The following is a 115,343-nucleotide window of genomic DNA, read 5'->3' on the forward strand; positions in this document are numbered from 1 at the left end:
TAAAAGATGGAGCGTATTGCACATGCTATTTCACTGCTTGAGCGTGTGATGATTTCAGGAAGTGAACTCGTGACGAAGCAATTGAACGAAGAAAACTTCAAAGGATTATCATCAGAACAGTACGAGGTTTTGAATTATTTGAAAATCCAAGGCGATAAATATCCGAGTGAGATTGCGAAATTTCAAGGAGTCCAAAAAAGTGCGGTGTCGAATCGACTGAGTAAACTGCTCACGCAGGGGTATATTGAATATGTATCATCTCCAACAGGGGATAAGCGTTATAAGCATGTTCATCTGACAGATGCAGGAATCGCATTATTGACGCAAATTAACGAAAAATATTGTGCGTTAATTCAAGAATGGTTTGAGGACTTTGAAGAGGATGAGCAGTTGGAGAATTTTATTAGCACATTAGCAATGATTCAGCAACGTATTGATGAGAAAGGGGCGAAAGCATGAAGAACTTAAAAAATATGCGGACCGTAGCGCTTATTTTTTGGATTATCGCAGTAGTGGTAGCAGTTGTTGCATTACCAGATTTACAAAAGCTTGGACAGGAAAAAGGCCAAGTTGCATTACCGGCTGATTTTGAAAGTGAAAAAGCAGCAGCCATTTTAAATGATATGAATAACAACGGCAAGTCCACGTATGATTTTGCGATTGTCTTCAATGATGAAAAGGGAATCTCAAAGGCAGATAAGAAGAAAATGAATGAGGTTCTACAATATTTTGAGGATAATAAAAAGAAATATGGTATTACGGATACGCTGTTTTATAACGATAGTAAGCAAACAGAGGAACAGCTTGTTAGTAAGGATAAGACGACGATTATTAATCAGCTGTCAATTAAAAAAGAGTTAGAAAGTGCTACGGAGGTAGCTGATAAATTAAATGCGAAGCTAAAGGATTTACCGATGAAGACATACATTACAGGTAGTGATGTTGTCATGGATGACTTCGCGCAAACATCTCAAGAAGGGGTACAAAAAACGGAAATTGTGGCGATTATTTTCATTATTATTATTTTGATTATCGTTTTCCGCTCACCTGTTGTACCGTTTGTGTCTCTGTTATCTGTAGGGGTTTCTTATATTGTGTCACTTAGCATTATTGCGCAGCTTGTTGACGCATATAACTTCCCCTTCTCAAACTTTACACAAGTCTTTCTTGTCGTTATCCTGTTCGGGATAGGAACCGATTATAATATTTTATTATTCACGCGGTTCCGCGAAGAGCTTGCGGCGAAGGGGCATGTGCTACATGCTATTAAAGAAACGTATCGCACAGCAGGGCGCACCGTACTTTATAGCGGCATTGCCGTATTATTCGGTTTAGTGGCGTTATTCTTTGCGGAATTTAGCTTCTACCGTGCAACGGGTGGTGTTGCAATTGGCGTGCTCGTGCTCTTACTCGTACTGTTTACATTAAATCCATTTTTCATGGGGCTACTTGGTATGAAACTTTTCTGGCCAGTGAAAAATGTGAAGTCTCATGCAGATAATAAGCTGTGGGGCTTCCTTGCATCCCAATCATTTGCGCGCCCATTTGTGGCGTTAGCCATTGTAGCCATTATTGCGGTGCCATCGATTTTAATGTATTCAGGAAAGCTGAACTTTAATGATTTAACGGAAATTAGTGATAAGTATGAATCGAAGCAGGCGATTAACCTCATCTCAGATAAATTCCCTGCTGGGATGAGTTCACCAACGACATTAGTCATTAAAAGTGATGAGAAATTAACGTCAGCAGAGGCGCTACAAGAAATTGATAGACTGACTGCGAGACTAAAAGAAGTAGATGGCGTTGATAAAGTATATAGTGTCACACGTCCAGAAGCGAAAAAAATCAAGGAGCTGTATTTAGGTGATCAGCTTGATACGGTGACAGATAGCTTAGATGAAATGGAAAAAGGTACGAATAAAGTTCGGATAGGTTTAGAGGATGCGGCAAGCCAATCGGCGGCTGCTACCGAGCAAACCGCAGCAATGCTTCCTCCACAAGCTGCTCAGCAAATGGCTACTCAGGCAGAAGCACAGGCACAGGGCTTAAAGCAAGCAACAGGTGGCTTAAAGCAAGTGGAAGATGGCCTAAAGCAAACGCAGGATTATACAAGTGAAGCGGCAAAAGGCAATGCGAATGTCTTAAATGTGCCAGATGATGTGCTGACAGGTAAGGACTTTAAACAAAGCTTAGATACGTATATGAATGATGACCAAAATACGACAACGATGCGGATTATTTTAAAGGAAAATCCATATACCGCAGAAGCAATGGATGTAATGAAGGAAACGCAAAGTGTCGTGCATTCATTCGTTGAAGGCTCATCTACATTACATGATACAGACGCTTATCTAGGTGGTAAAACGATGTCAAACGTCGATTTACAACAAATGTCGGATAGTGATTTTAAACGCAGCATTATCATTATCTTAATCGGTATTTCACTGATGTTACTGTTCATTACGCGTTCACTTGCACAGACAGCTACAATTTTAGTCGCACTTGTTGTCGCAAGCTTCGCAAGTCTAGGTATTACCGAATGGATTGCTGCAACCTTCTTAGGAGAGGAAACACTGAGCTGGAACGTACCATTCTTCACGTATATTATGCTCATCACACTCGGCGTCGATTATTCTATCTTCCTAATGATGCGCTACCGTGAAGGTGAGAATTTAGGACTTGAAATGATTGTAGAAGCTTGTAAGAAAATGGGTGGCGTCATTTTATCAGCCGCTGTTATTTTAGGTGGTACATTCGCCGCACTCATTCCATCAGGTATTAATACATTAATTCAAGTGGCCGTAGCCGTTATGATCGGGCTTGTGTTCCTAGCCGTGCTACTCATGCCGGTGTTTATCCCAAGTACCTTTGGCTTATCAAAGAAAATGAATGAACCGAAGAAAAAAGCATAATGAAAAAAGAGCTTAGCAAATGCTAGGCTCTTTTTTTGAGCAATACTATGTGCAAATGTCATTTTTACTCGTCATAGTGACTGAAATAGTTCCCTTTATCGATGATTTCCTGTGTGCTTAAGCTTGTCCATTTCTCGATGGAAGTACTCGGAGCGTTTGCTAAATACGATTCAATCATTTTATACCCTTCGCTATAGCCATAGAGAAATGGTAACTCATTGCCACCTCGTAGAATTTCGAGTGAACGAGTTGAATTGATTGTGTCCAAATCCTTTTCAATTTCAGCCCAAAAATTCTTATCGTATGTAGGGTCTACAGGGGTAGATTCTAATGTAGGATAGACCATTTTTTCAAACATTACCGCTTTTCCTTCAAAAATCAAATTGTCTAAAACGGTATTTATATCATAATGAAGCCCTTTTTCCGCATACATACTATGATGATATTCATGTGCTATCGTCGTTTTTAAAAAATCCGCATCAAATAAATTATTATAAGGAATGATGATTTTTCCAGCGCCAACCGTGTAGGGAGATGCATTAGTATCAATACTAGGGAAGATACACACGGTTACACCTTTTTCAGTCGGTAATAAGGCTGCAGACTTTTCTAATGCCTCTTGGATTTCCTCGTTTATCTGTGTTTGATTGGTTGCAAGAAAATCATTGATTATCTTTAATTCCGTTAACCTTGTAGGTGCGTCATAGAGTGTAGCATCTGCCATATAAATGTATTCACCTTTTTTAAAGCACTCGTCATAAATTGGTTGAATAACCGTTTCTTGATACAAGTCTGATGATGCTTCACTTGGATTTTTTTGCGCCTGTTCGATGTAGTTTTTAAATAAGGCGGCCGTGTGAATAATTTGGAAATTTTGCTTATCTTGTTCAAAGGAATAAATGTCCTCTGTAGGTGCAGCCTGCTGACAGGAGCTCAGCAAAGCCAGTACACAAATTACTAGAAAAAGAATGCCTGATTTCAACTGCTTTCCACCTTTGCTGTGAATGGTCTTTTATTTCATTGTAACAAATTATGGAAAAAATATGTGCTGTTTCTTTTATTTTATCCGGTAAAATTGGCGATAAATCAGCTGTTACACGATTGCGAGATCTTATAAAAAGCGTTATGACAATGAAGTACTTGTCATAACGCTTGTATATTTGTAAAAACGAATACTTATTTACATGTAAACAAATTATTGCTTTACTTTTTCTAAATTCGCAACGGTTCCACCGTCAACACGTAAGTCAATTCCTGAAATATAGGACGCATCATCGCTTAATAGGAATGCAACAGCTGTGGCGATTTCACTTGCTTCACCTTCACGTTGTAGCGGTGTTAGCTCAAGCATCGTTTGCATTTCTTTTTGCTGTGACGCTTCCTGGCGACCCATTGGTGTATTGATTGTGCCTGGAGACCTACGAATTTCTGCAAATTGTGGGTAAGTTAATGAAAACTGGGCCGAGCGTGTGGATGCACGAATTGAGGGGATGGAATGAGAGGAAATTGCGCAAAAGCGTAATTTCCTCTTTTTTTGTGTACACTAGCTACAAAGGATGTGAGGCATATGTTAAATCGTTTGAAAAAAGGGGATAAAATTGGTATCTTTTCACCGTCCTCCCCAGCATCAGTTACCGCAAAAAAACGCTATGACCGCGCGAAGGCCTATTTAGAGAACAAAGGTTTTATCATTGTCGAAGGGGAGCTGACCGGGAAAAGTGAGATTTACCGTGCAGGAACACCAAAGGAACGTGCAGCAGAATTGAATGCGCTTCTTCGCGACCCGTCGATTAAAATGATTATGTCGATGATTGGAGGCACGAACTCGAACAGTATGCTGCCCTATCTTGATTATGCACAATTTGCGCGCACACCAAAGCTCGTCGTCGGCTACTCTGATACTACGGCGATTTTACTCGCGCTATATGCTAAAACGGGGATTTCGACCTTTTATGGCCCGGCGCTTGTGCCATCTTTTGGTGAATTTCCTCCACTTGTCGATGACACCTATGCGTATTTTGAGCAGTATTTTTGCGATGCACAGGTCCCCTATACACCGAATATGCCTGCTATGTGGTCGGATGAAGCGGTCAATTGGCTTGACTATGAACGCCCGAAAAAGCTATCTAAAAATGAATGGCATAGCATAGGCACAGGCAGAGTCGAAGGACGTCTAATCGGAGGCAATAACAATGCGATGTATGGCTTTATTGGGACCCCTTATTTCCCGGAAATCCGTACCGGTGATATTTTATTGATCGAGGATACGATGAAATCACCAGACGTCGTTGAGAAAAATATGGCGATGCTCAAGCTCCATGGTGTCTTTCATAAAGTGAGTGCCATCTTACTTGGGAAGCATGAGGGTTATGATGATCATGGCACAGGAAAACAGCCACTAGACATTCTCCTAGAACAGCTAGACGGCGCAGCTATACCGATTTTATCAGGTATTGATTGCTGTCATACTCATCCCATGCTGCCACTCGCCATCGGGAAAAAGATTCGAGTAGACTTTGAACATAAAACAATTACAAGCATTGAAGATTGGTTTGTTAATAAGTAAAAAAATATACATGTTTACAAAAAATAAAAGGAATCGCAGCTATTGCGATTCCTTGTTTATTTAGCGTTTTTTAGCACTTGTTACTTTATAATACGTCACTTGCTTACCTTTTTTCTTAACCGTGATTAAAACAATCCCATGATTTTTCGCAATAAACGTATAGCCACCATCTTGGTTTTTAATGCGGATCACATTTTTATACGTTTTGTTGCCAACCTTTTTCGTCGTATTTACTGATTTCACTTCGTAACGATAGCTGTAGGCATTGCCCTCTAAATCATATTCTTTCAGCTTATACGTTTTTCCGCTTGTCATTGGAAATTTATATGCGGGCGTTAAATAGACATCTGAATACGCTACACCGAGCGAAAGATATTTATCATTATAGAGATGGGTGTAGCCGCGATAATTTGTTGTTGTACATTGACGCAGGGAAGCAGGGCCACTACATTTGAGATTTGACAATCGTTTTGGTGTACCTTCTAAATCGTACGTACTGTAGCTATAACCTTTACTTGGCACATAATTGGAACCAGCAGAAACGGTTGCCGCGGAACTTGTCATCGGTGCGATGGCTAAGGACAGAGTAGTGACGGCAGTGATGAACCATTTTTTCATAAAAACACCCCTTTTTTGTATTTTATTGACTGTACCACATCTTTCTCATGAATGAAATAGGCTATAATTAGGATAATCATAAGGGGGATTTTACGATGCTAAAACCACTGAAGCACCAACAATTTAATCACGAACAACAACCAAATAGCGAATACCACGAGCACGAATTAATCGACGTTCAGTTTACGAATACGAATTTAACAGGAAGCTATTTTAATGATAGTCAGCTTACAGATGTGTCATTTGAGGGCACTGATGTATCCAATACCGATTTTACAGGCGCTACATTCGACCAGGTTTCCTTTAAAGATGCGCTGTTGACGAATACGAATTTCCATCTTGCGGAGTTTCATCATGTATCATTTGTCGGTGCCACACTCACGAATACAAAATTTAATCAGGCTGTTTTCCGCCAGTGTACTTTTTTGAATGACCAGGGAGAGAGCGTAGATTTAAGCAGCTGTGATTTTACCGAAGCGGATTTTGCCTTTGAGGATATGAACCATATACATTTTGGTCAGGCAAAGCTACAAAATTTAAACGGCGAGGGTACACAATTTACCCATGCGAATTTAGCGGGAGCTAATTTAAAAAATGCAGACCTACTCGGCGCAAATCTTGTCGGTGCTGATTTAACAGATGCAGATCTCACTGGCGCCTTCACAAAAAATGCGGTGTTTACTAAAGAAAATGCATCTGAAGCTAAACCTACCAAACCCACTCCAAAGAAATCCATCAAAGGCTTTATTTTTACAATGCTATTTGTCGTTGTAATTGCCCTATTAATTTGGGAGTTTGTGAAATAGATGGGCTACATCAACGATTTACGTAAAAAATAGGCACCGCACCAATCATGATGGTCGGTGCCTGTGTGCTGATTTTCAACGAACAAAGCCAGCTCCTTCTACAAAAACGAATTGATAATCATTGCTGGGGACTTGCAGGAGGCTCGATGGAACTTGGCGAAACCCTTGAGTCGCTATGCGCGAAATGCTTGAGGAAACCGGGTTCACACCGCGTGAACTAAAGTTATTTAATACATTTTCCGGACCCGAACTTTATTATAAATACCCACATGGCGATGAAGTGTACAACGTTGTCACTGCCTTTATTTGTACTGACTATCATGGAACCCTCGCATTTGATGAAGCAGAAGCAAGCGCCATTCAATTTTTTGATTTGGATAAGCTGCCAAAGGAAATAAGCCATCAGTACCTGCATTTGCTGTTGTTTCGTAAATTTAATTATTTTTAAAATCAATATCTACCTAAGTTAAAGCGAGGCCTCACCTTTCCACTTCTCTGCAAGTAATGGTTTAAATACTTTCGGGATATGGCAAAGGATATGAAAGTGTACATTACCATTCGTTTGAAATTCAATTGCTCCTACATAACGTAAATCTGTAGTAACAAGCTTCTTGCAACGTTTTAAACTTTTCCAGAACAAGTTAAATTTATCACGACATGCATAGAAATCTTTTGTATCAAACTCATGTGTACGTCTAAATGTTAACGTTAACATACAGAAGTTATGTTTAAAGTTCGCATGAATGATATCTTTAAATGTACATCTGCTATTGGCAATAGAACAAAGTCTATTCTCGGCTGCTTGTTCTTTATCTACAGGTAAGCTATCCATTTGGCATGCTTTCTTTTTACACCCGCCCTTTCTATCATAAGAATCTTCTGATACATATCTTTTAATTGCTTGTGTAACAGTTGGCGTGTGCTTAATTGTTACTTGTAAATTTCTCATCTAAGTTCACATTCTTTCTTATAGTTTATGCTTGTATTAAATATCCTCATAACATCTGTTATAGAAGGACTTATCATCTTTTTCTCTTAATAAAAGTGGTCGAAATTAATTACTATTAAAGTGGATAAGGTTATTACTTTTAAATGACGTCTGTTATTGTCTGCTATTACCTTTTATTGTTTGAACAGTTATAATTGTAAGTAATGTAACTTTAGAAAGCTAATTGTTAAATGGGGTACTATGGACCACTAGAATTGATGAGGTATGATTTGCGTTAGTTTTCATATCAAAAAAGTACATATTATTCGAAATTCCTCCATGTAGCTCGACTAGAGAGTGTGTCAAGAGGGAAATTTAAAAAATGAGGTATCAATTATGATTAATTTCCAAGACAAAGTAAGCTTCATTTGGTCAATCGCAGAGATTTTGCGTGGACCATATAAGCCAGAAGATTACGGTAAGATCGTTTTACCATTAGCAGTGTTACGACGTTTTGACTGCGTATTAGAAAGTACAAAAGAAGAAGTATTAGCGAAAGCTGAACAGTTTGCGACAATGTCCGAGGAAGCTCGTGAGCCGATTTTAAATCGTGTATCAAAACAAAACTTCCACAACATTAGTAAATATGATTTCAAAAAGTTGTTAACAGATTCAGATAACATCGCAGATAACTTACGTGATTACATTAATGGGTTCTCAAAAGTAGCACGTGATATTATGGAGCACTTCGATTTTGATCGCCAAATTGACAAGTTAGATCAAAACAACTTGTTATATTTAACGATTAAACGTTTTAGCGAATTAGACTTGCATCCAGAGACGGTGTCAAATGTTGAAATGGGTTATGTATTTGAAGAATTAATCCGTCGTTTCAGTGAACATGCAGAAGCAGGGGATCACTATACACCACGTGAAGTCATTCGTTTAATGACACATTTACTGTTCTTACATGATGATGCCAATATTTTAACGAAACCAGGTTTAACACAAACGTTATATGATGCAGCAGCTGGTACAGGTGGTATGGGGTCTGTTGCACAAGAATACTTGTTAAATCTTAATCCAACAGCGCATTTAGAGTTTTTCGGTCAAGAAATCAATCCAGAATCATATGCCATCTGTAAAGCAGATTTATTAATTAAAGGGGAGGATGCAACGAATATTCGTTTAGGGAATACATTATCCAACGATAAATTCCCGACAGATAAGTTTGATTACTTAATTTCAAACCCTCCATACGGCGTTGACTGGAAATCATATGAGAAACCAATTAAAGCAGAGCATGAACAACAAGGATTTGACGGTCGTTTCGGTCCAGGGACACCACGTACAAGTGATGGACAGTTATTATTCTTACTACACTTACTTTCAAAAATGAAAGACGTCACACCAGAAAACCCACAAGGTTCTCGTTTAGCGATTATTATGAATGGCTCTCCTTTATTTACAGGGGATGCAGGTTCGGGCGAAAGTGAAATTCGTAAATATGTGTTAGAAAACGATTTAGTAGAAGGCATTGTCGCATTACCAAATGACCTTTTCTACAACACAGGTATCGCAACATATATTTGGATTTTAACGAACAACAAAGCACCGTTATCAAAAGGAAAAGTACGCTTAATTAATGCGGTCGATTTCTATAAAAAAATGAAAAAATCAATGGGTAGTAAACGTAACGAAATTAGAGAAGATCAGTTAAATGAAATCGTTCGTTTATATGGCGATGCACAACCAAATGAATATGTGAAAATCTTTGATAATGAAGATTTCGGGTATGCAAAAATCACTGTCGAACGCCCGTTACGTTTAAATTTCCAAGTGAGCGAAGAACGTCTAGCACGTGTCGTTGAAGAAAAGGGCTTTGCGAACTTAGCGACTTCAAAGAAAAAAGGTGACGCAGCGCACTTTGAAATGGAAGAAGGTAAAAAACTTCAAGCACAAATTTTACACGTCTTACGCACCTTAGAGAGCGATGAAGTATACAAAAATCGTGAAACGTTTACGAAAATTTTAAAAGATGCGTTAGCAGAAGCAACTATTAAACTCGGTGCACCTGTACTAAAAGCGATTTTAAATGGTTTATCTGAAAAAGACGAAACAGCCGATGTATGTATGAAAAACAAAAAAGACATCGAGCCAGATACAGATTTACGTGATACAGAAAGTGTGCCATTAAAAGAAAATATCGAAGAGTACTTCGCACGTGAAGTATTGCCACACGTACCTGATGCATGGATTGATCAGTCGAAAACAAAAATCGGCTATGAAATTCCATTCACTCGTCAGTTCTATAAATACACAGCATTACGCAGTTCAGCAGAAATTATGGACGAAATTCGTACATTAGAAGTGGAGATTGCTGAGCAGTTGAAGAAGGTGATGGAATGAGTAAGATTAAAGAATTAGATGTGCCATGGTTAGGTGATTTACCAGAAAATTGGAGAGTGTTAAAGCTGAAATATTTATGCGAAATTAATACAGGAAGTAAAGATACTCAAGATAAAATACCTGATGGAAAATATCCATTCTTTGTACGTTCACCGCATATTGAAAGTTTAAATGAATTTACACATGATGAAGAAGCGGTTATGACAGCTGGAGATGGAGTGGGTGTGGGGAAAGTATTTCATTATTATGAGGGTAAATTTGCTGCACATCAACGAGTATATGTTTTTACAAAATTTAAAAATGTATTAGGTAAGTACCTATACTATTACGTAATGTCTAATTTGAAATTTGAAGTATTAATGGGTGGAGCAAAATCAACAGTTGATTCACTGCGAAGACCTATGCTCTCTGAGTTTCCAGTAGTATTCCCAATGATAAATGTTCAAGATAAAATAGTGAAATATTTAGATCGAAAGGTGAAACAATTAAATTATCTAATTAATTCTAAAGAAAAATATATCTCATTATTAGAAAAACAACGCCAATCAATCATCACAGAAGCTGTAACAAAAGGTTTAAATCCGAATGTGAAAATGAAAGAATCAGGTGTTGAGTGGATTGGTGAGATTCCTGAGCATTGGGAAGCTAGTAAGTTAAAAAATATGTTTATTTTACAGCGTGGTCATGATTTAACTCACGAACAATTCAATAAAGGTATTGTTCCTGTATATGCTTCTAATGGAATTATGGGGTACCACGATTTGATTACTACTAAAGGACCCAATGTAACAGTAGGACGTAGTGGAAGTGTTGGAAAAGTAAATTATGTTGAATGTGATTTTTGGGCGCACAATACTTGTATTTATGTGAAAGATAGTAAAAAGAATAATATGAAATATATTTATTATATTCTAAAGTCTCTAGATATGGGTAATTTAAGTACTCAGACAGCTGTTCCAACATTAGATAGAAAAAATATTCAAAATTCTATGTTCGTTTATACGTTAGATATTGAAGAACAAAGAGAAATTGTAATTTACCTAGATAGAAAATTAGATGAAATAGAGACGACTATTGGGGTTATTGAAAAGCAGATTAATAGTTTAAAGGAATACCGCCAAGCTCTAATTTATGAAGCAGTAACAGGTAAAATTGATGTACGTGATATGGAACTTGATTAAGTGAGGTGAAATGGAATGGCTGTAGATACATCTGAAAAAGGATTTGAAACGAATATTGAATTGGCATTGATTGGTGTTGGCTATAAAAAGCGTGTATTAGAAGATGAAGCGAGCAAGGCGTTTAAAGAGCATGCGATTGACGTTGAAGAACTGTTTGCATTTTTAGAAGATACACAAGAAAAGCGTATGCGCACATTAGAAAAATCATACGGTCCTTCTTATAAAAAAGAAGTATTGAAACGTATTAAAATGCAACTTCATAAACAAGGTCTTGTGGAATGTTTGCGTAAAGGGATTAAAGATCGTGGTGTGACATTACAGCTTGCCTATAATAAACCACCGACAGATATGAATAAAACATTGAATGAGCAATATGCAAAAAATCGTTTTAATGTTGTACGCCAAGTTTATTACAGCGATAAGCATAACAACAGCTTAGATATGGTGTTATTTTTAAACGGTTTACCAATCGTTGTGATGGAGCTGAAAAATCCGTTAACGAATCAGACAGTAGAACATGCGATGAAGCAACTGAAAAAAGACCGTGATCCACGTGAACAATTGTTTAAGTTTAATGAACGTGTCGCTGTTTATTTTGCTGTTGATCCAGATGAAGTATTTATGACGACAAAGCTGGCTAAAGAGAAAACATACTTCTTACCGTTTAATAAAGGCAATAATGGCGGTAAAGGGAATCCGTTAGCTTATGGTGATAACTACCGTACGCATTATTTATGGGATGAAATTTTAACGCCTAATAGCTTACTAGATATTTTATATCGTTTCGTTTTCGTGAAAAAAGACGATATTAAAGATTCAAATGGTGAAACGATTGGTGAACGTCAAATGCTCATTTTCCCTCGTTTCCATCAATTAGATGCAGTGCGTAAATTAGAAGCTGACGTCAATGAAAAGCAAGTAGGCCAAAACTATTTAATTCAGCACTCTGCTGGTTCTGGGAAAACGAACTCGATTTCATGGCTCGCACACCGTTTAGCAAAATTACACAATGAAAATAATGAACCGATTTTTAGTAGCGTTATCGTTATTACAGACCGTCGTGTATTGGATAAACAATTACAAGACGCCGTTTATCAGTTGGAACATAAAGCTGGTATGGTTGCGCCAATTGATAAAGATTCTGAGCAGCTTGCACGTGCACTAAATAACGAAACTCGTATTATTATTACGACGCTTCAAAAGTTCCCATTTGTATTAGAAAAGGTAGCAGGATTAGAACGTAAAAAATATGCGGTCATTATTGATGAAGCCCATTCATCACAAGGTGGTAAAGCCTCTACTGCGTTAACGAATGTATTATCTGATAAAACGCTTGAAGCAGCATATGAAGAAGATCGTATTGCGGAAGAAAACTTAGATGATGTTGACGAAAAAATCGTTGAAACGATTATGAAAAGTGGTAAGCAAGATAATGTATCGTTCTTCGCATTTACTGCTACGCCAAAACCGAAGACACTTGAAAAATTCGGTACGATGGGCGCGGATGGAAAACCACATGCATTCCATCAATATACGATGCGCCAAGCAATTGAAGAAGGCTTTATTTTAGACGTACTTGAAAACTATACGACGTATCAAACGTTCTGGAAAATTGCGAAGACAGTTGATGATGATCCAGAAGTGTCTAAAAAACAAGCAACTCGTAAGCTTGCACAATATGTTTCATTGCATCCACATAGCATTGCACAGAAAACGGAAATCATAATGGAACATTATCGTAATTTTGTGCAACGTAAAATTGGAGGTCGTGCAAAAGCAATGGTTGTAACGGCAAGTCGTTTACATGCTGTTCGCTATAAAATTGCTTTTGATAAGTACATTAATGAAATGGGCTACGAGGATTTAAAAACAATTGTGGCTTTTTCTGGTACTGTGAAAGATGATGAGATTAATTATACAGAGCCTGATATGAATGATTTCTCTGAAAAAGAGCTACCAGAAAAATTTAATTCAGACGAATATAAAGTGTTACTCGTGGCGGAGAAATATCAAACGGGATTTGATGAACCACTATTACATACGATGTATGTAGATAAACCTTTAAGCGGTATTAAAGCGGTTCAAACATTGTCTCGTTTAAATCGTATGTGTCCAGGAAAAGAAGATACATTTGTGTTAGATTTTATTAACGATCCAGATGTCATTAAAGAATCATTCCAACCTTATTATGAATCAACAAGTCTTTCAGAAGTAACGGACCCGAATATTTTATATGATATGCAAGCGGAAATTGAACCGTACCAAGTGTTTACGGATGATGAAGTACAACGAGTGAATGAAATTGAAGTAGCAGGTGGTGTTACGAAATCAACAAAAGCGCAAACGACTTTAAATGCGATTCTTGATAAAGGTGTCGAACGTTTCAAAGACCTTTCTGAAGAAGAACAATTTGCTTTTAAACAAGTCGCAACTAAATTTACACGTACGTATGGTTTCGTACTGCAAGTTGTAACGTTCATTGATTTAGACTTACACAAGCAATATATTTATTTAACATATTTACTACGCAAACTACCACGTGGTAAGGGTGATAAAGATATTTATATCGCAGATGATGTTGCGTTGGAATACTACCGAAATCAGAAAGTTTTTGAGGGTAGTATTGAATTGGAAAAAATGGGTGATGCTGAACTTGATCCACAAAGACATGGCGGAGGCGGTCAGCAAGAAGATGAGAAGATTCGTTTATCAAGCATTTTAGATAAATTAAATGACCGATTCGGCACGAACTTTACTGAAACAGATTTTCTTTCACGTGAACAAGTAAAAGAGGATATGCTGAATAGTGAAGAAGTACGCCAACAAGCGCAAAACAATACAAAAGACAACTTTAAATTTGCTTTCGAACGTTCATTCATGGATTTTGTTATTGATCGTATGGGTAGTAACCAAGAATTCTTTATGAAGATACTGGAGAATGAGGAATTTAAGACATATATCATGCAAGATATGATGGATGAAGTGTATGGAGAAGTGAATAGATAAAAGGGAAATGAGGACATTACGTGTCCTTATTTTCGAGTGTTTATTATCTGAAAAATCAATTTAAATTTCCGGGGGGATAAAATATGGGGTTTAATACTGAAAATAGAACAATACTTGATATCTTTCAAAGACCATCTAGATATGTAATTCCTAGATATCAGCGTGAATATGTATGGAAGCAAAGAAATTGGGACGAGTTGTTAAATGATATTACTTTTACATTAGGTTTTAAAAATGAAAAAAATGAGTGGACACACTTTTTAGGGACAATAGTGTTGAGTAGTAATGTTAAGCTAAAATCTTCAGACTCTATCAGAGGAATTAAAGATTATGAAATTATCGATGGTCAACAACGAATTACAACACTATTCTTACTATTTTCTTCGATATGTAGCAGACTATATAAAATTAAAGATAATGAAGAAGCTTTACAAAGAGCAAAATATATTGAAAATACTTTTATTAATTCAGTTACACCGCAAAATGAATTAATACCCATATTATATAATAGTGAGTATAAAGATTTTATACTTGAATTACTTCATAGTATGAAACAATCTCAGCATCAAAAACTATCAAATGAAAATCCGTATAAAGCAGCATTTGAATATTTCTATGCATATTTTTTAACGAAAAGTTTTATTGAGATAGATCAATTTTTAGATAAATTATATGATATTAATATTGTTGAAATTGTTTCAGAACAGGAAGAGGAAATATATAATATATTCGAAGTATTAAATGCTAGAGGCCAACAACTTAAGCAGATAGAATTATTAAAAAATCATACTATGAAATATATCTATCCTAAAGTAGATGATTATATTGACGACGCTAGAAAAAAATGGATTGATATTTATAATCAAACGGATAACTTATCAGATAAGGATGATTTATTGAATCATTTTGCTAAATGTTATTTAAAAAGAAAGGCTGAAAACGCTGATGATGTCTATAGGTTATTTAAAGAAGAAATAAAAATTGAGGGAATGTCTTTATTTTTAAATGATTTACATAGATTTTCAGGGTTATATGCTCAAGCAACACATAAAAATACGACAGACAAATATATCAAATACTTCAATTTAAAGAATAATAAGCAAATAAGGTCATTACTTACATCAGTTTTAGAAATATTTTATAAAGGTATTATAGATGCGAATGCAAAAGAAGCTACTTTGAAAAATGTAAGGAATTTCTTTGCTATTTTTAATGCGTCTAGAGAAACTAGTAATAGAACAGATACTGCTATTAAAAATGCAGCTTATGCTGTATACAATTCGAAATCTGAAATAGAATTTAAAGTAGAAATATCAAATTTATTCTATGAATTAAACAAATTGATTTCATATGAGCACTTTAAGAATAATTATAGTTCAGCTCTTAAATATTCAAATAAAGATAAACGTTTAAAAAATAGTAGATTAATAAAATATATATTAATGGAGTATTATAGTTATTATCAAACAGATGCGTATTTAAGCGAAAATGATATTACAATTGAGCATTTATTAGGTGACAATGGTGATACAGAAAATGCACATATTCATAATTTAGCATTAGCTAATAATATTGTTAACAGTGATAAATTGAAAAATAAACCAGTAAGAGAAAAAATTTCGATTCTAAAGGAATTTTCTAATTTAAATATAAATCATTGTTTAGAAAATTATTTAGATGTTACTGATTTTAAGTCTGAATTAAGAAAAGATGAAATGGCATCACAGCTATTTAATGAAGTTTTTAAGTTTCAACCAGATGTATTTGGGTGGAGTAAAAATGATTTAACACAGTATTTTTCAAAGTTAAAAAAAATAAAAGAAACAGAAGTGAAAAGTGAAAAAATGAAGTTGGATAAAGTTAAATTGGAAGAGGTTTTGAGAGCGAAAGGCAAATATTTTGATGTTGTAATAAAAAATAATCCAAATTTTGAGCATTTAAAAGAAATCTATTCAATTTTGTTTGAGGATACATTATTTTTAGTTGAATCGTAGTTAAACCTGTAGTTAATACTTTTATCACGTCTGTTGATTAACTAATTTTTACCAATAAAATGCAATAAAAAAGAGAGATTCCATGTAAAATGTAAGTTACCACACCAACATTTACGAGGAGGAATCTCTCATGGCTAAGAATACCACGATTTTCACATTACTTCAAAACTTTATTTCACAGGAAGAAATCAACGAGATTCTTGCCGAATTTGGCTTTGAAGATACCGCTCGTAAATGTGATGTACCTACACTTTTAGCTTATTTAGTTGGTGCAGCTGCTTTCGAGTGGAAAAGCTTATGTCACGCTGCGGATGTGGCTTCTGCGCAAGGCTTGAAATCTGTGGATTATTCGACGCTTTCTAAACGTTTAGGCGAGCTGAATTACCACATTGTCAAACGTATTTTTGACGTCATTGTTGACCGTCTAAACCGAGCAGCACGACGCAAATTAAAGCTCAAAAAAGACTTACTGGCCATTGATTCGACAACGATAACCGTTGGAAAAACACGTTTACCATGGGCTTTATATCACGGTGAGCGCTCAGGCATCAAGTTGCACGTTAGCTTCACAAATACGACTGAGATGCCCTTGAAAGTCGTGGAAACAACGGGCTTAAAACATGATGGTCCCGTCGGTGTGAACTTAGAAGATAAGCGCTTCATCTGAAGAAATCGCCGGCATGTACAAAGAGCGTTGGGCCATCGAATCCTTCTTTCGCTGGATCAAGCAAAACTTAAATGTGCCTGTTTTGTTTGGCACGACTGAAAATGCAGTCTATAGCCAACTATTCGCCGCTTTAATTGCCTACGTGTTACTCAAGTTTTTACACACCGAAGGACACAAGAAAAAGAACTGCAAACGCTTATCTTTCGCTGGTTTCACACGCCAGCTTCTTTGTGATACCCTGCCGGTTGAATGGCGGATAGGGCTGAAGGAAATCATCACATTTCAGTGCGAACTTTATCAAGGAGATATTGGGTGATTTTGGTTAATCAACACGTGTGTACTTTTATAATTGTTTTAGAAACCCTTATAAACACTGCTATTACAGCAATTCTCGGTAGTGCTCCCAAAAGCCCCGCCGTCTCCAATCAACAAAGATCAAAATCTTGTATAATTTCTTCTTTAGATCTCTTACTATATTTTTGAATATAGGCAATAAGCTTGGCATTTTCGGTGATTGATTTAAAATGATTTACTATTTTCGCTTCGAAAAAAGTGTTTTTGATTTCATTGGAATGATATATTTCAAGAAATGCAGGATAACTTTAATTAGCAATAATATCTTCTAAATGAATAAAAATTGTTTCCCAATTCTTTTTCCAAATCGAAAACTTAGAATTTTTAATTTTAATGTATTGTTGCTCAGGACTGATTTATTCTATAAAGCTTCTTACTTCGCTTTTTTTCATAATTAATTCAATGTATTTGTAGGAATGAGCTTGAGGCATAATATTTGTTAAGTATTCTGTATAGCGTTGCTTTCGATAAGGTGTTTTTTCCAACCATGGCCATGGCTTAGATGATTTATTCGCAGGAATCGTAAAGCCAACGCCTGCATTTCAGGCTATGCCATTTTAGCGATTTATGAAAAACGTATGCAACAGAAGCAGTGGCAGCTTATCTGGCCTCTACGAACAATAGCATTAAAAAACCTCTACTTTTTCAAAAAGTAGAGGTTTTATTGTGTAAAAAGAATGTATTTAACTTATAAAATAACATTTATAGAAAATAAAAGTAATCTTTATGATGTTAATAATTTACTTTATTAACCATTTAAGGGTGATGCAAGATGGAATTTTTTTAACTTTATGTTTTAAGCGCCCAAAACATGGCAAGTAATTAATTAAGTTCGACATTTTGAAAAAACAACAAAGGAGGTAACACACAATGGCATTTCTATGGTATATCATTATCGGCGGTATTTTAGGTTGGTTAGCAGGTCTTATTTTAGGTAAAGATGTTCCCGGTGGTGTAATTGGTAATATCATTGCAGGTATTATTGGTGCTTGGATTGGTGGCATGCTGCTTGGTAGCTGGGGTCCAAAAGTTAGTGATTTCTACATCCTGCCAACTTTACTAGGTACAATTATTTTAATCTTAGTTGTAAGCTTCATCATGAAAGCGATGCGTAAAGCAAATTAATCGACGAGGAGAGGCGAGAAAATGAAACGTTTTTTTAGTTTTCTGTTAGGGCTCTTTCTTCTCATCCTAATTGGTACATTTACATTTCTATATGTAGATGATTCTCGTTTGACTGATTATCAAGAGCAACTTGTTTCTTATTCTTGGTTTGAGCCAACGCTGTACATCATGGCGGCTGTTGGTATCGTTTTAGCTCTTGCTTTTCTTATTTATTCATTCACACCTTCTCATAAAAAACGCGGTTTATATTTGTCGTATAATGACGGTGAGATTTATATGAATAAACGCTCAATTGAAAAGGTTGTGCTACGTACGCTTGATAAGTACGAGGCGGTACGTCAGCCAAGTGTATCAATCAAAATGTATCAAAAAAAGCAAAAATCTTACATGGATATTGCCACAGAATTTTTTGTGGGGCCGACGGGAAATGTTCAGTCGTTGCTTGAGCGCATTAAAGAAGACATTAAGGAACAAACAGAGCATTTTTCTGAAGTACCAGTAAGGGAAGTAAAGGTAAATGTAGTCGATCAAAAGGCACTGAATAAGCGCGTAATTTAACGAGGAGGGGTTCCATTGCAAAATAATTCAACAGTCGATTGGCTTCGTGAATATAAATGGCGCATTCTTTTCGTACTAGCGATGCTTGTAGTAGGTGTGCTATTTCTCACAATTGGCTTTTGGAAGACAATCTTACTCATTGTACTATGCGGTATTGGATTACTAATTGGTTTTGCGAAAGATAAGACCGAACAGTTTTTCCACTTTATTGATAAAATTAGAAGATAGGAGCCGGGTAAAATGGTAAACAATCATAATACAAATTTAGAAAAACAATACAATGATCAAATAGGTGTAAATAGTAAAGAGCAGGACAATACACCAAAATTTGAAAACTCACTGTCATTTGACGATTCTGTAATTGAAAAAATTTCAGGTATCGCCGCACGTGAAGTAAAAGGTATTTTAGACATGAAGGGCGGCTTTACTTCTCGCTTCGGTAACGACAGTGTGACAAAAGGCGTTTCTGTAGATGTCGGCGAAAAACAAGCCATTGTTGATCTAAAAGTTATTTTAGAGTATGGCCAAAGTGCTCCGGCAATCTTCGATAAAGTAACACGCCTCGTAACTGAGCAAGTTCGTCATATGACAGGTTTAGATGTTGTAGAAGTGAACATGCACGTTAGTGACGTTATGAGTGAGAAAGAATATTTACAACAAAAAACAAAAGATACATCAAACTCAGAGTTACAATAACAGAAAAAGGCCCCGCTCATGCGGGGCCTTTTTTTATGCAATAGGTTGCCAATGAAAAGGTACGGTTGTTGGGTGCGTCTCGGTCCATTTTAAAAATTCAGCGATTGTTTGGACGCCAAACTCCATAACGGCCTGATAAATAAAAACCGAAGAAAAATCCAGTTGGCGTAAAATTAATGCTTCTTTAATAGTTAAAATCACTTCACGATTTTGTGCCGTTAAATAGGTAGTCATATAAGGAACCAGATCACGTGACAGTGCTCCTTTGCGGTCATTTGAAAAAAGCCACATATCAATTGTCCACTCAATTTCTTTTTTTACATAAATGAGTTTAAAATAATGTCCTTGAAAATCATGCTGCGTAAAATCATGGTATTTTAATTCAACAACATTTGGATGGCAAACAAGTGATGCGAGCATACTCATGATTTTTGATGGTTCAGGATTATCGCAAAACGTCTCGATATCAATATCAGGTGTCACGATAAGGTTGTAGGCAGTGGCACCTACCACGTAGCAATCTCCTATCAAACGCCATTTTTCGAGAAGCTGTAATTCTTCTAAAATGGCATGAGCTTGTTCGTTTTTCTGTGCGGCCCTCATTAAACGATTCATCTGTATACTTCCTTTCAATTTTTAAGTGATATTCCAGTGTAATGGAAAAAATGTCCAAAGTAAATGGCCTATATAAAAAAACACGCGCTATGCATAGGCGTGTTTTCATCGATTAATCTTGTTTTGTTAGGTCCACATTTAATAATTCATCTTTTGTGGGAGCATTTTTTAAATCTTGCTTCAGCTCAAGACGCATTTTATCTGTCTCTAATTGATAATTTTTATACTTTAATTCTTCAAGCTTAATTTGCTCGCGCATCATTTCAATTTCCATTTTTTGTGTACGCTCTTTGCTTTTAATGATTTTTTCAATAATCCCACCTGTAACAGAAATCGCAACAATCAACACAATCGCTAACCAAAACATACAGATACCTCCTTATTTGTGAAGTCTTCTATTTAAGTATACGGATAATACAGCAAATAGTTTCTTTTTTTCAGAAAATACGGATAAATCGCTTATTTTGTGAAGTAGAATAGTTAAAAAGTATGTGAATTTACGTCTTTGAAGTATGGGAACCCGCGTCTTTTCGGTATAAAATGCTATAATAAAGACAATGAATCGATAGATGGAAGGGCGTGAAAAAATGAATACAACAAAACGTCATATTGTATTTGTTTGTGATGTAGGGATGGCGTTAAGTGCAATGGGAGCGGCTGTTTTCCGTAAAAAACTACAGCAGGCCCATATCCAAGCGACTGTTACGCACTGCGCACTAAGGGATTTACCTACGAATGTGGAGGTTGTTGTGACACAGCAGCCTTTTGTGGAACGCGTCAAACAGCAGGTCCCGACAGCACAGATTGTTGTTGTTGAGCAATTTTTAACAAGTCCAGCATATGATGAGCTGATAGTAGCATGGAGGTAGGGGAAGTATGTATTTATCAGCGAGGGAACGCTTAGTACTAGATGCATTATTGAAGCAACCACTAAACGTTCAGCAGTTAGCGGAGCAGCTCCATGTGAGTCGCCGGACAATTCAACGAGATTTAGAGCGCCTACATACCGTCGTAGAACAAAGTGATTTGATACTTAGTAAAAAAACGGGCATAGGGATTTCGATTTTAGGAGAGGAATCTCAAAAGCAAGCGCTTCGTGATATGTTAAATGATTTGGATATTTTAGAGGTGACAGCGGAGGAGCGTCGAGCCTTTTTAAAAGCATCTCTTCTTCGTGCAAATGGGGCGCTAAAGCTTTCATCACTTGCAAGTGAGCTCGATGTCTCCGTTGTGACGATGAGTAATGATTTAACCGAATTGACGTCGTGGCTTGAGCGTTTTGAGCTAACGATTGTGCGTAAACGTAGCCTAGGCGTTTTTCTAGAAGGTGCTGAAAAATCAAAGCGACTTGCATTAATGCAGTTATTTATAGAATTTATTAGCGAGCAAGAATTAATTAGTGTCATTCGGGGGCATGCGACGCATTTTTCGGCAGTATCGAAAAAATTATTAGGCCATACGATGCTTGAGTGCGTTCATGAAGTGGAGGCAGTATTTAGAGACCTGTATGAGGAGCTTCCGTATACCATTACGGACCATGCCTACAGTGAGCTTGTGCTATATATGGCACTTGCAACAAAGCGCATGGAAAATGCCTTTTATATAGAAGAAACGTTATCTCTAGAAGTGAGTGAGGAGTATCATCTGGCGGAGAAATTAATGCAGGAGCTTGCAAAGCGATATGACATAACGGTAGAGCTTGCTGAAATTCAACAACTGACGATTCATTTACGCGGTGCGAAATTACGCCATGACCAGCAGTTAGCATTTGAGGATTTGGATTTACGCCTTGCTTCGCAAATCACGAAATTTATTCAATGCCTAGATGATGAAATGAATACGGCCCTAAGTAAAGATCATCAACTTTTTCAAGGATTGCTGGTTCATCTAGAGCGCGCCATGTATCGACTCACGCATCAGATGCCCATTTACAACCCGCTTCTAGCCCGTATACAGGAGCGCTATGCGGCACTTTTTGAAACAGTGCGAAAAGTGAGTGAACGTTGTTTTCCCGCGATTCATTTTCCAGATGACGAAATTGCCTTTTTAGTGATGCATATTGGCGCGGTGCTCGAACGCGCGACGCCATATGCAAATTTATCTGTATTAGTCGTTTGTTCAAGTGGACTCGGGACCTCTAAAATGCTCGCGAATCGCTTACGTAAAGAGGTGCCGGAAATTCAGCACGTATCGACAACTTCATTACTTGAATTATCAAAGGTGCAATATACATTATATGATGTCGTGTTATCAACAGTGCCACTGCCGATTAACGAAGCAGATTATCGCCTCATTTCGCCGTTATTGACGGATGAAGATATTGCGAATGTGCGAAGGAGCTTAACGCCGAAGCCAATTGTAGTGGTGACTGAAACAAAGGATGCGCTTGCACGACTACGTGAGGTGCAGCAATTGACGACACAGATGGTTACAATGCTAGAAATGTTTGAGTGCATCGAGCTGAAAGAGGCTGTATTTGAGGATGCGTTAGAGGAAGCGGCAAGCTATTTACAGCAAAAAAAGTGTGTAAATGATGTACGAAAGCTCGTGGAAAAACTACTTGAGCGCGAGCAACTTGGTGGCTTAGGGATGCCAGACTCTGTACTTGGACTTTATCATACGCGCACAAATGCAGTGAATGCTGCAACCTTTCATATGTTCCGTTTAAAAGAGCCTGTAATCCGTCAAGGCATGGATGGGCAAAGGATGCCTATCCAAACGATTTTAATGCTACTTGCACCTGAGGATGTTTCCGCGGTAGCACTCGAAACGTTAAGCTATATTAGTACGCTGCTTGTTGAGAGTACGGAAACATTGCGCTTATTTGAACAGGGTACAACAGGTCAAATTGCCAATTATATTGCCAATAAATTTCAGCGTTATGTCCTGACAGGTAGCTAACGAAAACGATGTCACTAATTCGGCGACAAGATTATCATTAGAAGCGTTTGTATTCGCTTACATGTTATTTTACAATTTAAGTAAGATGAAAATGGAGAGCAGATAGAATGAAAAAACCGGTACTTACACCTGATTTAATTCGATTAAATGCCAACCCTCATACAAAACAGCAGGCCATTCAAATGGCTGGTGCCCTGCTTGTTGAGCAAGGCTATGTTGCGCCTGACTATATTGAGGCAATGTTACTGCGTGAGCAAACATTGTCAACCTATATTGGCAATGGTGTCGCCGTCCCGCATGGTGTCGATGAAATGGGCACGCTCATTCATCACGCAGGGATAGCGATTCTTCAAATGCCGCAGGGAGTTCACTACGGGCCACAGCTCGTGACATTACTGATTGCGGTTGCTGGACATGATGCGGCGCATTTAGCTTTATTATCACGCATTGCAACCGTTTGTATGGAGGAAGAAAATGTTGCACGCTTAGTAGCGGCGACATCGACGGATGAATTGATGACAGCGTTTTTACCATCTGTATCGTCCAACGACTTGCTATAGGAGGAAAATAACATGGTATCAAAAGCATATACAATCACAGCAAAAGAAGGACTTCACGCGCGTCCGTGTTCATTAATCGTGACGGAGGCAATGAAGTATACAGCTGACTTATCATTAGCCTATAATGAGAGCGAAAAGAATTTAAAATCAATTATGGCCATTATGGCTCTTGGTGTTCCACATAATGCAACAATTGAAATTCGTGCAAACGGAGCCGATGAAGAAGCGGCATTAGAAGCAATCAACGCTATTATTTACGCTGAAAAATTAGCACAATAAGGAGTGGATGAGATGAGTTCAATTATTCAAGGTATCGCGGCATCTGCAGGGATTGCCATTGCAAAGGCTTTTACATTACAAGCACCAAACTTAACGGTGGAAAAACGTACGACGACGGAGGCAGCACCTGAGCATACACGTTTAGATGACGCATTAGCTGCTTCAACAGTTGATTTAGAAAAAATTAAAGACCGTGCTCTTACCGAGTTCGGTGAAGAGCAAGCGGCTATTTTCCAAGCGCATTTATTAGTATTAAATGATCCGGACTGGATTTCCCAAGTGAAGGATTATGTGAGTAATGAACAAGTAAATGCAGAATTTGCGGTTCAAACCGTATCACAAACCTTTATTGATTTATTTGAAGCAATGGATAATGAATATATGCGTGAACGTGCGGCAGATATTCGTGATGTAACGAAGCGTGTACTGGCGCATTTATTAGGCGAGCGCTTAGTTGATTTAACAGCGATTGATGAACAGGTCATCATTGTTGCAGAGGACTTAACACCATCAGATACAGCACAATTAAATAAAGACTTCGTACAAGGTTTTACAACAGATATTGGTGGTCGTACATCACACTCTGCTATTTTAGCGCGTACGCTTGAAATTCCTGCAGTTGTTGGGACAAAAGAAGCGACAACGATTAAACACGGTGATACAGTGATTGTCGATGGGTTAGCGGGACAAGTCATTGTGAATCCAACGGAAGCAGAAATTGCGACCTATCGTGAAAAACAAACACAATACAGTGCACAAAAAGCAGAGTGGGCAAAACTTGCGCATGAACCTTCTCAATCAGCAGACGGACATCACGTTGAGTTAGCGGCAAATATCGGTACCCCAGAGGATATTACAGCTGTGTTAGAGTATGGCGGCGAAGGTGTTGGCTTATATCGTACAGAGTTTTTATATATGGGACGCGATGTACTGCCAACAGAGGAAGAGCAATTTGAAGCCTATAAAGCAGTACTTGAGAAAATGGACGGCAAACCGGTTGTGGTACGTACACTCGATATTGGTGGCGACAAAGAATTACCATACTTACCACTACCACATGAAATGAACCCATTTTTAGGTTACCGTGCGATTCGTTTATGCTTAGATGAACAAACAATTTTCCGTACACAGCTCCGCGCATTATTACGTGCGAGTGTTTATGGTAATTTAAAAGTGATGTTCCCGATGATTGCGACAGTAAATGAATTCCGACAAGCAAAAGCTGTCTTACTTGATGTGAAAGCAGAGCTACAGCAAGAAGGCATCAAGGTATCAGAAACAATTGAAATCGGTATGATGGTTGAAATTCCATCTTCTGCTGTGATGGCGGACATTTTTGCGAAGGAAGTTGATTTCTTCTCAATCGGAACAAATGATTTAATTCAGTATACGATGGCGGCAGACCGCATGAATGAACGTGTGTCGTATTTATACCAACCATACAACCCAGCTATTTTAAAATTAGTGCAAATGGTAATTGATGCAGCACATAAAGAAGGTAAATGGGCAGGTATGTGTGGGGAAATGGCAGGCGATGAAGTAGCATTGCCAATTTTACTTGGTCTTGGCCTAGATGAATTTTCAATGAGTGCAACATCGATTTTACGCGCACGTAGTCAGCTAAAACAACTGTCTCGTGAGCAAACACAAGCAGCCATTGCGGAAATTATGACGATGGCGACTGCAGATGAAGTGGAAGCTTATGTTCGTGAACACTTTATGACAAAATAGCGAAAACACAGCGTTCTCAAGCAATTGAAACGCTGTTTTTTTATGGAATTTGGTTAAAGTCCTTTTGGAAGGGGTATACATATTTATAGAAAACAAGATGGAGGTTTTTAACATGGCTAAAAAGAATAATTACTTACTAGCAGCTGCAATCGCGGGTGCGGCAGCTTATTTACGAAAACCAGAAAACCGTGACAAAGCAATGGCAATGTTTAATGACACGAAAGGGAAAGTAAGCGAATTCGTGAATCAAAAGAAACAAGAGATGAATAGTAAACAAAACGCTGATAATGAGACAGGAGATCACACGATTATTCCTGACCGTAACACAGCTTACGAATTAAATGATAAAGAAATGGTAAGCGAAGGCTCAACACAAACAGCAGTTGACTATGAAAACTTAGCCCAAGAAAAAGCAACACATGACACTGATACATCTTTATCAGAAAATAAAGAAGAGCTTGACCCAGAAGGCGGCATTCAAAAGCAATAAACCATCTAAGGCAGTGACATTTAAATGTCACTGCTTTTTTGTATGGAAAAAGGGTATAGGACAGTAACTAGATGAGGAGGGATTTATATGGATATGATTAATAAACCGACTGAAACGGCGAAGTCCGCTGTGATGAATCAGCCAGAAGTCGATCAAAACCTAGCGAGTGAGTTCCATAAGCGCATTATGGAAATGATTTTAGATTTTGAAGAGGAATTGGATGAAGAACATGAAATTGGTGTAAAGCTCGTAAACTTTGGTCAAACGGTGCAATTTAATATTACAGGCATCGGGTATTATAATCCAAGTTTGATTCATTTTCATGGGCAAACAGAGCAGGGAAATCGTATTGAGCTTGTACAACATGTATCGCAAATAAGTTTTTTACTGATGGCTATGAAAAAAGCAGATCCCGATCCAGAGGTACCACCAAAGCGTATTGGATTTATGAAGGATGAAGAATAGGGGGCCATTATGGATTTAAAAAGAGGACAAAAAATCGCAATTGAGCCGGTGGATAGCTGTACGCTTACAGTAGAATGGTCTACTCCGAAAAAAGCAATGGATGTTGATGTGTCAGCCTTTTTGTTAGATGCAAATAATCGCTGTGTGCGTGATGAACATTTTATTTTTTATGGGCAGCCACAGAGTCCGAATCAATCTGTACAATATCGTAAACAAACGGAGCAGGATGGCACGATTGAAGTGTTACTAAATCAAGTGCCGCAAGATGTAGAACGGATTGCTATTACGTTAACGATTCACGAAGGGGATACACAAAATTTGCGCTTTGAGCAAATCGACAAAATTCATTTGACGGTTGGAAATCGTCATCATTATCATTTTGGTGAGGACTTACAACAGGAAACAGCGATTGTTGTAGCAGAGCTTTATCGTCATAATGGCGCATGGAAATTAAATGTCATTGGTAGTGGTTTTAACGGTGGACTTCAGGCATTATGTGAAAACTATGGTTTAGAAATCATTGATACACCGAAAGAATCTGTAGAGAAACCAGCGCCTGTGAAGCTTGAAAAAATGAATGTTAATTTGGAAAAGCGTCAATCTGTGTCGATTGCAAAATCAGAGAAATTTATTGCAACGCTTGAGTGGGCCAATCCGAAAAAAGATTTAGACTTGTATTGCTTTTATGTGTTGGCAAATGGAGAAACAGGAAAAGTGTATTACCGAGATATGGGGAATGCGAGTAAAGCACCGTATATTACATTAGATGGTGATAGTAAAACCGCGGGACAGGAAACGATTATTATTCACCAGCCTTCAAAAATTAGCTATGTGCTAATTGCGGCGTATAGTGCTGTAAGTAACGGCTTTGGGAGCTTCAAGAAGATGAAGGCACAGGCTGTTGTGGATAATCAATTAGGGCAGCGTGTGACAAGTGGTTTATTTGAAAAAAACAACTTTGCCTATTGGGTAGCCATTGCTCATATTGATTTGAGTGAGACATCAAATGCGCGTGTGAGCCATGTCGAGAAATATTCAAAATCTGGCTCTGAACGTTCACCGGCCTTATATACGGATGGAACATTTGAAATGGATAAAGGACCAGTAGAATTTAAATAATGATCGAAGCGGGAACGCAATTATGAGCGTCTCGCTTTTTAAATGGCCTCATCTAATAAAGAAAAATGACCATTTTCAATCATTACTTGACCGCTTAGTAAGCTACCATGTTTGATTACTTCTTTGTGAAAAAGTGGACTGTCATCTTGAAACGGTAATTGTTGGACGAATAATGCATAGTGAATGAGCTCATGAATCAACACACGACGAAAAAGCTGTCTATTTTTACTACTAGCAAGCGAAGCATCAATAGCAATATAAGATGGCTCATACGCATTTTTCATCACAAAAATGCCGAGGCTACCTTCGCGTAATATTTTTGTAGATACATAAATAGGTACAGTTAAATCGACATTATAGTGTTTTCGTAAAAAACGTTTGGCAAAATGTCGTTCATTCATAACAATCAATGCAACGATTAAATAGGACCACCATTTTTTCATTCCTATCACCACCTCATTTTATTTATTTTTAGTATAGCAAACGTTTGTTCGTATTTCAAGTAATCTACTTTTCCCCTCATATTTAGTAAGGGTTTAAATTGCGAAAAAACCACAATATGGTAAAATATAACCTACATTAGATAAAAAAGGAGCCTTTTTCGATGTATGGTATAGCACTATGTATTGCCGCAATGATATTTATCTGTGGAATGATTATTAAAATTAATAGAAATTCAGTTATTCCTAGTGAGCATATAAAACAACGCAAAAAATTATTAAAGCAAGCAGCAAAGGGTGATATCGACGCTCAAATTACGGTGGCACATTATTATTTTACAGGGCAATATGGTTTTGAAGAAGATGAGCATAAAGCCTATGAATGGTACTCAAAAGCTGCCAAACAAGGTAGTGGCGATGCCATGAGTAAAATAGGGGAGCTATATCAGTATGGTTTTGGTGTTGAAAAAGATAATGTGAAAGCAAATTTATGGTTCCTTAAAGGTGCTGACCAGGGAAGCGCAGAAGCCCAGTTTCAATATGCGAATGCACTTAAACAGCAAGGTGATTACCGACAAGCCTATCAATATTATTATTTAGCGGCAGAGCAGCAGTATCCAGAAGCAGAGGATGAAATGCTACGCTTGAAACATACGACAGCATTAATTGATAAATAAAAAAAGAGAGGCTTCGACATACATGTAAAAACAACCGCTTTTAGGAGCATAAGAAAAACCGGAATCGCTGTGGTGCGGTTCCGGTTTTTCATTGCGAACACTAAAAAATGAAAATGACGTGTTTTGTTCCAGTCTTTTTCTTATTTATTTGCCTGCATTTTAATGCGTTCGCGGAAGACAGGGTCTGTGACAACTTGGTCAAAGAAGTTGTTAACGCTCATCGATAGTTTCATTTGTTCCTGAGGTGTTAAATTGTAAAGGAAAATGGCCATTTCTAAGCGGTTTCCAGCGTGGTCTGTCGTATAGAGAATGCCATTGACAGCTGATGCAGTAAGGCTTAGGAACTGAGCGCCATGCGCGGCTTCTTTTTTAGCCTTTGGTGCAGTTAAAAGGCCATCAAGTAAAGTCATTAAATATGAATAAATTTCTTTACCAAATAATGTAGCATTATTTAATTTTTTCACTAATGATACATAATCTTTAGCAGAGCCTTTTGGTAAATGCTCGGCCCATGTTTTCTTCGCTGCATTTTTCTTCGCTGCATTTTTTTGCTGAGCGGATTTTGGATTTTTCAGTAGCTCTGCATGAATGGCTGTTGCTTGCTTACGGTAGTCATGTAATGTGGCGTGTTGGTCCTCTATATACAGCGCACTAGCTGTTGGATAGATGGGATCATGCTTTGTCATTTTCAGCTTGCGTAGCTGTTCATTGATTTCGGCAATACCTAGTACATGCATTAAATATTCAGCATTCGCAAAGGAATTATATTGCAACATTCCTTTGGCAACTTCGCGAAGTGGTACGTCTTTTTTATAGCGAGCTTGCTTCATTTGTGCAATCCATTCGCGGTGTAGATCGCCTTCTAATTTAGGAATATGGAAGGCTTCGATATCATCAAATGAGACAAGTTGTTCGGCATCGATTTTTCCTTCTGCAGCCTGATGCGCATATTCAATCGCAATAATTAGATTGCTTGAATTAACAAGTGGGGCCGCTTGAAGTGGATTCACAGAGCCAATGCTTTTACCGTTGTAGTGCATCGCAAAGGATACTTTTGATGGGCTTTCTTTCGTAAATGTGAGAACGGATTCTGGTGTTAACATTTTCTTTTGCGATAGCGACATGAGCCCCATGAGCGCAAAAAGAACGATAAACACGATTAATCCGAGAATTAATAACATGTCATGATTCACTCCTTATGTAGACATCGATTTTATTATACCGCTCCATACTTAAAAAAACCTCCAATAAAGGAGGCTAGTTGTTACCGTAATGTGTCTTGTAAATATGTGATTTCCTGCTCAGTCATCCCATGAGCCCCGTCTAACAACTTAAGTGTCGTATTTGGGAATACCGCTTCAAGTTGTTTTGTAAGTTTCATTGTATCACCAGGAAGGGCTAACGTATCCATTGCGCCGCTTGTGACAATAATTTGAGCATTGCTACCTTCAGTAAAGGTATACGCTAAATTTGATGGATGCAATAGTACAACGCGGTCTGCAATAGCAGGCTCTTTTTCTAATAAACCTAATACAAAGTTTGCGCCATTTGAAAAGCCCATAAAAGTAATACGCGTTGCTTGTTCAGGTCGTAGCTGTGGCCAGTCTTTTAAAAAAGCATCGATGCGTGCATCAAAATCAGCACGGTCAAGAGTACCAGCTTTTAATGGAGCAAAGAAACGGCGATTCGCGCCTTCATCTACATCTCCTAAAAATGATAATACATGTGCGTTCGGCTCAATATCACCTGCGATTTGCAACAGCGAATATTCATTACCTCCTGTGCCATGAAAAAGAACAATCCATTCATTCAGTGGACCTTCTATGGTAAAATGATTCATAAAGAAAAAACTCCTATCAATTAAATTAAAGGAAGTGCACGATGACAAGTCCAATTATTCACCACGTCTCTGTTATTAATCGAGACGTACAACGTTCATTTGAATTTTATCATAAACTACTCGGTATGGAATTACTATTAAAAACGGTAAACCAAGATGATATGGAAATGTATCACTTATTTTACGGGGATACGACAGGGCGACCTGGTACAGAATTCAGTGTGTTTGAAATGAAAAGCGGTCCAACAAAAGCATACGGTACGAATTCATTAGAGCGTACGATTTTTGCGGTACCGTCCGAGGAATCACTCGTTTTCTGGGAAAAACGTCTACGCGAGCATGATGTATTTAATTGTGAAATTGAAGATTATAATGGCTCAAAAATTCTACGCTTTGAAGATTATGATGGCGTACTGCTAGGTTTAACACCTGTTAAGAAACAGGACATTTATTTCCCTCGTGAAGCAGCAGATATTCCGAAAGAGCATGCGATTTTAGGTATTGATTCTGTACATTGTCGTGTACGCTATGCGAAAGCTTCTGTTCGTGCATTTGAAAAAATGTTTGATGTACAAGAGATAAGTCAGTTTGAAGATAATGGGTACCAAGTGACGGTACTTGGACGCGAGGATGCTTTATTTGGCCAAACGTTGCATCTTTATGAGGATCGTACACGTAATTTAGAAGAAATGGGTGTTGGTGCAATTCAACATATCGCGTTAAATGCACGTGATTATAGTGAACTTTTAGCAGTTGAAGAGCAGATTATTAATAAAAATTTCCGCTACTCAGGCATTAAAAACCGAGAATTCTTCCAATCACTTTATTATCGTGAGCCGAATAATTTATTAATCGAAGTGGCAACAGAGCAAACAGATTTCCAAAAAGTCGACATGGATACAGCTGACTTTGCGGCAATCCCGTTATATTTGCCGCCATTTTTAGAAACTCGTCGAAGCTTTATTGAAAGCAAACTATAAAAAGAGGCTTAAAAATAACCGCTCCTATGAGCATAAGAAAAGTCGGAATCGCGCTGTGGCGCGGTTCCGATTTTTTTGTTACGAAGGCTAAAAGGAACATGACGTGTGTTGTCCTATAATGCCTCTATTTTTTCAAAAATACTTGTATACAAAGCGGGTAAGTCATCGTCATTTTCTAGTAGGAAAGTCCATATTTCTTCCTCATTTGTTTTAGCATCTGATACGTAAAGCGTTGTATGAGAGCCATCGTTGAAGGAGTCGCTAGAGGCAGATGCATAGCTCATTCCTTTTTCAACAAATGGATAATGCCGCTTTTTCGAATCAAAGAAAATAATCGGCATATTTGCCTTATGGTAAACAGCGCTATATGTATCTTTTGAAGCCTTATCAAAGGCAAGTGGTGTAATCATCACCGCATTGTAATTTTTTGCGATATGTGCGCTATCCTCCTTGAATTTCTCCAATGAAATTTCCTCAAATGTTACGCGGTCATTGTCATACTCAGGTATTTCACCAATGACAGCAATTTTTAGCGGCGTCCCTTCGTAGCTCACATTCTTTTGGGAGCAGGCCGCTAGCATAATAAGGCCTAGCATAAGAATCACCATTTTTTTCATAATATCACCTCCGTAGAAAGTGTAACATATTATAACAATTATACAAATTATGTAAATAACTGTTCGTTCAATAGTTCAATTTTTCCGCGTTCATATGTAATGTATTGAGCCTTACGCCAGGCACTTAAATTTGCAGTCACTTTTTGACGACTACAGCCGATTAGATTGGAGAGCTCCTCATGTGTCATCGGTAATTCAACGAAAGGCCGCCCATTTTTGTAGGTAATAAATTGTTTTAAAAACCAAGCTAAGCGTTCAGGGACCTGTAAATTTGTAATGGCACGCATGAAATTTTGTGTTTCGATTAAGCGCATGGCCATCATTTCACTGAGTGGTTTCCAAAGAATCGGTCGCTGCTTTAGCAATGCCTCTAACTGTTCTTTTGAAAGCGTATAATAATCAACTTCCGTTAAACTTACTGCATAACGAAGTCGTGTAGCAGTATGCGTCAATACCTCTGCTAAGCCATATAAATCGCCAGCTTTTCGAATGGATAGGGTAATATCCTGACCATCTTCGGTTTCTTGACCAATTTTCACCCAGCCTGCTTTTAAATAATAAATATGTGTCGTATTTTCAGCCATTTGAAAAATAGAGCATCCTTTTGGACGCGTATTTTTTTGGCCATGTTTTTCGATGTATGTAATGACTTCTTGCATAAAATCCCTCCCTACTATATTTTACCTTTCTTTTTACAGTTTCGTCACCTAAGTGACAGAATTGTTAGAAATTTTGCTTTAGAATCAGCTATATCATACAAAACATACTAAACTAATAGGTTTTATAAGTAGGAGGTGGCACGATGAATGAACCACATATCGTATTAAGCAATTTACATAAGGCATTTGACCAAAAGGGGCAGGACCCTGTTATTGCATTAGATAAAGTGAATTTAACGATTCATAGGGGAGAGTTTTTATCTCTGCTAGGACCATCTGGTTGTGGGAAATCGACATTATTAAATATTATTGCAGGACTTGATAAACAGACATCTGGCGCTATTGAGGTTAATGGAAAGCCGATTAAAGGACCAGGGAATGACCGTATCGTTGTATTCCAAGAGTCGGGATTATTCCCTTGGATGAGTGTTCTTGAGAATGTGATGTACGGCTTGTTAATTAAAAAGGTACCAAAAAAAGAAGCAGAGGCACGTGCGATGACATGGCTTAAAAAAGTTCATTTAGCGAAATTCGCTCATGCACAGCCACATGAATTATCTGGTGGTATGAAGCAGCGTGTCGCTATTGCGCGAGCGCTTGTGATGGACCCAGAGATTTTATTAATGGATGAACCTTTTGCGGCGTTAGATGAACAAACACGTATGGTACTACATAAGGAATTAGAGTCATTATGGCGTGAAACGAAAAAGACGATTATCTTCGTTACGCATAATATTCGCGAGGCGGTCGTTTTATCCGACCGTATTTTGTTAATGAAAACGCGTCCTGGTGGCGTGAAGCGTGAATATACGGTGCAGGCATCGAGACCGCGCCAGGCGACAGATAGTGTACTCATTGATTTAGAGGGACGCATTTTATCTGAGCTACAGCTAGAAATGGAGAAAGTGTTGAAGGAGGAATTTGGGGATGATTACGACTTTAAGAAGGATCAGCTTCGTGGTAATACTGATAGCCATATGGGAAGCGATATCTAAGTTTGAGCTTTTCCCAGCCTTTATGTGGCCGCCACTTATTATACCGAATGAGCCTGGTGGCGTAACGGTAATAAAAACACTGATTAGCGGCTTAATAGATGGGCAGCTGCTAGAAGCAACAGGCCAATCACTCGGTCGGTTACTTATCGGCTTTATTATCGCCGTCATTTTAGGCACAATTATCGGATTCTTAATCTATAAATCCGAGCTTGTTGATGATACATTAGGCTTCTTCGTATCAACGCTCCAGTCGGTGCCAAATATCGTATGGTTCCCATTAGCTATTTTATGGTTCGGTTTAGGGGTCGAATCGGTATTATTCATTATTATTTTAGGGGCGACATTATCGCTATCGATAACGCTTAGCACCGCCTTTAAAAGTGTGCCACCACTTAATATTCGCGTAGCGCGTACGATGGGCTCAAAAGGATTCCATTTATTCCGCACCGTTATTTTTCCAGCGAGTGTCCCACAATTCATTGCTGGTCTACGTGTTGCCTGGGCGCTTGCATGGCGTGCAGTGCTAGCAGGGGAATTACTAGGTGGTAGTGGCGGTCTAGGGACGTTGCTTGATATGGGGCGTTCGCTACAATCGATGGATTTAGTGTTTGCGATTATGATCATTATTGGTGTCATCGGCACAATTATTGATAACTTTGTTTTTGTAAAATTAGAACGCGCTGTGTTACGTAAGCGCGGTATTCAAGTAGTGAAATAGGAGGAGAATCTATGAAAAAGTTCAACAAATTTTGGCTATTCGCAGTCTTATCGATTGTGACGCTCGTATTAGCCGCATGTGGTAGTGAGGATAAAAAGGGTGCAGCAGAAGACAAGGATAGTGTGAAAGAGGTACGCATTGGGTACTTTCCAAATATGACGCATATCGCAACAATTGTGGCGCTTGAAAAAGGCTTCTACCAACAACAATTAGGCGATGATGTGACCATTAAAACAAATACATTTAATGATGGCTCGGCTTTTATGGAGGCGATGTCAACGGATGCGATTGATTTAGGTACAGTTGGGCCAACACCCGCACTAACAAGCTATATGAAAACACCGAAGCATCAAATTATTTCAGGTGCCGTTAATGGTGGTGCTGTACTTGTGGTCGGCAAGGATTCAGGTATTAATTCTGTCAAAGATTTAGCAGGGAAAACGGTAGCTATTCCAACATTCGGTAGTACACAGGATATTGCATTAATGAAAGCATTAAAAGAGGCAGATTTAAAAGTGAAATCAAGTGGCGGTAACGTAAATACGGTAAAACAAGCACCAGCAGATACCGCAGCATTATTTGTACAAGAGCAAGTAGATGCAGCCGCAACACAGGAGCCTTGGGGCGTAAATATCGAGAAAAATGCGGATGCTAAATTATTATTAGGGCCAGACGAATTCGCGTGGGGGAAAGAATCAACAAATACGGTTGTCGTTGCACAAACAGATTTTACATCTGCAAATCCTGAAACGACGAAAAAAGTGCTAAAGGCACATGCAGAAGCCGTCGATTTCATTAATGATAATCCAGAAGAAGCCATTGATTTATTTTTAAAACATGTGAAAGATATTACAGGTAAAGAGCTATCGAAAGAAGAAGTGACAGAGTCATTCAAACGTTTAACACCAACAACGGATGTTAATGAAAAAGTGCTTCAAGAAATGGCGACGATTTCAAAAGAAGCGGGCTATATTTCAAAAGATGATATTAAAGGCTTCGTTGATTTAAGCTACTTAAAAGAAGCAACGAAATAATATGAAAAAAGGAATCGCGATTAGGAACTGACCTAAAAATCTGAGACAATATAAAAAGAAAAAGACACGTTCAAGGGTATACAATCTTTGGAGGTGTTTTTTGATGGAAAAAAAACAAACGTATTCATACGAAACAAAAAGGAAAGCCACTCGAGATAAAGTTGGCAAATGTTTCAGTGAATAAAATGATACGCAGATTTATCAATGGGTGAAGTGGTATCAAGACGGAGAGGTGCATCGATTACAACAGCCTCTTGGAAAACAATACAGCTATGGAAAAGGACCATTTCAAGAAGATTTAGATGAAGGGATAGCGCATAACAATCCGCAAGCAGTCAAAGAAAAAGGCGTTATCATGAGCATGTCTCGCAAAGGCATGCCCGCTGATAACGCCATCATTGAAACGTTCCACGCCAGTCTAAAGTACGAAACGTTTTATCTTGAAGGGCTTTTGAGAACAACAAATGACCTTGTCGTTCAAACCGTTCAAGCATACATCAACTATTATAATAATACTCGAATTTTAGCAAAGTTAAACCACCTTTCTCCAGTTGAATACCGGAAAAAGGTGGCAAAACAAGAATTTGACGGCGACTCCTAGGGGAGCCCCTAGCATGAGTGGAAGACCCCGCAGTGAGCTTGCGAGCGAGGCGGCTTCCGCCATGCCCCAGGAAAGCGTCCGTCAAATTCAGCTGAAAGAATGTGTCTTTTTCTTTGTCTCACTTTCATGGGTCAGTTCCTCAGCGTGTCCTTCTTTTTATTTCAATTCATCACGCACATACTCACGGAAGCGTGCATCGGTAACGAATTTACCGATGAAGCGGTGAATGGTGCGTTGTAATTTACGTTGTTCTTTTAATGAGTCCGTATTAGCGAAAAAGGCTAATTGCATTGTTGTGCCATTGACCTTAGTTGCATACATCGCCATTGTCAGTACCCATGCAGTAGAGCCACCTTTTTCAGCGTATTGTTTATAGCGGCGCGGATTAACCTTTGCTGTATCAACGATAGGGTCTAATACATCGTAAAAAGCATCGTTGAAAATAGCACGGGTATTTAATTGCTCCATTAATTTTACATAGTCTGCTGTAGATGCTTTTGGCAGGCGATCTGACCACACACGCTGTACATCGAGTGGTAAATAACTCAGTAATTCTTTGCGCTGTTCAGCAGAGAGTTGAGTATTCTTTAGTGTTTCATGGGCTTCTAGAATCCCCGCTTCATATGTGGCTGCATCCATTTGACGCAGTACCTCAGCACCTTGCTCAGGCTTTAATTGATGTGCCTTCATATACATATAAGGAAAATACTGCGATGCAGAGAGCGGATACAACGCCGTTTGGTGAGTGAGTCCCATTTTCTTTGCACATGCATTAATATTATCTAAGCCAAGAAGCTCGATTAAATAATCTGTATTTGCATTCGAGCTATTGCGTATCATGCCTTTTGCGACATCTTCTAATGATACGACTACACCTTCTAGCTGTGATAGCCAGGCGGAATGCGCGCCGCCATCAAGCTGAGGTAAGTAATAATGCTCCATTGCCGTGACAGGAATTTCTTTTTTCGGATTGATCGTGCCTTCCGCAGCTTGACGTGCAAACTCTATTGCAACAAGCCATTTTACCGTACTTGCAAGGGGCATTTGCTGTGTCTCATTGACGCGAACCCATTCTTTATCCTCGAATTGGATGCGAAGAGATACAGTGCCGTTGTCGCGATGGTTTTTAATATAGTTGACTAAATAACGCGGGCTTGGACCACGCATTAATAAGACAGCGACAAAGACAGAAAAAATGATAATTGCGATACCGATTGCCATAACTTTCAGCTCCTTCATACCTCTATTATACGGGAAAAGAGCTAAATAGTTCCATAAAAGCTATGACAACTCTGAATTAAGCCATTTCTCGCATACGTACAGCAGGAAGTTGGCTTAGAATCAATGCACCAATAAGCTGTAAGACTGTCTTGACGATAATTTGCCCGATAATCGCAGCAGGCACCGCTTCCCACGGTAGAATATTCGCACCAAGGGGACTTAATCCGATGATGACAAAGACGGCAGAATCGAGAATACCACCAACAATGCCACTATAAAAGACGCGCCAAGCCATAGGTAGTTTTAGGCGTGAATAAATTTCTGTATCGGCTGTTTCCGATAATAAAAAGGATAGCGCAGACGCCGCAACAATTAATAATGTATCACCAAGAGAAGCGGAAACGATAGCAGATAATAAAAGAGCTAGTGCAATTAAGCCATATGTTTTTTTACGCCCGTATTTATTTTGTACGAGGTCACGTAAAATGAATGTTGCGCCGATGAAGAAGGTCCCCATTGGTACGATAAATATCCCGAAGTGAAAGGGTGCGAGTGACGCGGTGACAACATTGGCTGTTACAATGCAAATTAAATAAAAAATCACACGAATCATGCCTTCACCTTCTTCTCTAAGTACAGCTCAAGCCCGTGCTTTCGTAATAAACAAGAAGGGCATTCCCCACATCCATCGGCGATAATGCCGTTATAACAAGTAAGCGTATTTTGACGGATATAATCAAGCACACCAAGCTCATCAGCAAGCGCCCATACTTCCGCCTTATTGCGCCACATAAGCGGTGTATGTAGAAGCAACTGCTCATCCATGGCCAAATTAATCGTCACATTTAAAGACTTCATAAAATTATCGCGACAATCGGGATAGCCACTAAAATCCGCTTCACTAACACCCGTAATAATATGCTGTGCCCCAATTTGACGCGCTAAAATACCAGCGAACGAAAAGAAGACAAGATTACGTCCCGGAACGAAGGTATTTGGTAACCCACCATTTTCTCCGGCCTGTACGTCGATATCATCTCGTGTTAAGGCATTCGGTGCTAATTGATTTAATAAATCCATATTTAAAATATATTGTTTAACCTGTTGTTCATTAGCAATTTTCGTCGCACAGTCTATTTCAAGCGCATGACGTTGGCCGTAATCAAATGTCACAACTGCTACTTCCTTAAAGCGTTTTAGTGCCCAAAAAAGGCAAGTTGTACTATCTTGACCGCCGCTAAATACGACAAGTGCTTTGTCTCGTTTTTCCATAAATAAGCTCCTCAATGAAAAAAGCGATACCCTAAAAGAGTATCGCTCTCTTAGTTTTTTTTAGATGGTCGCTAAGAACATCTCGTGTTTATCGGTTATCTACTTTTTCAGGGTACATATCATGATTCATTAAGCGATGCATCGCCATGTCTTCATATTTTGTGCCGGGGCGTCCATAATTACACCAGGGATCAATCGATAACCCGCCACGTGGAGTGAATTTACCCCATACTTCAATATAACGAGGCTCTAATAAGTTAATTAAGTCATCCATAATTTTATTCATGCAATCCTCGTGGAAATCACCGTGATTACGGAAACTAAATAAATAGAGCTTCAACGACTTGCTTTCGACCATTTTTTTGTCTGGAATATATGAAATATACACCGTCGCAAAGTCAGGCTGCTTCGTCATCGGACATAGACTTGTAAATTCAGGACAGTTGAATTTTACGAAAAAATCACGTTCCGCATGAAGATTGTCTACTGCCTCTAGTACCTCAGGAGCGTAGTTAAAAGCATAATTTGTGTGTTGATTACCAAGTAATGTTAAGTCACTTAGTCCTTGCTCATCTGTTCGTTGTGTCATGTTACTTCCTCCTTCCGCTAGAAGAAGAGAAAATATGAAAAAAAGCCGTATCCACTATCGGATACGGCATAACTGTCATATGATCCCATAGTTTTTTATAGAGGGTTTCAGCTATGAACCTCTTCTTTTAGCTTTGTGACTTTAATTTATCACAGTTATAAGAATTGCACAATATTTTCTTTAAAAAGAAAGATTGAGACGATAAATCATCCAGGTATCCATCTCTGTAAAGCCATATTTTTGATAAACCGGTTTTCCCATTGTAGAAGCTTCTAGCAGCAAGACCGGCACATGACGTTTTTTCGCTTCACTTACCAATTTATCGAGCAGAGCAGATGCAAGTCCTTGTCCACGATAAGAGGTATGTGTATAAACATTCGTGATATACCCTTTTATACCACTTGCATTCGTATAACTTGGTGGAAAAGCATAAAAAATTACACCGGCTGTTGCAATGATTTCGTCCTGTTCTTCGACAATCCATTGCACAAGCGAATTATCTCTAAAATTGCGCTCAAAAAAAGTATTTAATTCATTGTCAATAATGGTATCCGGCGTACTGCCCTCATCAATTAATTGCCGTTTTCGTAGTTCGATTAAAACCGGAATATCTTGAGGTGTTGCAAGGCGGTATAGCATGGAACCAGCTCCTTTCCCTATTATATAAATGAACATAACAGAAAATTGATACAGCACGCAATGTTAAATACTAGACTTTTCAATTCCTTTCAACGACCATATTTAGTAAAATAAAGCATATACTACTTATCCTTTTGCCAATGGTGAATCGTGTATGAGGAGGGATTTTCAATGAATGTAAAAGAACGTGTTTGGAAAGGTTTTATTGCACAGGATTCAGTTGATTTGACAATTCTCCCGGAGGAAGTGGCAACGTCTTGGCTGCATTGCCGAGCATTAGAGGTTGACCCATATGCACGTAAAAGTGAGGCAATCTTAACGCCGCCCCAGTTACGTGAGCAGCAAAGGAAAAATGAACGATTGATTGCGCTTGTACAGCAGGAACTACGCATGTATGAAGCTTATTTCAAATTACAATTACCCGTTTTTATTTTAACGGATGCAAATGGATACATATTGTGGCGCGACGGTCATGAGGGAACAAAACGCATTGCAAATGACATGTCATTTTCAGAAGGGCATCGCTGGCATGAGCAGGATGTTGGCACCAATGCGATTTCGTTAGCGATTCAGACGGGGGCTGTGATGTCATTGACAGGTTATGATCACTATGCGGTAGGCTCTCATGCATGGGCTTGTACTGCGGCGGCAATTTATGATGAGCATGATAAGGTATGTGCAGTACTAGACATTTCCTCACATTTAAACGATTCTGCGGCAGCACAAGAAGTAAATACGTTTATGAAGCTACTGACAGCAACGATTTCATCCAAAATAAAGTCACGTTATCTAGAAGAGAGAAAGCAACTTGTAGACTATAGCTATCGTATGACACAGCCAGGGGTTGTCTGTGATGAATTTGAGCGTATTGTCAAAATCTCGGCGCAACTTTTTGTTGACGAGGCACAGTGGCAAGGACAACCGATTCATGCACTTTTAAAGGAACAAGTGCTACAAGCATTGCCACAGCCTATTTTTCTAGATGACCAAATGATTGGTTACTTTTATCCGATCGTACAGCAGGAAGAGGAAACAAAACAGTTTTTCTATCAAGGAGTGCCTTCTAAAAATGAAGCATATCGTGCATTTATGGCGCAAGTGGAAAAGGTGGCAAGCAGTCCACTACCCGTGCATATTTATGGGGAGTCAGGAAGTGGGAAAGAAGTCATCGCTAAAACATTACATGAAAATAGCGCCGTTGCGAATGGGCCACTTATAGCGATTAATTGCGGAGCCATTAGTGAAAGTTTATTAGAAAGTGAATTATTTGGTTATGCGCCGGGTGCCTTTACCGGGGCAAATGCGAAAGGCTATAAAGGGAAAATTGCCGAAGCGCATGGGGGTACATTATTTTTAGATGAAGTAGATAGTATGTCAAAGCGTATGCAAGCAGCGCTCTTACGCGTGTTAGAAAATCAAGAGGTGACCCGTATTGGTAGCACGAAGGTCGAGCAAGTATCATTTCGCATTGTGACCGCGAGTAACCGGGATTTACGTGCAGAAGTCGAAGCGGAAAATTTTCGAATGGATTTATTTTATCGACTATATGTTTGTCCGCTATCGATTCCACCATTGCGTGAACGTAAGGAAGATATTTTCGTCTTTATGCAAGATTATTGTATGAAGAAAAATTGGTATCCTTATTGGCTCGCTACTGCCTATGAAGTGGCACAGCACTATGAGTGGTACGGCAATATTCGTGAGTTAAATAACTTTTTAGAGCGGCTACATGTCTATTATGAACATGTAGAACCAACGAGAGAACAACTGCAACAAACGATTGAAATGGGGACAATTGAACGGACAAAAAGAAAGCGTTTGCAACAAAATGTAGCGCCAATGTCTGAGGAGGAGAAGCAATTACGAGCCGTACTTGAACAGCATCATTATCACATTTCAAAGGCCGCCGCTGCGTTAGGAATGGCGCGCAGTACACTGTATCGTAAAATGAAACGCTACAATTTGAAGTGAATTAAGACAAAAACGCAACAATGTGTTGCGTTTTTTTTATTTGTTCAAAAGAAAAATACCGGCGTGACGGCATTTTTAAAGTTGGCATGGTTTTTGCATAAAGAGAGGTGTAGGCAAAAGAATGGAGGGGGTAGCAGTGAAGCACTATGACGTAGTCGTCATTGGCGCAGGACCAGGGGGGTATGTAGCGGCTATTAAAGCGGCGCAGCAAGGGATGCAGGTGGCAGTCATCGAGAAGAAAAAAATTGGCGGCACTTGTTTAAATGTCGGCTGTATACCGTCAAAAGCATATTTAAAGCATGCCGAATGGTTATTAACTATGAAAGAGGCACAGGCATACGGTATTGAACATACAGTTGGGCCAATCCATTTCGACCAATTAGTAGCACGAAAAAATAGCGTCGTAACATCTTTACAAGGCGGTATTCATCATCTGTTTAAGCAAAATGAAATCGCTTACTTTGAAGGAGAAGCAACAATTACGCGCGACAAAACGGTGCAAGTAGGAGCGCAGCGCTTAACAGCAGATAAGCTTCTACTTGCGACGGGCAGTACACCATTTGTACCACCAATCAAAGGGCTTGAAAATGTGCGCTATCATACGACTGATACATTTTTTGATATGACAACCTTACCGAATAAGCTTGTTATTATCGGAGGCGGCGTTATTGCAGTTGAGCTCGCTTTTGCGATGGCTCCGCTTGGTGTCGAGGTCAGTGTATTAGAAGTAGCACCCGATATTTTAGGAACAGAAGATGTGGCGGTTCGTACATTATTGAAAAAGAAATTACAGGAACTTGGCTGTACGGTGCACACCGGCATTACGCTACAACAGGTCACAGCAACAACCGTACACACATCAGTTGGAAACGTTGACTTTGACGAATTATTAGTGGCAACGGGACGCAAAGCGAATCTAGCGCTCGCTACGCAACTTGGCCTAAAGGCGGACCGATTTATCGAGGTCAATGCACATTATGAAACATCGGTGGCTGGTGTATATGCGATTGGGGACGCGATTGGTGGCTATATGCTAGCTCATGCAGCGAGTGCAGAGGGCTTACATGCCGTCGCACATATGACCGGAGCCAATCCAGAACCTTTACAGCAAACACTCATTCCTCGTTGCATTTATACGACACCGGAAGTCGCAAGCTTTGGTTTAAGTGAAGAGGAGGCAAGAGCGAATGGCTATGATGTTCAAGTGAGCAGTATGCCGTTTAGCATTATTGGTAAAGCCATTGCCACGAATGACACAGAAGGATTTGTCAAAATCATTTCTGAAAAAACGTATAACGAAATTTTAGGCGCGGTTATTGTCGGCGCCCATGCGACAGAAATGATCCATACGATAATGGCTGTCAAAAAAGCAGAGGGCTGTGTTGATGAATTGGCAAATTTAACATTTGGGCATCCAAGTCTATCTGAACTGACAGGAGAGGTAGCGAACAGTCTGATTTCACAAGCGATACATGGCTAATTACAAGGAGGAATTACGATGAAAAAACTGACAAAACAAAAAGCGGCATGGATTTATGAAAAAATGAATGATATTCGCAATTTTGAGGATGAAGTACATCGCATTTTCACGAGTGGAGAGATTCCAGGGTTCGTGCATTTATATGCAGGAGAGGAAGCAGTGGCAACAGGTGTTTGTGCACATTTAACAGATGAAGATTATATTACAAGTACACACCGAGGTCACGGACATTGTATCGCAAAGGGTTGTGACTTAAATGGCATGATGGCAGAAATCTATGGCAAGGAGACGGGTCTTTGTAAGGGGAAGGGCGGCTCGATGCATATTGCTGATATTGATAAAGGCATGCTTGGTGCGAACGGGATGGTTGGCGGTGGATTCCCAATCGCTGTTGGTGCAGGACTGCGTAATCAATACTTAAAAACAGACAGTGTAGTTGTTTGCTTTTTCGGTGATGGTGCAGCCAATGAGGGTGGTTTCCACGAAGGCATTAATATGGCGGCGATTTGGAAGCTTCCGGTTATCTTTGTTTGTGAGAATAATATGTTCGCGGAATCGACGCCACAGTCTTATTCATCCGCCTCTAAAACCATTGCGCAGCGTGCGGCGGCGTATGATATTCCAGGTGTCAAAGTAGATGGCATGAACTTAAAAGAAGTATATGATGCGGCAGGCGAGGCGGTAGAGCGTGCGCGTAAAGGTGAAGGGCCAACACTAATTGAATGCCTCACATATCGTAAATATGGTCACTTTGAAGGGGACGAGCAAAAATATAAAGCAAAAGAGGGACCTGAAAAAGAGCATGCAGATACAGATTGTATTGAGCTATTCCGTAAAGAAGCGATTGCAGGACGTTTATTAACGGCAAAACAGGCAGATGATATTGAAGAAAAGTCGCGCCAGGATGTGGCGGCAGCAATTAAGTTTGCAGAGGAAAGCCCTGTACCCCGTCCAGAAGCATTACTAGAAGATGTATACGTAGACTAATAAAAGGAGTGAAGGAACATGACAAGAAAAATTACATTTATGCAGGCGATTAACGAGGCTTTGGATCAATCAATGGATCGTGATAATAACGTGATTTTGCTCGGTGAGGACATTGCCGGTGGCGCAACAATCGACCATCTAGGTAATGAAGGTGCATGGGGCGGCGTATTTGGCGTCACCAAGGGACTGGTTGAAAAACATGGTCGTGAGCGCGTCATTGATACGCCAATTTCTGAGATGGGCTATATGGGTGCTGCGGTAGGTGCAGCAGCAACTGGCTTACGTCCTGTACCGGAATTAATGTTTAATGACTTCCTTGGCTTCTGTTTCGATACATTACTCGCACAGGGCTCAAAAATGCGCTATATGTTTGGCGGAAAAGCGAAAATTCCGATGACGGTACGTACATGTCACGGCGCAGGAGCATCTGCTGCGGCTCAGCACTCAGGCTCTTACTACGGGATGCTAGGCTCGATTCCAGGGATTAAAGTGGTTGTGCCATCTAATCCATACGATGCCAAGGGACTGTTAAATGCGGCAATTGAAGACGATAATATTGTCATTTTCTCTGAGGACAAAACGCTGTATGGGATTAAAGATGAGGTTCCAGAAGATTATTATACAGTGGAAATTGGTAAGGCTAAGGTGAAGCGAGAGGGCAGCGATTTGACGATTGTGACGATTGGGAAAATGCTGTATGTCGCAAATGATGTAGCGGATGCTCTTGAAAAGGATGGGGTTAGCGTAGAGGTGATTGACCTTGTAACGGCGGCACCGTGGGACCAAGACACGATTGTGAATTCTGTGAAGAAAACAGGGCGTCTAATTATTATTGATGAAGCGAATCCGCATAATAATACAGCCACAGACATTTCATCCGTTGTCGCGAATAAGGCATTCGACTATTTAGATGGACCAATTAAATGTGTTTGTGCACCAAATACGCCTGTACCATTTGCAACAAACTTAGAGCAATTATACTTACCGAATAAAGAAAAAGTACTCGATGTAGCGGCTGAATTAATTCAAGATTTAAAAAAATCGTAGGGTGGTGATTGTATGGCAACAGCAATTTTAATGCCAAAGCTTGGCTTAACAATGACAGAAGGTACTGTTGACGCATGGTATAAACAGGCAGGAGATTCAGTTGAAAAGGGTGAGGTCATCGCGACGATTAGCTCGGAGAAATTGACGCATGACGTGGAAGCCCCAGAAGCGGGTGTTTTGCAAATTGTGACAGCAGAAGAACAGGAGCAAGTATGCAAGGAGCCAATTGGCTATGTTGGTGCAGCTGGTGAGGAGGTTGCAAGCGTAGCGGTCCCAGAAGAGCCTGTGATGTCTAATGAAGCTACAGCAGAAGCACCGATTGAAGTGAAAGCGCCAGTAAGACAGCAAGGTACACGTATTTTTATTACACCAATTGCACGAAAAATCGCAGCAGAACGTGGCTATGATTATACGCAAATCCCAGGTACGGGTGGCAATGGTCGTATTACACGACGTGATGTGGAAAGCTATGTACCGGTAGCTGAAGCGGCACCGGTAAAAGCTATCAGTAATACCGGTGAAGGACTAACAGGTATGCGAAAAGTGATTGCAAAACGCATGCACGCAAGTCTTCATGACACCGCACAAGTAACGTTACATCGTAAAGCAAATATTAGCCCATTAATGAAATTCCGCGAAAAAATGAAGAAAAAATTGGGGGACGAAGGCAAAGCATCGCTCGGCATTAATGTCCTGCTAACGCGCGCGGTCGTACTCGCACTAAAAGACCATCCTGAAATGAATGCTTCTTACGCAAATGGAGAGCATACTAAACATGAGGCGATTCATATTGGTATGGCGGTGGCAGTGGATGCCGGCTTAATTGTACCAGTTATGCGCGATGCAACCAATCAATCCTTATCCCAGCTTGCCGATAGCCTGCAAAATGTCGCAACGGGTGCGCGTAATAATACACTAAGCAGTGATTTATTAAGTGGTTCAACCTTCACCATCTCAAATCTAGGGCATGCCGGAGTAGAATATTTTACGCCAATTTTAAATACACCAGAAATCGGCATTTTAGGCGTTGGCGCATTATCTACAAAGCTTGTATTTACTAAAAAAGGCAAAGTGAAAGAACAGCAGGAACTACCACTAAGCTTAACATTTGATCACCAGGTGGTAGACGGAGCACCGGCAGGCGAATTTTTACAAACAATCTGTCAGTATTTAGAAAATCCGTATCGATTGGTGTTTTAGAGGAATGGAGAGATGAATATGTCAAAAGTGGCCGTCGTAACAGGTTCCGCAGGTGGACTTGGTCGAGGAATTGCAGAGCAGCTTATTCAGGATGGTTTTCGAGTAGTGTTACATGATATCAATGAAGTGCTATTGAATCAAACAGTTGAAGAATTAAAGCAGCAAGGTGCAGATGTCATAGGTGTTCCTGGGGATGTTTCTAAACGTGCCGATCAATTTTACGTTGTAGAAAAAGCGGTAGAAGCATTTGGACAACTTGATGTTTTTGTTAATAATGCTGGAATTGATGTCGTGACACCATTTTTAGAAATTAATGAAGCTGAACTTAATCGTGTTTTTGCGATTAATGTTAACGGTGTCGTTTTTGGTACACAGGCAGCGGCGCAGCAATTTATTAAGCAACAAACAAAAGGAAAAATCATTAATGCGTGTAGCATTGCCGGACACGAATCTTACGAGATGCTAGCGACCTATTCTGCTTCAAAACATGCTGTACGCTCATTTACACATGCATCGTCAAAAGAGTTAGCAAAGTACAATATTACCGTCAATGCCTACTGCCCAGGCGTTGCGAAAACGAAAATGTGGGACCGTATTGATGAAGAAATGGTTCGACACAGTGATGGTGCTCTTCAAATTGGTGAAGCCTTTGAACAATTTTCGGCAGGTATCTCACTAGGACGCTATCAAATTCCTGAAGATGTAGGGAATCTTGTATCCTTCCTTGCATCAGATAAGGCAGATTATATAACGGGTCAAGCCATTATTACAGATGGTGGGCTTGTCTATCGTTAATGACCTATTAATAAAAACACCTCCAAAATCATGGAGGTGTTTTTTGATTCGCCTGTATAACTTCGTGATACACTAAAGAAAAAAGTAGGTGTGATATGAATACAAAAACGATAGCAGATTATGCCAATGTTCATGTGAATACGGTCCGGTTGTACGAGCAGTGGAGTTATATTTCCCCTGTGCCGCGTGCCGCAAATGGTTACCGACAATATTCAGCAGTGCATCAACAGCAGATGATGATAGCCCGTCTCGCTTTTCGCCAAGAGCTCATTCAAAATAATTTGCGCAAACGTGCGACTAAAATCGTTCAACTAAGTGGGCGAGAGCAGTTTCAAGAGGCACTGAACGAAGCAACAAGCTACTTCAATCATCTAAAGGCAGAGCATCAATTTGTGCTAGAAGCAATTCATGAGGTAGAACAGCTTTTATGCGAAACGCCTTCAGCGCCTGTGCCACTTCAGACGCATAAACAAATGGCACAGCGGCTTCAGTTAACTGAGGAGACCTTGCGTAATTGGGAGCGTAATGGTCTTTATAAAATTGAGCGAAATCGTCAAAACCGTCGACAATATTATGAACGAGATTATCAAAAGCTACTAATGATTCGTACGCTACGAAGTGCGCATTTTTCGATAGCGGCTATTTTGCATTTATTTGAGCAGCTCGATAACTTTACACCGGGTGTGGATATAAAAAATTTATTAAATAAACCGAAATTTACGCAGTACTTTCTTTATGTGACGGATCAATTAGAACTTAATTTACGTAAAGCCATGACAGATGTAACAGAAATTAAACAGCGTCTATCAAGCTTAATAGCATCAACTCATGCATAGCACGTGTACAGCCGATATAGAGTAGTCCCTTATCATAATCGGTTGTGTAACTTTCTTTAAATGGAATAATGACCGTATCAAACTCAAGACCTTTTGCATATTGAACAGTTGTTAGTAAGGGTTCATTTGTAAAGTGAACGGTTGAACTATCTAAAATAGGTAAGGCAAGCAGCGGCCTTAAAAGCTCTAACTGCTGCTGGTTTTTGCAAATAACAGCAGTTGAGGGAGAAGTTATTTTTTGTGAAATTGTACGTGCAAGTTCTTCAAGCGTAGTACAAGTAAGATCTAAAGGCTCCTCGCCGTGTCGTGCAATAGGCGTCACATTGGCATTCCTAAATTGCTTGGCATACTGCATAATTTCATAAGATGAGCGATAACTCGTGTCAATTAATTTTTCTAATCGCTTTTTCGCAAGCACTTTCGCATGGCCTTGTTTATCGATCATCGAAAGGGTTTGCTGATGATTGTAAATCTCCATTTTATCGAGTTCCGCATGATAATCAATGGTATATTGCTGTAGGTCTTTATAGGCGTCATCTTTTTGTGTCACCGCCTCTGCTGTAGTGGTATACGCTTTTGATAATTCCTCTAAAACATGTGTTAAATACTGTTGCTCTTGTTGTGGTATCATTCGAATTCCTCCTTTAACATCAACTGATTATACGCAGGCATTTGTCGCTGGTGTTAAAGTGGAGGGTTTGATGGCCAAAAAAAAAAGCATCTTAGAATCTAAAGACCCTACGATGCTCGTCTCGTTTACTTTTTCATTAATTTATGACCGCGTACCCAGCCATAATTTTTCGTGCCTTTTAGATTTACATAGACATACACTTTTCCTTGGTATGTTACTTCTTTCAGCATATAAACAGCAGTCCCTTTTTCTAAAGGTTCATTTTCAGCAAAATATTCTGATGAGCCATAGTTGGGTAGTAAATCTGTAGGACCGGTTGTGATGTAAGGTATTTTTTGTGTTGCCTTACTATATGTTTTAGTCGCATTAATTGGTAATTTTTTAAGTAATGATTTTGGCATGTAGCCAACATATTCACGGTAACCAGCATCCGCCACTTTCACATAGGTTTTGCCGTTAATATTACGTTTTCCTAAGATAATAACACGAGTGTCGTTATCGATGACATTGTTTTCTGTTTGCGTGATACCAAGACGGTAATTTAAGCGTAAATTATATGCTTTTGTTGGTGTATATTGTTCGACTATACCTAAATCGTCAATATGGTTTAATTTTTTATAGGTACCGTAACGATTTTTAATAGCTTTTACGTGGATTGCCTTTACATAGCCTGTATAAACTACGGTATCGTCAATTTCGCCCCATAAAAGGTCTTTTAAATCTGCATTGTAGTTGGTGAATTTTACTTTATAGTAAGAAACACCATTAATTTTAACTTTTTTCGTCACTTGTATGTATTGATTTTTAGGGATTTTAACAGCTACTTTTTTTAATGAAGTAGCGCTATAAAGTGATGTTGTTTTAACCGCTTTATAATCTGTTTTTGCTTGTGTCTGTGTTGCGGCCTGTACGGTTGTCTCTGTGCTAAAAGGTGCTATGCTTGACGTCACAAGAGCAGTTGCTAAAAGTGCCGTACCGATAATTTTTTTCATATTTTAGGTCCTCTTTTCTCTATAATTTACCAATTATAATAAAATTTTATCATTTAATTAGTTTGCTGAGAAAGTGTATAAGGATATAGAAATCTCACTTGCTTTTTAAATAAAAAAGCCTATATAAATGAGGGCGGGACATATGTGTAACAATCCTCTCCTATGAGCGTAAGAAAACCGGAATCGCGCTACGACGCAGTTCCGGTTTTTCGTTGCGAACGTTAAAAAAGGAAAATGACGTGCTCTGTCCTAGCCTCGTTGCTGTTAATACCAAAATTTTTTATTTGAATCGACATACCCTGTTTGATAATACGTTGTTTTCGTCCATTTGAATTTCGACGACTTCACATAGTAAGTACCACCGCAACTCATGCACCAGCCCTCAAGCTTCACAATTGAATTTTTCTTTACTTTCACTTTTTTCAGCACATAATCCTCCGCATGAGAACGGCCTTTTTTCATCTTATAGACGTAAATTGTTTTTTTGAGCTTGACTGATTTAAAGCCATACCAGCTATTTGGATTTGGTGAAGAATATGATTTTGCTGTTGCAGTAGTTGGCTGTTGATTACTCAATGTAACGGGACTAGCGAATAATGTGACGCCAAGTGCTAATACAGTTGTTACGTTCAAAAAACTTTTTTTCATATACATAAAGCTCCTTTAATAAAGGTTTTTAAAATAATATAGCCAATAAATATGCCCTTTTTCATATGAATATAAACGGATTTTCTTATTTTACTCAAAAAAGAACATTTTGAATTATATTTATAAAATTCATATAAGTCAAATGGCTATTTAAGCGAAAATAATAGTGTAAGAAAACATAAAAATCTCGTGAAATATGGTCCTCTAGATGCCTACTAAACACGTTGTTTTTGCATATAATCTAGTCATAGAAAAAGATTTGAGCTTAAGACGAAAGGTGGATGGCACTATGAGAAAGGTATCAGAAGAAGTTTTACGTGTATGGATAAAGCAGGCACAGCAAAATCGAATTGAAGCAACGGAAAAGATTATTGAGCAATTTACGCCTTTATTAAAGTCGTATGCAAAAAAATATAGTAAACATATGCATGCTTATTTTGAAGATCTTTATCAGGTGGGCGTTGTCGGATTACTACATGCCATTAAAAAGTTTGATTTGACAGCAAAAAATCCATTCTACAGCTATGCAGTGTTATGTATTGTTGGAATGATTAAAAATCATTTTCGAAATTGCACATGGGGTATTAAAGTACCGGCAGCTATTAAGCAAAATTATGCTCGCTTTAAAGATGTATCAGAAGCATTAGAAATTCAACTTAATCGTCGACCTACTATCGATGAAATTGCGGAAGAAATGGACATTACTGCACAGCTTGCGCAACAATTATTTGTGAGTTCTATTCATTATCAATCCTTGTCCTTTGATGGCAACTATAATAAGGATGATGAAAGTTCATTTGATGAGGTCATAGGGCGAGAAGATTTAAATTTTCAGCAAGTAGAATGTGAAACTTTTTTCCAGCAGCTTGAGACGATTTTATCCAGTCATGAAAAAGAAGTGATTTACAAGCTCTTTTTAGAAGAGTGGCCGCAATCGCGTATTGCGAGTTATTTAAATGTATCTCAAATGCAAGTATCTCGCTTACGAAAGCATGCATTAAATAAAATCAAACGAATGCTCGAAAAAGAGCAGCTCAGCTATATTTAATTTATAGACGTGGACGACGATGGGAATTGAAAAATGTATGGTAGCTTATGAAGCGACAAGCCGTTAGGAGTTTTTCTCATTACCAATCAGAAAATAACTATCAAATGACTATCTCATGGAAATATTCATAATTAAACTTTAAGGGTATGTAGCTTCTGACCATACAAAAAAACTCGGTCATTTCAAAGAATTTTAAGGAGTTGTTTTTTGGAGAAGAATCGATGAAAATATAATTTCTTTGCTTTCCTTGCAAAAAAAACGTAGAATATATGATATAGTGCCTTTTTTAAGAGGACGCTGTATGGATTTAATACCTAAATGTATCCTGCAAATATGAGATAGGTGGAAGAAGAAATTATGAATTATCGTGTTTTATTGTATTATCATTATACAACAATTGAGAACCCAGAGTTATTCTCTAAAGAGCATTTAGCTGCTTGTAAAGAAATTGGCTTGAAGGGTCGTATCCTAGTAGCAAATGAAGGTATCAACGGTACAGTTTCTGGTACGGTTGAGCAAACAAATGCATATATGGAAATGATGAAAGCAGATCCTGTATTTAACGGTATCGTTTTCAAAATTGATGAAGCAGAAGGCCATGCATTCAAAAAAATGCACGTACGTCCTCGTCCAGAGCTTGTTAACTTAGGCTTAGGTGAAGATGTAAATCCGCTTGAACTAACAGGTCGTCATTTATCACCAGAAGACTTCTTAGCAGAAATGCAAAAAGAAGACACAGTTGTACTTGACGTTCGTAACACATATGAATATGATGTCGGTCACTTCCGTGGCGCGATTCGTCCAGATGTCGAAACATTCCGTGACACACCAGAGTGGGTCCGCGAAAATCGTCATTTATTTGAAGGAAAAAATGTTTTAACATACTGCACAGGCGGTATCCGCTGTGAAAAATTCTCAGGCTGGATGAAGCGTGAAGGATTTGGTGATGTTGGTCAATTACATGGCGGCGTTGCCACATACGGTAAAGATGAAAAAACAAAAGGCCAACTTTGGGATGGCCAAATGTATGTCTTTGATGAACGTTTAACAGTGCCAATCAACCAAGTTGAGCATGTGGTAGTCGGTCGTGACCATTTTGATGGTGAGCCTTGCGAACGTTATATTAACTGTGCAAACCCAGAATGTAATAAACAAATTTTAGCATCTGAAGAAAATGAAGCGAAGCATTTAGGCGGCTGTACAATCGAATGTACGAAGCATGAACGTAACCGCTACATCGTGCGTCACAATCTTTCACAAGAACAAGTGACAGCGGCAATTGAAGTATTAGAAGCTGAAACAGTAAAATAAATTGTTAAACTAGAGGAGCTACGTTTAGGCGTAGTTCTTTTTTGTTTAAAAATATACATGTTTACACGTAAACAATTTGCTTTTTTATCATTTCTTCGCAGAATACCCCTCCCTCAAGGAACGTAGTGAGGAGGGAGGAGATGAATGCGAACCCAATTATTCTGCCAGTACTAATTTGTTGAAAAGAACATCTGTTCCCGTTATACTATTCAAAAAAAGGAGGTGTCTATCATGCCACATCAAGCGTATAAATTCCGTATCTACCCAAATAAAGACCAACAAGCGTTCATACATCAAACCCATGGGCATTGTCGTTTTGTTTACAACCATTTTCTTGAGTTATGGAATACTTCTTATAAAGAAGAAGGAAAAGGGTTGAATCGTTCCATTATGTCCAAAATGCTCACGAAAATGAAGAAACAAGATGATACGGCATGGCTACGCAACGTAGATAGTGTGGCATTACAAGCCTCTTATGAAAATTTAATCGACGCTTTTCAACGTTTCTTTCAAAAGCAAAATAACTATCCTCGCTTTAAAAGTAAAAAGAATCCAGTTCAAAGTTATACTACGAAGAATACGAATAACAATATTGCGATTATCGGTAATCAAATGAAGCTACCAAAACTAGGACTCGTAAAATTTGCGAAGTCGCGTAATATTGAAGGTCGCATTATGCGCGCAACCATTAAATACAATGCGAGTGGTACGTTTTACGTGTCTGTCCAATGCGAAGTACCAGACTTTAAGCCATTGCCTCAAACAAAGGAAGCTGTAGGAATTGATTTAGGTATCACCGATTTTGCGATTCTGTCTAATGGACGTAGAGTGGATAACCAACGCTTTACAGCCAAAATGGAGCAGAAGTTAAAACGTGAGCAACGCAAATTATCCCGTCGCTATGAGCAAGCAAAAAAAGAGGGTCGTAACCTACGTGAGTGCATGAACTACCAAAAGCAACGTCGTAGAGTGGCTCGTTTGCGTGAGCGTGTCGCGTTTCAACGTGAAGATTTTTTAAACAAGCTATCAACGGCATTGATTCGTCAATATGATGTCATCTGCATCGAAAACTTAAATACCAAAGGCATGTTGAAAAATCATAAGTTAGCGAAAGCGATTAGTGATGTTTCCTGGTCCTCTTTTGTGCAAAAACTGATGTATAAGGCGAAATGGTTCGGTAGAAAAATTGTTGAAATCGACAGATTTTTCCCATCGAGCCAAATTTGTCATACTTGCGGTCATCGAGATGGCAAGAAACCATTAGCTATTCGTGTGTGGACTTGCTCAGCTTGTGGTACGATACTAGACCGAGATATTAATGCAAGTAAGAATATCTTAATCGAAGGGTTAAGACTTTTAAAGCAACAACCGTAGGAACTACGGGGATAGCCTACTAAAAAAAGTGAAGCCGCTGTTTCGAGCAACTGGAAACAAGCAAGCACTGTTCGTAGGAATCTCTCACTTCAAGCAACGTTCGAAGAACGGCTAAGTGGGGGTAGTTCAATAGTATTTGTTATAATTATCCAAATTATAAAAGGGGTGATTCGATGATTCGACTATTAACACAGGCAGACCATGAGCATGTCATGGCACTCGTTAGCGATAAGCCAGCTGAGAATTTGTTTATTATTGGTGACATTGAGGCGTATGGCTATGATGCAGAAATTCAGCAGCTATGGGGCCAATTTGAAGAAGATACGCTAATCGCGATATTACTGCGCTATGACCGCAACTTTATTCCATATAGCAAACGTGATTTTTATGATGTGGATGGCTTTGCGGACATTATTTTACAGCATGATGGCGACTTTGAGCTATCAGGTCTGTTAGAAGTTGTAGCACCACTTAAAGAAAAATTTCAGTTCAAAACGTATCGTGACAGCACATTATATTACGCTAAATGTGAAAAACTAGCTTATGATACGGAGCAGCGTGATTATTCGAATGTAACGACATTACAGCCGCATGAATACGAGGAAAATATTGATATGCTCAAGTCGATACCTGAATTTGTGCATGGCGCATTTTCAATTGAGGTACGAAAGCGCGAAGCAAAAAACAATACCGGTCGTACATACATTTTGCGTAATGATGAAGATGTGATGGTTGCCTCCGCTTCAACAACTGCGGAAAATTCACAGTCGGCGATGATTGTCAGCGTAGGAACGAATCCCCCGTATAAGCGTAAAGGCTATGCAACAATCTGTATGGAGAAGTTATGTAGCGATATGTTTAAAACAGGTCGTACATTATGTTTGTTTTATGATAACCCAGAAGCGGGACGCATTTATAAGCGCCTAGGGTTTGAAGATATTGGCTACTGGTCAATGACACGTTATAACAGGGGGTAAAGTATGAAAAAAATATTAGTGGCAGTGCTTGATTTTCGTGTGAATGTATACGATATTGATGCGATGGGTATCGTTAGTAATCTTGTGTATATTCGCTGGTTTGAGAATTTACGTATGACATAGAAAAACCGGAACTGCGCTGTAGCACGGTTCCGGTTTTTCGTTGCGAACGCTAAAAAAGGAACATGACGTGTTTTGTCCCAGCCACGTTTTTCTGATGGCAAAATAAAACCACCTTTCTTGAAGTGTAGACTGAAAAAGGTGGTTGAATGAGAAGTTAGCGACGATGCGCTTTTTATTTTGGCTTAACGTTTACGATCACATATTCTGAATGATGCTCTGTACGGATTGGGTAGCCCCAGCCGGCGATACCTGACGAGACAATTTGCTGCATATGAGACCAATCCTTTTTACCGTAGCTGACCTGTCCCATTAATTCAATCACATATCCAGCCGGCCAAATTTGCCCACCATGTGTGTGACCAGACATCATTAAATCGACAGCTAGGGCATTATTTTCTTTTGTTTCAACGGGTTGATGGTCCATCAGTAATAAAAAATCATCCGCATCGGTTTTTTTCATTAATTGTGCGGCTGTTTTTCGTGGAGCTAGTGACAAATCGCGGCGACCGATTAATGTGAACTGATCATCAACTGTCTTGATAGCATCATCTAAAATTTTAATGTTATTTTTTGTGATGGCATCATCTAGCTGCTGCTTTGAATAGTTTTTGTTGTTCGAATAGTTGGACTCATCATGATTACCATATACATAATAGGTACCGAATCGACTGTCAATCGTACCGAGCACCTCAAATGCCATCTGAAGTTCATCAAGTGTTGTACGTTCATCGACCAAATCTCCGCCAAGTAGTACAATATCTGGCTTCTGTTGTTCGATTTCACGTGCATATTTTTTAAGACCATTACGATCTAACGTCAGACCGGTATGCAAGTCCGAAATAAAAGCGATTTTATAACCACTTGCCGGAATCGCTTTTTCTGTTTCAACGGTATAGGTTGTTTTGATTGGGTGATGAATATTGTAATAGCCATAGACCATTAGACAAGCTGTCGCAATTAATGGAATAAGTGTAATGTGATGCAACTTTGCAAGTTTTTTAGGTAACCATTTGCGTGTTAGGAGGTAAAGAATATCGCAAACAATTGCTAATGCCGCGATATGAAGCACAATAATAAGCCATGAGCTAAAGAAATTTAACGTTGGTGCCATAACAATCACCGCTAAAACAATACTAATGATGCGAATTCGTTTTGTTTTCTTTTGCGGAAAAAACACATGGAGTGCTCGTCGAATCAACACATAAATGTAATAGGCGAGGGATAGCATAATAATGAGAAAGACGCCAAGTGCAAGAACAAAATTCATAGTGACTACCTCGAACTTTCTTAGAAGGAATTAATACAGTTCGTATTAGAGTTAATTTTAATGAATAGCATGTGCACTATGCAACAATTAGAGCCGATATGACAAGTTGAACTACAAAATAGTGCGCAAAAAATTACTAACTTTGATGAAAGGGCAAGTTAAAAAAGAAAAAAGCATTTTTTTTATAAAAAAACGTAATTTAATGAGTTATTCAATGGATTTATATCATAAAATAGATTTTTTTAAAATTTCTAAAATCCTTATGCGCAGCAATTTCTAAAGAGATTAAGCTCTAAAAAATATAATCTTGTGTTTATTGTTGAAATAACAAGGTAATAAGTAGTGATAAGTAATAAAATTTCAACAAAAATATGCTTTAACATAAACAGGAGGAATGCGAAATGGATACAAACAATAGTAAATTGTACGGAATTTATGATACGGAAGTAGAATTACAGAACGAAATGGATCGCCTTTGTGAACAAGGTTATAGCGAAGAGGATATGTATATCGTTTCTAAACGTAATGACGAGCTATCAATGTATCATGGTTCGGCAGATGTTCATAATGAGCATGCTGAGGAGGGCTCATGGTGGGATCGCTTTAAAGCCTTTATGATGGGTGAAGATTCTGTGCGTAATCAGCACTTTACGCAAATGGGAATTCCTGAAGAGGACCGTGATCGTTATTATGGCGATTTAGAAGCCGGTAAACTATTCTTATACGTTGATAAAGATAAGGGCTACGGCACATATTTTGCAGAAAATTCTACAGGTTATGACACGACAACAGGTACGGTAACAGGTGCAGCTTCAACTAATTATACAGAAAAAGAGCCTACCTTAGACCCGACGAATGATGCAACATTAAATGACACAGCTTATAATACGAATAACGCATTTGATGATACAACGCACAATACGGCATTAAATGAAACGGCACATCATGATGCAACGATTGATGATACGCTAAATCATACGGATGATGAGGAAGCGCGTTTACGTCTTCACGAGGAACAGCTTGAAATTGAAAAGAATCGTGTGCAAACGGGTGAAGTGCAAGTTGATAAGCATGTTGTAGAAGAGGAAAAAGTAATTGAAGTGCCAGTAGAACGAGAAGAAGTGTATATCGAGCGACGCCCAGTAGATGGCACAGCATCGGTAGACACTGATACAGCATTTAATAACGGAACAGAACCGTATGAAAATGATGGTAAAATCCATATCCCTGTTTCTGAAGAACAAATCGAAGTAACGAAAAAAGATGTTGTAACAGAAGAAATCGTGGTCGGTAAACGAAAAGCAATGGATACAGAGCGCGTTTCTGAAACAGTGCGTCGTGAAGAAGCAGATATTACAGATACAACGAATTCGCTTGATCCGACAGATAAAGACCGTCCGCTTTAATGAATGAAACAAACAGTAGGCTAAAATAAGTTATATTCGAAATAGAAGCGTATAAGTAAGGAGGAACCGTGCTTTGGCATGGTTCCTTTTTTGCGTGGAATTGACTAGAAATACGCATTGCATATTAGAAATAATCTAAAAAGGCGTTCATTGGAAGATTGATTAGTTCCTTTCTAGCTATCTTCGTTTCTTTTTTGTGATAAAAGTTTGTTATAATAAGGGAACAAACATTCGGAAAGGAATAGTAATGTGCAAAAGAAAACGATACAAGAAGTTATTTTCGAAATAAAAGAGCGCGTAGAAAAAACACAGCGCAAGCAGGCGCAGCTTAATTGTCGTACTTTTTTACGAAAGCTTGGCTACAAAGCGCGGTCACAGCGACTGATTGATGACGTAGCAAAGGAAGTGGAAAAACAGGGACTCGTATTTGTATTTGAAAAAGGGATTCATAGCTGGAAAGAGATTGACCCAGATGGGACCTTAATCTGGCAGTTAGCGACAACACCAACGAAACAACCTGCTACTTTACAGCGCATTACTTGCGGAGGGCGTTTCCGAGAGTATCCACTCTATGCCTATCAGTTGGAGGCTATTAAAACGATTAATGAGGCCTATCGTAAATACACACAGATGCGAGGGTTATTAGTGTTGCCAACAGGTGGCGGCAAAACAACGACCGCGGTGGAATGGGTGCTACCACATTTATTAAAAGGGAAGCAGGTGCTATGGCTCGCGCATCGACATGAGCTTTTAGAGCAGGCCTATCACGCGATCGTAACAGCGGCACAGTTTCAGCCTAGTGATTTACCGGCTATATCTTATCGCATCATTTCAGGTAAGCATGCGCATAGTAAAACACTTTCGACTGAGCAACTCGTCATTGCAAGTAAGGATAGCTTAGTAGCACATCCGGAGAACCTGGCTCGTTGGGCACAGGAGCAGGATGTGATTGTCATCGTGGATGAGGCACATCACGCGGTGGCAACGACGTATCAACAAGTTATTGAGCAAGTACGGAAGGCTGCTACGACGATGCAAGTACTGGGTTTGACGGCGACGCCATTTCGGACAGATGAAGAGGAAAAGGGCGCGCTCAAAAGGCTTTTTACGCATGATATTATATTTAAACGAGATTTGAAAACATTGATTGCAGCCGGTATGCTAGCAGAACCCATTTTCTTAGATTTGAAGACGGATGTAACAGTAGGCAAGGAAATGACAACAGTGCAAAAGCAAGTAATTGAGCGCTTTGACACATTACCTGATCAAATTGTTACACAGCTCGTTAAAAATCAAAGGCGAAACCATTTGATTGTGAGTGAATATGTACGTAACGCTAAAAAATATCGTAAAACGATTATTTTTGCCATTAATCAGGCACATGCGCTGACACTTCATACGTTAATGCAGCAGCAAGGCGTTAAATGTGGTGTCGTCATTTCACAGCAGGCACAGAAAAACGCAGCTGTCATTAATGCATTTCGAGCAGGAGAGCTCGATGTTTTAATCAATGTGAATATCTTGACGGAGGGAGCTGATTTTCCAGATGTACAGACGGTTTTCCTCGCGCGTCCTACCACATCAAGTATTTTAATGACACAAATGATTGGGCGTGCGCTGCGTGGAAAAGCAGCAGGTGGTACACAGCAGGCCTATATTGTGAGCTTTGTAGATGATTGGATGGAGCATATCACCTGGGCAAACTCGCAGCGTTTAGTTGAAGGACCGGACCGTCTAAATGAGGCAATGGCACACAATCGTGTTGCTACAACAAGGATGATTTCGGCACCGTTAATTGAAAAAATTACAGCTGAATTAGCCAAATCCTTTGATGCTTCCCGGATGACGCATGTGACGTTTTCAGAAAGTGTGCCGATTGGGATGCTAGCATTTTCCTATTTGCTGCCAGATGCTGAGGTACAGGTAGAAATTTTAGTATATGACCATTTAAAAGAAGGCTTTCATCAAATGCGAAAAGAATTGTCACTTGTTTGTGCGGCTTATCCATTAACTGATTATCCAGAGGAACGGGTGCTACGTGCCATTGCACGTGAGCTAGAAGTGCGCTGCTTTACGGGAAATTACCAGGCGCCTACGATTGAACGCCACGATTTAGTTGCTATTATTCGTCGTTATATTCAAACGAAGCAGTTCCCGCCGTTATTTTATTTTACAGAGCGTCAAGAGGTCGATTTAACGGCACTTGCGACCAATATTTTGTCACAAGATATGGGACCAAAAAAGAAAGCGGATTTTTTACAGCACTACTGGCATGAGCATAAGTTTACGCAAATTTATTTCAATTATAATGAATATTACTTTCGCCATTGTGTAGATGGGGAGCTACTGCGTATCGAGCTAGCGCCTCATCGTTTAGAAGATGTATCATTGAAAGTTTGGCGTAAGGAACAACCTGCACTCTACCGTCGTATTGTCGCTGACCTCTTTAGGCAGGCACGTGTCAAAGGTGGCTATAAATGTGAAAAAACAGGCATCGTTAGTGCGGATAAAAAAGACTTTGTGTTAGCGTATCGAACCCCTTTATCGAAGGGAGGTAAGACAAATTTGCAAAATTTACAATTAATTAGCAAAAAATTAACGTTTCCTCGGTAAAAGAGGGAACTTTTTTTTGTTTAAAACGTGATATATGGGAAAGATAGGAATTGGAGGGGAATTTACATACATATGTAACTGCTTGGACAGCAGAAGATTTACATGGAAAAGTATCCATGTGTATTAGTTTTAGTATATTTGCCATATGACTTTTTAAGTAAAGTTTAATAATTAGCTTTTTAGGCAAAGGTATTAGTAGATTCTTATTAAAGGGGGATATTATCATGTCAACGATTTCGTTTATTTTACCGGCATTTAATGAAGAGGAAAATGTGCCGAAAATTTACGAAGCGATCTACAAAGAAGTACAGCAAATGCCGTACGATTACGAAATCATTTATATTGATGACGGAAGTGAGGATAACACGTTAGAAAAAATCAAAGCATTGCAACAACAAGATTGCCATGTGAAATATATTTCTTTCTCACGTAACTTTGGGAAAGAAGCGGCAATTTATGCAGGGCTACAACATGCAGAAGGGGATGCGGTACTACTGATGGATAGTGATCTTCAGCATCCACCGTCTCTTATGCGTGATATGATTTCAGGTTACGAGGCAGGCTATCATCAAGTAGTTGCATGTCGCGACCGCCAAGGTGAAAGTGCGGTTCACCGAGGCATTACCAATTTATTTTATCACTTAATTAATAAAATGAGTTCAGTAGAGCTTGAAAACGGAGCAGGAGATTTCCGATTATTAAGTCGTAAAGCTGTGAATGCATTGTTGTCATTAAGTGAAAATAATCGTTTCTCAAAAGGTCTCTTCGAATGGATTGGCTTATCGAAGAAAAATATTTATTATGAAAATGTTGAACGTCAACATGGCGAAACAAAATGGTCATTTGGTATGCTATTGTCTTATGCCATTGATGGCGTCCTGTCGTTTAATACAAAACCGCTCCGCATTTGTCTTTATTTAGGTTTACTCTTTATGTTTGGTGGTAGCCTGTATATTGCAGCAATGCTAGGAAGTATTTTCATTCAAGGGATTGAAGTTCCAGGCTACTTTACCACAATTTCGGCGGTACTAATTTTAGGTGGTCTACAGCTTGTTAGTCTAGGTGTTATCGGTGAATACATCGGTCATATTTATAATGAGGTAAAACGTCGCCCACACTATATTGTCGGGGAAGCAAATGTAGATCGTTCATTAAAAATTGTGAAATTTGAGCCGAAAAAATTAAAATTAAAACAGAAAAAGAGTAGCTAATAATGAATACAAAAAATGAATATATTAAATTTATTGTTGTTGGCGTTCTGAATACAGCACATTACTATGCGTGGTATGTGCTGTTTTATTCGGTTGTAGGCTTGCCTTATTTGGTAAGTCATATTGTGGCAACAATTATTAGTATGATTGGTTCATATTTTATGAACGTTTATTTTACGTATAGAGAAAAACCGTCGTGGAAATCTTTTTTATTATTCCCATTGACGCAACTTACGAATATTGCCATTCAAACAATTTGTATGTACGTGTTTGTAGACTGGCTCCATTTATCACCTTATTTTGCACCGATTGCAACAGTAATCATTAGTGTGCCTATTACTTTTGTTGTAACGAGGAGGATCATTCGTGTTTCAAAAACGTAAGGCATCTTTAGTCATCATGCTATTTAGTATGATGGCTTTTTCTATCATAGCCCATTTATTTTTCATTATTATGTGGCAGCAAGGATTTGTGATGAAAGGCATTAATGATGGTCTTTCACAAATGTTGCCGTTTAAGCAGTTTATTTATGATAAGTATGTAGCGGGTGATTTTTTCTATGCGGCTGATTTCGGATTAGGAGGCGGCTTTTTTAGCTCCATTGCTTATTATTTCACAACGAATTTATTTTTCTTACCATGGGTACTCTTGACGTGGCTTGCGAGTATGTTAATCGGTTTCACGCCAAATTTTGAATACTGGGCAGCGCTTGTTATACCGATGAGCATTGTCAAACAAACAGCGGTTTTTTATGTGGCATATTTATTTTTACGTAAAGTAACGAATATGCCACGTGGTGCGTATGTCGGAGCGGCTGTTTATGCGCTAAGTCCGTTCTTTTTCCGTCATGAGGTGTATTGGGATATTTTAACGGATTCGCTATTTTGGGTTCCACTTATGTTACTCGGTATCGAAAAAATAATTCGCAAGGAATCTTCACTGCTCTTTATTTTAGCAGTCGCACTTGTTATGATTAGTAATTTTTATTTATCGTATATGACATTATTAATTGGGGCAATTTATGCGATTGCGAGGATGTTCTACCACTTTACAGAAAATGAGCAGCCAGTGAAGAAACAACTATGGCGTTATATCGGAGGCGGTGTGTTAGCAGCGGGCATTGCAAGCTTTGCCTTTATTCCAGCGGCCTATAGCTTTATTGGCAATGTGAGACCACCATATAAAGACGCGATTAAATTATTTGATATAAACGATGATATTTTTACGAATCCGCGTGTACTATGGGTTCCAGTCTTTATTTTTGTGCTATTTTTCGTTAAGGAATTGTATCAACATCGTTTATTCCGCTTCTTTGCGGTGTTGTCCATTGTCGGTATTATAGCGCATTTTATTCCGTATGTAGGCAGTATGTTTAATGGCTTTTCAGCACCTCAACAGCGCTGGGAATCGATTATTATTTTGAGCTTCGGGGCGATGCTTGCGATTGCGCTAAATAGTGCCAGCTATTGGCATTTCAAACGTTGGCCATTAATCGCGGCTATTTTATCAATTATGACATTATTTTTATATAAATGGTTATCACCTGATCATGCTATTTCAAATGGCTTGATAATTATCTCACTACTATGGCTCGCCTTTTTCATCGTCTTTTACTATCGTAAATGGGCATTTAAATGGCTAGCGGTCAGTATAGTCATTGTTGTATTAATCGCGGCGAATATTTTCTCGGCCAATTTAGCAAATGGTGGTGAAGGGGTAGCGACAAAATCGTTTATTTATTCACAGGCGTATCACGCACATGAACAAGAAAACCTTGTACAATGGATGCAACAGCAACTGACATCAACGGATAATCGTATTGATTGGCTTGTACCAACGCGTAATAATACGCCAATGGTCCAGGATTTTAAAGGAACGAGCGTTTATTCAAGTATTTTAAATGGTGATTTACTGCATTTTTATTTGCGTGATTTACAAATTGATATGGGGCGAGAAAGTGTCAGCCGTTATGGCACACTTGGTAATCGTACGAATTTAATGGCGCTTGAGCAAGTGCAGTTTTATATGCGTCCTAGCAGCGACGAATCTGTGCCATACGGTTATGAGCTGGCAAAACAAACAACGAATTACCGTGCATACGAGAACACAGATTTATTACCCGTGTTCCGTGTGACAAATGAATCGTATAATGAGCAGGCTCTTGAAAAAGCACCGGTACTTGCAAAAGAGCAGGCGATGCTAAAAGGTGTTATTCGCGAAGCCGGTACGATTACGGCACCTGAAGTCGCAACGATACCTATTAAGCAGACGAAGGTTGAAGGCGCTACATGGTTAAATAATGAATTGATTGTCGACGGAGAATCAGGTCACATTCAATTAACATTAGATACACCAAAGCGTATGAAAACGCTATATGTTCAAATGCATATTGAAGGAATTAAACATCCAACAGGCTTTACACTTCAAGTGAATGAATATAAAACAACACGTAAAAAATCAAATTCGATTTATCGAACAGGTTTTAATGATGTGACAGTCGCTGTAAATGCAGCGAAAACGGTGACCATCACGCTGCCTAAAGGGCATTATCAACTAGGTGATTTAGCGATTTACGGGGAAGATTATCAAACACTTGATAAAGCACTTGAGCGTAAAAACACAGCGCAGATGATTTGGGATGATGGCAAGGCCTTTGGGGAAGTTACGGCACAAGATGGTGATGTGCTCGCAACCTCTATTCCATATGGCAAAGGTTGGCGTGCAACTGTTGACGGTAAGAAAGTAGCGGTGGAAAAAGTGAATTATGCATTTGTTGGCATTCCACTTGAAAAAGGCAAGCATACGGTCGAGTTCACGTATTTACCACCGTATTGGCCAATTGCCGCCTGGCTTTCAATTTTGTCAGTCCTTGTATTGCTCGTATTAAGAATATATAAAGCTAAAAAAATGAACTAACGAGACAATATAAAAAGAAAAAGACACTTTCAAAGGGGATAAAACCTTTGGAGGTGTTTTTTGATGGAAAAACAAGTGTATTCATACGAAACAAAAATGAAAGCCACTCAAGATGAAGTTGGCAAATGTGACAGTGAATGAAATGGTGAGGTATGTGGGATTAAAAATAACACACAAATTTATTAATGGATGAAATGGTGTAAAGACGGAGATGTGCATCGGTTACAACAACCTCTTGGAAAACAATACAGCTATTGGAAAGGCATATCTAAAATGACTTTGCCTGATTATTAGCACTCAATCAAAAAAGGCGTTATCATGAGCATGCCCTTCAAGCATATATCAACTATGATAATCATACGCGAATTTTGGCAAAGTTAAACCCCAGTTGCATACCGGAAAAAGAGGGTTTAACAAGAATTTGACGGCGACTCCTAGGGGAGCCCTAGCCCTTAGCATGAGTGGAAGACCCCGCAGTGAGCTTGCGAGCGAGGAGGCTTTCACCATGCCCCAGGAAAGCGTCCGTCAAATTCAGTTGAAAGATATTGTTTTTTCTTTGTCTCACTTTCGTGGGTCAGTTCAAACATTTGTAGGTATTTTTTGATGGAAAAAAAGTGTATTCATACGAAACAAAACGGAAAGCCATTAGAGGTGAAGGAATAGAAAGCCGGTGAAATACATCATAAAATGGAGCTAGATGTTTGTTCTAGTATCTTTTTAAGTGTTTATAACTATAATTTAATAACCAAAAAAGGATAATATTTCTATATAAAAAAGTAATTTTAATGCGTAAAATTGTATATGTATTAATTTTTTTATAAAGGAGTCCTATTTTTTATGAACGCAGCAAAAGTTTTAAGCATGATTTCGATTGTCTGGAATGCGCTTGTTTTAATTACGGTGGCAAGCTCTGGGGTATTTCTAACAGCAATACTACTTGCAGATCAACCATCACGTGAGACAGGCTACATCGTTTTCGTATGGGCAATCTTTTTTGCAATTATTCTTTATTTACTCGCTATTCTTGTGTTATCTATTTTTGCACACAAAAGCATCAATACCGCAACAGAGGGTGGCTGGGCGATTTATTTAATCGTATCTGGTATTTTTACAAACTGGTTTGCGGTAGTTGCCGGTATTTTATTAGCAGCAAATCCTTCTCAACAAATCACAGCGCAGGGTCATTATAAAATGGCGCGTGGCTTTATTACCGCTTCTATTGTTTGGAATGCACTGATTGTTTTGGCGATTATCGTGCTAAACATCGTGATTTCATTTATTGAAGGTCAATCATTTGGGGATGCAATCATTAGCGTCGTACTAGCTGGCTTCCCAATTATTGCCGGTATTATTTTTATTATGTTAAACATCTTTGCGCGTAAAGCCATTGGAAAGCCTACGCAAAAAGGTTGGGGTATCGCAATGATTGTTATTGGCGTATTTACAAATATTTTTGGACTTATCGCTGGTATTTTACTTGTGACAGCAAAAGAACAAGCTAGTGAAAAAAATGTGGCAGAGCCTGTGTTAAATTAATTGCGTCATTAAAAGAGGTTGGGACAAAACACGTCATGTTCCTTTTTTAGCGTTTTTCTTATGTTCATAGGAGCTGTCTTACATGTATAAAGCCGCATTTTTTCATTATGCAACGGGCTGTGGCGGCTTGACATCATCTGGAATAGCGGGTTTATACGTAATACCGGCACGATTTCGGTCAAATTCCTCACGTGCTTTTTGAATAATATCAGGATTTGTGAAGCTATCAAGTGCGGCACCTGCCATAATTTGTGCGGCTAAATGCATACCCTTCATGCCGATGCTAGAGCCGAACGATGCGGTAGCCTGCCACGTATGTAGCTGAACAGCAGACGGCGCACAAGTGGTCATGATTTGGCCCATTGGTGTAATCCAAGACACATCGCCAATATCAGATGAGCCCGGCATTGGAATGCGGAACATCTGGGGAATATGCTGGAAGCCTTGTGCTAAATCGGTCGTTTCTTGAAAGCCCATCTGCGCCATCGATGCTTTAGAGCCTGCTACAACCGATGGATCAATATTTTGTTGTAATGTTCTAGCAAAGGCTTGTTCCTCCGCTGTATACGAAATGTCTGGTAAGAGCTGTGCATTGTCATACATGACTTCATTTAATGTTAGATTTGGCAGCGTATCATAGCACCCCGCTTTAATTTCTGCGGTCACTGTCGTTTCCGTCATCATTGCTGCACCCTCTGCCACTAAATGCAGGCGGCGTAATAAATCATCTACTTCCGCGCGATTTTTCCCACGTAGAAAGTACAGTACGCTGGCGTTATCTGGGACAACATTTGGTGCTAAGCCACCATTTGTAATTTGATAATGAATGCGCGAACCATCTGGCACATGCTCACGCAAATAGTTGGCGCCAACATTTGTTAGCTCTACGGCATCAAGCGCGCTACGACCTAAATGAGGGGCGGCTGCTGCGTGCGCTGTTCGTCCATGGAAGAAAAACTCTACACTTGATAGTGCCTGCATCGATAAATTCGTTGTCATATTAAATGTACCAGGATGCCATGTGTAAACAAGGTCTAAATCGTCAAAGACACCGGCACGTGCCATAAAGGTTTTCCCTGATAAGAGCTCCTCAGCTGAGCAGCCATAGTAACGGAGTGTCCCCTCGATATGATGCTCCTCCATATACTTTTTAAGTGCAATCACCGCTTCAAGCCCCGCAGTGCCAAGTAAGTTATGACCACAGCCATGGCCAGGCGCATCCTTTTCAAGCGGCTCGAGCGTAGGAGATACCGCTTGTGATAAGCCAGGCAGTGCATCAAACTCGCCTAAAATTCCGATGATTGGTGAGCCACTACTGCATTCAGCAACAAAGGCCGTTTCGACCTCACCAATATTTGCGCTGACACGAAAACCAGCTTCTTTGAGTGTTTGCTGTTGTAAAGTAGAGGCATAGCGTTCACTATAGCCAAGCTGTGGATGGTCCCAAATATCTTTTGCAATCGACGCAAATTGGTGTTGTGAAGCAGTCATCGCGTCGAATAATTGTTGTTTTGACATGGAAATCCCTCTTTTCCTAAAGTTGTGGTTCGTTTACAGGTAATAGTTTTTTTTCTTTCCTGGCAATGTAAAGGCAATATGACAGACACCTCCTTTTTTCGAATAGTATAACGAGAACAGATGTTCTTTTTAACAAATTAGTACTGGCAGAATCATTGGGTTCGCATTCATCCCCTCCCTACTCACTACGTTCCTTGAGGGAGGGGTATTCTGCAAAGAAATGATAAAAAAGGCACTAATCGCAAGACCAAGTTGTGTTTCTGTAAGTTGTAAATCTTTACCCATATTAACAAGCGCTAAACTAATAGCCGTTCGGTCAACATACGACACAATCCATGCAAAAAACAATGCGGCGAGAATCCACTTACTCTTATCTTTTTTCATTTGGAAATACCTACCTTTAGAAGATGTACCTTTATCATAAAAAAATCTTTCTTAATAATCATTGGATAAAAAAATCGAATTTTCTAATAAAAATTGTGACATCTTCCAATAAAATTTGTTTTAATTAGAATAAATACTATATGTTGTGCATATAAGGGGGACAATATGACATGAGAAAGCCACAACAGTGCTATATTTTTCATCAAGGCGCGTATGAACGTACCGAACATTGCCCGACTAGAATTTGGCAGCAGCAATGGGATCCAAGCAACCGATGCTATACGTTATACCAGCTATAGGGAACTTTTATTTGTATAAGTGAAGCACTATATACTTTGCGAAAAAGTAACAACTGATAGACAGGAGCAAGCGTTGCGCCTTTGTGTGACCTTTTTTATTAAAACGTATGAAGAGGCGGAAAATACGCTTCATTATATGCAAATGCGTAAACAAATTGGCGTGCTATATTATGAAAAGTTAGGTGTCAATCAATTGTTTATGAAGCAGGACCCAGAGGCGATTACGCAGTTTTTAACGCAAACACTCGCCCCCCTTCAAACGCCACGTGCACAGGCTAGTGAGCTAGAGGAGACGCTGCGAAGCTATATCTATCACAGTCGTTCTATTACAAAAACTGCAGCTGCGCTTCATATTCATCAAAATACGCTCTATCATCGTCTTACGAAAATCGAAGAGCTTGTGCAAATGAATTTAAATGATTGGAACGATTATCTAGCATTATCACTCGCATTTCATCTACAACAATTTGAGTAATCATGCTATGCTTTAACTATCAAGTATTCATTCATATAGGGAAATGAGTGCAAAGCTCATGCAGCCCCCGCTACTGTAATGCTGACGACTTCACAAAAACCACTGAAAGGGAAGGTGTGAACGAGGATGATGCACAGCCAGGATACCTATTGCAATACTTGAATCACATGCTTTTCGGTGGGAGAAGCAGGGGCTTTTTTGTCGCTCCTTTTTTCAACCAAAGTCAGGCAACAAGGAGTGAACAGAATGCAAGGCCCATTAAAAATTGATTTTGAAAAAATATGGCAAGAAGGTATGCACGACTGGCAAGGGAATATGCCGGAGCGAATGGTTGATGACGCACTCGAAGAAGATTTCTGGCGTCAATCCATGCAACGTAAAAAGCCGAAACAAACCGATGCCCATGCTATCCCTATTTTTGACGCAATGAAGACGCATATTTCCCCGCAGGACTCTGTACTTGAAATCGGTCCGGGTTGGGGTAATTATACCTTTCCATTAGAAGAGTATGCGGCTAGTCTAAGCTGTGTGGATAGCTCAAAAAGCGTACTCAGTTATTTAGCACAGTATACAAATGCAGCACTTATTCACGGAAAATTTGAAACATTGCCTCTTGAGCCACATGATGTTGTCGTAGGGGTCAATTGTTTTTACCGTATGTATCATATGAATGCAACCTTACGAAAGATGAATGCGCTCGCACGAAAAAAGGCGATTATCGGTATGACAACAGGACCTATCCAGCCGCATTATGAAGTACTAGATAAGCAGTTTGGCTATGCTATTAAATATCCACGCCGAGATTATATTGAAATTTTAAATATGCTGTATCAGCTTGGCATTTTTGCCGATTGCCAAATGTTGCCGCTTGAACGCATTTATACATATCCAACAAAGGAAGCCTTACTGACCGCACAAAGTAAAAAAATTCGCGACAATGCGTATCAGCTTGAGCATGTTGAACAGGCGTTGGCTGATTTTGTTACCTATGACGGGGAGCAATATATATACAAGCATCGTTTTTATGCGGCTATTATTTCATGGACACCACAATAGAAAAAAACGTAGACATGTTTACATATTTACATGTCTATGTTTTTTTGTGCGTAAACTTCTACTAGCTGTGCGGCGAGATGCTTCATTTCACTTCCAATTTGATCGCGTACCCTGCGAAATGCTTGTAGCTGTTCTAGATAATCCTGTTGTACAAGCGGCTCTTCAATAGAAATATGAATATGTAGTTTTGGTTGAATTGGAATATGCACACCTACTTTTTCCTCATAAATCTTGTGAATGAATAATGCAGTAGCATGCATAAATAATTTGCGAATATGCTAAACATTTTCTCAGACGTAACCGATTTTCATACGCTTTAAGCAATTTAATAGAGACTCTTACCTATTGCCTGTATAATGGAGGATAACATAAATAGTAAGAGGAGCCGATTCGACATGAATCACTACGCAACGGATTATATACGTGTTGGTGAAGCATTGAATATTGTGGAGTGTCGCCTGTACCAATTGGATTATCACATGCGTCATGAGCTTGATGGACATATCGAACAGTGGCAGGAGCGCCAAATGATTTATGGCTTGCTACAAGCTGTATATATTCGTTTATATGAGCTGAATGAGATTGATGATGTGACGTTAGTGTGCAAGCATGAGCGTACGGATTTATCGAGTGCTACAGCCGTATTAACATTTAGAAAAATGTATTTTATTAGTGATCAAGTCGTGCGCCACTATCCCGCAGATTTTGAAAGATATTGGGCATCGCGCATTACCATTGAGCAATTTACGCCGCTAAGTGACGCTATTTGGCAACAGTTGAATCATGCAATGCAGCAAAAAATTCAACTCGATGGTGAAGCGGATGTTGCACGAGAGATTAAACTACTACAACGATTTTTAGCTGAATAATTAATGAAACCCTTCGACGAAACTGTCGAAGGGTTTTTTAATCGTTTGCTTGCAAATCGTCAGAACGCTAGAAAGCAGGTTTTGGCTACGACATATTTCAAAATATGTGCCAATTAATGCTAATAGGCGCATCGATTTTAAATTGTTTAATAACAATATTGCAAAAATCGTCAACAAAAAAATTTATTAGGCGACACCGTCACAAATAACCATCATTTTTGATAACTGAAAAAGGCTGTTTTATGTGAAAACGGCGCTTCTGCGGGTTGTTTTAGTTAAAAGTGGGGCCCCTAGAGGTGTTATAAATAGGGGATTTTCCTTAAAGAAAAAGATTTATTCAAAAAAACGATATGCAGCGAGATTCTGCTACTTTTTTTAATTTTTATGTGTGGAAATTGCCCTTTTTAAGGCTAAAACGGTCAAAAAATACCCGTTAGAGACCCGGAAAAGGGCCGAATTTGAACGAATGACTTGCTAAAACATAATATTTATCGCTTTAAAAATAGTAATTATCACGTAAACCCTTTAAGTGACGCAAATTATTATAATAATAGTGTGTAAATAAGCTCAGTAGAGACGCTTATTAAAAAATATGTCGTATCGAAAAGACGCTTCCTAACGTAATGAACGATTTCAAATGAGGATATAGAAAAAAGAGGCTGGAGAAATCCAGCCTCTTTCGTGATTAGCGTTGTTTGTAATTGGCCTTTTGTGTTTTCGATATTTTTTTCCAGCGGCGCTTTTCAGCAAGCTGTTGCTGCGCGTTTGTTTTGCGCTCGATAAAGGCAACCTCACGTAATAGCTTAAAATAATTTTGTAGACGGCCAAGTTCCAGCTCGCCACGCTCGATTGCACCGCGAACAGCACAGCCAGGTTCATTTTGATGGGTGCAATCGCGGAAACGGCAATCTTCTGCATAGCCTTCAATATCCTTAAAGCCGGTATCCAAGCTGTTTTGCTCGCTCCAAATATGCAGTTCGCGCATTCCAGGGGTATCAATTAAGCACGCACCGCTAGGTAATTGGACGAGCTCACGATGTGTCGTCGTATGGCGGCCCTTCGCATCGTCCTCGCGAATACTAGAAACCTTCATTGCGGTTGTTTCTACTAAGGCATTGGTTAGAGAGGATTTACCAGCACCAGACGAACCAAGTAATGCCGCCGTTTTTCCAAGCGTTAAATATTGACGCAAATCGTCGAGCCCTTCGCCTGTTACTACACTTGTCACGACATAATCAACACCCATCGCGGCTGTTTCTGTTTCACGAATAAAGGGTGTGACGTCCTCGCACATATCTGCCTTCGTTAAGACGACAACTGGCATTGCACCTGATTCCCATGCGGCAACGACATAGCGTTCAAGGCGGCGGCTATTAAAATCATCATTTAAGCTCATTACTAAAAAGACGATGTCAATATTTGCGGCAACAACCTGTTCTTCTACTTCAAGTCCGGCAGCCTTTCGCGTGAAGACCGATTTACGCTCGAGTAGATGATGGATGAGGCATTTTTCCTCGCCTGGCATTTGTTCGACGAGCACCCAGTCGCCGATTGCAGGATAATCAATGGCATGTAATGTATGAAAAGAATAGCTACCACTGACGGTTCCGAGCCAGTTGAAATGCTCACCCTGTACGCGGTAAGCATGTTTATGTTGTTGAACGATACGTGCAGGATAAAGTTGTTTTTTCGTGTCGATTTGTTGCTGTTCAAAATATGTTGTGAAGCCTAATGTTTGTAAATTCAATGTGAATTCCTCCTATTTTTGCGTATAAAAAAACCTATGACTGAGCCATTTGGGCGCATTCATAGGTCAGAATTCCATCGTACAAAAATAGATACACTCATCACTAGTGTAGGTGTCGGTGGATGACTAAAAAAGCGCACAAAGGCTCATGAGACGATACAATCGCATTCATATTTTTCATAGTCAGCACCTTCTTCCGTTTCAATGTTACTCTCACTATAGCGTAAAATATTTTTTTAGTCAATATTTTACAAAAAGATTGCATAAAGCAGAATATTTGTGTTAAAAATAGATAAAGGGTGGTGAGGCCATGCGGAAATTAACAGTGAAAGAACGCGTCGTCGAAGCAGCGCTCGATTTATTTCAGGAAAAGGGCTACCACGGTGTTAGCGTTGAGGAGCTGGTTGAGCATGCCGAAACCTCAAAAGGTGGCTTCTATCATCATTTCAAATCAAAGGATGATTTGCTGTATGAGATTCATGATATTTTCATCTCCTATGTATTGAATGAAACAAAGCGGGCGAGCGAGCAATATGATTCCGCGATTGATCAGCTAGATGCTTTGATGCGTACGTTTATGAATGTCTTTAATATTTATCAGCGGCATATTACGGTTTTTTATAATGAAAGCGTTTACTTGCTGCCAAATCATGAAGAGGCCATTACGAAAAAGCGTACGGCGTATCGAAAGCTACTGGAGCAAATTTTAATCAATGGACAGCGCCAACAGGTTTTTAGGCAAGAGCTGTCGATTACCATTACAGCGATGTTGATTATTGGGACAGTCAATTGGACATACAAGTGGTATAAGCAAGACGGTGAACTAACGATGCAAGATATTACAACGTATTTCAATGATGTGATTTTGCGCGGTGTAATGACAGAGGCGGGGTACCGCGAAGCTGCCACAAAACAGTACTTATTGTGAGCTTTTATACCACACAGACCGACTAGTCGGTTCAAATTGAGGAGGAATAATAATGAATTTTGAGTTAACGAAGGAACAACAGATGATTCGTAATATGGTACGTGATTTTGCACAGGCGGAGATTGCTCCACATGCTCGCGAGTTAGATGAAACGCATGCCTTTCGTGAGGAAAGCTTCAAACGCATTGGGGAGCTTGGCTTATTAGGTATTCCATTCCCTGAAGAGTACGGCGGCGCGGGTGGCGATATTGTGTCGTATGCACTTGCGGTAGAGGAAATTGGACGTGCTTGCGGTGGTACGGGCTTATCGTATGCGGCAGCAGTAAGTCTTGGGGCAACACCATTTTATAATTTTGGTACTGAGGAGCAAAAGCAAGAATATTTAGTGCCACTTGCAAAGGGTGAGACACTAGGAGCTTTTGGGCTGACTGAACCAAATGCAGGGTCAGATGCTGGTGGTACGCAGACACGTGCGGTGTTAGACGGAGATGAGTGGGTGATCAACGGCGAGAAGCAGTGGATTACGAATGCCTCTTATTCACGTCAAATCGTTGTTACAGCAGTAACAGGTAAGGATGAGCGCGGTAAAAATATTATTACGGCGATTATCGTACCGAGTGATACACCAGGGGTCACAATTCGCTCGGATTATCAAAAGATGGGTGTTCGTGCATCGAATACTTGTGAAATCATTTTAGATAATGTACGTGTACCGCGTGAAAATGTGCTGGGTGATGAAAAGAAAGGTTTTGGGCAATTTTTAAATACACTAGATGGTGGTCGAATTTCAATCGCGGCATTATCGGTAGGGATTGCACAGTCAGCGTATGATAAGGCATTGGCTTATTCGAAAGAACGCGTCCAGTTTGGGCAATCAATTTCAAAACTACAAGCCATTCAATTCAAGTTAGCCGATATGGCAATGGAAATCGAGCTCGCGCGTAATATGGTTATGAAGGCGGCTTGGTTAAAAGATAACGGTAAGCCATTTAAATTAGAGGCAGCGTATGCGAAGTTATTCTCTTCTGAAATGGGCTTCCGCACATGTAATCAGGCCATTCAAATTCATGGTGGCTACGGCTATATGGCCGAGTACGATGTAGAGCGTCATTTACGTGATATTAAGTTAATGGAAATTGGTGAAGGTACATCAGAGATTCAACGTGTTGTAATCGCACGTCAGCTTGGCTGTTAATCCAAAACGAAAGAGAGGTGACACTACTGCTTTTTAAATAGAAGTAGTAGGACTCATTTGGCTCAATTAGTGGAACAAACGATAGGCGAATTTCTTGAACAACGTGTAGTCCAGGTCCCGGATAATGAAGCATTAGTTTATGAAGATCTTAATTTACGTATGACGTACACGCAGTTTAATAATCATGTCAATGATGTCGCAAAGGCATTGATGGCGGTGGGGCTTGAAAAGGGCGATCATTTCTCTGTATGGACGACCAATGTTGCCCAGTGGCCTGGCTTACAGTTTGGCTCAGGTAAAATGGGCGCACCACTTGTGACGATTAATACAAATTATCGTGCCAATGAGCTCAAATATATTTTGAAGCAATCTGATTCGAAAATGCTCGTACTCATTGATCAATACCGTGAGCATTCCTTTATTGAAACATTGTATGAAATTTGCCCAGAGCTGCGAGATAGCTCACCGGGTAGCTTAGAGAGTGCTGCACTGCCGCTTTTAAAAACAGTCGTCGTTATTAGTGATCAGGATTATCCAGGCACCTATAGCTGGCATGATTTTATTAAGCGCGGGGAAGATGTGCCGGATAAAGCACTAGCACAGCGAAAAGCTTCACTGACGGCACATGACGTCATCAATTTACAGTACACATCAGGGACGACAGGCTTTCCTAAAGGTGTTATGCTATCGCACTACAATTTAATTAATAATGCGCTTAACATTGCAGAATGTATGAAGCTCACGTCAGATGACCGGCTATGCATTCCAGTGCCATTCTTCCACTGCTTTGGCTGTGTCATTGGGACGCTAACGATTGTATCAGCAGGCGGGACGATGGTGCCGGTGCGAGAGTTTGAGCCGAGCATTGTGTTAAAAACGGTTGAACAGGAGCGCTGTACAGCTCTTCACGGGGTGCCGACGATGTTTATTAGCGAGCTGAACTTACCAAATGTCACTGATTTTGATTTATCCAGTCTTAGAACGGGTGTTATGGCTGGATCAACTTGTCCAATTGAAGTGATGAAAGGTGTAATGGATACACTTGGTATGAAAGATATTACGATTTGTTACGGCCAAACCGAATCATCACCTGTTTTAACGCAAACGCGTACCGATGATGCCATCGATTTGAAAGTGGAAACGGTTGGACGCGCGCTACCAAATACGGAGGTACGTATCGTTTATCCAGGTACGATGGATGAGGTGCCAAGCGGCGTACAAGGTGAAATTTGTGCTCGCGGCTATTGTGTAATGAAGGGTTACTATAATAATTCTGAAGCAACACGTGAAGCAGTTGATGCTGATAACTGGCTCCATACCGGAGATTTAGGCACGATGGATGAAGCGGGCTATGTACGTGTGACAGGACGTCTGAAGGATATGGTCATCCGCGGGGGCGAAAATATTTATCCGCGCGAGGTAGAGGAATTCTTATATCAGCATCCCGCTGTTCTTGACGTACAGGTTGTGGGTGTACCGGATGCCAAATACGGCGAAGAATTAGCCGCTTGGATTATTCCAAAGGATAATCAGGCAGTGACGGAGAAAGAGATTCGTGCATTTTGCGATGGCCAGATTTCGCGTCATAAAATTCCGCGTTATATTTTCTTTATGGCCGAGTATCCGATGACCGCTTCTGGGAAAGTGCAGAAATTTAAGCTACGAGAACTGTTTGAAAATATGCGAGGTGAAGGATAATGTTTCAAAAAGTATTGATTGCCAATCGCGGTGAAATTGCACGCCGTATTATTCGGACGTGCAAGCGACTAGGTATTCAGACGGTGGCCATTTATTCAGAGGCCGATGAAAAGAGCCTACATGTATGCGAGGCTGATGAAAGCTACTGTGTCGGTGAGCCGCCAGTGAATCAAAGCTATTTAAATGTCGATGCGATTTTAGCAGCGACGAAGGAATCTGGTGCAGAGGCGATTCATCCAGGATATGGTCTATTATCTGAGAATGCGGGTTTTGCGAAGCGCGTTGAGCAGGAGGGGCTTGTGTTTATCGGTCCGACTTCTGAAGTTATTGAGGCCATGGGTAGTAAGCTTGAAGCGCGTAAACGTATGGCTTCTGCGGGCGTGCCGATTATCGAAGGGGTCAATGAAGCGATGGCTAGTGCAACAGAAGCAGCTGAAGTGGCCGCAAAGATTGGCTATCCAGTCATGCTGAAGGCTTCTGCGGGTGGTGGCGGTATTGGCATGCAGGTTGTACATGATGAGGCCGAGCTGTTGAAGGCATTTGAAGGCAATCAAAAGCGTGCCGAAAGCTTTTTCGGTGACGGTACGATGTTTGTCGAGAAATTTATCGCTGAGCCACATCATATTGAGGTACAGGTGCTCGCCGATCAGCATGGCCATACGATTCCTGTGTTTGAGCGAGAATGCTCGGTCCAGCGTCGTAATCAAAAGGTCGTTGAAGAGGCCACATCACCATTTATTTCAGCAGAAACGCGTGAAAAAATGCTCGATGCAGCAGTTGCAGCCGCTTCAAGTATTGGCTACACGAATGCAGGCACAATTGAATTTTTAGTTGATGCCAACGAGCAATTTTATTTCTTAGAAATGAATACACGCCTACAAGTAGAGCATCCGGTTACAGAAGAAATTTCTGGACTGGATTTAGTCGAATGGCAGCTAAAGATTGCATCTGGTGAAGAGCTAACGATTGAGCGCTCGCAATTAAGGATTCATGGGCATGCGATAGAAGTGCGTATTTATGCAGAGGATCCGGTACGTTTCTTCCCGTCACCAGGAACGATTACGAAGCTTGTGTTACCACAAGAATCAGGTATTCGCCATGAGGCAGGTGTCGAGGAAGGTAGTGTTGTGACGCCGTTTTATGACCCCATGATTGCAAAATTAATTACGACAGGGACGACACGTGATGAAGCGGTTACGCGTATGCAACAAGCGCTCGCAGATTATGTGGTAGAAGGCATTAAAACGAATATTCCGATGCTACGGGATGTAGTGGCACATCCGGAATTCCAGGCAGGACGCACAACGACAAAATTTGTTGAACAATATTATTTGCCAGAAGTGGCGAAAAAATAGAGAGGATGGATGAAAAATGATTAAAGCAGAGATGGCAGGCACAGTATGGAAAGTGTTAGTAAAAGAGGGCGATACAGTGGAAGAGGGGCAAGAAGTCATGATTTTAGAGTCGATGAAAATGGAGATTCCCGTAGAAGCGGAAGAAGCAGGCGTTGTAAAACGCGTGGTTGTCAACGAGGGCGATTTTATTGATGTTGATGCGGATTTAGTCGAAATCGAATAGGAGGGTTTTTCATATGAAGCAACCAAACGCTGTACAGCTAAAGGAAGTCGGACCGCGCGATGGGCTTCAAAATGAAAAGGCCATCATCACAACGGAAAATAAAATCGAGCTCATTAACCGTTTAAGTGATACCGGTCTTGATTATATTGAGGTGTCGAGCTTCGTGCATCCTAAATGGATTCCGCAGCTAGCTGATGCGGTTGATGTGTTAAAAGGCATTGACCGAAAACCAGGTATTACGTATGCGGCACTCGTACCGAACTTAAAAGGGCTTGAGCGGGCACTTGATGCAGATATTGATGAAGTGAGTGTCTTTATGTCCGCATCTGAGGGCCACAATAAAGAAAATATTAATAAAACGATTGCTGAAACCTTTCCGGTGCTCCGGGAAGTCGTTCAGGCAGCACGTGCAGCAGGAAAGACGGTGCGTGGCTATATTTCAACGGTGGTTGCCTGTCCATATGACGGCTACACAGAGCCAAGCCAGGTGAAATATGTTGCCGATCATTTATTTGATATGGGCGTACAGGAGATTTCGCTTGGCGACACAATTGGCGTTGCTGTTCCTACACAGGTAGAACGCTTACTAGATGAATTACTAAAGCACTACAAACCTGAGCATTTGGCGATGCATTTTCATGATACGCATGGCACCGCAATTTCGAATATTGTGGCAAGCCTACCCTATGGTATCACACGGTTTGATAGTGCGATTGGCGGTCTTGGCGGCTGCCCATATGCAAAGGGCGCATCTGGTAACGTTGCGACGGAGGATGTCCTCTATTTATTTGACACAATGGGCATTGAAACAGGTGTAGATATGCAGAAGTTATTACATGCATCACAGTTTATGGAACAACAAATGAAACGACCGCTAACATCAAAGCAAATGGCGGTTTTCCGAGGTGAGCAACTATGAGCTATGTAATCGTAGAAGTAGATAATCATATTGCGACCATTACATTGAATCGTCCGGAGGCGGCGAATTCGATGTCACTGGCGATGTTAGAGGAATATAAGGCAGCATTAGAAACCATTGCACATAACCGTGAAATTCGTGTTGTATTACTGACGGGAGCTGGAGATAAAGTATTTTGTGCAGGAGCAGATTTAAAAGAACGACAATCGATGGATGAGGTACAGACGCGTCAGACGGTCGCACTTATTGGCGAAGTGATTCGACAGACAGAAGCGTTACCTCAGCCAGTCATTGCGGTCATTAACGGAGTAGCGGTAGGTGGGGGTTTAGAAATTTCACTTGCCTGTGATATCCGTGTAGCTAGCACGATGGCAAAGGTTGGCTTAACGGAGACGGCACTAGGCATTATTCCAGGTGCAGGTGGTACGCAGCGTTTAGCACGATTAATTGGTGCGGGGAAAGCGAAAGAACTCATTTACACCGCACGCCGCATTTCAGGCGAAGAGGCACTGCAGCTTGGGGTCATTGAACATTTATATGTGCCGGAAATGCTAATGGAGGAAGCGCAGAAACTAGCGCAGGAAATGGCAAAAAATGCACCATTATCACTGATTCAAGCAAAAAAAGCAATTCAAGCGGGCTTGCAGACGGATCTCGCGACAGGACTTGAAATTGAAGCATTAGCATACGAGCGTCTTTTGCATAGTGAGGACCGTTTGGAAGGTTTACAGGCATTCAAAGAAAAACGCGCGCCGCAGTTTAAGGGGCAGTAAAGGGAGGAACGAGAGATGATGGAGAAATCATATCGTGAATATAAAGAGGAAATTGCAGCAGGGGGTGCGCCGAAGTACCATGAAAAAAATGCGGCGCAAGGGAAATTATTCGTACGCGATCGCTTAAAGCGCCTATTTGATGATGATGTATTTGTTGAGGACGGCGCCTTTGCCAACATTATGGCGGGGGACCTACCGGCAGATGGCGTTGTAACAGGTATCGGAAAAATTAATGGACGCACAGTTTGTGTGATGGCAAATGATTCGACAATTAAGGCGGGTTCTTGGGGAAAACGTACAGTCGAAAAAATCATTCGCATTCAAGAAACAGCGGAAAAATTAGAAGTACCGATGCTGTACTTAGTCGATTCAGCAGGAGCGCGTATTACAGACCAAATTGAAATGTTCCCAGGTCGCCGTGGTGCCGGACGTATTTTTTATAATCAAGTGAAGTTATCTGGACGTATTCCACAAATCTGTTTATTATTCGGCCCATCAGCAGCGGGTGGCGCTTATATTCCGGCGTTTTGCGACATTGTGGTTATGGTACAGGGCAATGCGTCGATGTATTTAGGGTCACCACGTATGGCAGAGAAAGTAATTGGTGAAAAAGTCGATTTAGAAACGATGGGTGGCGCGAAAATGCATTGCTCGGTTTCTGGATGTGGCGATGTTTTAGCGAAAACGGAAGAAGAAGCGATTGATTATGCACGCCGTTATTTGACGTACTTCCCGCAAAACTTCCGTACAAAGCCTGATGTAGCAGAAAGTAAGCTACCACAAAGCTTTGATGATACATTAGAGGATATTATCCCGAAAAATCAAAATGCGGCATTTAATATGTATCATTTAATTGATCGTGTTATTGACGAGGGCTCATTCTGTGAGATTAAAAAGCTCTTCGCAAAAGAGCTCATTACAGGCCTTGCGCGTATTGATGGGCAGCCTGTCGGAATTTTAGCCAATCAGCCAAAATCAAAGGGCGGCGTATTATTCCATGACTCAGCGGATAAGGCAGCGAAGTTTATTAATTTATGCGATGCCTTCCATATTCCGCTTATTTTCCTATCAGATGTGCCTGGCTTTATGATAGGTACGCAAGTAGAGAAACTTGGTATTATTCGTCACGGTGCTAAAATGATTTTTGCGATGAGTGAGGCGACGGTGCCCAAGCTATCCGTTATCGTACGCAAAGCTTATGGTGCTGGTCTTTATGCAATGGCTGGTCCAGCATTTGAACCAGATGCTTGTATTGCCCTAACAACGGCACAAATCGCAGTAATGGGGCCAGAAGCAGCAATTAATGCGGTATATGCTAATAAAATTGAAGCAATGCCGGAAGATGAGCGAGCTGATTTCATTGCACAAAAAACGGCTGAATACAAAGAGGAAATCGATGTGTACCGCTTAGCATCAGAGCTCGTTATTGATGATGTTATTGAGCCAAATGAACTTCGTCAGTCATTAGTTCAAAGACTTGCGGCATATAAAACGAAAAATGTATCTTTTACAGAGCGAAAACATGGTGTCAATCCAGTTTAATTATGAAAACCGAGCAGTCCATATATTGGGCTGCTTTTTAAATTTGTCTAAAATTAAAAAAGAAGATACCTCCTGGTTATAGAAGGTACCTTCTTTTTAAGACAGCTGAATATTTAATGATTCGCTTAGCTTAATCAATTCTGATTCGACGTAATCTTTGGCATAATCGAAGCCAAGAATGGCGATAATTTGGCCTTTCGTGTCATATAAAGGCGCACAGCATGTCTTCCATTCGCCGTACTCATCTGTATAAATCGGTGTCACACTAATAATGCCATTATAGGCTTGCTCAATCGTTTGTAAAATAACCTCGCTACCAATATACACAACACCATTTGGAATAATAAAATCCTCACTTGCGGTTAAATTGACGATTTGACCGGCTTTATTTTTAATAAAAATAAAGCCCCACTGTACCCCAACTTCCTTCATATAAACTTGTGTTAATTGCTCGGATACGGGCGCTAAAAAAGTATCATCTCCTAAATGTGCAATAGCCTGTTCTAAATCGATTGGTAAAATACCAATTGATGTGACAACAGCGGTCGCGCGTAGCCGTTTATCGAGCTCCTTTTCTAAAATAATACGCGTGCTAAAGCCCGTATCCTGCTTAGCTTGTGCTTCTTTAATTTTTTTGTATTTTCTACTCATTGTGGGCTGACTAATGCCTAATACCTTCGATGCTAACTTTAATGAATTGTATTGCTCCATAGCCATTGAAATTAACTGTTCCTCGACTAATTCTTGTGCTTCTTGCAGTGGCATCAGTGTATGAAGCGAAAAATCCTTATGAGAAGACTTATTTTTTGAAACATTTAAAAATTCTTGTGCTGTTTGAATTGAAATGAGAGATTCATCCGATAAAATAATCGCTCGCTCAACAAAGTTTTCAAGCTCACGCACATTTCCTGGCCATTCCTGGAGGCTTAAAAAATCTATAGCTTCTGTAGAAAAATATTTTGAAAAGTGATATTTTTCATTGTACCGTGCATTAAAATGCGCAATTAGTTCCGGAATTTCTTCAATACGATTTCGTAGAGGTGGAATGACAATTGGAATAATATTTAAACGATAAAATAAATCCTCGCGAAATGTACCATCCTCGACCATTTGAATAAGTGATTTATTCGTTGCAGCAATAATTTGGACATCAATTTTATATTCTTTAGAGGACCCAATGGGTGTAACGATTCGTTCTTGTAGCACACGTAAAAGCTTTACTTGCATTGTTAAAGGTAGTTCACCTACTTCATCCAAAAAAATAACGCCATGATTAGCTTCTCGAAACTTACCGATTTTTCCTGATTTATGGGCATCTGTAAAGGCACCGGCCACATAGCCGAATAATTCACTTTCAATAAGTGTTTCTGGCAAAGCTCCGCAGTTAATCGCAATAAAGGGCTGATCTTTACGAGGTCCTGATTTATGTATTGTGCGTGCTGCAACTTCCTTCCCCACACCAGACTCTCCGAGTAACAGTGTTGTTCCAGAAGCCTGAGCGGATTTTAATACTTTTGATAACACCTCTTTCATCGCATCACTTTTAATAATGAATTCACTATTTAATGAGGCAAGTGCCTCTTTTTTTGCATTCTCTTTTTTTAAAATATTGTAGGCAATAATGTACTGATTGTCAGAAGCAATCACATACGTTAGTACACGCCGGTTATTCCAAGTGACTTGCAAAAATGTTTGCTTTTCTACATGTGGTTGTAGCTTTTGAAAAATGGAGGTTTGAAAGGTTGCTTGCTCATAATCTGTAAAATGCTGAAATCGTTCCACATTTTCTAAAAAAGATGTATTTGTTGAAAAGGCCTGCATTATTGCGCCATGTTGTTCGATGACCATTGATACATCAAACATTTGGCGTAGTACGGTGAATTGATTCATGAAGATATCCCCCTCAAAGTCGATTAATTTCATTTGTGAATAAATAATTTCATAAATGAAAGACACTCCTACTGATTTTATAAGAAAAACCAGAAAAATCAAACAATTTATTCTTGGCATGGTTCTTGCATTATACATATCGAGGGGGAATGAATATGGAAAAACCAATCACTTTTACACAATATGAAAAAAGCTATGAAAAAGAATTGAGATCAGAAGAACCTTTTGTACGAGGGATGTACGAAAATTTAGAGAAACGAATTGAACAGTTCGAAAAGGATCTTATTGAAAAAAATACAAAAGTTAAACTGAAAGATTTTTTAGGTGTCAGCGTGGTAATGGCAGTCATCACAATCATTGCTTTTACTCTATAAGCTTATGTAAAGGAGAAATAGAATATGTCTAAAACGAAATCAAATGTTAATTCAGATATTGCCTTTGCCTATTTGCCGACAGCTACGAAAGATCGCAAAATGACCTTTTTTGATTTATTACTCGTGCAAACCGTTATCGGGTTATCTGCTTTTGGTCTCTTAACAGGAGCCTACGCAGGAAATATGTTGGAGACGAAAGATTCGATGGTCGCGGTTATTTTTGGTAATGCGTTCCCGATGTTTTTAATCGCACCAGTCGCGATTTATTTTGCTAAATACGGTGTGGATACCTTTGTGGGCTTTCGGAGTGCACTCGGTTATAACGGCGGGGTTGCATTCTTCGTTTTATTTTATTTATTATCACTCGGTTATAGTGCAGTTGCTTTATTTATGGCAGGAGAGGCCATGGCGACAGCGAGCAGCCTCTTGTCACTACCAATTAGCCTAACAGGAACGACCGGAACCTCCATTTTTGCGATTATGTTATTTTTCATCGCACTTTTCATTGTCTTTAGGGGACCAGGAGCCATTCGAATTTTTAATTTAGTAGCGGTTCCGGCATTTTTCCTTTTTTTAATCGGCTTGATTGTGGCAATTATGTTTTCTGATCATATCCCAGCACTTAGTAAATTATCACCAGTTGGGGCATTTGAAAATCATCAGCGTTCCTTTATGACTGCTCTTGAAATCAATATTGCACTAGGTTTTTCGTGGCTACCGTATTTAGGGCAATATAGCCGTCTAGCTAAATCGACAAAGGCTGCTTACAGCGCAAGCTTTTATAGCTACGGTGTTATTGTCGTTGTAGCAGCAATTGCGGGCGCACTCGCTGCTTTAGTATCTGGCTCCCTTTATCCAGGTGACTGGATGAATGCTGTAATGGGCAGTAAATTTGCTATTGTCGGGCTATTACTACTAACGGTTGCCAATTTAGGCGCAACATTATTCTTAATGTATTCCTTTGCGATTAGCTTTAAAACGATGTTTTCAAAAAGCTCATGGATTCTAGCGGTGTCGATGATGCTACCGACCGTGTTTTTATTGCTAAGCTCTTCTTTCTACGACGCCTTTAATATTTTTATGTCGGTGATTTCGTTCTCGATGGCGAGCTTAGGCGGTATTTTAATTGCCGATTACTTCTTTATTAAACGCCAAAATATTTCGATGCGCGACTTGTATAACACAAAAGGTGCCTACCGCTATTGGTTTGGCTTTAATCCATCGGCACTCGTTGCGCTACTTGTCGCTTACTTTTTCTACTGGGGTATCTACAACCCCGTCACATTAGAAGCGCATAGCTTATTTTTAAAAATTTCAGCAGGAGTGCCAACGTTCTTCTTATCGTGCATCGTTTATATAATATGTGCGAAATTTGTCTTCCGCTTCGAGGTAGACCGTGTAGCTACTAGTGATCAAACGTTTAAACAATATGTCATTCAACATCAATCGGATGAAATTCATAATTAGGAGGAATTTTATATGTTCACACAAAACTTAGATTTTAAAACAACAGATTTAGATACATTTCCATTTCCATTCCGCTCGGATAATTATCGTTACTCAAATGATTTACGCAAGCTAGAGGATGTTAACCTCGTGACGATTACACCTGAATATGAAATGCAAGTGCGCGCCAAACGCCGTCTGTTAGATGAGCAGCCAGAAGTACGCTATCAATCATTCCCGCATACGATGGAAATGCAGTGGGAGTTTTTGGAGATGGTTTTTGAAATGGCGATTCAGAAGTATCCACAGCATTTTGAGCTACACAAGGACGGCGATGAGTGGACGTTTAAAAATAATATTTTAGACGAGCAACAAACGTTTACCTTTGGGGATGCATCGACATTACCGTATGAGCCGTATGACTTTGCGGGGCGTCACTTCCACCAGGATTTCGTATTGATGGTACACCGTGATGACAACTATTATTTAGAGGTTGGGCAAGTATCGTATGCGGCGCTTTTCTCAGCACATTGGAATACGGGCATGTCATTTAATGAAATTCATGGCCCTGTACCGTTTGTATCACGTAACGGCGATGATTTAGTAGACCGTATTCGCCGCTTTCTTTTAGGGATTAACCCGGGGGAGCCATGGACGCGTATTAACTGGAACTTGATGGCAGATCGCTGGGATGTAAACTACGAAACGATGGATGTATGGGAGCCTCAACGTAAGCTCGTAACTGCTGAAAATGCTGGTAAACTTGTACGGTTACGCGTAGAGGAGCAAAAATTTTACCGTATGCCACGTAGTAATGCCATTCTTTTCGTGTTAAATACACAGTTCTTACCACTCGAAGATTTAAAGCTACGCCAAGAATGGTTTGATTTAACGTATAGCGTGCTACAAGATATTCCTGAACCAATGGCTGAATATAAAGGAATTGCACCATTTTTACCACAATCAGTTGAATTTTTGCGCCGAGAAGATGAAAAGTTAAAGGCACAAGGGGGCGCATAGTATGTACAACAGTCCAGTATTATTTGACGCATCCCCTGCATTAACCACGCAGTTAGTGCCGAATGCTTATTTTAAAAAAGCGGCGATTATTACTGATCAGGCACAGCATAGCGCAGTAAGTGCATTAATTGAAAAATTATATGATACACCGCATGACGTTCATGTCTTTAAGGATGCGGAGCAGGCACGTGCCTTTATTGTAGCGCAGAAAATGGGTACACATTTTTATGTTGTTGCCAACTGGGACGAAGCCACGACTATTTTCACAACAGCCGTTGAAGAAGGCGTTTCTGAAGCTGAAATTCAGGTTCAACTTCGGGATGATGTAAAAAAATATATTTACTGTATGAAATGCTTTACATCGAGTGAGATTTTAAAAGAAGCGGTGAACGTACAGTGTGCATGTGGTGCGCATCTAGAGGTAGGTCCATTTTATTCAAAAGTACGCCAAGGCTATATTAGCTATCCATTTATACCAGAAGCATAGGAGGAATTTGTATGAGATTAGCTGGAAATATTCCTGTGAAGATTACACAAATTGTAGAGGAGTCGCCAACTGTTAAACGCTTTACATTAGCTCCGACAGTGGATGATAAACTTCCAGCATTCACTGGGGGTTCTCATTTAAAAACATTTATCACAACAACAGACGGTACGCAAATCGAGCGTGAATATTCCCTTGTGAGCCATCCTCAAAATCGTGCATACTATGAAATTGCGATTAGTAAGGATACGAATTCACGTGGCGGCTCTGTTTACTGGCATGAATGCATGGCAGTAGATGACGAGCTAGAGGTGACATTCCCACGAAATTATTTCGCGCTAAACCCTTTTGCGAAAAATCACGCATTTTATGCCTCTGGAATTGGGATTACACCATTTTTAGCGATGATGGAGGATATTCAATTCGACCAAACGTTTGAGCTACATTATGCTGCACGTACACCAGAAGAATGTGCTTTTTATGAGGAGCTACAGAAGCGCTACGGCGATAAGGTAAAGTTTTATTTTTCACGAGTTGAGGAGCCAAACCGACTTTGTACGGAAGTAATGAAAGAGCATCGTATTGGCACGCATGTATATTTCTGTGGCCCTGTCGCAATGGTCGAGGAATTCCGTGATGCAGCTCTTGCTTATGGCTATCCTGAAAAGGCTGTGCATTTTGAGCTGTTTTCAACAGGGCAGGACACGAGAGAGCGCAATGCCTTTACCGTCGCATTAACCGATAGTCAAAAGGAGATTGAGGTACAAGCGGAGGAAACGTTACTAGATGCGTTACTACGCGAAGGCATTAATGCCCCATTTGCTTGTAAAATCGGTGGCTGTGGCAGTTGTGAAGTTGAAGTAGTAGACGGAGAAGTGGATCACCGCGATCATTTTTTATCGAATGAAAATAAAGCAAAACGTAAAAGTATTTTAACTTGCTGTTCACGTGCTAAAGAACAAAAACTATCACTGAAACTATAGGGGGAATCACAATGACAACATTAACAAATACACAGGTACTAGAATTAAAGAGCTATATTAACGGCAAATGGGTAACGGCGGATAACACGGTGGATATTATTAATCCAGCGACGCAACAAGTGATTGCAATTGCCCCACGTATGACAAAGAATCAGACAGAACAAGCGATTACAGCAGCACGTACGGCATTTGATAACGGGGAATGGGCAAAAACAACGGCACAGGAGCGCGCTGCGATTTTACATAAAATCGCAAACAAAATCGAGGAGAGTTTCGAAGAATTTGTGACACTAGAAACAATGGATAACGGGAAAGTATATGGCGAGGCCGAGGGGGATATTCAAGATACGATTGCGTGCTTCCGCTATTATGCGGGCATTATCTTGCACCCAGACGGCGAAACATATCCAGTGCCAGATGATGTTCAAGCAATGGTTGTGAAGGAACCAGTTGGCGTAGCGGGCTTAATTGTTCCGTGGAATTTCCCATTATTAATGAGTGCATGGAAAATTGCACCGGCACTAGCGGCGGGGAATACGATTGTTTATAAGCCTGCTGAAATCACACCAGTTACCGCCTTTAAATTATTTGAAATTATTGATGAAGTTGGTTTACCTGAAGGTGTAGCGAATATGGTACTCGGTCAGGGCTCAATTATTGGTCAAACGATTTCAGAAAGCAATGATGTCGATATGGTGTCATTTACTGGTAGTACAGAGGTTGGGCGTGGTATTATGCGTGCAGCAGCAGGCAATTTAAAGAAAATCTCACTAGAGCTAGGCGGGAAATCACCGAATATTATTTTTGCAGATGCGGATTTTGAAACGGCAGTAGATTACGGTTTATTTGGGATTTTCGTTGGCTCAGGGCAAGTTTGCTCATCAGGAAGTCGTATTTTAGTACAAGATACTATCTATGATGATTATGTGAAGCGCTATGTCGAGCGTGCTGAAAAAATTAAGGTAGGACCAGGACTTGCGAAGGATTCACATATGGGTGCTATTGTCAGTGAAGCACAAATGAATTCTATTTTAGGTTATATTGAAAAAGGAAAAGAAGAAGGTGCAACACTATTAACAGGCGGTCATCGTTTAACAGAAAATGGTCTAGATGAAGGCTTCTTCTTAGCACCAACTGTCTTTGCAGATGTGACACAAGATATGACGATTGTACGAGAGGAAATTTTTGGTCCAGTTGTGACAATTCAAAAATTCTCAACTGAGGAAGAGGCGGTTCGCTTAGCAAATGACACAGATTACGGTCTAGCAGGTGCAGTTTTCTCAAATGACGGCGCGAAAGCCCTACGTGTTATTAAACAAGTACGTGCGGGCATTACTTGGGTCAATGATTATCACCCGACCTATGTGGAAGCGCCATGGGGGGGCTATAAGCAATCAGGTATCGGTCGTAGCCTAGGAAAATATAGCTTAGAAGAATTCCAAGAAGTGAAGCAAATTAATATTCGCCTAAATGTAGCGCCAGTTGGTTGGTTCCCCCAATAAATAAGAAAAGCACGTGTGACGAGGAAATTCGTTACACGTGCTTTTTTACTGTTATAAAAAACAAATCATCTGCAATTCATTTAAGTAATGACCATCTGGCATCTTCATTACTTTTGGATCATGACAGAGAATTTCAAAGCCCATGCGTTCATAGAGACGTACAGCAGGTATCATCGAATCAACGACCGATAGGCGAAGTTGCTCAAGCTGTGGGTTTTTGCGAGCATCGTCAACCACGAATTGAAATAGCCCTTTACTATACCCCTTTCCTCGGTGCTCTGGTGCTAAATAGACACCCACAATTTGCGCTAGATGCTTCATTTTTTCGTATGGATTTTGTTCGAGTGTTGTGACACCTACAAGCTCCCCATTATCAAAAATGCCATAGGTTGTTGTGAATGGATTGCTTAGTTGCTGTTCATAAACAGCAACATCTTTTTTCTGTTCCTCCTCAAATGTTGGTGAAAAGGATTCAGGCTCTTCGCGTACAGCGCGGTGACGGATTGTTAAGTAAGCGCTTGCATCATTTGCGGTTAATTTTCGAATGTCCATACTAAAACCTCCCGTAAAATAGTAATACAAAGATATGAATTGTAGTACACTTTACCCTTTTTCGATGGATTTCATTCTATATAGTTGAACTATTCAGTTGGACTGTATATAATCGGATTATAAAGTTGAACTGAATAGAGAGGTGAGCATATGAAGAAGCATCCGCTATTACCATTATCCGAAACGATGCACTATATTTTAATTGCGCTACAGGAGCCGCTTCATGGCTACGCAATAATGCAAAAAATTGACGAGTTAAGCGAAGGCGCAGTCCATCTAGCAGCCGGGACGCTATACGGTGCACTTGACAATATGGCGAAATACGATTGGATTGAGCAGGTTGGCTTAGAGGGACGTCGAAAGATTTATCATATTACACCAGAGGGACAGCGGATTTTAGCAGTAGAAAAGGCTCGATTAGTCCATTTACTATCACTTTACTAGGAGGGTTTGCGATGAAAAAAACAAATTGGTTCCGAATAAATGTCTTAAAAGAAGAGCAATGGCTAAATGGCTTCCTACAGCAAGGCTATAAAATTACAAAAGTTACCTCATGGCGGTCAGGTTTTGTCTTTGAAAAGACATCACAAGCCTATGTTGTACGAATTGATTGTCAAAAAGCTATGAAAAAAGAAGCCTTTGAAGAATATAAGCTGATGTATGAGGATTTTGGATGGAGCTATCTACAAGGCTCCCGTAGCTCAGGAAAGCATTACTGGCAAAAGGTATCCGAGGGACAAGAGGCAGATCAGCTTTTCTCCGATAGACAATCGACGAAAAATTATTATAAGCAGCTTATGAATTATAGTCTTATGTTTGCCCTACCATTTTTCGTGTTGTCATGTATTCTTTTCCAGCAAGGCACTTTGTCACCAGACAATATGTATTTAACAAGAGGTTTGTGGGACATGGAAGGCTCGCTGTTTTGGAAGGCCTTTCTGTTTGAAACGCCGTTCGCGCTACTGCGTTTATTCTGCCCATTAATTGTTATTGGCTCGGCTATATTATCACTGAGCGCATATTACGAATATCGTAAGCTACAGCAGCAAGTATAAAGGGATTAAAATCCTGCTAAAGCGGGGAAAGGATAGGGAAGAATGGAAAGGTGGCGAAGGTTTTGGGCGAACGGTTAAATTTAGCGTTGAATTTTGATGGTATCATTGTAGCCAATGTTTATTATCATTGGAGTGCAACGACATTTGAAAGCATTTGTATGGCAATTGATATTGTAAAAAGATTACAAAGAGGGCTACCGACGCTCGCATATGACAATGTGCTGCTCGCGGATTTTGGGCTGACGACTGAAAGTGATGCCGGGTATAACGAAGAAAGCCTTCAGTATATGACGGCTCACTATCCACAGCATAGTTTCCGAAAACCACAGAGTCGTACGTATGGATTAATTGGCATCACACCGCAAGACAAAGAGAAAAACGCGGCATTTGCAGATGCGACCGTCACGATACGGATTGATGCAAAAAAAGAGATGGTTATCGATATGGGCATTATCGAAGGCTACCCAGATTACGCCACATTTGAGCGTGAATTTATCGACGAGTATGAGCTAGAGGATGTCGAGGGTGTCGATTTAAATACCGTTCTACCCGCCGGCCTCGATTTTTATAAATTAACATTAGATGAGGCGCGCATTTTAGCAAAGGCCTTTTATGAAATAGAAGATGCTGCCCCGACGTATTTCACGTATGGGCATAAAATATATCCCTATTTAACAATGTAGAAAAGACACTGAAACACTATCTCAATTTATAGCTTCATAACAAAAAGAAGGAACCGCGCTTTTTTGCGCGATTCCTTCTTTTTTAATCCCTATTTACCAGAAGCTAAGAACGGGAAGAATCCTTCTAAAAAGCGTTCTGTTGCTGGCATGAAGTAAGAGCCAAAGTGGTAGTCTGGGTCTAATGTTGTGACAATCCAGCGGCCACCTGTTGCTAATTTTTGGTCGTACATAATCGCACCACCATCTTCTGTTGCAATTAAAATTTCAGCATCATCTGTAGGCCAGAAGCAACCATGTTGGTGCCAAGTACAATCATCAAGTGTTAAGAAATCTTTAAATAGCATATGCTCTGGTGCTGTTAAGACAAGACCGCTTTTCGCGTCTTTTTCTAACCACCACCAGAAGTTTGTTTCACGGTTTTTCCATTTTTGCTCAGGAATCCATTCCCAAGGCTGTGGACCAAATGCGACAACTGTGCCGCCGTTTGCCGCGAATTCACGAATTTTTTGTGCACCCTGCATTAATAATTCCCCGTTTAACTGTGAAGGAACAACAAGGACATCTAAATCGCTAATGTCTGTGCCTACAAATTGAGGGTGGTAAATTAATTTTTCGATAAATTGGTTGATTTTTGGTTCATGAAATGTGCGGTAATGCGCTTCATTTCCTGAATAAATAACACCGATTTTTTTCATATTATTGTGCCTCCTGTAAGCGTGCTAGTTCTTGTGTTAAGAACGCAAGGAATTGTGTGCGAATACGATCTGTTGTTTTATTATGACCACTGTAGCCTAGTAGCGGACGACCTGCGTGAACAACGATTGTACCATTTGTTGCATGACGATCCACATATGTAACGACATGACCGCTCTTAAAGCGTAAATGAACTTCTTGCTCAGCTGTTGTATGGTAGTAACCACGTGCGAAGAAACCAGCGACACCTTTATTTACCGTCATATCCTCTGTTTCGACACCATCAAAAATTGGCGTATTGTTTTGTGGATAGATATTATAGTCTGTGTGGTGCTGAATGCGCTCAGGCATAAATAATGACGCACCTGGTAGCCAAGGGCGGAATAGGTGACCACAGAAAACGACGATGTTTTTGTCAGCTAAGAAGCGTTCGATAATGTTTTTATTAGCATACAAAAATTCTTGGTCCACGAAGTTTGGAATGATTAAAACGTTTACATCTTCTAGCGCAGCGGACGTTAAGGTATATTGTGGAATGTTTTTAATCGCTAAATCTGTCATTTTCACCATTTGGCCATTGATGCCAAATGCATGACCCGGATCTAGGCGGGCAATTGATAAATTCATAGAAAGTCTCCTTTAGTTTTACATATAAATGATAATCACTCGCAATTAGCATACTATATTCGCTATCATTCGACATTAATTTTGTGGAAATATCGTCTATTACACGTATTTTCGACAAAATTCGTTGAAATTGAAAATGATTATCAATAGAATAGAGAAGAATAAATAATTGATAATGATAATCAAATAAATAGTATAGAAAACGCTTTATTTGTAGAAGGAAGACAAAAATGAAAAAGAAATATGGCTTTTTAGCAGCGGCAACATTAGCAGCTGGGCTGTTAGCAGCATGTGGGAATGAAGAAGGCAAAACAACTTCTTCAAGCGACAAGCAAACAACAGCAGAAGAAAAAATGATTCAAGACCAATTAGGTAGAGATGTAACGATTCTAGGAGATGTGGATCATGTCGTTGTAGGGGGGATTTTACCGTACTTTTCAACCTGGTTCGTTGCGACAAACTCAACAAAAGAAATCGTTGGGATGCACCCGAACTCATATAATGCAGCATCAAACTCAATGCTTGCGAAAATGTCTCCAGATGTGTTAAAAGTATCAACAGACTTTATCCAAAATGGTGAGTTAAATGTCGAAGAGTTGATGAATGTTGACCCGCAAGTTTATTTTGAAATTGCAAATGATACAAAATCAATCGAAAAATTAGATGAAGCGGGTATCTCAACAGTTGCCTTACAAACTGTTGAAGTAGCAGATGCAAATCCGGTAGAAACATTCAACAGCTGGTTAAAAGTAACAGCAGAAATTAAAGGTGGCGACGCATTAGATCGCGCTGACAAATATGTTGATAATGTTACAAATGTGCAAAAAGAAATCGATACAAAGCTAAAAAATGTTGAAAAAGAAGATAAACCACGTGTCCTTGTGCTACACCAACATAGCGATAAATCAATCGTTGTAGCGGGTCAAAACCTATGGGGCGAATACTGGGTCAATCAAACAGGTGGCTATGATATCGTGTCAGGCGAAGGTGTCCAAGGCCAAAAAGAAGTGAATATGGAACAAATCTATAAATGGAATCCAGATATTATCTACATTACGAACTTCACTGAAACACAACCAGAAGACTTATTTAACAACAAAATTTCAGGTCAAGACTGGAGCGACGTGAAAGCCGTTCAAGATAAAAAAGTGTATAAGATTCCTCTAGGTATTTATCGCTGGTTCCCACCATCAGGTGACGCACCACTTATGCTGAAATGGATGGCAAATCATAACCAACCAGAATTATTTGATTACGACATGAACGATGAAATTAAAACGTATTATAAAGATTTCTACAACTTTGATGTAACAGATGATGAAGTGGAAACGATTTTACATCCTTCTTCTGAAGCTGCAAAACAATAGGAGTGTCCTAACATGAAGAAATGGCAAATTGCGTTAATGTGGCTACTGCCGATTGTTGTAGCTGTTGTGTCACTTGGGATTGGTCGTTTTTATGTAGACCCTATAACGATTGTGAAAATTTTTACATCACAGGTTTTCCCAATTGACCAAACGTGGTCGAATATGGAAGAAACTGTTGTGATGAATGTACGTTTCCCACGTATTCTTTTAGCACTACTAATTGGTGGTGGCCTTGCGATGGCAGGTGCTAGCTTCCAAGGGATGTTCGGAAACCCGCTTGTATCACCTGATATTTTAGGGGTATCTGCAGGTGCCGGCTTTGGTGCTTCACTAGGTATTTTATTATTTGGTCAAGGCGTAACAGCACAATTACTTGCGCTTGTCTTTGGTCTATTAGCGATTTTATTTACATTCTTTGTAGCCGGAAATCGTAAAAATGCGGCCATTTATATGTTCGTTTTAGCCGGGGTTATTACCTCTGCGTTATTTAATGCACTTATTTCATTAACGAAATTTGTGGCCGATCCAGAGGAAAAATTACCAGCGATTACGTATTGGTTAATGGGGAGTCTTGGTACAGCAACGTATCGTGATTTATCTATTGCAGGTCCGATTATTTTATTTGGTATGCTGATTTTATATGTATTACGCTGGCGTTTAAATTTATTAACATTACCTGAAGATGAAGCGAAGTCAATGGGGATTCCGGTGACAGCGCTGAAATGGGCAGTTATTGCGGGTGCCACAATTATTACAGCGGCGACAGTAGCGGCTGCAGGGATTGTTGGCTGGGTTGGTTTAATCATCCCCCATGTCGCGCGTATGTTTGTTGGGAACAACAATCAATTTGTCTTACCCGTATCACTGGCAATTGGGAGTGTTTACTTATTAATCATTGATGATTTAGCACGTAGTTTAACAGCAACAGAAATTCCGTTATCGATTTTAACAGCGATTATCGGTGCGCCATTCTTTGCTTACTTATTACGTCGTATGGGAGGTCGTTGGGTGTGAAGTTAGAAGTACGTAACGGAAATTTCCACTATATGAAGCGCAAACAAACGCTACCAAACTTATATGCGAAAAATGTAAACTTTACACTTGAAGCAGGCGAGATTTTATCAATTCTTGGTCCAAATGGTGCAGGGAAAACGACGATGCTTAAATGCATTACCGGCTTACTTGACTGGACAGAGGGCGAAACAATTATTGATGATCAGCCAATGACAAGCTATTCAAAAAAAGAGCTGTGGAAGCGTATTGGCTACGTACCGCAAGCACATAAAATGACATTTGGTTATTCATTAGAAGAATTAGTCATCATGGGACGTGCACCATACATTAGTACGTTAGCACAGCCTTCGAAGAAGGATAAAGAAGCGGCACTTGAAGCGCTTGATACAGTGGGCATTCGTCATTTAGCCCATAAATCATGTAACGAAGTCAGCGGTGGGGAATTGCAGCTTGCATTAATCGCTCGTACACTTGTATCGAATCCGGAAGTCTTAATTTTAGATGAGCCAGAATCGCACTTAGATATTCAAAAACAAATTGTTATTTTACAAACAATTCGTCGTTTATCGGAAGAAAAAGGCATTTCTTGTATTATTAATACGCATTATCCAAACCATGCCTTTTACTTAGCGGACCATGTCTTAATGACAGGTAAGGATAAGGGACTTGTTTTTGGTCCAACTAATGAAGTGATGACGGAATCACGTATGAAGCATTTCTTTGGCATCGAACTGAAAAAAATCATTTTCGAAGAAGAAGATTTATTACTCGAAACGATGGTGCCACGTGCACTAGGCCTCCGTCGCGATATTAGCACATGTAAGTTTAACGAAGAAATTTAAAAACAAAAGAGGCTGGGACAAACACTTTATTTTCCTTTTTAGTATTCGCAACGAAAAACCGGAACCGCGCAACAGCGCGATTCCGGTTTTTCTTATGCTCATATGAGAGATTGTTTTACACTTATGTCCCAGCCTCTTTTTTGATGCCTTATTTTTTCATTGTTTTGTCTGTAGCAAGGCGTGTATGCCAAGAAAGTGCTTCCTCTAAAATATGCGGCGTTTGTGCGTTGCCGGTTTTTTCAACGGCGCGGTCATAATAATCTTGTAGCTGTGCTTTGTAGTCCGGATGCGAACAATGCTCGATAATGAGCTTAGCACGTTCCTTTGGCGCTAAGCCGCGTAAATCCGCAATGCCTTGCTCGGTTACAATTACGTCAACATCATGCTCAGTATGGTCGACATGCGATACCATTGGGACAACAGATGAAATGGCACCGCCCTTCGCATAGGATTTTGTTACGAAAATACCAAGGCGTGCATTTCGAGCGAAGTCACCAGAGCCACCTAGACCATTCATCATTTTAACGCCGGATACATGGGTTGAATTGACATTGCCATAAATATCAACCTCCAGTGCAGTGTTAACGGAAATTAAACCTAAACGACGAATAATTTCGGGGTGATTTGAAATCTCTTGTGGGCGTAGTACAAGCTTATCTTTATAGTTATCAAGATTACCATACACTCGATCGCCGCATTCTTTACTTAATGTAATCGATGTTGCAGAGGCAAAACGAACCTTGCCTGCATCAATTAGGTCAAATACCGCATCCTGCAGTACCTCTGAATACACTTCTAAATCATGAAATTCTGAATTTAAGAAGCCATTTAACACCGCATTCGCCACAGAACCAACACCTGATTGCAGTGGTGCTAATCGTTCTGTTAAGCGTCCAATTTTAATTTCTTCACGTAAAAAATGAAGCAGGTGCTCGGCAATTTGTGCTGTTTCCGCGTCAGGCTGGACAATTAAAGACGGGGCATCCGTAATGTCAGAGAGCACAATGCCTTTAATCTTTGCTGGGTCTAAAGGAATGGCTGTTGTTCCAAGACGCTGCTCGATATTTGTCATTGGAATTGGCTCGCGATGCCCTTGATCCCCTGGAATATAAATATCATGTAAGCCCTCTAAATCAAGCGGGTGAGAAGTATTTAATTCAATAATAATATTCTGTGCATACTGTGCCATGATTGCTGAGTTACCGACAGATGTTGTCGGTACAATATGGCCCTCTTCAGTAATCGCAACGGCTTCAATGATTAAGTAATCAATTGGGCCAACAATGCCTGTACGGACTAATTCAGCATTTTGAGATAAATGCGCATCCATATAGAGTACCTTACCCGTATTAATAAGGTTACGAATGACCGGATCTCCTTGATAGGGTGCACGTTTTCGAATAATGCCTGCTGCTGCCATTTTTTCATCAACTTCTGGGCCAAGTGAAGCTCCAGTAAAAACATCAATTTGGAAACGCTCCTTTTTAGCGCGTTCGACAAGCGCTAGTGGGACTATTTTTGCATCCCCTGCACGCGTAAAGCCACTCATCCCCACAAGTGACCCGTCGTTAATCCATGATGCTGCCTCCTCAGCTGAGACAACCTTATCTTGTAATGTAGCATAGCGAATACGATTTTCCATTTGCAACTTCCCCTTCCAATCATAAAGATTCATTTAGATGGAGACCGACACTACGACAACTGATGATGTGCTAATTACTCTATCATACCTGAAATTATGCGTTTATGTGTGAAAAATTGTGTTTTCTGTATTAGAATGAAAGAAATGATGTTAAAGGGGTGGGGTAAATGTTGCATGAATTATATTGTCGAACATTTCAAAAGGGGTTTAAGCTTGCGTCAAAGGTGATGACATACCGAGAGCCTGAGCTATTAGAGGGGGAAAATAGTTTAGCTCGCTTACCTGCGCGTATTCGCCAGCAAGTGAACCATGTGCTTGTCGTAACAGATAAAGGATTAATGACGGCTGGGCTTGTTTTACCTTTTTTAGAGAAGCTAACGAGTGAAGGAGTCTCATTTACACTATATGATGATACTGTTGCCAATCCAACGATTCAAAATATTGAAGAAGCATATGCTCTTTATAACGAGCATAGCTGTGAGGGAATCGTCGCTTTTGGTGGTGGGTCACCAATGGACTGTGCGAAAGGGGTAGCTGCTTGTGTGGCGCGGCCAAATTTAACGATTCCTCAAATGAAGGGCGTGTTAAAAGTTCGTAAAAATATGCCACCATTTTTTGCAATTCCAACAACCTCTGGGACAGGAAGTGAGGCAACGGTTGCGGCAGTTATTTCAGATAGTCAAACACACGAAAAATATGCCATCATGGATCCGGTTTTAGTACCGCATGTGGCAGTGCTTGACCCACTGCTCACAGTGAATTTACCGCCTTTTGTGACAGCGACAACAGGCATGGATGCACTTACACACGCCGTAGAGGCCTACATTGGAAAAAGTAATACAGCAGAAACACTTCGAGCGAGTGAGGAAGCGGTGCAATTAATTTTTGACAATTTATATGAAACGTATATACATCCTGAAAACCTTCAGGCTCGCGCTAATATGCAACGCGCATCCTATGTAGCAGGCTTTGCATTTACCCGTGCCTTTGTTGGCAATGTTCACTCTATCGCCCATACATTAGGCGGTTATTACGGCATTCCACACGGCTTAGCAAATGCAGTGCTATTACCTTATTTACTTAACTTTTATGGTGAAACGGTACATACGCCACTCGCAAGATTAGCGGCACTTGTTTCGATAGGAGATGACCATGATAGTGATGCTGTACGCGCTAAAAAATTCATTGAGGCCATTCAGCAGTTAAATGCGGATATGAATATTCCAACAAAACTAAAAGGTATCCAGAATCGAGATATTCCAGTGATGGTAAAACGTGCGTTAGCGGAATCAAACCCTTTATATCCTGTTCCGAAAATTATGAATGAGAGTGAAATGCATTATATTTATCAGCTAGTAAAAGGATAAATAATTAAGTAGTGTCAAAATATATTAAAAAATCGGAATCAATTAGAGATTCCGATTTTTTAATGCGAAAATTCATAAAAAAGATTAAAAAAGTCTTGAAAAATAAGTAAAATAGTTCTAAAACTTATTTAAATGAGTGTATCTATAGTAATGTAACAGGTAAAAGCATCTTCAACCGTCACATGAAGCGTTTATCAGATGCCCAAAAGGATATGCTAGAATATACCGAGAATACGAAGAAAATGCTGCAAATGATTAATAATATTGCGAAAAGCACGCGTATTTTAGGGTTAAATGCAGGGATTGAAGCAGCGCGTTCAGGCGAAGCTGGAAAAGGGTTTTCAGTCGTGGCAAGTGAAATTACAAAGCTAGCGAATCAGTCTACCGATTCGGTGAATGAAATCAATCAAGTGATGGACAATTTAACACAGCAAGTTGTTGAAATTTCAAAAATTGTGGATGACACATATACGATTTCAAGTGAGCAGGGCGAGGCAATTACAAGCATTACTGAAGCATTAGATCAACTAACACTTGTTTCTGAAAAAGTAAGTGAATTGTCGAAGAAAATGTAGCATAAAAAAAGAAGGAATCGTGCGTTGTTGGCACGATTCCTTCTTTTTATTTTGGATTAATATGAATAGGGAGATAAATGCTTTCTAGCGTTTTTCTTATTGGCGAATTAACCCAGTCGTTTTCGCAGCGAGCTGTTCCTGTGCGGTTATATATTCTTTATATAATTGGTCTACATAGGCTTTTACTGGTTGTACGGTTTTAATCGCACCGATCCCTTGCCCGCTTCCCCAAATATCTTTCCACGCCTTTGCATCGCCACCAAAGCTCATTTTCGATGGGTCACTTTCAGCTAAATCATTTGGATTAAGCCCGGCATTTTCAATGGATGGTTTTAAGTAATTGCCATGAACACCTGTAAAAAGATTACTATAAACGATATCATCGGCCTGGCTAGTCACAATCATCTCTTTGTAAGCCTCGACCGCATTGGCTTCCTCTGTCGCGATAAACGGGGAGCCAATATAGGCGAAATCTGCCCCCATTGCCTGGGCCGCTAAAATCGATTGACCTGTCGCGATAGAGCCCGATAAAGCAAGTGGACCATCAAACCATTCGCGAATTTCCTGGACAAGTGCAAATGGGCTAAGTGAGCCGGCATGTCCACCAGCTCCAGCAGCCACCGCAATTAAACCATCTGCGCCCTTTTCAATCGCTTTTTTCGCAAATGTATTGTTAATGACATCATGTAGGCATAGACCACCGTAGCTATGTGCCGCGTCAAATACTTCCGTACGCGCGCCGAGCGAAGAAATGATAATCGGCACTTTATATTTCACGCAAAGTTCCATATCATGCTCTAGGCGGTCATTCGTGTGATGGACGATTTGATTAATGGCAAAAGGGGCTGCTGGATTCTCTGGATTTTTCGCATTATAGCTTGCTAGTTCTTCTGTAATTTCCGCGAGCCATTCATCTAATAATTCCTTTGGACGGGCATTGAGCGCCGGCATCGAGCCGACAATCCCGGCCTTACATTGTTCAATCACTAACTTTGGTGTGCTAATAATAAACATGGGTGAACCAATTACAGGTAAACGTAAATTTGAAATTGCTGTCATACAAATCGCCTCCATTTTCTAGTTAGCTTCACTATACTGTATTTTTTTTACAGTATATACATACAAAGTGTAGGAATGGATAAAAAAAATTACTACAAATTGTGTAATTCCTTTAATTTTAATGCCAATTGTAACGTAAAGCGCGTTTCGCTATGCTGTAACGAGCAATGCAGTGCCTCTTCGATTTTTTCAAGTCGATATAATAGCGTGCTACGGTGAATGAACAGTGCTTTTGCTGTTTCAGAGGCATGGCCATTATGCGCTAAGTACTGCTTCAAGGTGTCAACTAGCTGCGGGGATAGGGCAGCTAATTGCTCCGTCACAAATGCGTCGTAATGCTCGATTTCTTGCAGTAGCGGTAATACACCTAAGGTTGCATAGTCTATACAGGCTGTACTAATTAACGGAAGCGCCTGCTGAAGTTTTGTGAGCTCTGTGCGTACATCTTGAAGCTTTTGAATAGGTCGGCTATACAGCAATTTAATCGGTGCAGATTTTTGAATATGGTCATAAAAAGCATGACACTGTGTACGGTCTTTAAATAATAAAACAGCGTGCTCATAATGCTGGATAACGGTTAATGCGGGCTCAAATGGCTTTGCTTTTTCCGTCATATCGATAGTCGTTTCGACAACGGCAATAAATAAAGGCAATGTTAGATCAATATTTAATAAATTGGCCTGTGCTAACACACTTTGCATATCAAAGGGTTGCTGTAATAAGCGCTCAAGTAACTGCTCCTTTTTCTTCTCATAGGCCTCAACCGCAACTTTTTGTTTCATAAATTGAATCGCATACATGTTTTTCGCCACTTCAATCGATAGCTGTACATAATGCGTAGTAGGAGAGGGCTTGAGTAAGGCAATATAGCCGAGTACATCATGACCGACATGAATCGGGTGGTGTTCATTCAAACTGTCATAAGGCTGCTTCGTATCAAGCCAGGCTTCAGATAAAACGTGATGGAAGCGGTCGAAAATAACAACAGAATTTTGTAGAAGTTCGCTAATTTTTTTCGTGAGACCGTCAAAAGCATCACCAATTAATGTTTCGTTTAATAATGTTTGCTGATAGAGCAGTAATTGCTCGAGTTGCTGTTTATCATCTTTTTCATGCTGATACAACATGGATACACCGACATCTTTACCGAATTCATTAAAAACGGTGCCCATATCTGGAATGAGCTCAATCGGCGTTAAATAACCGATTAAACAAAAACCAAAGCGCGTGTCATCGATTTTAAATGGGACTGTAAACCATGACGGGACATCGGTATACTGCATCATTTGAAAAAGCGCACAGCTTTCTAACAAATGTAAATGTGTTACGACTTCCTCGGTTAGAAGTGGTGTACATTCATTGACGTTTAGCGGAAAGGAATTGGCTAATGGATGTGCCTCGCCACTCCAAGCCTTTAGCACATATTGCCCGTTATTTGCCATGGCAATTGCTGAAAAATCGATTGGGAGCTCTTTACGACAAGCATCTGCTATATAAGAAAAGGCATCCTCTGTTGATAGGTGAACAAGCTGTCTTGAGGCGTCACGTAGCTGTTTCGCTACACGCTCGACAAGTTTCTGTGTTTGCATCATAAAGCCCCCCTTTTTTACTATTATAGTCTGCTTTTTTCAAGATTGCGAAAAGGTACTATAGACGCGTTAGAGAATGAGAGAAAAGGGAATACCATAAGGGAGGGTTGCTAGAGAGAATTTACTGTAGCAGCACATCAAGCTTGAGAGGAGAAGGTATAATGCTAAGCTTTATTTGGTATATCATTATTGGTGGTATTTTAGGATGGCTCGGAGGACTAATTGTTGGTAAAGATGTTCCAGGCGGAGTAATCGGCAATATTATCGCCGGGATTATCGGGGCGTTTATTGGTGGTTCGTTATTAGGTCATTGGGGACCCAAAGTAAGTGACTTCTATATTTTACCTACTTTACTTGGTACGATCATTTTAATTTTAATTGTCAGCTTTATTATGAAAGCAATGGGCAAATCAAGAGCATAATTAGTAATCTAAAAGGAATTCCTGTTACTTGGGAATTCCTTTTTCATGTTAGGAAAGAAATGCATGAAATCTTGTTATCCAGCGGTAAATAAAGGGCCTATAAAGAAAAGTGAACGTGACATCAGTATGTAATTATTCATTACTACTGCATTTTTATACAAATTTCGCTCGAATTCATCATAACAGTTGGAATTTTCTAAATTTATTGTACAATTTATCATAATCATATATATACAGGGGGATTTCATTCATGACAACAAAAGTTGGGATTATTGGATACGGAAATTTAGGTCGCGGTGTAGAAGGAGCGATTGCACAAAATGATGATATGGAGCTAGTAGCGGTATTTACGCGTCGTGATCCAAAAACCGTAACGATTGCAGGGGATGCGGCGATTCATCACGTTGATGATGCTAAGCAATTTATCGGTAAAATCGATGTCATGATTTTATGCGGTGGTTCCGCAACGGATTTACCAGAACAAGTGCCACATTTTGCACAGTGGTTTAACACAATTGATAGCTTTGATACACACGCAAAAATTCCAGAATTCTTTGCAACGGTTGATGCGGTAAATACGGCATCAAATACCGTGTCAATTATTTCAGTTGGTTGGGACCCAGGTCTATTTTCATTAAATCGTGCATTAGGAGAAGCGGTCTTGCCACAAGGGGATACGTATACATTCTGGGGAGATGGTCTAAGCCAAGGTCACTCAGACGCTGTTCGCCGTATTGATGGCGTAGCGAAAGCCGTACAATATACACTACCTGTTCCTGCAGCAGTAGAGCGTGTACGTAACGGTGAGGCGCCTACGCTGTCAACACGTGAAAAACATACGCGTGTATGCTATGTGGTAGCAAAAGAAGGCGCAAATACAGAAAAAATTACAGAAGAAATCGTCACAATGCCAAACTACTTTGCAGATTATGATACGACAGTTCACTTTATTTCAGCGGAAGAATTTGCGAAAGATCATACAGGTATGCCACATGGTGGATTTGTGATTCGTAGTGGTCAGTCACAAGCAGGGCATAAACAGATTGTAGAATTCAATTTAAAATTAGAAAGCAATCCTTACTTCACATCAAGCGTTTTAGTTGCCTATGCGCGCGCGGCACATCGTCTAGCGCAAAAAGGTGATTTTGGTGCAAAATCGGTATTAGATATTCCAGTAAGTGCGATTTCACCAAAATCTGGTGAGGCATTACGTAAGGAACTACTATAGACAGGCAACAGTTGCATTCCCGCAAATAGACATGCTATACTAGAAAAAATTAAATGTTCGTTTTAGGAGGAGTCTGTCACAAAAGGGTATCTATGCTCTTTTGTGATAGGCTTCTTTTTTGCGTTCATTTTATTTTCTATTAAAAAAGGGTATTTATAGAAAAGGAAAAGGAGGCGTTATCTATGCAGCTATGGATGATTTTTTTACCGGTTATTGCCGCGCTTTTTATGCCATTGTTATTTAAAAAAATCAAACTACATACAGGCTGGTTTGTGTTAATCGTGCCAGTTGTGCTCGTCAGCTACTACGCGTCAAAAATTGGTGACCGGGCAACCTACGCATCATGGACATGGGTAGCAGATTTGCAGCTTAAAATTGACTCATCTCTTGATGGACTTGGGTTATTATTCTCCATTTTAATTACCGGAATTGGGGCACTTGTTGTACTGTACTCCATTTTTTACTTAGATAAGACGAAGGAGCAACTACATAATTTCTATATGTATTTACTGCTCTTTATGACAGCGATGCTTGGCGTTGTTCAGTCAGACAATGTTATGAGTCTTTATTTATTTTGGGAGTTAACGTCGATTTCGTCATTTTTATTAATCGGTTATTGGTTTACGCGTGATGCTTCGCGTTTTGGTGCTTTAAAGTCAATGATGATTACCGTCTTTGGTGGCCTTTTAATGCTTGGTGGGTTTTTAATTCTCGCCAACATCACAGGCACGATGTCAATTTCTGAAATGCTTCTGCATACGACAGAAATTAAAGAAAGTCCGTATTTCACACTAGCGGCTATTCTTGTTTTACTCGGTGCGCTTACGAAATCTGCACAGTTCCCATTTTATATTTGGCTACCTGATGCGATGGAAGCACCGACGCCTGTTAGTGCGTATTTACACTCAGCTACGATGGTAAAGGCAGGGATTTATTTAGTGGCGCGCTTCACGCCCATATTTGCCTATAGTACGACATGGATTTGGCTCATTGTTATTCTTGGCCTTATTACATTATTCTGGGGCTCCTTCTTTGCGACGAAGCAGCGTGATTTAAAAGGCATTCTCGCCTTTTCAACAGTCAGTCAGCTCGGCATGATCATGTCGATGCTTGGTGTTGCGGCGATGAGCTATCATGTGGATGGCAATGCCGAAAATGTCTTTAAGTATGCAGGCTTTGCGGCGCTATTTCATTTAATTAATCATGCGACATTTAAAGGTGCCTTATTTATGATTGCAGGAATTATTGACCATGAGACTGGCACACGAGATATTCGTAAACTTGGTGGCCTGATGAGTTTAATGCCGATTAGCTTTACGGTTGCGATGATTACAAGCCTTTCAATGGCCGGATTACCACCATTTAATGGCTTTTTATCAAAAGAATTATTTTTCACAACGATGCTTAGTGCACAAGACTTCAGTTGGTCAACAGTCGCAGTACTGATTCCCGTTGTTGCATGGCTAGCGAGCGTTTTTACGTTTGTGTACTGTTTATACTTCGTGACCGGTATTTTCTTTGGAAAACGTCACGAATTACCGAAAAAACCGCATGAGGCACCAATTGGTATGCTTATTTCGCCATTGGTGTTAGCATCATTTGTTGTTGTGTTATTTTTCATTCCAAACGTTGTGACAGATGCATTAATTAAGCCAGCTGTTTTGGCGATTCAGCCAAATCAATTCTTAACAGTTGGTGATATAGACATTCACATTTCAATGTGGCATGGCTTTAATACGGAGCTGTTGATGACAATTGGTGTGGTTGTCGTTGGTTTTGGATTATTTATGACGGTTAAACATTGGCGTAAGGTGTATTCACTTGTGCCAGAGTGGTTTTCACTAAATCAACTGTATCGTCGCATGATGCGTCTAGCCGATGAGGATATGACAAAGGTATCGAAGCGCTATATGACAGGCTCGATTCGTACGTATTTCATTTATATGTTTGCGGCAATTGTCATCATCGTCGTGTCGACGCTCTTTATGAAAGACGGCTATGCCTTTGATACAGCACACGCTAGTGATATCGGTGCCTTTGATATTGCCCTCGTTGTTGTGCTTGTGCTCGGGACATTGACCGTATTATTTGCGCGTACACGTCTTACGGCGATTATCGCGCTTGGTGTCGTCGGGTATTCGGTGGCGATGTTCTTCGTATTATTTAATGCACCAGATTTAGCGCTAACACAGCTCTCGATTGAAACGGTGTCCGTTGCGCTATTTTTATTAGCGTTTTACCATTTACCGAAGCTTAGTCGTCATGAGGCACGCTTACCCTTTAGATTAGGGAATTTTGTGATTGCGCTCGCGGTAGGTGTCATGGTGACGCTCATGGCGCTCGCTTCACAGTCGCAAAAATTATTACCATCAATTAGTGAATATTATAAAGAAACCGTTTATAAAGAAGCGGGCGGCGGAAATATCGTCAATGTTATTTTAGTCGATTATCGTGGCTTTGATACATTGTTTGAAATTACCGTATTAGCGATTGCAGGTATGGCGATTTTCGGCATGATTAAGCTACGTCGTAAGAAGGGAGCGGATAAAAATGAAATTAAATAATGTCATTATGCGCACGATGACGCAAATGGTGTTCTTTATCATTTTCTTGTTCTCAATTCATATTTTCTTAGCAGGACATTTCGCACCTGGAGGCGGCTTTGTCGGCGGTTTATTAATGTCATGTGCCATCGTTCTACTACTAATCACCTTTGATTTAAAAACGGTGCAGACATTATTGCCGATTAATTATATGACGCTAACAGCAATCGGGCTGGCATTAGCGCTACTGACGGCTTGTATTTCAGCTTTTGCGGGCGAGGCCTTTTTCACGCATTACTTTGACTATTTCACACTGCCGCTTCTTGGTAAAACAGAGCTGCATACGGCGATGTTATTTGATACCGGCGTGTATTTAGTCGTTGTCGGTGTGACAATGATTATTATTCAATCGATTGGAGGCGACGAATAATGGAAATATTAATGGCCTTTGTGATTGGCTTTTTATTCTTCGCAGCCATCTATTTAATTTTATCGAAGAGCCTTTTACGCATTATTATCGGTACAGGTTTACTAAGTCACGGCGCGCATATGCTTATTTTAACAATGGGTGGCCTTGGCAGTGATGCGCCACCGGTTTTAGCAGATGGGGTTGCGAATAGTAGCATGGCCGATCCATTACCACAGGCGCTTATTTTAACGGCGATTGTTATTAGCTTTGGGGTAACGGCTTTCTTCCTAGTGCTCGCATACCGTGCGTATCAGGAATTAAAGACAGACAATATTGATGAAATGAGAGGAGAAGAGCATGATGAATAGTCCATTAATGCCGATTATTATTCCATTCGCCTTTGCGATTCTCCTAATGTTTGCGCCTAAGCAATTACGATTCCAGCGAGCGGGCGCATTAGTTGGCGCGATTTTAACGGTTGCTGCGAGCATTTGGCTTTTACAAAAGGTGCATATAGACGGCATTCAGGTCGTGACATTCGGTAGCTGGCCTGTGCCATATGGCATTACAATGGTGTCGGATATGGTATCGATTTTATTCGTACTTACATCGTCGATTATTACGCTATTTACGATTTGGTATAGCTTCCGAACGATTGGTATCGCACGCGAGCAATTTTTCTATTACCCAGGAGTTTTACTAATGCTCGTTGGTGTAAATGGCGCCTTTACGACAGGCGATATTTTTAACTTATTCGTCTTTTTCGAAGTATTGTTGATGGCGTCGTACTTACTTAGCGTTCTAGGTGGCGAAAAAATTCAATTCCGCGAATCGATTAAATATATTTTAGTTAATGTTGTATCATCTGCATTATTCGTTATTACCGTGGCGATGCTCTATTCTGTTGTAGGGACACTGAATATGGCAGATATTGCGCAAAAGGTGAGCGACGTCAATCAGCCTGGCATTTTGACGGCGATTGCAATTTTATTCCTTGTTGTTTTTGGTCTAAAAGCAGCGATTTTCCCACTATTTTTCTGGCTACCAAGCTCGTATAGCGGACCGCCAATTCCAGTACTAGCACTTTTTGGTGCGCTCCTTACAAAGGTCGGAGTATATGCGATTACGCGTACTTTCACACTTTTCTTCACAGGTGATATTGCCTTTACACATACCGTATTACTTTATTTAAGTGTCGCAACAATTGTTGCTGGCTGTATTGGCGCACTCGCTGTCTGGGATGTTAAGAAGATTATTATTTATAATATTATCATTGCTGTGGGCGTCATTTTATATGGTGTTGCAACGTATAATGACACAGGGTTACTCGGTTCGATGTTTTATGTTGTGCATGACATGCTTATTAAAGCGGCTTTGTTCTTCCTTGTTGGCATTATCGTGTATATTACAGGACAAACGAATTTGAAGAAAATGGGCGGCTTAATGAAGCGCTACCCAAGTCTTGGTTGGCTTTATTTAATTGCTGCATTTAGCTTAGCAGGTATACCACCACTAAGTGGCTTTATCGGAAAAATGCTACTTGTAAAAGGTGGCTTTGAAGCAGAGCAGTTTGCGTCTGGCATTTGGATTTTACTATCGAGCTTAATTGTTTTACTATCGGTGATTCGTATTTTTGTTTACGCTTTTTGGGGCAAAGAACAACAACTACCACCTGTTAAAAAAACAGTCTATTGGCAGATTTGGATTCCGACAGCTATCCTCGTCCTGTTAACAGTAGCTTATGGTGTCGGTGCAGATGCATTGATGCCTTATATGACACAGGCTGCAGAAGTGCTTGCGAATCCCCAGCTCTATATTGATGCTGTAAAAGGAGGTAAGTAAGATGGCTGTACAAATCTTATTAAATGTCTTCCTAGCGCTTGTGTGGATGTTTTTATCGAATACGTTCACAGGAGTAGGCTTTATTACTGGCTATCTTCTTGGCCTTATCATGCTGTATATGATGCGTCATATGTTTAAAAGTCGCTTTTATTTACACCGCGTCTGGGCCGTTATAAAGTTATTCCTGTTATTTTTCAAAGAGCTTTGGAATGCCAATATCGATGTTGTGAAGCATGCGATGAAGCCGAAAATTACGATGACACCAGCCTTTTTCGCGTATCCAACAGAGCTAACAGCAGATTGGGAAATTACATTATTATCGAATTTAATTACGCTAACACCTGGCACAATTGTTGTACACGTATCAGATGATGGCAAAACGCTTTACATTCATGCCATTGATTTAGATGATGTGGATGAGGCCATTGCATCGATTCAAAATACATTTGAAAAAGCGATTGTGGAGGTGACACGTACATGATGACCTTTATGCAAATTATCATTATTATTTGTATTGTGGCGATTGGGCTCGCGATGCTAGGGATTGTTTACCGTCTCATCAAGGGTCCTACAGCACCAGACCGAGTTATCGCATTAGATGCGGTAGGCGTAGCAATCATTGCACTTGTCGGCCTATTTTCGATTTTTGTCGGCACAAGTTTTTACATTGAAATCATTTTACTGCTGGCGATTTTATCATTTATTGGCACAATCGCCTTTGCGAAATTTTTAGAGAAAGGAGAGATTATTGATCGTGACAATTCTAATCAATAGTGTCATCATTCTTTCTCTTTTACTCGGGACGTTTTTCATCGTTATGACGGCAGTTGGACTTGTCCGTTTTCCCGACGCATATACGCGTGCACATGCCGCATCAAAGAGTGCCACATTAGGCGTACTCTTCATTTTAATTGGTGTCTTTATTTACTTTTGGCAAATAGAGGGAACTTATAATTCCCGCATCATTTTAGGCATTGTGTTTATTTTCATTACGGGCCCCATTGGTGGTCATATTATGGCGCGTGCAGCGTACTTTTCAGGTGTGAAACCGACAGAACGTACCGTACGTGACGACTTAAAAGAAGAGTATGAGCGAAAAAAGCGTTCATTATAACACTTTATAAAAAAACACGTTTGAAGCGTCGCTTTGAACGTGTTTTTTGTTTCTACATTTCATCGGAAGGGAACAGTGTACAAGAGGTGATTGTGATGACAGAAAAAGAAAAAATGCTAGCAGGTGAGCTTTATGATGCAAGTGACAAAGACTTAGTGCGTGATCGACTAAATGCACGTCGGTTGACACGCTTGTTTAACGAGGCAATGGAGACAGAAGGATATCGCCGAAAGGAATTATTACAAGATTTATTTGGCTCAACGGGTGAGGAATTATTTATTGAGCCTAATTTTCGTTGTGACTATGGTTACAATATTCATGTGGGCGAAAATTTCTATGCAAACTTCTCCTGTGTCATGCTAGATGCATGTGAGATTCGTATTGGGGATAATTGTTTTATGGCACCAGGCGTACATATTTATACTGCAACACATCCGATTGACCCACAAGAACGTAATCGGGGACTTGAATATGGCAAGCCGGTCACAATCGGCGATAATGTATGGATTGGTGGACGTGCTATTATTAATCCAGGTGTCATGATTGGCGATAATGTGGTCATTGCATCAGGCGCAGTTGTTGTAAAGGATGTGCCAGATAATGTTGTAGTCGGCGGAAATCCAGCGAAATTTATTAAAAAGGTCATTTAGTTACCAAATAACTATAACTCGCTAGTCTATATAATAAAAAGAAAAGAGTGGTTACTACATGGAAACTTTCGGTTTATTAGGCTTTCTCTTAGCTGCACTTGCCTTTATACAAATAACTATAATGAATCGTAAAATAAAAGACCTCGAAAAACGTATTGGTAGCCGTCCAATAGAACTATCAACGGAAGAGCAGCAGCATGTAAAAGAGTTGAAAATGCAGAAGCAAACTGTCCAAGCTGTTAAATTTGTACGTGAAAAATCAGGTGCTTCATTAATTGAAGCAAAACAATATGTGGATTCATTGTAACGACGTTTCATAAAAATTAAATGAAGGAAATATAGAAGATGGGGGTGATGATTATGCATGTGAGAGCCGCAACGATAAAAGATGCAGAAGGGATTGCACATGTCCACGTGGATACATGGCGTACAACCTATTTAAATATTATGTCACCAGCGTATTTGGCGACATTAACATATGACATACGAAAAGAATTATGGCAAAAGCATCTTTCAGATAAAGAAAAACATATCTTTGTGCTAGAAAATGAGCAGGCAGAGATTGTTGGGTTTGCGGCATGTAATCAACGCCCGCTAGAGCCACATATTGGTGATTTAACAAGCATTTACATTATCAAAGAGGAACAACAAAAAGGATATGGACGCTTACTAATGAAAGCTCTTTTTCAAACGTTTAATGAGTTAGGTTGCGAAAAAGTATTTGTTGAAGTGCTAGTAGAAAATGATACGCGTCATCTATATGAATATTTTGGTGCTAAAATCGTTGAAATTGATACGATGAACCTTGGTACACAAGAACTAGAGTTTTTCATTTATAAATGGGACTCCGTAAAAAATGTCTTAGCACAGCTAGCATAAAAAAGCCGCAATTGTCATTTCTGACAATTGCGGCTTTTTTAGTTGAATTTAATGGCTATTAAAAATCGTTGCCATGTCATTACAAAATGTTAAATGTTTAAATGGTTGCTTTTCAGTATAGATTCTTGCACCTTCGCCACCAATGACGAAGCGAATATGCGGATGCTGTGCCGCAAATTTTTCGAGATTGAGTAATTCATCAGGAAATAATTCAAACGGCTTTAATGTAGCTGCTGATAATAAAACGACCTGTGGCTCAAGCTTTAATATCAGTGCTTCGATCGTAGAAACAGAGGGTGAGCTACCAATCATAAAATTACGATAGCCTTTAATACTTGCTTGAATTAATAAAATTTCAATAGCAATTTCGTGATTTTCTCCAGGCAGGCACGCACCTAAAACTAATGGACGTTCATTATTGACCGGGAAGCTTCGTCGAATGGTCGCTAAAAAATCGCGAATAATCGTTGAAGCAAGTGTTTCTTGGTACTCAAACCAAGAATGATTTTGCCAATTGTCGCCTACTTGATGCAAGAAGGGAATAATCAATTGATGTAAAAATTCATTGATACTTAAAATAAGATGTGCTTCCTGTAATATTTTATGAAAAGCTGCTTCGTCGCAATTCCAACCATACTCTAATAATTTAAATAAATAATGAGTCGTTTGTGGTTGGAACGCTGGCAACGTATTTGTCTTTTCCATTGCGCTACGAATCGTTGCACCGTCACGAATATAGTGTTGTATTTGCAATAAACGTAAAACATCTGACTGCGTATACTGGCGATAACCATTCTCTAGCCGGGTTGGTTGAATAAGTTGATGACGTTGTTCCCATTTTCGAATTGTTTCTTTTGTAAGACCTGTAATATGTGACACTTGTGAGATTGTATAGTAATAATCTGAGTGATTTAGCATGATGACCCAAATCCTTTCTTCCTTTAAATTATAGGCGATTTTGAGCATTCATTCAAATTGTCTAATATTATTAAAAAAACATTATACAAAAAAATATAAAAAATAATAAATTTATAAAAAAGAAAGGAACTTAGTTTGTATATTTATAATTAATTAAGTCTTTTTTAAATATTTATATACTTTTTAAGGTCTAAATGCTTCTAAAAGACATTTTTTTAAAATTTTTTTAAATATAGATGTTTCAAAGAGACTATTGATGATGATTCATTAGTATAACTTTTAAAAAAATAAGTTTGACAATGTTTAAGTAGAGGTAAAGTCATTTTAGATTTATCAGAAGTTCATATTAATTAAACAGGAGGAACTTAACCAATGAAAAAGAATTCATTTAATGAACAAGAGATTCACGCATTATTAAAAGACGCACAAAATGGAGATACTGATGCAGCAGCCGAGCTTGTAGACAGATTCCAGCCTCTCGTGTTGTCAATTGTAAATAAGTATTCACGCAAGATGAATGAACGTGAAGATGTTGTACAGGTGGGCATGATGGGGCTAACGAAAGCGATTCAAAAATTTGATTTGAATTTAGAAGGAAAATTCATTTCATACGCTGTTCCGACAATCGCTGGGGAAATCAAACGGTATTTCCGAGACTGCACATGGGACGTACATGTGCCGCGCCGCGTCAAAGAATTTTATATGCATGTCAATAAAGCAGTGAATGAATTAAATGAACAATTACAGCGCTCACCTAAAGTTTCAGAAATTGCGGAATATCTACAGGTAAAAGAGGATGTTGTATTAGAAACGATGGAACTAATGAGTGGCTATAACACATTATCTCTAGAAGCTCCTGTAGAAATGGGCACAACAGATGGTGCACCCTCTACATACAATGATTATCAAGGGATGATAGATGACAATTACGAGAAATTTGAAGATCATCTAGTGTTAAAACAGTCTTTAAATTATTTAACTGCGCAAGAACGGGAGATTGTTGAACTTTTATTCTTTAAAAACTGGACACAAACAGAAGTAGCGGATAAGTTTGGCGTGTCGCAAATGCATATTTCACGTATGCGTCGAAAAATCCTTTTAAAATTAAAAAATACAATTCGTGCGCATGATCATTTAGATATGCCACAGCGTTTTTCAAAAAATGCGTAGTATCAAAGAAAATCGTGTCTAAAAAAGAGACTGGGACAAAACACGTCATTTTCTTTTTAAGCGTTCGCAATGAAAAAACCGGAACCGCGCCACAGCGTGATTCCGGTTTTTCATATGTTCCTAGGAACGGGGATTTTTACACGTATGTCAAAGCTTCTTTTATGCCCTACATATGCGCTGGTGCCTCAATACCTAAAAGATTTAAGCATTGCTCTAAAATAATAGACGCGGCATACAGCACGGTTAAGCGGTCCTGCTGCGTGTCATCCTGTGTTAAGACTTTTTGCTGACCATAGAATTTATTAATGGTGCGAGAAAGTTGTAAACTAAATTTAGCAATTTGAGAAGGGTCTGCCTGTGTATAGGCACGCGCAATCGTCGCTTCAAATGTTTCGAGCACTTTAATGAGCGGCCATAATGTATCATCGATTGCTTGAAGCGGAGTAGTATGTGCTTTAAAATCGGCTTTTTCAAGTAATGTATGAATACGTGCATTCGTATATTGCACGTATGGACCGGTCTCGCCTTCAAATGTTAGCATTTGCTCGATTGAAAATTCGATATCATTTAGACGGTCGTTTTTTAAATCATTGAATAATACGGCGCCGATACCAACTTGTTTGGCAACTACATCACTATTTTTAAGCGTTGGATTTTTTTCTAGAATGGTTTGCTTTGCAGCTTCCATTGTTTCATTCAATACATTTGCTAATAAGACAATTTTGCCCTTACGTGTCGACATTTTTTTGCCGTCTTTTAGCATCATACCAAATGGAATATGGGCAAATTTTGATGCGTCATAGCCCAGTTTATCAAGCACTTGGAACCATTGTTTGAAGTGTAGTGTTTGCTCGCCACCAACAACATAAAATAGTTTTTCAGGTGCGTAGTTTTCGAGACGATAAATGGCAGCAGCTAAGTCACGCGTTGCATAGAGTGTCGCGCCGTCTTTCTTTTTAATTAAGCAAGGAGGCAGGGTTTCACCTAAATCAACGACCTGTGCACCTTCTGAAGATGTTAGTAATTTTTTAGCTTCTAGCTCTTCTACGACGCGGTCCATTTTATCATTATAAAAGGCTTCGCCATTCGTTGAATTAAAATGAACGCCTAAAAGCTCATAAATTTCATTAAATTCGAGTAAGGAAGCTTCGCGGAATTCTTTCCAAAGCCCAAGTGCTTGTGCATCTCCGTCCTCAAGCGCTTTAAATGCCTGGCGTGCTTGCTCATCAAGTGTAGCATCTTTCTCCGCTTCCTCATGGAATTTCACATAAATCTTTAATAACTCTTGGATCGGCTGCTGACGAATTGCCTCAGGATTGCCCCATAAGCGATACGCAACGATTAATTTTCCAAACTGCGTACCCCAGTCTCCAAGATGGTTAATGCGAACCGCTTCATAACCCATTTTTTCTGCAATATTCGAAATTGCTTGCCCGATAACCGTTGAACGTAAATGCCCCATTGAGAAGGGTTTCGCGATATTTGGTGATGAATAGTCTACAACCACTTTTTTGCCATTCTTCGGTGCCGTCGCATAGGCAGCTCCCTCGCTCACAATTGCTGGAATAATCGTATTCGCGATAGGAAGCGGCTGTAAGAAGAAGTTCACATATGGGCCGTTTGCAACCACTTCTTTAATACGCACATCTTGCAATTTTTCTGCTAAATCCTTCGCAATGTGAACAGGGGATTGGCGTAGCTGTTTCGCTAAAATAAAACAGGGAAAGGCAATGTCACCTAGTTCATCATGTTTTGGTTTTTCAAGTAATTGTTCGATTGTCGCTTGGTCAAT

Annotated in this window: 116 protein-coding genes, 3 pseudogenes and 2 riboswitches (1 of these 121 only partly in view); of the genes and pseudogenes, 86 read left to right on the forward strand and 33 right to left on the reverse strand. The window is 39.8% G+C overall.

Annotation, left to right across the window (positions count from 1 at the left end):
• Positions 1–6 precede the first annotated feature (6 nt).
• Together QI30_RS02310 and QI30_RS02315 are read left to right on the forward strand one after the other, a co-directional pair.
• Positions 7–459 carry a MarR family winged helix-turn-helix transcriptional regulator gene (locus tag QI30_RS02310; protein ID WP_126989336.1) on the forward strand — a complete coding sequence of 151 codons (453 nt, stop codon included), beginning with the start codon at positions 7–9 and terminating at the stop codon, positions 457–459.
• On the forward strand, positions 456–2,912 hold the full coding sequence (locus QI30_RS02315) for an MMPL family transporter (RefSeq protein WP_126989337.1): 2,457 nt from the start codon (positions 456–458) through the stop codon (positions 2,910–2,912). Before QI30_RS02310 ends, QI30_RS02315 begins: the two co-directional genes overlap by 4 nt.
• Before the next feature lie 64 nt (positions 2,913–2,976).
• On the opposite strand, the gene QI30_RS02320 is transcribed toward QI30_RS02315, so the two are convergent.
• Entirely contained in the window at positions 2,977–3,894 is a 918-nt protein-coding gene (locus QI30_RS02320; RefSeq protein ID WP_126989338.1) for a DUF2268 domain-containing putative Zn-dependent protease, read from the reverse strand.
• A 213-nt stretch (positions 3,895–4,107) separates the two neighbouring features.
• A complete protein-coding gene (locus QI30_RS02325; protein WP_370323577.1) occupies positions 4,108–4,419 on the reverse strand; it encodes an SDR family oxidoreductase in 312 nt (103 codons plus the stop codon).
• 60 nt (positions 4,420–4,479) lie between these two features.
• On the opposite strand from QI30_RS02325, the gene QI30_RS02330 reads away from it, so the two are divergent.
• Positions 4,480–5,478 carry a S66 family peptidase gene (locus QI30_RS02330; protein ID WP_126989340.1) on the forward strand — a complete coding sequence of 333 codons (999 nt, stop codon included), beginning with the start codon at positions 4,480–4,482 and terminating at the stop codon, positions 5,476–5,478.
• Between the two features lie 60 nt (positions 5,479–5,538).
• On the opposite strand, the gene QI30_RS02335 is transcribed toward QI30_RS02330, so the two are convergent.
• Complete coding sequence (locus QI30_RS02335; protein WP_126989341.1) at positions 5,539–6,096, reverse strand: hypothetical protein; 558 nt, start codon at positions 6,094–6,096, stop codon at positions 5,539–5,541.
• 95 nt (positions 6,097–6,191) lie between these two features.
• Between QI30_RS02335 and QI30_RS02340 the strand changes: the two genes are divergently transcribed.
• A complete protein-coding gene (locus tag QI30_RS02340; RefSeq protein ID WP_126989342.1) occupies positions 6,192–6,902 on the forward strand; it encodes a pentapeptide repeat-containing protein in 711 nt (236 codons plus the stop codon).
• Positions 6,903–7,350, forward strand: a pseudogene (locus QI30_RS02345) (NUDIX hydrolase). It begins immediately after the preceding gene.
• An 18-nt stretch (positions 7,351–7,368) separates the two neighbouring features.
• Here the strand turns inward: QI30_RS02345 and QI30_RS02350 are convergent.
• The gene (locus QI30_RS02350; RefSeq protein ID WP_126989343.1) at positions 7,369–7,851 is read right to left on the reverse strand and encodes a rolling circle replication-associated protein; all 483 of its coding nucleotides are present in this window, start codon (positions 7,849–7,851) and stop codon (positions 7,369–7,371) included.
• Positions 7,852–8,226: 375 nt separating this feature from the next.
• Between QI30_RS02350 and QI30_RS02355 the strand changes: the two genes are divergently transcribed.
• The 10 genes from QI30_RS02355 to QI30_RS02395 all read left to right on the forward strand — a co-directional run bounded on the left by QI30_RS02355 (position 8,227) and on the right by QI30_RS02395 (position 19,820).
• Positions 8,227–10,239, forward strand: coding sequence for a type I restriction-modification system subunit M (locus QI30_RS02355; protein WP_126989344.1), 2,013 nt, complete (start codon positions 8,227–8,229; stop codon positions 10,237–10,239).
• Positions 10,236–11,420, forward strand: coding sequence for a restriction endonuclease subunit S (locus QI30_RS02360; protein WP_126989345.1), 1,185 nt, complete (start codon positions 10,236–10,238; stop codon positions 11,418–11,420). The genes QI30_RS02355 and QI30_RS02360 overlap by 4 nt, the downstream gene beginning before the upstream one ends.
• A 15-nt stretch (positions 11,421–11,435) precedes the next feature.
• A complete protein-coding gene (locus QI30_RS02365) occupies positions 11,436–14,426 on the forward strand; it encodes a type I restriction endonuclease subunit R (RefSeq protein ID WP_126989346.1) in 2,991 nt (996 codons plus the stop codon).
• Positions 14,427–14,509: 83 nt separating this feature from the next.
• Positions 14,510–16,420, forward strand: coding sequence for a DUF262 domain-containing protein (locus QI30_RS02370; protein WP_126989347.1), 1,911 nt, complete (start codon positions 14,510–14,512; stop codon positions 16,418–16,420).
• Positions 16,421–16,550: 130 nt separating this feature from the next.
• Positions 16,551–17,087, forward strand: coding sequence for a transposase (locus QI30_RS21190; protein ID WP_370323573.1), 537 nt, complete (start codon positions 16,551–16,553; stop codon positions 17,085–17,087).
• 13 nt (positions 17,088–17,100) lie between these two features.
• Positions 17,101–17,403: a transposase gene (locus QI30_RS21195; protein ID WP_370323574.1), complete on the forward strand. Its 303-nt coding sequence runs from the start codon at positions 17,101–17,103 to the stop codon at positions 17,401–17,403.
• Between the two features lie 908 nt (positions 17,404–18,311).
• Entirely contained in the window at positions 18,312–18,566 is a 255-nt protein-coding gene (locus QI30_RS02380) for a GlsB/YeaQ/YmgE family stress response membrane protein (protein ID WP_126989348.1), read from the forward strand.
• 21 nt (positions 18,567–18,587) lie between these two features.
• On the forward strand, positions 18,588–19,124 hold the full coding sequence (amaP, locus tag QI30_RS02385; protein ID WP_126989349.1) for an alkaline shock response membrane anchor protein AmaP: 537 nt from the start codon (positions 18,588–18,590) through the stop codon (positions 19,122–19,124).
• A gap of 15 nt (positions 19,125–19,139) precedes the next feature.
• Positions 19,140–19,352 (forward strand): DUF2273 domain-containing protein, encoded by a 213-nt coding sequence (locus QI30_RS02390; protein WP_126989350.1) that lies wholly within the window; start codon positions 19,140–19,142, stop codon positions 19,350–19,352.
• A gap of 12 nt (positions 19,353–19,364) precedes the next feature.
• The gene (locus tag QI30_RS02395) at positions 19,365–19,820 is read left to right on the forward strand and encodes an Asp23/Gls24 family envelope stress response protein (protein WP_126989351.1); all 456 of its coding nucleotides are present in this window, start codon (positions 19,365–19,367) and stop codon (positions 19,818–19,820) included.
• Positions 19,821–19,853: 33 nt separating this feature from the next.
• On the opposite strand, the gene QI30_RS02400 is transcribed toward QI30_RS02395, so the two are convergent.
• Positions 19,854–20,435, reverse strand: a complete 582-nt coding sequence (locus QI30_RS02400) for a hypothetical protein (RefSeq protein WP_126989352.1) — start codon at positions 20,433–20,435, stop codon at positions 19,854–19,856.
• Between the two features lie 112 nt (positions 20,436–20,547).
• Positions 20,548–20,802, reverse strand: coding sequence for a hypothetical protein (locus QI30_RS02405; RefSeq protein WP_126989353.1), 255 nt, complete (start codon positions 20,800–20,802; stop codon positions 20,548–20,550).
• 220 nt (positions 20,803–21,022) lie between these two features.
• Between QI30_RS02405 and QI30_RS02410 the strand changes: the two genes are divergently transcribed.
• The 8 genes from QI30_RS02410 to QI30_RS02445 all read left to right on the forward strand — a co-directional run bounded on the left by QI30_RS02410 (position 21,023) and on the right by QI30_RS02445 (position 27,980).
• Positions 21,023–21,304, forward strand: a complete 282-nt coding sequence (locus QI30_RS02410) for a hypothetical protein (protein ID WP_158620937.1) — start codon at positions 21,023–21,025, stop codon at positions 21,302–21,304.
• A gap of 7 nt (positions 21,305–21,311) precedes the next feature.
• Complete coding sequence (locus QI30_RS02415) at positions 21,312–23,336, forward strand: BglG family transcription antiterminator (RefSeq protein WP_126989355.1); 2,025 nt, start codon at positions 21,312–21,314, stop codon at positions 23,334–23,336.
• Positions 23,337–23,443: 107 nt separating this feature from the next.
• Complete coding sequence (locus tag QI30_RS02420; RefSeq protein WP_126989356.1) at positions 23,444–23,896, forward strand: PTS sugar transporter subunit IIA; 453 nt, start codon at positions 23,444–23,446, stop codon at positions 23,894–23,896.
• 12 nt (positions 23,897–23,908) lie between these two features.
• Positions 23,909–24,175, forward strand: a complete 267-nt coding sequence (locus tag QI30_RS02425) for an HPr family phosphocarrier protein (RefSeq protein WP_126989357.1) — start codon at positions 23,909–23,911, stop codon at positions 24,173–24,175.
• 12 nt (positions 24,176–24,187) lie between these two features.
• Positions 24,188–25,906, forward strand: coding sequence for a phosphoenolpyruvate--protein phosphotransferase (ptsP, locus tag QI30_RS02430; RefSeq protein ID WP_126989358.1), 1,719 nt, complete (start codon positions 24,188–24,190; stop codon positions 25,904–25,906).
• A 112-nt stretch (positions 25,907–26,018) separates the two neighbouring features.
• Positions 26,019–26,396, forward strand: a complete 378-nt coding sequence (locus tag QI30_RS02435) for a hypothetical protein (RefSeq protein WP_126989359.1) — start codon at positions 26,019–26,021, stop codon at positions 26,394–26,396.
• Positions 26,397–26,483: 87 nt separating this feature from the next.
• On the forward strand, positions 26,484–26,861 hold the full coding sequence (locus QI30_RS02440) for a DUF6173 family protein (protein ID WP_126989360.1): 378 nt from the start codon (positions 26,484–26,486) through the stop codon (positions 26,859–26,861).
• Between the two features lie 9 nt (positions 26,862–26,870).
• Entirely contained in the window at positions 26,871–27,980 is a 1,110-nt protein-coding gene (locus QI30_RS02445) for a TerD family protein (RefSeq protein WP_126989361.1), read from the forward strand.
• A gap of 38 nt (positions 27,981–28,018) precedes the next feature.
• Here QI30_RS02445 and QI30_RS02450 read toward each other — a convergent pair whose 3' ends face one another.
• Positions 28,019–28,423: a hypothetical protein gene (locus tag QI30_RS02450; protein WP_126989362.1), complete on the reverse strand. Its 405-nt coding sequence runs from the start codon at positions 28,421–28,423 to the stop codon at positions 28,019–28,021.
• A 161-nt stretch (positions 28,424–28,584) separates the two neighbouring features.
• On the opposite strand from QI30_RS02450, the gene QI30_RS02455 reads away from it, so the two are divergent.
• On the forward strand, positions 28,585–29,097 hold the full coding sequence (locus QI30_RS02455; RefSeq protein ID WP_126989363.1) for a tetratricopeptide repeat protein: 513 nt from the start codon (positions 28,585–28,587) through the stop codon (positions 29,095–29,097).
• A 140-nt stretch (positions 29,098–29,237) separates the two neighbouring features.
• On the opposite strand, the gene QI30_RS02460 is transcribed toward QI30_RS02455, so the two are convergent.
• Together QI30_RS02460 and QI30_RS02465 are read right to left on the reverse strand one after the other, a co-directional pair.
• Complete coding sequence (locus QI30_RS02460) at positions 29,238–30,278, reverse strand: serine hydrolase (RefSeq protein WP_126989364.1); 1,041 nt, start codon at positions 30,276–30,278, stop codon at positions 29,238–29,240.
• 83 nt (positions 30,279–30,361) lie between these two features.
• Positions 30,362–30,937, reverse strand: coding sequence for an alpha/beta hydrolase (locus QI30_RS02465; protein WP_126989365.1), 576 nt, complete (start codon positions 30,935–30,937; stop codon positions 30,362–30,364).
• Between the two features lie 41 nt (positions 30,938–30,978).
• Here QI30_RS02465 and QI30_RS02470 point away from each other — a divergent pair, with 41 nt between their 5' ends.
• Positions 30,979–31,917, forward strand: coding sequence for a VOC family protein (locus QI30_RS02470; RefSeq protein ID WP_126989366.1), 939 nt, complete (start codon positions 30,979–30,981; stop codon positions 31,915–31,917).
• Between the two features lie 113 nt (positions 31,918–32,030).
• Here QI30_RS02470 and QI30_RS02475 read toward each other — a convergent pair whose 3' ends face one another.
• Complete coding sequence (locus tag QI30_RS02475; RefSeq protein WP_126989367.1) at positions 32,031–32,534, reverse strand: amino acid oxidase; 504 nt, start codon at positions 32,532–32,534, stop codon at positions 32,031–32,033.
• 47 nt (positions 32,535–32,581) lie between these two features.
• Positions 32,582–33,193 (reverse strand): Crp/Fnr family transcriptional regulator, encoded by a 612-nt coding sequence (locus tag QI30_RS02480; RefSeq protein WP_126989368.1) that lies wholly within the window; start codon positions 33,191–33,193, stop codon positions 32,582–32,584.
• A gap of 143 nt (positions 33,194–33,336) precedes the next feature.
• Here QI30_RS02480 and QI30_RS02485 point away from each other — a divergent pair, with 143 nt between their 5' ends.
• From QI30_RS02485 to QI30_RS02500, 4 genes and pseudogenes are all read left to right on the forward strand, one after another.
• Positions 33,337–34,188: an ABC transporter ATP-binding protein gene (locus QI30_RS02485; protein ID WP_199754618.1), complete on the forward strand. Its 852-nt coding sequence runs from the start codon at positions 33,337–33,339 to the stop codon at positions 34,186–34,188.
• Positions 34,121–34,906 carry an ABC transporter permease gene (locus QI30_RS02490; RefSeq protein ID WP_126989369.1) on the forward strand — a complete coding sequence of 262 codons (786 nt, stop codon included), beginning with the start codon at positions 34,121–34,123 and terminating at the stop codon, positions 34,904–34,906. The genes QI30_RS02485 and QI30_RS02490 overlap by 68 nt, the downstream gene beginning before the upstream one ends.
• An 11-nt stretch (positions 34,907–34,917) precedes the next feature.
• Positions 34,918–35,940: an aliphatic sulfonate ABC transporter substrate-binding protein gene (locus tag QI30_RS02495; RefSeq protein WP_126989370.1), complete on the forward strand. Its 1,023-nt coding sequence runs from the start codon at positions 34,918–34,920 to the stop codon at positions 35,938–35,940.
• Positions 35,941–36,268: 328 nt separating this feature from the next.
• A pseudogene (locus QI30_RS02500) lies at positions 36,269–36,541 on the forward strand (IS3 family transposase); the annotation flags it as partial.
• Positions 36,542–36,697: 156 nt separating this feature from the next.
• On the opposite strand, the gene QI30_RS02505 reads toward QI30_RS02500, so the two are convergent.
• The 5 genes from QI30_RS02505 to QI30_RS02525 form a co-directional block, all read right to left on the reverse strand.
• Positions 36,698–37,762 (reverse strand): serine hydrolase, encoded by a 1,065-nt coding sequence (locus QI30_RS02505; RefSeq protein ID WP_158620938.1) that lies wholly within the window; start codon positions 37,760–37,762, stop codon positions 36,698–36,700.
• Positions 37,763–37,838: 76 nt separating this feature from the next.
• Positions 37,839–38,372, reverse strand: a complete 534-nt coding sequence (locus QI30_RS02510) for a VUT family protein (protein WP_126989460.1) — start codon at positions 38,370–38,372, stop codon at positions 37,839–37,841.
• A complete protein-coding gene (queC, locus tag QI30_RS02515; RefSeq protein ID WP_126989373.1) occupies positions 38,372–39,034 on the reverse strand; it encodes a 7-cyano-7-deazaguanine synthase QueC in 663 nt (220 codons plus the stop codon). Before queC ends, QI30_RS02510 begins: the two co-directional genes overlap by 1 nt.
• Positions 39,035–39,122: 88 nt before the next feature.
• The gene (gene queF / locus QI30_RS02520) at positions 39,123–39,623 is read right to left on the reverse strand and encodes a preQ(1) synthase (protein WP_126989374.1); all 501 of its coding nucleotides are present in this window, start codon (positions 39,621–39,623) and stop codon (positions 39,123–39,125) included.
• An 81-nt stretch (positions 39,624–39,704) separates the two neighbouring features.
• Positions 39,705–39,751: riboswitch (PreQ1 riboswitch) on the reverse strand.
• Positions 39,752–39,803: 52 nt separating this feature from the next.
• Positions 39,804–40,262: a GNAT family N-acetyltransferase gene (locus tag QI30_RS02525; protein ID WP_126989375.1), complete on the reverse strand. Its 459-nt coding sequence runs from the start codon at positions 40,260–40,262 to the stop codon at positions 39,804–39,806.
• A gap of 171 nt (positions 40,263–40,433) precedes the next feature.
• Here QI30_RS02525 and QI30_RS02530 point away from each other — a divergent pair, with 171 nt between their 5' ends.
• The 7 genes from QI30_RS02530 (at position 40,434) to QI30_RS02560 (ending at position 48,578) form a co-directional block, all read left to right on the forward strand.
• On the forward strand, positions 40,434–42,233 hold the full coding sequence (locus tag QI30_RS02530; protein WP_126989376.1) for a sigma-54-dependent Fis family transcriptional regulator: 1,800 nt from the start codon (positions 40,434–40,436) through the stop codon (positions 42,231–42,233).
• A gap of 136 nt (positions 42,234–42,369) precedes the next feature.
• Positions 42,370–43,713: a dihydrolipoyl dehydrogenase gene (lpdA, locus tag QI30_RS02535; protein WP_126989377.1), complete on the forward strand. Its 1,344-nt coding sequence runs from the start codon at positions 42,370–42,372 to the stop codon at positions 43,711–43,713.
• A gap of 18 nt (positions 43,714–43,731) precedes the next feature.
• On the forward strand, positions 43,732–44,700 hold the full coding sequence (locus QI30_RS02540; protein WP_126989378.1) for a thiamine pyrophosphate-dependent dehydrogenase E1 component subunit alpha: 969 nt from the start codon (positions 43,732–43,734) through the stop codon (positions 44,698–44,700).
• 18 nt (positions 44,701–44,718) lie between these two features.
• Positions 44,719–45,747 (forward strand): alpha-ketoacid dehydrogenase subunit beta, encoded by a 1,029-nt coding sequence (locus QI30_RS02545; protein WP_126989379.1) that lies wholly within the window; start codon positions 44,719–44,721, stop codon positions 45,745–45,747.
• A gap of 12 nt (positions 45,748–45,759) precedes the next feature.
• Positions 45,760–46,947, forward strand: coding sequence for a dihydrolipoamide acetyltransferase family protein (locus QI30_RS02550; RefSeq protein WP_126989380.1), 1,188 nt, complete (start codon positions 45,760–45,762; stop codon positions 46,945–46,947).
• An 18-nt stretch (positions 46,948–46,965) separates the two neighbouring features.
• Positions 46,966–47,742, forward strand: a complete 777-nt coding sequence (locus QI30_RS02555) for an acetoin reductase (RefSeq protein WP_126989381.1) — start codon at positions 46,966–46,968, stop codon at positions 47,740–47,742.
• A 95-nt stretch (positions 47,743–47,837) separates the two neighbouring features.
• Positions 47,838–48,578 (forward strand): MerR family transcriptional regulator, encoded by a 741-nt coding sequence (locus QI30_RS02560; protein WP_126989382.1) that lies wholly within the window; start codon positions 47,838–47,840, stop codon positions 48,576–48,578.
• On the opposite strand, the gene QI30_RS02565 is transcribed toward QI30_RS02560, so the two are convergent.
• From QI30_RS02565 to QI30_RS02575, 3 genes are all read right to left on the reverse strand, one after another.
• The gene (locus QI30_RS02565) at positions 48,535–49,209 is read right to left on the reverse strand and encodes an ATP-binding domain-containing protein (protein WP_126989383.1); all 675 of its coding nucleotides are present in this window, start codon (positions 49,207–49,209) and stop codon (positions 48,535–48,537) included. The two genes, QI30_RS02560 and QI30_RS02565, sit on opposite strands and share 44 nt — an antisense overlap.
• Before the next feature lie 125 nt (positions 49,210–49,334).
• Complete coding sequence (locus QI30_RS02570; RefSeq protein WP_126989384.1) at positions 49,335–50,201, reverse strand: hypothetical protein; 867 nt, start codon at positions 50,199–50,201, stop codon at positions 49,335–49,337.
• A gap of 264 nt (positions 50,202–50,465) precedes the next feature.
• Positions 50,466–50,849, reverse strand: coding sequence for a hypothetical protein (locus QI30_RS02575; protein ID WP_126989385.1), 384 nt, complete (start codon positions 50,847–50,849; stop codon positions 50,466–50,468).
• Positions 50,850–51,138: 289 nt separating this feature from the next.
• Between QI30_RS02575 and QI30_RS02580 the strand changes: the two genes are divergently transcribed.
• From QI30_RS02580 to QI30_RS02600, 5 genes and pseudogenes are all read left to right on the forward strand, one after another.
• Positions 51,139–51,897 carry a sigma-70 family RNA polymerase sigma factor gene (locus QI30_RS02580; RefSeq protein WP_158620939.1) on the forward strand — a complete coding sequence of 253 codons (759 nt, stop codon included), beginning with the start codon at positions 51,139–51,141 and terminating at the stop codon, positions 51,895–51,897.
• A gap of 357 nt (positions 51,898–52,254) precedes the next feature.
• Entirely contained in the window at positions 52,255–53,208 is a 954-nt protein-coding gene (locus tag QI30_RS02585) for a rhodanese-related sulfurtransferase (RefSeq protein WP_126989387.1), read from the forward strand.
• A gap of 228 nt (positions 53,209–53,436) precedes the next feature.
• On the forward strand, positions 53,437–54,582 hold the full coding sequence (gene tnpB, locus QI30_RS02590; protein WP_126989461.1) for an IS200/IS605 family element RNA-guided endonuclease TnpB: 1,146 nt from the start codon (positions 53,437–53,439) through the stop codon (positions 54,580–54,582).
• Between the two features lie 173 nt (positions 54,583–54,755).
• Positions 54,756–55,559 (forward strand): GNAT family N-acetyltransferase, encoded by an 804-nt coding sequence (locus QI30_RS02595; protein WP_126989388.1) that lies wholly within the window; start codon positions 54,756–54,758, stop codon positions 55,557–55,559.
• Between the two features lie 3 nt (positions 55,560–55,562).
• Positions 55,563–55,673: pseudogene (locus QI30_RS02600) on the forward strand (acyl-CoA thioesterase); the annotation flags it as partial.
• Positions 55,674–55,854: 181 nt separating this feature from the next.
• Here the strand turns inward: QI30_RS02600 and QI30_RS02605 are convergent.
• Positions 55,855–56,949: a metallophosphoesterase gene (locus QI30_RS02605; protein ID WP_126989389.1), complete on the reverse strand. Its 1,095-nt coding sequence runs from the start codon at positions 56,947–56,949 to the stop codon at positions 55,855–55,857.
• Positions 56,950–57,350: 401 nt separating this feature from the next.
• Here QI30_RS02605 and QI30_RS02610 point away from each other — a divergent pair, with 401 nt between their 5' ends.
• The 6 genes from QI30_RS02610 to QI30_RS02635 all read left to right on the forward strand — a co-directional run bounded on the left by QI30_RS02610 (position 57,351) and on the right by QI30_RS02635 (position 66,631).
• Positions 57,351–58,355: a DUF2382 domain-containing protein gene (locus QI30_RS02610; protein ID WP_126989390.1), complete on the forward strand. Its 1,005-nt coding sequence runs from the start codon at positions 57,351–57,353 to the stop codon at positions 58,353–58,355.
• 249 nt (positions 58,356–58,604) lie between these two features.
• A complete protein-coding gene (locus QI30_RS02615) occupies positions 58,605–60,968 on the forward strand; it encodes a DEAD/DEAH box helicase (RefSeq protein WP_126989391.1) in 2,364 nt (787 codons plus the stop codon).
• A 224-nt stretch (positions 60,969–61,192) separates the two neighbouring features.
• A complete protein-coding gene (locus QI30_RS02620; RefSeq protein WP_126989392.1) occupies positions 61,193–62,179 on the forward strand; it encodes a glycosyltransferase family 2 protein in 987 nt (328 codons plus the stop codon).
• A gap of 2 nt (positions 62,180–62,181) precedes the next feature.
• Positions 62,182–62,562 carry a GtrA family protein gene (locus QI30_RS02625; RefSeq protein WP_126989393.1) on the forward strand — a complete coding sequence of 127 codons (381 nt, stop codon included), beginning with the start codon at positions 62,182–62,184 and terminating at the stop codon, positions 62,560–62,562.
• Complete coding sequence (locus tag QI30_RS02630) at positions 62,546–65,095, forward strand: YfhO family protein (protein ID WP_126989394.1); 2,550 nt, start codon at positions 62,546–62,548, stop codon at positions 65,093–65,095. The genes QI30_RS02625 and QI30_RS02630 overlap by 17 nt, the downstream gene beginning before the upstream one ends.
• An 837-nt stretch (positions 65,096–65,932) precedes the next feature.
• Positions 65,933–66,631, forward strand: coding sequence for a hypothetical protein (locus QI30_RS02635; RefSeq protein WP_126989395.1), 699 nt, complete (start codon positions 65,933–65,935; stop codon positions 66,629–66,631).
• A gap of 105 nt (positions 66,632–66,736) precedes the next feature.
• Here the strand turns inward: QI30_RS02635 and QI30_RS02640 are convergent, their stop codons facing one another.
• Together QI30_RS02640 and QI30_RS02645 are read right to left on the reverse strand one after the other, a co-directional pair.
• The gene (locus QI30_RS02640) at positions 66,737–68,149 is read right to left on the reverse strand and encodes an amidohydrolase (protein WP_126989396.1); all 1,413 of its coding nucleotides are present in this window, start codon (positions 68,147–68,149) and stop codon (positions 66,737–66,739) included.
• 129 nt (positions 68,150–68,278) lie between these two features.
• Complete coding sequence (locus QI30_RS02645; RefSeq protein WP_126989397.1) at positions 68,279–68,533, reverse strand: hypothetical protein; 255 nt, start codon at positions 68,531–68,533, stop codon at positions 68,279–68,281.
• Positions 68,534–68,703: 170 nt separating this feature from the next.
• Here QI30_RS02645 and QI30_RS21065 point away from each other — a divergent pair, with 170 nt between their 5' ends.
• The 3 genes from QI30_RS21065 to QI30_RS02655 all read left to right on the forward strand — a co-directional run bounded on the left by QI30_RS21065 (position 68,704) and on the right by QI30_RS02655 (position 70,363).
• Complete coding sequence (locus QI30_RS21065) at positions 68,704–68,832, forward strand: hypothetical protein (protein WP_255411548.1); 129 nt, start codon at positions 68,704–68,706, stop codon at positions 68,830–68,832.
• A 19-nt stretch (positions 68,833–68,851) separates the two neighbouring features.
• On the forward strand, positions 68,852–69,307 hold the full coding sequence (locus QI30_RS02650) for a PucR family transcriptional regulator (RefSeq protein WP_158620940.1): 456 nt from the start codon (positions 68,852–68,854) through the stop codon (positions 69,305–69,307).
• 11 nt (positions 69,308–69,318) lie between these two features.
• A riboswitch (cobalamin riboswitch) is annotated at positions 69,319–69,476 on the forward strand.
• A gap of 77 nt (positions 69,477–69,553) precedes the next feature.
• Positions 69,554–70,363, forward strand: a complete 810-nt coding sequence (locus QI30_RS02655) for a class I SAM-dependent methyltransferase (RefSeq protein ID WP_199754622.1) — start codon at positions 69,554–69,556, stop codon at positions 70,361–70,363.
• A gap of 26 nt (positions 70,364–70,389) precedes the next feature.
• Here QI30_RS02655 and QI30_RS02660 read toward each other — a convergent pair whose 3' ends face one another.
• Positions 70,390–70,572: a hypothetical protein gene (locus tag QI30_RS02660; protein WP_126989399.1), complete on the reverse strand. Its 183-nt coding sequence runs from the start codon at positions 70,570–70,572 to the stop codon at positions 70,390–70,392.
• A gap of 186 nt (positions 70,573–70,758) precedes the next feature.
• On the opposite strand from QI30_RS02660, the gene QI30_RS02665 reads away from it, so the two are divergent.
• Complete coding sequence (locus tag QI30_RS02665) at positions 70,759–71,232, forward strand: hypothetical protein (RefSeq protein WP_126989400.1); 474 nt, start codon at positions 70,759–70,761, stop codon at positions 71,230–71,232.
• Between the two features lie 685 nt (positions 71,233–71,917).
• Here QI30_RS02665 and rsgA read toward each other — a convergent pair.
• Positions 71,918–72,979: a ribosome small subunit-dependent GTPase A gene (gene rsgA / locus QI30_RS02670; protein WP_126989401.1), complete on the reverse strand. Its 1,062-nt coding sequence runs from the start codon at positions 72,977–72,979 to the stop codon at positions 71,918–71,920.
• Between the two features lie 310 nt (positions 72,980–73,289).
• Here rsgA and QI30_RS02675 point away from each other — a divergent pair, with 310 nt between their 5' ends.
• From QI30_RS02675 to QI30_RS02710, 8 genes are read left to right on the forward strand one after another with little or no spacing between them, the layout of a single operon-like run.
• Entirely contained in the window at positions 73,290–73,907 is a 618-nt protein-coding gene (locus QI30_RS02675) for a TetR/AcrR family transcriptional regulator (protein WP_126989402.1), read from the forward strand.
• Positions 73,908–73,959: 52 nt separating this feature from the next.
• Positions 73,960–75,102 carry an acyl-CoA dehydrogenase family protein gene (locus QI30_RS02680; RefSeq protein WP_126989403.1) on the forward strand — a complete coding sequence of 381 codons (1,143 nt, stop codon included), beginning with the start codon at positions 73,960–73,962 and terminating at the stop codon, positions 75,100–75,102.
• A gap of 57 nt (positions 75,103–75,159) precedes the next feature.
• The gene (locus tag QI30_RS02685; protein ID WP_126989404.1) at positions 75,160–76,800 is read left to right on the forward strand and encodes an AMP-binding protein; all 1,641 of its coding nucleotides are present in this window, start codon (positions 75,160–75,162) and stop codon (positions 76,798–76,800) included.
• Entirely contained in the window at positions 76,800–78,155 is a 1,356-nt protein-coding gene (locus QI30_RS02690) for an acetyl-CoA carboxylase biotin carboxylase subunit (protein ID WP_126989405.1), read from the forward strand. Before QI30_RS02685 ends, QI30_RS02690 begins: the two co-directional genes overlap by 1 nt.
• A gap of 16 nt (positions 78,156–78,171) precedes the next feature.
• A complete protein-coding gene (locus tag QI30_RS02695) occupies positions 78,172–78,378 on the forward strand; it encodes an acetyl-CoA carboxylase biotin carboxyl carrier protein subunit (protein ID WP_126989406.1) in 207 nt (68 codons plus the stop codon).
• Positions 78,379–78,391: 13 nt separating this feature from the next.
• Positions 78,392–79,297 (forward strand): hydroxymethylglutaryl-CoA lyase, encoded by a 906-nt coding sequence (locus QI30_RS02700; protein WP_126989407.1) that lies wholly within the window; start codon positions 78,392–78,394, stop codon positions 79,295–79,297.
• Positions 79,294–80,070, forward strand: a complete 777-nt coding sequence (locus QI30_RS02705) for an enoyl-CoA hydratase (RefSeq protein WP_126989408.1) — start codon at positions 79,294–79,296, stop codon at positions 80,068–80,070. Before QI30_RS02700 ends, QI30_RS02705 begins: the two co-directional genes overlap by 4 nt.
• A 15-nt stretch (positions 80,071–80,085) precedes the next feature.
• Positions 80,086–81,612 (forward strand): acyl-CoA carboxylase subunit beta, encoded by a 1,527-nt coding sequence (locus QI30_RS02710; RefSeq protein ID WP_126989409.1) that lies wholly within the window; start codon positions 80,086–80,088, stop codon positions 81,610–81,612.
• Positions 81,613–81,708: 96 nt separating this feature from the next.
• On the opposite strand, the gene QI30_RS02715 is transcribed toward QI30_RS02710, so the two are convergent.
• Entirely contained in the window at positions 81,709–83,502 is a 1,794-nt protein-coding gene (locus QI30_RS02715; RefSeq protein ID WP_158620941.1) for a sigma-54 interaction domain-containing protein, read from the reverse strand.
• Positions 83,503–83,657: 155 nt separating this feature from the next.
• Here QI30_RS02715 and QI30_RS02720 point away from each other — a divergent pair, with 155 nt between their 5' ends.
• Genes QI30_RS02720 through QI30_RS02745 form a run of 6 tightly spaced genes read left to right on the forward strand, consistent with a single transcriptional unit; the run spans position 83,658 to position 89,311 of the window.
• The gene (locus tag QI30_RS02720; RefSeq protein WP_126989411.1) at positions 83,658–83,876 is read left to right on the forward strand and encodes a hypothetical protein; all 219 of its coding nucleotides are present in this window, start codon (positions 83,658–83,660) and stop codon (positions 83,874–83,876) included.
• Positions 83,877–83,900: 24 nt separating this feature from the next.
• On the forward strand, positions 83,901–85,343 hold the full coding sequence (locus QI30_RS02725) for a cytosine permease (protein WP_126989412.1): 1,443 nt from the start codon (positions 83,901–83,903) through the stop codon (positions 85,341–85,343).
• Positions 85,344–85,355: 12 nt separating this feature from the next.
• Positions 85,356–86,342, forward strand: a complete 987-nt coding sequence (locus tag QI30_RS02730) for a heme-dependent oxidative N-demethylase family protein (RefSeq protein ID WP_126989413.1) — start codon at positions 85,356–85,358, stop codon at positions 86,340–86,342.
• Position 86,343: 1 nt separating this feature from the next.
• The gene (locus tag QI30_RS02735; RefSeq protein WP_126989414.1) at positions 86,344–86,829 is read left to right on the forward strand and encodes a hypothetical protein; all 486 of its coding nucleotides are present in this window, start codon (positions 86,344–86,346) and stop codon (positions 86,827–86,829) included.
• A gap of 11 nt (positions 86,830–86,840) precedes the next feature.
• Entirely contained in the window at positions 86,841–87,809 is a 969-nt protein-coding gene (locus tag QI30_RS02740) for a PDR/VanB family oxidoreductase (RefSeq protein ID WP_126989415.1), read from the forward strand.
• An 11-nt stretch (positions 87,810–87,820) separates the two neighbouring features.
• Positions 87,821–89,311, forward strand: a complete 1,491-nt coding sequence (locus tag QI30_RS02745; RefSeq protein WP_126989416.1) for an aldehyde dehydrogenase family protein — start codon at positions 87,821–87,823, stop codon at positions 89,309–89,311.
• 51 nt (positions 89,312–89,362) lie between these two features.
• On the opposite strand, the gene QI30_RS02750 is transcribed toward QI30_RS02745, so the two are convergent.
• Positions 89,363–89,863: a GNAT family N-acetyltransferase gene (locus QI30_RS02750; protein ID WP_126989417.1), complete on the reverse strand. Its 501-nt coding sequence runs from the start codon at positions 89,861–89,863 to the stop codon at positions 89,363–89,365.
• A 150-nt stretch (positions 89,864–90,013) separates the two neighbouring features.
• On the opposite strand from QI30_RS02750, the gene QI30_RS02755 reads away from it, so the two are divergent.
• From QI30_RS02755 to QI30_RS02765, 3 genes are all read left to right on the forward strand, one after another.
• Positions 90,014–90,307, forward strand: a complete 294-nt coding sequence (locus tag QI30_RS02755) for a PadR family transcriptional regulator (protein ID WP_126989418.1) — start codon at positions 90,014–90,016, stop codon at positions 90,305–90,307.
• Positions 90,308–90,318: 11 nt separating this feature from the next.
• Positions 90,319–90,918, forward strand: a complete 600-nt coding sequence (locus tag QI30_RS02760) for a DUF2812 domain-containing protein (protein ID WP_126989419.1) — start codon at positions 90,319–90,321, stop codon at positions 90,916–90,918.
• A 62-nt stretch (positions 90,919–90,980) separates the two neighbouring features.
• Positions 90,981–91,601, forward strand: coding sequence for a hypothetical protein (locus QI30_RS02765; RefSeq protein ID WP_126989420.1), 621 nt, complete (start codon positions 90,981–90,983; stop codon positions 91,599–91,601).
• An 89-nt stretch (positions 91,602–91,690) separates the two neighbouring features.
• Here QI30_RS02765 and QI30_RS02770 read toward each other — a convergent pair whose 3' ends face one another.
• Together QI30_RS02770 and QI30_RS02775 are read right to left on the reverse strand one after the other, a co-directional pair.
• Positions 91,691–92,296 (reverse strand): hypothetical protein, encoded by a 606-nt coding sequence (locus tag QI30_RS02770; protein ID WP_126989421.1) that lies wholly within the window; start codon positions 92,294–92,296, stop codon positions 91,691–91,693.
• 1 nt (position 92,297) lies between these two features.
• The gene (locus tag QI30_RS02775) at positions 92,298–92,921 is read right to left on the reverse strand and encodes a hypothetical protein (protein ID WP_126989422.1); all 624 of its coding nucleotides are present in this window, start codon (positions 92,919–92,921) and stop codon (positions 92,298–92,300) included.
• A gap of 230 nt (positions 92,922–93,151) precedes the next feature.
• Here QI30_RS02775 and QI30_RS02780 point away from each other — a divergent pair, with 230 nt between their 5' ends.
• Genes QI30_RS02780 through QI30_RS02790 form a run of 3 tightly spaced genes read left to right on the forward strand, consistent with a single transcriptional unit; the run spans position 93,152 to position 96,144 of the window.
• Positions 93,152–94,288, forward strand: a complete 1,137-nt coding sequence (locus QI30_RS02780) for an ABC transporter substrate-binding protein (protein ID WP_126989423.1) — start codon at positions 93,152–93,154, stop codon at positions 94,286–94,288.
• 12 nt (positions 94,289–94,300) lie between these two features.
• A complete protein-coding gene (locus tag QI30_RS02785) occupies positions 94,301–95,302 on the forward strand; it encodes a FecCD family ABC transporter permease (RefSeq protein WP_126989424.1) in 1,002 nt (333 codons plus the stop codon).
• Positions 95,299–96,144 (forward strand): ABC transporter ATP-binding protein, encoded by an 846-nt coding sequence (locus QI30_RS02790; RefSeq protein WP_126989425.1) that lies wholly within the window; start codon positions 95,299–95,301, stop codon positions 96,142–96,144. The genes QI30_RS02785 and QI30_RS02790 overlap by 4 nt, the downstream gene beginning before the upstream one ends.
• Positions 96,145–96,292: 148 nt before the next feature.
• Here QI30_RS02790 and QI30_RS02795 read toward each other — a convergent pair whose 3' ends face one another.
• Complete coding sequence (locus QI30_RS02795) at positions 96,293–97,786, reverse strand: succinate CoA transferase (RefSeq protein WP_126989426.1); 1,494 nt, start codon at positions 97,784–97,786, stop codon at positions 96,293–96,295.
• A 170-nt stretch (positions 97,787–97,956) separates the two neighbouring features.
• Between QI30_RS02795 and QI30_RS02800 the strand changes: the two genes are divergently transcribed.
• Together QI30_RS02800 and QI30_RS02805 are read left to right on the forward strand one after the other, a co-directional pair.
• Entirely contained in the window at positions 97,957–99,153 is a 1,197-nt protein-coding gene (locus QI30_RS02800) for an iron-containing alcohol dehydrogenase (protein ID WP_126989462.1), read from the forward strand.
• 182 nt (positions 99,154–99,335) lie between these two features.
• Positions 99,336–99,728, forward strand: a complete 393-nt coding sequence (locus tag QI30_RS02805; RefSeq protein WP_126989427.1) for a methyl-accepting chemotaxis protein — start codon at positions 99,336–99,338, stop codon at positions 99,726–99,728.
• A gap of 96 nt (positions 99,729–99,824) precedes the next feature.
• Here QI30_RS02805 and QI30_RS02810 read toward each other — a convergent pair whose 3' ends face one another.
• Positions 99,825–100,787 (reverse strand): NAD(P)H-dependent flavin oxidoreductase, encoded by a 963-nt coding sequence (locus tag QI30_RS02810; RefSeq protein ID WP_126989428.1) that lies wholly within the window; start codon positions 100,785–100,787, stop codon positions 99,825–99,827.
• A 92-nt stretch (positions 100,788–100,879) separates the two neighbouring features.
• The gene (locus QI30_RS02815; protein ID WP_126989429.1) at positions 100,880–102,379 is read right to left on the reverse strand and encodes a PucR family transcriptional regulator; all 1,500 of its coding nucleotides are present in this window, start codon (positions 102,377–102,379) and stop codon (positions 100,880–100,882) included.
• 158 nt (positions 102,380–102,537) lie between these two features.
• Between QI30_RS02815 and QI30_RS02820 the strand changes: the two genes are divergently transcribed.
• The 12 genes from QI30_RS02820 (at position 102,538) to QI30_RS02875 (ending at position 111,463) form a co-directional block, all read left to right on the forward strand.
• On the forward strand, positions 102,538–102,798 hold the full coding sequence (locus QI30_RS02820) for a GlsB/YeaQ/YmgE family stress response membrane protein (RefSeq protein ID WP_126989430.1): 261 nt from the start codon (positions 102,538–102,540) through the stop codon (positions 102,796–102,798).
• A gap of 250 nt (positions 102,799–103,048) precedes the next feature.
• Complete coding sequence (locus QI30_RS02825) at positions 103,049–104,026, forward strand: diaminopimelate dehydrogenase (RefSeq protein WP_126989431.1); 978 nt, start codon at positions 103,049–103,051, stop codon at positions 104,024–104,026.
• A 182-nt stretch (positions 104,027–104,208) separates the two neighbouring features.
• Positions 104,209–106,590 carry a Na+/H+ antiporter subunit A gene (locus QI30_RS02830; RefSeq protein WP_126989432.1) on the forward strand — a complete coding sequence of 794 codons (2,382 nt, stop codon included), beginning with the start codon at positions 104,209–104,211 and terminating at the stop codon, positions 106,588–106,590.
• Entirely contained in the window at positions 106,577–106,999 is a 423-nt protein-coding gene (locus QI30_RS02835; RefSeq protein WP_126989433.1) for a Na(+)/H(+) antiporter subunit B, read from the forward strand. The genes QI30_RS02830 and QI30_RS02835 overlap by 14 nt, the downstream gene beginning before the upstream one ends.
• Entirely contained in the window at positions 106,999–107,346 is a 348-nt protein-coding gene (locus tag QI30_RS02840) for a Na(+)/H(+) antiporter subunit C (RefSeq protein WP_126989434.1), read from the forward strand. Before QI30_RS02835 ends, QI30_RS02840 begins: the two co-directional genes overlap by 1 nt.
• The gene (locus QI30_RS02845) at positions 107,336–108,820 is read left to right on the forward strand and encodes a Na+/H+ antiporter subunit D (protein WP_126989435.1); all 1,485 of its coding nucleotides are present in this window, start codon (positions 107,336–107,338) and stop codon (positions 108,818–108,820) included. The genes QI30_RS02840 and QI30_RS02845 overlap by 11 nt, the downstream gene beginning before the upstream one ends.
• A gap of 1 nt (position 108,821) precedes the next feature.
• A complete protein-coding gene (locus QI30_RS02850; protein ID WP_126989436.1) occupies positions 108,822–109,301 on the forward strand; it encodes a Na+/H+ antiporter subunit E in 480 nt (159 codons plus the stop codon).
• 8 nt (positions 109,302–109,309) lie between these two features.
• Positions 109,310–109,594, forward strand: a complete 285-nt coding sequence (locus tag QI30_RS02855; RefSeq protein ID WP_126989463.1) for a Na(+)/H(+) antiporter subunit F1 — start codon at positions 109,310–109,312, stop codon at positions 109,592–109,594.
• Complete coding sequence (gene mnhG / locus QI30_RS02860) at positions 109,575–109,934, forward strand: monovalent cation/H(+) antiporter subunit G (protein WP_126989437.1); 360 nt, start codon at positions 109,575–109,577, stop codon at positions 109,932–109,934. Before QI30_RS02855 ends, mnhG begins: the two co-directional genes overlap by 20 nt.
• A gap of 92 nt (positions 109,935–110,026) precedes the next feature.
• A complete protein-coding gene (locus QI30_RS02865; protein WP_126989438.1) occupies positions 110,027–110,584 on the forward strand; it encodes a maltose acetyltransferase domain-containing protein in 558 nt (185 codons plus the stop codon).
• 58 nt (positions 110,585–110,642) lie between these two features.
• A complete protein-coding gene (locus QI30_RS02870) occupies positions 110,643–110,891 on the forward strand; it encodes a hypothetical protein (RefSeq protein WP_126989439.1) in 249 nt (82 codons plus the stop codon).
• Between the two features lie 53 nt (positions 110,892–110,944).
• Positions 110,945–111,463, forward strand: a complete 519-nt coding sequence (locus QI30_RS02875) for a GNAT family N-acetyltransferase (RefSeq protein ID WP_158620942.1) — start codon at positions 110,945–110,947, stop codon at positions 111,461–111,463.
• Positions 111,464–111,511: 48 nt separating this feature from the next.
• Here QI30_RS02875 and QI30_RS02880 read toward each other — a convergent pair whose 3' ends face one another.
• A complete protein-coding gene (locus QI30_RS02880) occupies positions 111,512–112,381 on the reverse strand; it encodes a MerR family transcriptional regulator (RefSeq protein WP_158620943.1) in 870 nt (289 codons plus the stop codon).
• A 372-nt stretch (positions 112,382–112,753) separates the two neighbouring features.
• Here QI30_RS02880 and QI30_RS02885 point away from each other — a divergent pair, with 372 nt between their 5' ends.
• A complete protein-coding gene (locus QI30_RS02885) occupies positions 112,754–113,551 on the forward strand; it encodes a SigB/SigF/SigG family RNA polymerase sigma factor (protein WP_126989442.1) in 798 nt (265 codons plus the stop codon).
• A gap of 166 nt (positions 113,552–113,717) precedes the next feature.
• On the opposite strand, the gene argS is transcribed toward QI30_RS02885, so the two are convergent.
• Positions 113,718–115,343, reverse strand: partial view of an arginine--tRNA ligase gene (gene argS, locus QI30_RS02890; protein ID WP_126989443.1) — the 3' portion only. Its footprint extends 48 nt past the window's final position; 1,626 of the gene's 1,674 nt are visible here — the last part of the coding sequence; its start codon lies beyond the right edge, outside the window — the gene reads right to left on this strand; the stop codon is at positions 113,718–113,720.

It is taken from the genome of Candidatus Kurthia intestinigallinarum (assembly GCF_003991225.1).
Lineage (GTDB): Bacteria > Bacillota > Bacilli > Bacillales_A > Planococcaceae > Kurthia > Kurthia populi.

Coding starts and splice junctions, on each gene's coding strand:
- QI30_RS02635 (WP_126989395.1), top strand. CDS start 65,933: ATGAACGCAGCAAAAGTTTTAAGCATGATTTCGATTGTCTGGAATGCG.
- QI30_RS02745 (WP_126989416.1), top strand. CDS start 87,821: ATGACAACATTAACAAATACACAGGTACTAGAATTAAAGAGCTATATT.
- QI30_RS02750 (WP_126989417.1), bottom strand. CDS start 89,863: ATGGACATTCGAAAATTAACCGCAAATGATGCAAGCGCTTACTTAACA.
- QI30_RS02840 (WP_126989434.1), top strand. CDS start 106,999: ATGGAAATATTAATGGCCTTTGTGATTGGCTTTTTATTCTTCGCAGCC.
- QI30_RS02605 (WP_126989389.1), bottom strand. CDS start 56,949: ATGAATTTTGTTCTTGCACTTGGCGTCTTTCTCATTATTATGCTATCC.
- QI30_RS02570 (WP_126989384.1), bottom strand. CDS start 50,201: ATGAAAAAAATTATCGGTACGGCACTTTTAGCAACTGCTCTTGTGACG.
- QI30_RS02440 (WP_126989360.1), top strand. CDS start 26,484: ATGGATATGATTAATAAACCGACTGAAACGGCGAAGTCCGCTGTGATG.
- QI30_RS02825 (WP_126989431.1), top strand. CDS start 103,049: ATGACAACAAAAGTTGGGATTATTGGATACGGAAATTTAGGTCGCGGT.
- QI30_RS02480 (WP_126989368.1), bottom strand. CDS start 33,193: ATGCAAGAAGTCATTACATACATCGAAAAACATGGCCAAAAAAATACG.
- QI30_RS02380 (WP_126989348.1), top strand. CDS start 18,312: ATGGCATTTCTATGGTATATCATTATCGGCGGTATTTTAGGTTGGTTA.
- QI30_RS02435 (WP_126989359.1), top strand. CDS start 26,019: ATGGCTAAAAAGAATAATTACTTACTAGCAGCTGCAATCGCGGGTGCG.
- QI30_RS02655 (WP_199754622.1), top strand. CDS start 69,554: ATGCAAGGCCCATTAAAAATTGATTTTGAAAAAATATGGCAAGAAGGT.
- QI30_RS02850 (WP_126989436.1), top strand. CDS start 108,822: ATGGCTGTACAAATCTTATTAAATGTCTTCCTAGCGCTTGTGTGGATG.
- QI30_RS02505 (WP_158620938.1), bottom strand. CDS start 37,762: ATGGCAATCGGTATCGCAATTATCATTTTTTCTGTCTTTGTCGCTGTC.
- QI30_RS02755 (WP_126989418.1), top strand. CDS start 90,014: ATGAAGAAGCATCCGCTATTACCATTATCCGAAACGATGCACTATATT.
- QI30_RS02450 (WP_126989362.1), bottom strand. CDS start 28,423: ATGAAAAAATGGTGGTCCTATTTAATCGTTGCATTGATTGTTATGAAT.
- amaP (WP_126989349.1), top strand. CDS start 18,588: ATGAAACGTTTTTTTAGTTTTCTGTTAGGGCTCTTTCTTCTCATCCTA.
- QI30_RS02340 (WP_126989342.1), top strand. CDS start 6,192: ATGCTAAAACCACTGAAGCACCAACAATTTAATCACGAACAACAACCA.
- QI30_RS02425 (WP_126989357.1), top strand. CDS start 23,909: ATGGTATCAAAAGCATATACAATCACAGCAAAAGAAGGACTTCACGCG.
- QI30_RS02410 (WP_158620937.1), top strand. CDS start 21,023: ATGAATACAACAAAACGTCATATTGTATTTGTTTGTGATGTAGGGATG.
- QI30_RS02690 (WP_126989405.1), top strand. CDS start 76,800: ATGTTTCAAAAAGTATTGATTGCCAATCGCGGTGAAATTGCACGCCGT.
- QI30_RS02415 (WP_126989355.1), top strand. CDS start 21,312: ATGTATTTATCAGCGAGGGAACGCTTAGTACTAGATGCATTATTGAAG.
- QI30_RS02720 (WP_126989411.1), top strand. CDS start 83,658: ATGGAAAAACCAATCACTTTTACACAATATGAAAAAAGCTATGAAAAA.
- QI30_RS02645 (WP_126989397.1), bottom strand. CDS start 68,533: ATGAAAAAAGATAAGAGTAAGTGGATTCTCGCCGCATTGTTTTTTGCA.
- QI30_RS02780 (WP_126989423.1), top strand. CDS start 93,152: ATGAAAAAGAAATATGGCTTTTTAGCAGCGGCAACATTAGCAGCTGGG.
- QI30_RS02475 (WP_126989367.1), bottom strand. CDS start 32,534: ATGAAAAAAATGGTGATTCTTATGCTAGGCCTTATTATGCTAGCGGCC.
- QI30_RS02455 (WP_126989363.1), top strand. CDS start 28,585: ATGTATGGTATAGCACTATGTATTGCCGCAATGATATTTATCTGTGGA.
- QI30_RS02485 (WP_199754618.1), top strand. CDS start 33,337: ATGAATGAACCACATATCGTATTAAGCAATTTACATAAGGCATTTGAC.
- QI30_RS02365 (WP_126989346.1), top strand. CDS start 11,436: ATGGCTGTAGATACATCTGAAAAAGGATTTGAAACGAATATTGAATTG.
- QI30_RS02705 (WP_126989408.1), top strand. CDS start 79,294: ATGAGCTATGTAATCGTAGAAGTAGATAATCATATTGCGACCATTACA.
- QI30_RS02740 (WP_126989415.1), top strand. CDS start 86,841: ATGAGATTAGCTGGAAATATTCCTGTGAAGATTACACAAATTGTAGAG.
- QI30_RS02880 (WP_158620943.1), bottom strand. CDS start 112,381: ATGCTAAATCACTCAGATTATTACTATACAATCTCACAAGTGTCACAT.
- QI30_RS02680 (WP_126989403.1), top strand. CDS start 73,960: ATGAATTTTGAGTTAACGAAGGAACAACAGATGATTCGTAATATGGTA.
- QI30_RS02845 (WP_126989435.1), top strand. CDS start 107,336: ATGATGAATAGTCCATTAATGCCGATTATTATTCCATTCGCCTTTGCG.
- QI30_RS02830 (WP_126989432.1), top strand. CDS start 104,209: ATGCAGCTATGGATGATTTTTTTACCGGTTATTGCCGCGCTTTTTATG.
- QI30_RS02360 (WP_126989345.1), top strand. CDS start 10,236: ATGAGTAAGATTAAAGAATTAGATGTGCCATGGTTAGGTGATTTACCA.
- QI30_RS02770 (WP_126989421.1), bottom strand. CDS start 92,296: ATGAAAAAAATCGGTGTTATTTATTCAGGAAATGAAGCGCATTACCGC.
- QI30_RS02490 (WP_126989369.1), top strand. CDS start 34,121: ATGATTACGACTTTAAGAAGGATCAGCTTCGTGGTAATACTGATAGCC.
- QI30_RS02585 (WP_126989387.1), top strand. CDS start 52,255: ATGAATTATCGTGTTTTATTGTATTATCATTATACAACAATTGAGAAC.
- QI30_RS21065 (WP_255411548.1), top strand. CDS start 68,704: ATGAGAAAGCCACAACAGTGCTATATTTTTCATCAAGGCGCGTATGAA.
- QI30_RS02640 (WP_126989396.1), bottom strand. CDS start 68,149: ATGTCAAAACAACAATTATTCGACGCGATGACTGCTTCACAACACCAA.
- queF (WP_126989374.1), bottom strand. CDS start 39,623: ATGACACAACGAACAGATGAGCAAGGACTAAGTGACTTAACATTACTT.
- QI30_RS02355 (WP_126989344.1), top strand. CDS start 8,227: ATGATTAATTTCCAAGACAAAGTAAGCTTCATTTGGTCAATCGCAGAG.
- QI30_RS02700 (WP_126989407.1), top strand. CDS start 78,392: ATGAAGCAACCAAACGCTGTACAGCTAAAGGAAGTCGGACCGCGCGAT.
- QI30_RS02460 (WP_126989364.1), bottom strand. CDS start 30,278: ATGTTATTAATTCTCGGATTAATCGTGTTTATCGTTCTTTTTGCGCTC.
- QI30_RS02815 (WP_126989429.1), bottom strand. CDS start 102,379: ATGATGCAAACACAGAAACTTGTCGAGCGTGTAGCGAAACAGCTACGT.
- QI30_RS02540 (WP_126989378.1), top strand. CDS start 43,732: ATGAAAAAACTGACAAAACAAAAAGCGGCATGGATTTATGAAAAAATG.
- QI30_RS02580 (WP_158620939.1), top strand. CDS start 51,139: ATGAGAAAGGTATCAGAAGAAGTTTTACGTGTATGGATAAAGCAGGCA.
- QI30_RS02735 (WP_126989414.1), top strand. CDS start 86,344: ATGTACAACAGTCCAGTATTATTTGACGCATCCCCTGCATTAACCACG.
- QI30_RS02785 (WP_126989424.1), top strand. CDS start 94,301: ATGAAGAAATGGCAAATTGCGTTAATGTGGCTACTGCCGATTGTTGTA.
- QI30_RS02675 (WP_126989402.1), top strand. CDS start 73,290: ATGCGGAAATTAACAGTGAAAGAACGCGTCGTCGAAGCAGCGCTCGAT.
- QI30_RS02465 (WP_126989365.1), bottom strand. CDS start 30,937: ATGAATCATTTTACCATAGAAGGTCCACTGAATGAATGGATTGTTCTT.
- QI30_RS02315 (WP_126989337.1), top strand. CDS start 456: ATGAAGAACTTAAAAAATATGCGGACCGTAGCGCTTATTTTTTGGATT.
- QI30_RS02875 (WP_158620942.1), top strand. CDS start 110,945: ATGCATGTGAGAGCCGCAACGATAAAAGATGCAGAAGGGATTGCACAT.
- QI30_RS21195 (WP_370323574.1), top strand. CDS start 17,101: ATGTACAAAGAGCGTTGGGCCATCGAATCCTTCTTTCGCTGGATCAAG.
- QI30_RS02530 (WP_126989376.1), top strand. CDS start 40,434: ATGAATGTAAAAGAACGTGTTTGGAAAGGTTTTATTGCACAGGATTCA.
- QI30_RS02760 (WP_126989419.1), top strand. CDS start 90,319: ATGAAAAAAACAAATTGGTTCCGAATAAATGTCTTAAAAGAAGAGCAA.
- QI30_RS02885 (WP_126989442.1), top strand. CDS start 112,754: ATGAAAAAGAATTCATTTAATGAACAAGAGATTCACGCATTATTAAAA.
- QI30_RS02400 (WP_126989352.1), bottom strand. CDS start 20,435: ATGAATCGTTTAATGAGGGCCGCACAGAAAAACGAACAAGCTCATGCC.
- QI30_RS02405 (WP_126989353.1), bottom strand. CDS start 20,802: ATGTTTTGGTTAGCGATTGTGTTGATTGTTGCGATTTCTGTTACAGGT.
- QI30_RS21190 (WP_370323573.1), top strand. CDS start 16,551: ATGGCTAAGAATACCACGATTTTCACATTACTTCAAAACTTTATTTCA.
- QI30_RS02545 (WP_126989379.1), top strand. CDS start 44,719: ATGACAAGAAAAATTACATTTATGCAGGCGATTAACGAGGCTTTGGAT.
- QI30_RS02775 (WP_126989422.1), bottom strand. CDS start 92,921: ATGAATTTATCAATTGCCCGCCTAGATCCGGGTCATGCATTTGGCATC.
- QI30_RS02525 (WP_126989375.1), bottom strand. CDS start 40,262: ATGCTATACCGCCTTGCAACACCTCAAGATATTCCGGTTTTAATCGAA.
- QI30_RS02665 (WP_126989400.1), top strand. CDS start 70,759: ATGAATCACTACGCAACGGATTATATACGTGTTGGTGAAGCATTGAAT.
- QI30_RS02310 (WP_126989336.1), top strand. CDS start 7: ATGGAGCGTATTGCACATGCTATTTCACTGCTTGAGCGTGTGATGATT.
- QI30_RS02565 (WP_126989383.1), bottom strand. CDS start 49,209: ATGATACCACAACAAGAGCAACAGTATTTAACACATGTTTTAGAGGAA.
- QI30_RS02730 (WP_126989413.1), top strand. CDS start 85,356: ATGTTCACACAAAACTTAGATTTTAAAACAACAGATTTAGATACATTT.
- QI30_RS02835 (WP_126989433.1), top strand. CDS start 106,577: ATGAAATTAAATAATGTCATTATGCGCACGATGACGCAAATGGTGTTC.
- QI30_RS02395 (WP_126989351.1), top strand. CDS start 19,365: ATGGTAAACAATCATAATACAAATTTAGAAAAACAATACAATGATCAA.
- queC (WP_126989373.1), bottom strand. CDS start 39,034: ATGGAAAAACGAGACAAAGCACTTGTCGTATTTAGCGGCGGTCAAGAT.
- QI30_RS02625 (WP_126989393.1), top strand. CDS start 62,182: ATGAATACAAAAAATGAATATATTAAATTTATTGTTGTTGGCGTTCTG.
- QI30_RS02330 (WP_126989340.1), top strand. CDS start 4,480: ATGTTAAATCGTTTGAAAAAAGGGGATAAAATTGGTATCTTTTCACCG.
- QI30_RS02370 (WP_126989347.1), top strand. CDS start 14,510: ATGGGGTTTAATACTGAAAATAGAACAATACTTGATATCTTTCAAAGA.
- QI30_RS02470 (WP_126989366.1), top strand. CDS start 30,979: ATGACAAGTCCAATTATTCACCACGTCTCTGTTATTAATCGAGACGTA.
- QI30_RS02555 (WP_126989381.1), top strand. CDS start 46,966: ATGTCAAAAGTGGCCGTCGTAACAGGTTCCGCAGGTGGACTTGGTCGA.
- QI30_RS02420 (WP_126989356.1), top strand. CDS start 23,444: ATGAAAAAACCGGTACTTACACCTGATTTAATTCGATTAAATGCCAAC.
- QI30_RS02870 (WP_126989439.1), top strand. CDS start 110,643: ATGGAAACTTTCGGTTTATTAGGCTTTCTCTTAGCTGCACTTGCCTTT.
- QI30_RS02795 (WP_126989426.1), bottom strand. CDS start 97,786: ATGGAAAATCGTATTCGCTATGCTACATTACAAGATAAGGTTGTCTCA.
- QI30_RS02560 (WP_126989382.1), top strand. CDS start 47,838: ATGAATACAAAAACGATAGCAGATTATGCCAATGTTCATGTGAATACG.
- ptsP (WP_126989358.1), top strand. CDS start 24,188: ATGAGTTCAATTATTCAAGGTATCGCGGCATCTGCAGGGATTGCCATT.
- QI30_RS02715 (WP_158620941.1), bottom strand. CDS start 83,502: ATGAATCAATTCACCGTACTACGCCAAATGTTTGATGTATCAATGGTC.
- QI30_RS02595 (WP_126989388.1), top strand. CDS start 54,756: ATGATTCGACTATTAACACAGGCAGACCATGAGCATGTCATGGCACTC.
- QI30_RS02820 (WP_126989430.1), top strand. CDS start 102,538: ATGCTAAGCTTTATTTGGTATATCATTATTGGTGGTATTTTAGGATGG.
- QI30_RS02335 (WP_126989341.1), bottom strand. CDS start 6,096: ATGAAAAAATGGTTCATCACTGCCGTCACTACTCTGTCCTTAGCCATC.
- QI30_RS02550 (WP_126989380.1), top strand. CDS start 45,760: ATGGCAACAGCAATTTTAATGCCAAAGCTTGGCTTAACAATGACAGAA.
- QI30_RS02810 (WP_126989428.1), bottom strand. CDS start 100,787: ATGACAGCAATTTCAAATTTACGTTTACCTGTAATTGGTTCACCCATG.
- QI30_RS02610 (WP_126989390.1), top strand. CDS start 57,351: ATGGATACAAACAATAGTAAATTGTACGGAATTTATGATACGGAAGTA.
- QI30_RS02445 (WP_126989361.1), top strand. CDS start 26,871: ATGGATTTAAAAAGAGGACAAAAAATCGCAATTGAGCCGGTGGATAGC.
- QI30_RS02495 (WP_126989370.1), top strand. CDS start 34,918: ATGAAAAAGTTCAACAAATTTTGGCTATTCGCAGTCTTATCGATTGTG.
- QI30_RS02350 (WP_126989343.1), bottom strand. CDS start 7,851: ATGAGAAATTTACAAGTAACAATTAAGCACACGCCAACTGTTACACAA.
- QI30_RS02855 (WP_126989463.1), top strand. CDS start 109,310: ATGCAAATTATCATTATTATTTGTATTGTGGCGATTGGGCTCGCGATG.
- QI30_RS02725 (WP_126989412.1), top strand. CDS start 83,901: ATGTCTAAAACGAAATCAAATGTTAATTCAGATATTGCCTTTGCCTAT.
- QI30_RS02575 (WP_126989385.1), bottom strand. CDS start 50,849: ATGAAAAAAAGTTTTTTGAACGTAACAACTGTATTAGCACTTGGCGTC.
- QI30_RS02695 (WP_126989406.1), top strand. CDS start 78,172: ATGATTAAAGCAGAGATGGCAGGCACAGTATGGAAAGTGTTAGTAAAA.
- QI30_RS02710 (WP_126989409.1), top strand. CDS start 80,086: ATGATGGAGAAATCATATCGTGAATATAAAGAGGAAATTGCAGCAGGG.
- QI30_RS02620 (WP_126989392.1), top strand. CDS start 61,193: ATGTCAACGATTTCGTTTATTTTACCGGCATTTAATGAAGAGGAAAAT.
- QI30_RS02805 (WP_126989427.1), top strand. CDS start 99,336: ATGAAGCGTTTATCAGATGCCCAAAAGGATATGCTAGAATATACCGAG.